The sequence below is a fragment of the Neobacillus sp. Fa239 genome, assembly GCF_055395235.1.
Genome location: NZ_AP041611.1, coordinates 2,435,789 through 2,551,131, shown reverse-complemented (window position 1 = coordinate 2,551,131; position 115,343 = coordinate 2,435,789). Strand labels below are relative to the sequence as shown.

At 36.2% G+C, this 115,343-nt stretch carries 103 protein-coding genes, 9 pseudogenes, 1 riboswitch and 2 other annotated features (2 of these 115 running past the window's edge); of the genes and pseudogenes, 36 read left to right on the top strand and 76 right to left on the bottom strand.

Annotated features, from left to right (window positions below; translation table 11 throughout):
* On the top strand, positions 1-1,665 hold the 3' portion of the coding sequence (locus tag ACZ5XR_RS12270) for a chloride channel protein (RefSeq protein ID WP_464501918.1). 30 nt of this gene lie to the left of the window's left edge; the window shows 1,665 of its 1,695 coding nt (coding positions 31-1,695); its start codon lies off the left edge, out of view; its stop codon occupies positions 1,663-1,665.
* A 547-nt stretch (positions 1,666-2,212) separates the two neighbouring features.
* Here the strand turns inward: ACZ5XR_RS12270 and ACZ5XR_RS12265 are convergent.
* Positions 2,213-3,142 carry an IS110 family transposase gene (locus ACZ5XR_RS12265; protein WP_464501917.1) on the bottom strand — a complete coding sequence of 310 codons (930 nt, stop codon included), beginning with the start codon at positions 3,140-3,142 and terminating at the stop codon, positions 2,213-2,215.
* 313 nt (positions 3,143-3,455) lie between these two features.
* Complete coding sequence (locus tag ACZ5XR_RS12260) at positions 3,456-4,817, bottom strand: IS1182 family transposase (RefSeq protein WP_464501916.1); 1,362 nt, start codon at positions 4,815-4,817, stop codon at positions 3,456-3,458.
* Positions 4,818-5,520: 703 nt separating this feature from the next.
* On the opposite strand from ACZ5XR_RS12260, the gene ACZ5XR_RS12255 reads away from it, so the two are divergent.
* Positions 5,521-5,652, top strand: coding sequence for a hypothetical protein (locus tag ACZ5XR_RS12255; protein ID WP_464501915.1), 132 nt, complete (start codon positions 5,521-5,523; stop codon positions 5,650-5,652).
* Between the two features lie 561 nt (positions 5,653-6,213).
* On the opposite strand, the gene ACZ5XR_RS12250 is transcribed toward ACZ5XR_RS12255, so the two are convergent.
* The 5 genes from ACZ5XR_RS12250 to ACZ5XR_RS12230 all read right to left on the bottom strand — a co-directional run bounded on the left by ACZ5XR_RS12250 (position 6,214) and on the right by ACZ5XR_RS12230 (position 11,317).
* Positions 6,214-6,771, bottom strand: a complete 558-nt coding sequence (locus tag ACZ5XR_RS12250) for a pyridoxamine 5'-phosphate oxidase family protein (RefSeq protein ID WP_464501914.1) — start codon at positions 6,769-6,771, stop codon at positions 6,214-6,216.
* Positions 6,772-6,824: 53 nt separating this feature from the next.
* Positions 6,825-7,040: a binding site (T-box leader), on the bottom strand.
* A 620-nt stretch (positions 7,041-7,660) separates the two neighbouring features.
* The gene (locus tag ACZ5XR_RS12245; protein WP_464501913.1) at positions 7,661-8,761 is read right to left on the bottom strand and encodes a molybdopterin-dependent oxidoreductase; all 1,101 of its coding nucleotides are present in this window, start codon (positions 8,759-8,761) and stop codon (positions 7,661-7,663) included.
* Between the two features lie 361 nt (positions 8,762-9,122).
* Entirely contained in the window at positions 9,123-10,187 is a 1,065-nt protein-coding gene (locus tag ACZ5XR_RS12240; protein WP_464501912.1) for a HAMP domain-containing sensor histidine kinase, read from the bottom strand.
* Positions 10,184-10,897: a response regulator transcription factor gene (locus tag ACZ5XR_RS12235; protein ID WP_464501911.1), complete on the bottom strand. Its 714-nt coding sequence runs from the start codon at positions 10,895-10,897 to the stop codon at positions 10,184-10,186. Before ACZ5XR_RS12235 ends, ACZ5XR_RS12240 begins: the two co-directional genes overlap by 4 nt.
* Before the next feature lie 102 nt (positions 10,898-10,999).
* Positions 11,000-11,317 carry a hypothetical protein gene (locus tag ACZ5XR_RS12230; protein ID WP_464501910.1) on the bottom strand — a complete coding sequence of 106 codons (318 nt, stop codon included), beginning with the start codon at positions 11,315-11,317 and terminating at the stop codon, positions 11,000-11,002.
* 518 nt (positions 11,318-11,835) lie between these two features.
* Here ACZ5XR_RS12230 and ACZ5XR_RS12225 point away from each other — a divergent pair.
* Positions 11,836-12,270 (top strand): VOC family protein, encoded by a 435-nt coding sequence (locus tag ACZ5XR_RS12225; protein ID WP_464501909.1) that lies wholly within the window; start codon positions 11,836-11,838, stop codon positions 12,268-12,270.
* A 498-nt stretch (positions 12,271-12,768) separates the two neighbouring features.
* On the opposite strand, the gene ACZ5XR_RS12220 is transcribed toward ACZ5XR_RS12225, so the two are convergent.
* From ACZ5XR_RS12220 to ACZ5XR_RS12205, 4 genes are all read right to left on the bottom strand, one after another.
* Positions 12,769-14,229 (bottom strand): amino acid permease, encoded by a 1,461-nt coding sequence (locus ACZ5XR_RS12220; protein WP_464501908.1) that lies wholly within the window; start codon positions 14,227-14,229, stop codon positions 12,769-12,771.
* A gap of 571 nt (positions 14,230-14,800) precedes the next feature.
* Entirely contained in the window at positions 14,801-15,313 is a 513-nt protein-coding gene (locus ACZ5XR_RS12215; RefSeq protein WP_464501907.1) for a CBO0543 family protein, read from the bottom strand.
* A 198-nt stretch (positions 15,314-15,511) separates the two neighbouring features.
* On the bottom strand, positions 15,512-15,931 hold the full coding sequence (locus ACZ5XR_RS12210; RefSeq protein ID WP_464502294.1) for a CBO0543 family protein: 420 nt from the start codon (positions 15,929-15,931) through the stop codon (positions 15,512-15,514).
* A 282-nt stretch (positions 15,932-16,213) separates the two neighbouring features.
* Positions 16,214-17,059 carry an AraC family transcriptional regulator gene (locus ACZ5XR_RS12205; protein WP_464501906.1) on the bottom strand — a complete coding sequence of 282 codons (846 nt, stop codon included), beginning with the start codon at positions 17,057-17,059 and terminating at the stop codon, positions 16,214-16,216.
* A gap of 401 nt (positions 17,060-17,460) precedes the next feature.
* Between ACZ5XR_RS12205 and ACZ5XR_RS12200 the strand changes: the two genes are divergently transcribed.
* Both ACZ5XR_RS12200 and ACZ5XR_RS12195 read left to right on the top strand, forming a co-directional pair.
* On the top strand, positions 17,461-17,964 hold the full coding sequence (locus ACZ5XR_RS12200) for an RNA polymerase sigma factor (RefSeq protein WP_464501905.1): 504 nt from the start codon (positions 17,461-17,463) through the stop codon (positions 17,962-17,964).
* On the top strand, positions 17,965-18,777 hold the full coding sequence (locus ACZ5XR_RS12195) for a hypothetical protein (RefSeq protein ID WP_464501904.1): 813 nt from the start codon (positions 17,965-17,967) through the stop codon (positions 18,775-18,777). It abuts the gene before it with no gap.
* A 127-nt stretch (positions 18,778-18,904) separates the two neighbouring features.
* Here the strand turns inward: ACZ5XR_RS12195 and ACZ5XR_RS12190 are convergent, their stop codons facing one another.
* The 6 genes and pseudogenes from ACZ5XR_RS12190 to ACZ5XR_RS12165 all read right to left on the bottom strand — a co-directional run.
* Complete coding sequence (locus tag ACZ5XR_RS12190; RefSeq protein ID WP_464501903.1) at positions 18,905-19,246, bottom strand: VOC family protein; 342 nt, start codon at positions 19,244-19,246, stop codon at positions 18,905-18,907.
* Between the two features lie 237 nt (positions 19,247-19,483).
* Positions 19,484-20,422, bottom strand: coding sequence for an MBL fold metallo-hydrolase (locus tag ACZ5XR_RS12185; protein ID WP_464501902.1), 939 nt, complete (start codon positions 20,420-20,422; stop codon positions 19,484-19,486).
* 128 nt (positions 20,423-20,550) lie between these two features.
* Positions 20,551-20,979: a hypothetical protein gene (locus ACZ5XR_RS12180; RefSeq protein WP_464501901.1), complete on the bottom strand. Its 429-nt coding sequence runs from the start codon at positions 20,977-20,979 to the stop codon at positions 20,551-20,553.
* 153 nt (positions 20,980-21,132) lie between these two features.
* Positions 21,133-21,702: a VanZ family protein gene (locus ACZ5XR_RS12175; RefSeq protein ID WP_464501900.1), complete on the bottom strand. Its 570-nt coding sequence runs from the start codon at positions 21,700-21,702 to the stop codon at positions 21,133-21,135.
* A gap of 270 nt (positions 21,703-21,972) precedes the next feature.
* Positions 21,973-22,785 carry a hypothetical protein gene (locus ACZ5XR_RS12170; protein WP_464501899.1) on the bottom strand — a complete coding sequence of 271 codons (813 nt, stop codon included), beginning with the start codon at positions 22,783-22,785 and terminating at the stop codon, positions 21,973-21,975.
* 145 nt (positions 22,786-22,930) lie between these two features.
* A pseudogene (locus ACZ5XR_RS12165) lies at positions 22,931-23,761 on the bottom strand (IS110 family transposase); the annotation flags it as partial.
* A gap of 386 nt (positions 23,762-24,147) precedes the next feature.
* Here ACZ5XR_RS12165 and ACZ5XR_RS12160 point away from each other — a divergent pair.
* Positions 24,148-24,387, top strand: a complete 240-nt coding sequence (locus ACZ5XR_RS12160; RefSeq protein WP_464501898.1) for a hypothetical protein — start codon at positions 24,148-24,150, stop codon at positions 24,385-24,387.
* On the opposite strand, the gene ACZ5XR_RS12155 is transcribed toward ACZ5XR_RS12160, so the two are convergent.
* Positions 24,358-24,981 (bottom strand): hypothetical protein, encoded by a 624-nt coding sequence (locus ACZ5XR_RS12155; protein WP_464501897.1) that lies wholly within the window; start codon positions 24,979-24,981, stop codon positions 24,358-24,360. The two genes, ACZ5XR_RS12160 and ACZ5XR_RS12155, sit on opposite strands and share 30 nt — an antisense overlap.
* Before the next feature lie 926 nt (positions 24,982-25,907).
* Here ACZ5XR_RS12155 and ACZ5XR_RS12150 point away from each other — a divergent pair.
* Positions 25,908-26,363: a C40 family peptidase gene (locus tag ACZ5XR_RS12150; RefSeq protein ID WP_464501896.1), complete on the top strand. Its 456-nt coding sequence runs from the start codon at positions 25,908-25,910 to the stop codon at positions 26,361-26,363.
* Between the two features lie 62 nt (positions 26,364-26,425).
* Positions 26,426-26,512 (top strand): annotated as a pseudogene (locus ACZ5XR_RS12145) (thiol reductase thioredoxin); the annotation flags it as partial.
* A 436-nt stretch (positions 26,513-26,948) separates the two neighbouring features.
* On the opposite strand, the gene ACZ5XR_RS12140 reads toward ACZ5XR_RS12145, so the two are convergent.
* From ACZ5XR_RS12140 to ACZ5XR_RS12110, 7 genes are all read right to left on the bottom strand, one after another.
* Positions 26,949-27,809 (bottom strand): hypothetical protein, encoded by an 861-nt coding sequence (locus ACZ5XR_RS12140; protein ID WP_464501895.1) that lies wholly within the window; start codon positions 27,807-27,809, stop codon positions 26,949-26,951.
* 189 nt (positions 27,810-27,998) lie between these two features.
* Complete coding sequence (gene ltrA, locus ACZ5XR_RS12135) at positions 27,999-29,432, bottom strand: group II intron reverse transcriptase/maturase (RefSeq protein ID WP_464497272.1); 1,434 nt, start codon at positions 29,430-29,432, stop codon at positions 27,999-28,001.
* 1,051 nt (positions 29,433-30,483) lie between these two features.
* A complete protein-coding gene (locus ACZ5XR_RS12130) occupies positions 30,484-30,693 on the bottom strand; it encodes a hypothetical protein (RefSeq protein ID WP_464501894.1) in 210 nt (69 codons plus the stop codon).
* Positions 30,694-30,720: 27 nt separating this feature from the next.
* Entirely contained in the window at positions 30,721-31,047 is a 327-nt protein-coding gene (locus tag ACZ5XR_RS12125; protein ID WP_464501893.1) for a ferredoxin, read from the bottom strand.
* Positions 31,048-31,127: 80 nt separating this feature from the next.
* Positions 31,128-31,340 (bottom strand): aldo/keto reductase, encoded by a 213-nt coding sequence (locus tag ACZ5XR_RS12120; RefSeq protein ID WP_464502293.1) that lies wholly within the window; start codon positions 31,338-31,340, stop codon positions 31,128-31,130.
* Positions 31,333-31,569 carry an aldo/keto reductase gene (locus ACZ5XR_RS12115; RefSeq protein WP_464501892.1) on the bottom strand — a complete coding sequence of 79 codons (237 nt, stop codon included), beginning with the start codon at positions 31,567-31,569 and terminating at the stop codon, positions 31,333-31,335. The genes ACZ5XR_RS12120 and ACZ5XR_RS12115 overlap by 8 nt, the downstream gene beginning before the upstream one ends.
* Before the next feature lie 165 nt (positions 31,570-31,734).
* Positions 31,735-33,441 carry a 2-isopropylmalate synthase gene (locus ACZ5XR_RS12110; RefSeq protein WP_464501891.1) on the bottom strand — a complete coding sequence of 569 codons (1,707 nt, stop codon included), beginning with the start codon at positions 33,439-33,441 and terminating at the stop codon, positions 31,735-31,737.
* Positions 33,442-33,510: 69 nt separating this feature from the next.
* Positions 33,511-33,754, bottom strand: a binding site (T-box leader).
* Positions 33,755-34,146: 392 nt separating this feature from the next.
* Between ACZ5XR_RS12110 and ACZ5XR_RS12105 the strand changes: the two are divergent.
* A pseudogene (locus ACZ5XR_RS12105) lies at positions 34,147-35,373 on the top strand (IS110 family RNA-guided transposase).
* Here ACZ5XR_RS12105 and ACZ5XR_RS12100 read toward each other — a convergent pair.
* The gene (locus ACZ5XR_RS12100; RefSeq protein WP_464501890.1) at positions 35,374-35,598 is read right to left on the bottom strand and encodes a hypothetical protein; all 225 of its coding nucleotides are present in this window, start codon (positions 35,596-35,598) and stop codon (positions 35,374-35,376) included.
* A 21-nt stretch (positions 35,599-35,619) separates the two neighbouring features.
* Here ACZ5XR_RS12100 and ACZ5XR_RS12095 point away from each other — a divergent pair, with 21 nt between their 5' ends.
* Together ACZ5XR_RS12095 and ACZ5XR_RS12090 are read left to right on the top strand one after the other, a co-directional pair.
* On the top strand, positions 35,620-35,868 hold the full coding sequence (locus ACZ5XR_RS12095; protein ID WP_464502292.1) for an HU family DNA-binding protein: 249 nt from the start codon (positions 35,620-35,622) through the stop codon (positions 35,866-35,868).
* Positions 35,869-36,672: 804 nt separating this feature from the next.
* Positions 36,673-36,984: a hypothetical protein gene (locus ACZ5XR_RS12090; protein ID WP_464501889.1), complete on the top strand. Its 312-nt coding sequence runs from the start codon at positions 36,673-36,675 to the stop codon at positions 36,982-36,984.
* 330 nt (positions 36,985-37,314) lie between these two features.
* Here the strand turns inward: ACZ5XR_RS12090 and ACZ5XR_RS12085 are convergent, their stop codons facing one another.
* Positions 37,315-38,628, bottom strand: a complete 1,314-nt coding sequence (locus ACZ5XR_RS12085; protein ID WP_464501888.1) for a glycosyltransferase family 2 protein — start codon at positions 38,626-38,628, stop codon at positions 37,315-37,317.
* A 208-nt stretch (positions 38,629-38,836) separates the two neighbouring features.
* Positions 38,837-39,706, bottom strand: a complete 870-nt coding sequence (locus ACZ5XR_RS12080) for a metallophosphoesterase (RefSeq protein WP_464501887.1) — start codon at positions 39,704-39,706, stop codon at positions 38,837-38,839.
* A gap of 318 nt (positions 39,707-40,024) precedes the next feature.
* Here ACZ5XR_RS12080 and ACZ5XR_RS12075 point away from each other — a divergent pair.
* Positions 40,025-41,258, top strand: a pseudogene (locus tag ACZ5XR_RS12075) (IS110 family RNA-guided transposase).
* Between the two features lie 245 nt (positions 41,259-41,503).
* Here ACZ5XR_RS12075 and ACZ5XR_RS12070 read toward each other — a convergent pair.
* The gene (locus ACZ5XR_RS12070) at positions 41,504-41,989 is read right to left on the bottom strand and encodes a DUF3291 domain-containing protein (protein ID WP_464501886.1); all 486 of its coding nucleotides are present in this window, start codon (positions 41,987-41,989) and stop codon (positions 41,504-41,506) included.
* Between the two features lie 289 nt (positions 41,990-42,278).
* Here ACZ5XR_RS12070 and ACZ5XR_RS12065 point away from each other — a divergent pair, with 289 nt between their 5' ends.
* On the top strand, positions 42,279-42,674 hold the full coding sequence (locus ACZ5XR_RS12065; protein WP_464501885.1) for a DUF3224 domain-containing protein: 396 nt from the start codon (positions 42,279-42,281) through the stop codon (positions 42,672-42,674).
* 155 nt (positions 42,675-42,829) lie between these two features.
* Here ACZ5XR_RS12065 and ACZ5XR_RS12060 read toward each other — a convergent pair whose 3' ends face one another.
* The 3 genes from ACZ5XR_RS12060 to ACZ5XR_RS12050 form a co-directional block, all read right to left on the bottom strand.
* Positions 42,830-43,852: a DUF3231 family protein gene (locus ACZ5XR_RS12060; protein ID WP_464501884.1), complete on the bottom strand. Its 1,023-nt coding sequence runs from the start codon at positions 43,850-43,852 to the stop codon at positions 42,830-42,832.
* 291 nt (positions 43,853-44,143) lie between these two features.
* Positions 44,144-44,311, bottom strand: a complete 168-nt coding sequence (locus tag ACZ5XR_RS12055; protein WP_464501883.1) for a hypothetical protein — start codon at positions 44,309-44,311, stop codon at positions 44,144-44,146.
* Between the two features lie 114 nt (positions 44,312-44,425).
* Positions 44,426-44,818 carry a VOC family protein gene (locus ACZ5XR_RS12050; protein ID WP_464501882.1) on the bottom strand — a complete coding sequence of 131 codons (393 nt, stop codon included), beginning with the start codon at positions 44,816-44,818 and terminating at the stop codon, positions 44,426-44,428.
* 177 nt (positions 44,819-44,995) lie between these two features.
* Here ACZ5XR_RS12050 and ACZ5XR_RS12045 point away from each other — a divergent pair, with 177 nt between their 5' ends.
* The gene (locus ACZ5XR_RS12045; RefSeq protein ID WP_464501881.1) at positions 44,996-45,835 is read left to right on the top strand and encodes a tyrosine-type recombinase/integrase; all 840 of its coding nucleotides are present in this window, start codon (positions 44,996-44,998) and stop codon (positions 45,833-45,835) included.
* A gap of 98 nt (positions 45,836-45,933) precedes the next feature.
* On the opposite strand, the pseudogene ACZ5XR_RS12040 reads toward ACZ5XR_RS12045, so the two are convergent.
* The 3 genes and pseudogenes from ACZ5XR_RS12040 to ACZ5XR_RS12030 all read right to left on the bottom strand — a co-directional run bounded on the left by ACZ5XR_RS12040 (position 45,934) and on the right by ACZ5XR_RS12030 (position 49,534).
* Positions 45,934-46,314, bottom strand: a pseudogene (locus tag ACZ5XR_RS12040) (DUF4275 family protein).
* Positions 46,315-46,594: 280 nt separating this feature from the next.
* Entirely contained in the window at positions 46,595-47,917 is a 1,323-nt protein-coding gene (gene ltrA / locus ACZ5XR_RS12035; RefSeq protein WP_464501880.1) for a group II intron reverse transcriptase/maturase, read from the bottom strand.
* 1,386 nt (positions 47,918-49,303) lie between these two features.
* Complete coding sequence (locus tag ACZ5XR_RS12030) at positions 49,304-49,534, bottom strand: hypothetical protein (protein ID WP_464501879.1); 231 nt, start codon at positions 49,532-49,534, stop codon at positions 49,304-49,306.
* A gap of 250 nt (positions 49,535-49,784) precedes the next feature.
* Between ACZ5XR_RS12030 and ACZ5XR_RS12025 the strand changes: the two genes are divergently transcribed.
* Both ACZ5XR_RS12025 and ACZ5XR_RS12020 read left to right on the top strand, forming a co-directional pair.
* The gene (locus ACZ5XR_RS12025; RefSeq protein WP_464501878.1) at positions 49,785-49,931 is read left to right on the top strand and encodes a hypothetical protein; all 147 of its coding nucleotides are present in this window, start codon (positions 49,785-49,787) and stop codon (positions 49,929-49,931) included.
* Positions 49,932-50,105: 174 nt separating this feature from the next.
* Positions 50,106-50,947 (top strand): annotated as a pseudogene (locus ACZ5XR_RS12020) (tyrosine-type recombinase/integrase).
* A 93-nt stretch (positions 50,948-51,040) separates the two neighbouring features.
* Here ACZ5XR_RS12020 and ACZ5XR_RS12015 read toward each other — a convergent pair.
* Both ACZ5XR_RS12015 and ACZ5XR_RS12010 read right to left on the bottom strand, forming a co-directional pair.
* A complete protein-coding gene (locus tag ACZ5XR_RS12015) occupies positions 51,041-51,517 on the bottom strand; it encodes a hypothetical protein (RefSeq protein ID WP_464501877.1) in 477 nt (158 codons plus the stop codon).
* A gap of 171 nt (positions 51,518-51,688) precedes the next feature.
* Positions 51,689-52,120, bottom strand: coding sequence for a CBO0543 family protein (locus ACZ5XR_RS12010; RefSeq protein ID WP_464502291.1), 432 nt, complete (start codon positions 52,118-52,120; stop codon positions 51,689-51,691).
* Between the two features lie 351 nt (positions 52,121-52,471).
* Here ACZ5XR_RS12010 and ACZ5XR_RS12005 point away from each other — a divergent pair, with 351 nt between their 5' ends.
* Both ACZ5XR_RS12005 and ACZ5XR_RS12000 read left to right on the top strand, forming a co-directional pair.
* Positions 52,472-52,954, top strand: a complete 483-nt coding sequence (locus ACZ5XR_RS12005) for a CBO0543 family protein (protein ID WP_464501876.1) — start codon at positions 52,472-52,474, stop codon at positions 52,952-52,954.
* A 398-nt stretch (positions 52,955-53,352) separates the two neighbouring features.
* Complete coding sequence (locus ACZ5XR_RS12000) at positions 53,353-54,576, top strand: IS110 family RNA-guided transposase (protein ID WP_464501875.1); 1,224 nt, start codon at positions 53,353-53,355, stop codon at positions 54,574-54,576.
* 238 nt (positions 54,577-54,814) lie between these two features.
* On the opposite strand, the gene ACZ5XR_RS11995 is transcribed toward ACZ5XR_RS12000, so the two are convergent.
* The 3 genes from ACZ5XR_RS11995 to ACZ5XR_RS11985 all read right to left on the bottom strand — a co-directional run bounded on the left by ACZ5XR_RS11995 (position 54,815) and on the right by ACZ5XR_RS11985 (position 57,281).
* Positions 54,815-55,822, bottom strand: coding sequence for a DUF3231 family protein (locus ACZ5XR_RS11995; protein ID WP_464501874.1), 1,008 nt, complete (start codon positions 55,820-55,822; stop codon positions 54,815-54,817).
* A 218-nt stretch (positions 55,823-56,040) separates the two neighbouring features.
* On the bottom strand, positions 56,041-56,283 hold the full coding sequence (locus ACZ5XR_RS11990) for a hypothetical protein (protein ID WP_464501873.1): 243 nt from the start codon (positions 56,281-56,283) through the stop codon (positions 56,041-56,043).
* A gap of 170 nt (positions 56,284-56,453) precedes the next feature.
* On the bottom strand, positions 56,454-57,281 hold the full coding sequence (locus ACZ5XR_RS11985) for a hypothetical protein (RefSeq protein WP_464501872.1): 828 nt from the start codon (positions 57,279-57,281) through the stop codon (positions 56,454-56,456).
* 503 nt (positions 57,282-57,784) lie between these two features.
* On the opposite strand from ACZ5XR_RS11985, the gene ACZ5XR_RS11980 reads away from it, so the two are divergent.
* Positions 57,785-58,345 carry a DUF420 domain-containing protein gene (locus ACZ5XR_RS11980; protein WP_464501871.1) on the top strand — a complete coding sequence of 187 codons (561 nt, stop codon included), beginning with the start codon at positions 57,785-57,787 and terminating at the stop codon, positions 58,343-58,345.
* Between the two features lie 550 nt (positions 58,346-58,895).
* Here the strand turns inward: ACZ5XR_RS11980 and ACZ5XR_RS11975 are convergent.
* The gene (locus ACZ5XR_RS11975) at positions 58,896-59,336 is read right to left on the bottom strand and encodes a MarR family winged helix-turn-helix transcriptional regulator (RefSeq protein WP_464501870.1); all 441 of its coding nucleotides are present in this window, start codon (positions 59,334-59,336) and stop codon (positions 58,896-58,898) included.
* 195 nt (positions 59,337-59,531) lie between these two features.
* Between ACZ5XR_RS11975 and ACZ5XR_RS11970 the strand changes: the two genes are divergently transcribed.
* A complete protein-coding gene (locus ACZ5XR_RS11970; RefSeq protein ID WP_464501869.1) occupies positions 59,532-59,954 on the top strand; it encodes an organic hydroperoxide resistance protein in 423 nt (140 codons plus the stop codon).
* Between the two features lie 375 nt (positions 59,955-60,329).
* On the opposite strand, the gene ltrA (ACZ5XR_RS11965) is transcribed toward ACZ5XR_RS11970, so the two are convergent.
* The 3 genes from ltrA (ACZ5XR_RS11965) to ACZ5XR_RS11955 all read right to left on the bottom strand — a co-directional run bounded on the left by ltrA (ACZ5XR_RS11965) (position 60,330) and on the right by ACZ5XR_RS11955 (position 62,996).
* Complete coding sequence (ltrA, locus tag ACZ5XR_RS11965) at positions 60,330-61,763, bottom strand: group II intron reverse transcriptase/maturase (RefSeq protein WP_464501868.1); 1,434 nt, start codon at positions 61,761-61,763, stop codon at positions 60,330-60,332.
* A gap of 500 nt (positions 61,764-62,263) precedes the next feature.
* Entirely contained in the window at positions 62,264-62,557 is a 294-nt protein-coding gene (locus ACZ5XR_RS11960) for a hypothetical protein (protein WP_464501867.1), read from the bottom strand.
* Positions 62,558-62,585: 28 nt separating this feature from the next.
* Positions 62,586-62,996 (bottom strand): hypothetical protein, encoded by a 411-nt coding sequence (locus ACZ5XR_RS11955; RefSeq protein WP_464501866.1) that lies wholly within the window; start codon positions 62,994-62,996, stop codon positions 62,586-62,588.
* 817 nt (positions 62,997-63,813) lie between these two features.
* Here ACZ5XR_RS11955 and ACZ5XR_RS11950 point away from each other — a divergent pair.
* Positions 63,814-64,092 carry an HU family DNA-binding protein gene (locus tag ACZ5XR_RS11950; protein ID WP_464501865.1) on the top strand — a complete coding sequence of 93 codons (279 nt, stop codon included), beginning with the start codon at positions 63,814-63,816 and terminating at the stop codon, positions 64,090-64,092.
* A gap of 634 nt (positions 64,093-64,726) precedes the next feature.
* Here ACZ5XR_RS11950 and ACZ5XR_RS11945 read toward each other — a convergent pair.
* From ACZ5XR_RS11945 to ACZ5XR_RS11930, 4 genes are all read right to left on the bottom strand, one after another.
* On the bottom strand, positions 64,727-64,876 hold the full coding sequence (locus tag ACZ5XR_RS11945; protein WP_464501864.1) for a hypothetical protein: 150 nt from the start codon (positions 64,874-64,876) through the stop codon (positions 64,727-64,729).
* A 332-nt stretch (positions 64,877-65,208) separates the two neighbouring features.
* Positions 65,209-65,778, bottom strand: a complete 570-nt coding sequence (locus ACZ5XR_RS11940; RefSeq protein WP_464501863.1) for a hypothetical protein — start codon at positions 65,776-65,778, stop codon at positions 65,209-65,211.
* Positions 65,779-66,278: 500 nt separating this feature from the next.
* Positions 66,279-66,560, bottom strand: coding sequence for a hypothetical protein (locus ACZ5XR_RS11935; protein WP_464501862.1), 282 nt, complete (start codon positions 66,558-66,560; stop codon positions 66,279-66,281).
* Positions 66,561-66,575: 15 nt separating this feature from the next.
* Positions 66,576-66,935 carry a TIGR04104 family putative zinc finger protein gene (locus ACZ5XR_RS11930; RefSeq protein WP_464501861.1) on the bottom strand — a complete coding sequence of 120 codons (360 nt, stop codon included), beginning with the start codon at positions 66,933-66,935 and terminating at the stop codon, positions 66,576-66,578.
* Between the two features lie 305 nt (positions 66,936-67,240).
* Here ACZ5XR_RS11930 and ACZ5XR_RS11925 point away from each other — a divergent pair, with 305 nt between their 5' ends.
* Positions 67,241-67,537 (top strand): hypothetical protein, encoded by a 297-nt coding sequence (locus tag ACZ5XR_RS11925; protein ID WP_464501860.1) that lies wholly within the window; start codon positions 67,241-67,243, stop codon positions 67,535-67,537.
* 252 nt (positions 67,538-67,789) lie between these two features.
* On the opposite strand, the pseudogene ACZ5XR_RS11920 reads toward ACZ5XR_RS11925, so the two are convergent.
* From ACZ5XR_RS11920 to ACZ5XR_RS11905, 4 genes and pseudogenes are all read right to left on the bottom strand, one after another.
* Positions 67,790-68,523, bottom strand: a pseudogene (locus ACZ5XR_RS11920) (metallophosphoesterase family protein).
* A gap of 200 nt (positions 68,524-68,723) precedes the next feature.
* On the bottom strand, positions 68,724-69,260 hold the full coding sequence (locus tag ACZ5XR_RS11915; protein WP_464501859.1) for a DinB family protein: 537 nt from the start codon (positions 69,258-69,260) through the stop codon (positions 68,724-68,726).
* Positions 69,261-69,601: 341 nt separating this feature from the next.
* Positions 69,602-70,048, bottom strand: a complete 447-nt coding sequence (locus ACZ5XR_RS11910; protein WP_464501858.1) for a hypothetical protein — start codon at positions 70,046-70,048, stop codon at positions 69,602-69,604.
* Complete coding sequence (locus tag ACZ5XR_RS11905) at positions 70,045-70,341, bottom strand: hypothetical protein (protein ID WP_464501857.1); 297 nt, start codon at positions 70,339-70,341, stop codon at positions 70,045-70,047. Before ACZ5XR_RS11905 ends, ACZ5XR_RS11910 begins: the two co-directional genes overlap by 4 nt.
* Before the next feature lie 257 nt (positions 70,342-70,598).
* Here ACZ5XR_RS11905 and ACZ5XR_RS11900 point away from each other — a divergent pair, with 257 nt between their 5' ends.
* Both ACZ5XR_RS11900 and ACZ5XR_RS11895 read left to right on the top strand, forming a co-directional pair.
* Entirely contained in the window at positions 70,599-71,396 is a 798-nt protein-coding gene (locus tag ACZ5XR_RS11900) for a sensor histidine kinase (RefSeq protein WP_464501856.1), read from the top strand.
* Between the two features lie 2 nt (positions 71,397-71,398).
* Complete coding sequence (locus tag ACZ5XR_RS11895) at positions 71,399-72,061, top strand: response regulator (RefSeq protein ID WP_464501855.1); 663 nt, start codon at positions 71,399-71,401, stop codon at positions 72,059-72,061.
* Positions 72,062-72,295: 234 nt separating this feature from the next.
* On the opposite strand, the gene ACZ5XR_RS11890 is transcribed toward ACZ5XR_RS11895, so the two are convergent.
* Positions 72,296-73,033, bottom strand: a complete 738-nt coding sequence (locus ACZ5XR_RS11890) for a ZIP family metal transporter (protein WP_464501854.1) — start codon at positions 73,031-73,033, stop codon at positions 72,296-72,298.
* A gap of 212 nt (positions 73,034-73,245) precedes the next feature.
* Between ACZ5XR_RS11890 and ACZ5XR_RS11885 the strand changes: the two are divergent.
* A pseudogene (locus tag ACZ5XR_RS11885) lies at positions 73,246-74,085 on the top strand (tyrosine-type recombinase/integrase).
* Positions 74,086-74,670: 585 nt separating this feature from the next.
* Here ACZ5XR_RS11885 and ACZ5XR_RS11880 read toward each other — a convergent pair.
* From ACZ5XR_RS11880 to ACZ5XR_RS11865, 4 genes are all read right to left on the bottom strand, one after another.
* Positions 74,671-75,411 (bottom strand): SDR family NAD(P)-dependent oxidoreductase, encoded by a 741-nt coding sequence (locus ACZ5XR_RS11880; protein ID WP_464501853.1) that lies wholly within the window; start codon positions 75,409-75,411, stop codon positions 74,671-74,673.
* Positions 75,412-75,886: 475 nt separating this feature from the next.
* The gene (locus tag ACZ5XR_RS11875; protein ID WP_464501852.1) at positions 75,887-76,759 is read right to left on the bottom strand and encodes an AraC family transcriptional regulator; all 873 of its coding nucleotides are present in this window, start codon (positions 76,757-76,759) and stop codon (positions 75,887-75,889) included.
* Positions 76,760-77,019: 260 nt separating this feature from the next.
* Entirely contained in the window at positions 77,020-78,348 is a 1,329-nt protein-coding gene (gene ltrA, locus ACZ5XR_RS11870) for a group II intron reverse transcriptase/maturase (protein WP_464501851.1), read from the bottom strand.
* Positions 78,349-79,793: 1,445 nt separating this feature from the next.
* A complete protein-coding gene (locus ACZ5XR_RS11865; protein ID WP_464501850.1) occupies positions 79,794-80,066 on the bottom strand; it encodes a stage V sporulation protein S in 273 nt (90 codons plus the stop codon).
* Between the two features lie 315 nt (positions 80,067-80,381).
* Positions 80,382-80,487: riboswitch (SAM riboswitch) on the top strand.
* Positions 80,488-80,599: 112 nt separating this feature from the next.
* Between ACZ5XR_RS11865 and ACZ5XR_RS11860 the strand changes: the two genes are divergently transcribed.
* Entirely contained in the window at positions 80,600-81,208 is a 609-nt protein-coding gene (locus tag ACZ5XR_RS11860; protein WP_464501849.1) for an ACT domain-containing protein, read from the top strand.
* 188 nt (positions 81,209-81,396) lie between these two features.
* Here the strand turns inward: ACZ5XR_RS11860 and ACZ5XR_RS11855 are convergent, their stop codons facing one another.
* From ACZ5XR_RS11855 to ACZ5XR_RS11840, 4 genes are all read right to left on the bottom strand, one after another.
* Entirely contained in the window at positions 81,397-81,783 is a 387-nt protein-coding gene (locus ACZ5XR_RS11855; RefSeq protein ID WP_464501848.1) for a hypothetical protein, read from the bottom strand.
* Between the two features lie 186 nt (positions 81,784-81,969).
* On the bottom strand, positions 81,970-83,403 hold the full coding sequence (gene ltrA / locus ACZ5XR_RS11850; protein WP_464501847.1) for a group II intron reverse transcriptase/maturase: 1,434 nt from the start codon (positions 83,401-83,403) through the stop codon (positions 81,970-81,972).
* A gap of 719 nt (positions 83,404-84,122) precedes the next feature.
* Entirely contained in the window at positions 84,123-84,551 is a 429-nt protein-coding gene (locus ACZ5XR_RS11845; RefSeq protein WP_464501846.1) for a hypothetical protein, read from the bottom strand.
* A gap of 73 nt (positions 84,552-84,624) precedes the next feature.
* Positions 84,625-85,038 (bottom strand): hypothetical protein, encoded by a 414-nt coding sequence (locus ACZ5XR_RS11840; protein WP_464501845.1) that lies wholly within the window; start codon positions 85,036-85,038, stop codon positions 84,625-84,627.
* Between the two features lie 511 nt (positions 85,039-85,549).
* Here ACZ5XR_RS11840 and ACZ5XR_RS11835 point away from each other — a divergent pair.
* The gene (locus tag ACZ5XR_RS11835) at positions 85,550-87,139 is read left to right on the top strand and encodes an alkaline phosphatase family protein (protein WP_464501794.1); all 1,590 of its coding nucleotides are present in this window, start codon (positions 85,550-85,552) and stop codon (positions 87,137-87,139) included.
* A gap of 1,301 nt (positions 87,140-88,440) precedes the next feature.
* On the opposite strand, the gene ACZ5XR_RS11830 is transcribed toward ACZ5XR_RS11835, so the two are convergent.
* From ACZ5XR_RS11830 to ACZ5XR_RS11800, 7 genes and pseudogenes are all read right to left on the bottom strand, one after another.
* Positions 88,441-88,911, bottom strand: a complete 471-nt coding sequence (locus ACZ5XR_RS11830; protein WP_464501844.1) for a hypothetical protein — start codon at positions 88,909-88,911, stop codon at positions 88,441-88,443.
* A 346-nt stretch (positions 88,912-89,257) separates the two neighbouring features.
* Positions 89,258-90,049 (bottom strand): hypothetical protein, encoded by a 792-nt coding sequence (locus tag ACZ5XR_RS11825; protein ID WP_464501843.1) that lies wholly within the window; start codon positions 90,047-90,049, stop codon positions 89,258-89,260.
* Positions 90,050-90,273: 224 nt separating this feature from the next.
* Positions 90,274-91,215, bottom strand: coding sequence for an MBL fold metallo-hydrolase (locus tag ACZ5XR_RS11820; protein ID WP_464501842.1), 942 nt, complete (start codon positions 91,213-91,215; stop codon positions 90,274-90,276).
* Between the two features lie 207 nt (positions 91,216-91,422).
* Positions 91,423-92,856: a group II intron reverse transcriptase/maturase gene (gene ltrA, locus ACZ5XR_RS11815; protein ID WP_464501841.1), complete on the bottom strand. Its 1,434-nt coding sequence runs from the start codon at positions 92,854-92,856 to the stop codon at positions 91,423-91,425.
* A 736-nt stretch (positions 92,857-93,592) separates the two neighbouring features.
* Positions 93,593-95,026: a group II intron reverse transcriptase/maturase gene (gene ltrA, locus ACZ5XR_RS11810; protein ID WP_464497272.1), complete on the bottom strand. Its 1,434-nt coding sequence runs from the start codon at positions 95,024-95,026 to the stop codon at positions 93,593-93,595.
* A gap of 824 nt (positions 95,027-95,850) precedes the next feature.
* Positions 95,851-96,536 (bottom strand): annotated as a pseudogene (locus ACZ5XR_RS11805) (DUF3231 family protein).
* Positions 96,537-96,552: 16 nt separating this feature from the next.
* Positions 96,553-96,846: a DUF3231 family protein gene (locus tag ACZ5XR_RS11800; RefSeq protein WP_464501840.1), complete on the bottom strand. Its 294-nt coding sequence runs from the start codon at positions 96,844-96,846 to the stop codon at positions 96,553-96,555.
* Between the two features lie 260 nt (positions 96,847-97,106).
* On the opposite strand from ACZ5XR_RS11800, the gene ACZ5XR_RS11795 reads away from it, so the two are divergent.
* Both ACZ5XR_RS11795 and ACZ5XR_RS11790 read left to right on the top strand, forming a co-directional pair.
* Positions 97,107-98,111: a DUF3231 family protein gene (locus ACZ5XR_RS11795; protein WP_464501839.1), complete on the top strand. Its 1,005-nt coding sequence runs from the start codon at positions 97,107-97,109 to the stop codon at positions 98,109-98,111.
* A 479-nt stretch (positions 98,112-98,590) separates the two neighbouring features.
* Positions 98,591-99,610 (top strand): DUF3231 family protein, encoded by a 1,020-nt coding sequence (locus ACZ5XR_RS11790; RefSeq protein WP_464501838.1) that lies wholly within the window; start codon positions 98,591-98,593, stop codon positions 99,608-99,610.
* A 330-nt stretch (positions 99,611-99,940) separates the two neighbouring features.
* Here the strand turns inward: ACZ5XR_RS11790 and ACZ5XR_RS11785 are convergent, their stop codons facing one another.
* Positions 99,941-100,420: a hypothetical protein gene (locus tag ACZ5XR_RS11785; protein ID WP_464501837.1), complete on the bottom strand. Its 480-nt coding sequence runs from the start codon at positions 100,418-100,420 to the stop codon at positions 99,941-99,943.
* A gap of 151 nt (positions 100,421-100,571) precedes the next feature.
* On the opposite strand from ACZ5XR_RS11785, the gene ACZ5XR_RS11780 reads away from it, so the two are divergent.
* The 3 genes from ACZ5XR_RS11780 to ACZ5XR_RS11770 all read left to right on the top strand — a co-directional run bounded on the left by ACZ5XR_RS11780 (position 100,572) and on the right by ACZ5XR_RS11770 (position 103,490).
* Positions 100,572-101,411 (top strand): tyrosine-type recombinase/integrase, encoded by an 840-nt coding sequence (locus ACZ5XR_RS11780; RefSeq protein ID WP_464501836.1) that lies wholly within the window; start codon positions 100,572-100,574, stop codon positions 101,409-101,411.
* A gap of 443 nt (positions 101,412-101,854) precedes the next feature.
* Complete coding sequence (locus tag ACZ5XR_RS11775) at positions 101,855-102,904, top strand: S53 family peptidase (protein WP_464501835.1); 1,050 nt, start codon at positions 101,855-101,857, stop codon at positions 102,902-102,904.
* Between the two features lie 334 nt (positions 102,905-103,238).
* Positions 103,239-103,490 carry a hypothetical protein gene (locus ACZ5XR_RS11770; protein ID WP_464501834.1) on the top strand — a complete coding sequence of 84 codons (252 nt, stop codon included), beginning with the start codon at positions 103,239-103,241 and terminating at the stop codon, positions 103,488-103,490.
* Positions 103,491-103,616: 126 nt separating this feature from the next.
* Here the strand turns inward: ACZ5XR_RS11770 and ACZ5XR_RS11765 are convergent, their stop codons facing one another.
* Together ACZ5XR_RS11765 and ACZ5XR_RS11760 are read right to left on the bottom strand one after the other, a co-directional pair.
* Positions 103,617-103,742, bottom strand: a complete 126-nt coding sequence (locus tag ACZ5XR_RS11765; RefSeq protein ID WP_464501833.1) for a hypothetical protein — start codon at positions 103,740-103,742, stop codon at positions 103,617-103,619.
* A gap of 1,160 nt (positions 103,743-104,902) precedes the next feature.
* The gene (locus ACZ5XR_RS11760; RefSeq protein WP_464501832.1) at positions 104,903-105,391 is read right to left on the bottom strand and encodes a DinB family protein; all 489 of its coding nucleotides are present in this window, start codon (positions 105,389-105,391) and stop codon (positions 104,903-104,905) included.
* Between the two features lie 832 nt (positions 105,392-106,223).
* Between ACZ5XR_RS11760 and ACZ5XR_RS11755 the strand changes: the two genes are divergently transcribed.
* Positions 106,224-107,228, top strand: coding sequence for a DUF3231 family protein (locus ACZ5XR_RS11755; RefSeq protein ID WP_464502290.1), 1,005 nt, complete (start codon positions 106,224-106,226; stop codon positions 107,226-107,228).
* Positions 107,229-107,374: 146 nt separating this feature from the next.
* Here the strand turns inward: ACZ5XR_RS11755 and ACZ5XR_RS11750 are convergent, their stop codons facing one another.
* Together ACZ5XR_RS11750 and ACZ5XR_RS11745 are read right to left on the bottom strand one after the other, a co-directional pair.
* Positions 107,375-107,830 (bottom strand): GNAT family N-acetyltransferase, encoded by a 456-nt coding sequence (locus ACZ5XR_RS11750; protein WP_464498164.1) that lies wholly within the window; start codon positions 107,828-107,830, stop codon positions 107,375-107,377.
* A 124-nt stretch (positions 107,831-107,954) separates the two neighbouring features.
* Positions 107,955-108,950, bottom strand: a complete 996-nt coding sequence (locus tag ACZ5XR_RS11745; RefSeq protein ID WP_464501831.1) for a phosphotransferase enzyme family protein — start codon at positions 108,948-108,950, stop codon at positions 107,955-107,957.
* 343 nt (positions 108,951-109,293) lie between these two features.
* On the opposite strand from ACZ5XR_RS11745, the gene ACZ5XR_RS11740 reads away from it, so the two are divergent.
* Positions 109,294-109,503, top strand: a complete 210-nt coding sequence (locus ACZ5XR_RS11740) for a hypothetical protein (RefSeq protein WP_464501830.1) — start codon at positions 109,294-109,296, stop codon at positions 109,501-109,503.
* Between the two features lie 33 nt (positions 109,504-109,536).
* Entirely contained in the window at positions 109,537-109,740 is a 204-nt protein-coding gene (locus tag ACZ5XR_RS11735) for a DUF1657 domain-containing protein (protein WP_464501829.1), read from the top strand.
* A 507-nt stretch (positions 109,741-110,247) separates the two neighbouring features.
* On the opposite strand, the gene ACZ5XR_RS11730 is transcribed toward ACZ5XR_RS11735, so the two are convergent.
* Positions 110,248-110,760 carry a CBO0543 family protein gene (locus ACZ5XR_RS11730; protein ID WP_464501828.1) on the bottom strand — a complete coding sequence of 171 codons (513 nt, stop codon included), beginning with the start codon at positions 110,758-110,760 and terminating at the stop codon, positions 110,248-110,250.
* 288 nt (positions 110,761-111,048) lie between these two features.
* On the opposite strand from ACZ5XR_RS11730, the gene ACZ5XR_RS11725 reads away from it, so the two are divergent.
* Positions 111,049-112,176: an IS110 family RNA-guided transposase gene (locus tag ACZ5XR_RS11725; RefSeq protein WP_464502289.1), complete on the top strand. Its 1,128-nt coding sequence runs from the start codon at positions 111,049-111,051 to the stop codon at positions 112,174-112,176.
* A 541-nt stretch (positions 112,177-112,717) separates the two neighbouring features.
* On the opposite strand, the gene ltrA (ACZ5XR_RS11720) is transcribed toward ACZ5XR_RS11725, so the two are convergent.
* Together ltrA (ACZ5XR_RS11720) and ACZ5XR_RS11715 are read right to left on the bottom strand one after the other, a co-directional pair.
* Positions 112,718-114,043 (bottom strand): group II intron reverse transcriptase/maturase, encoded by a 1,326-nt coding sequence (gene ltrA, locus ACZ5XR_RS11720; protein WP_464497298.1) that lies wholly within the window; start codon positions 114,041-114,043, stop codon positions 112,718-112,720.
* Positions 114,044-114,817: 774 nt separating this feature from the next.
* Positions 114,818-115,343, bottom strand: partial view of a YhgE/Pip domain-containing protein gene (locus tag ACZ5XR_RS11715; protein WP_464501827.1) — the 3' portion only. It continues 668 nt past the right edge of the window; only the last 526 of its 1,194 coding nucleotides appear in the window; its start codon lies beyond the right edge, outside the window; its stop codon occupies positions 114,818-114,820.

The window sequence follows — 115,343 nt, the reverse complement described above, 5'->3', positions numbered from 1 at the left end:
AACTTTTCCGAGCAAACAACACTGCTTATTTATGCCGCAGTTATTGGGATTGGGGGAGGTTACGGGGCTGTTGGTTTCCGCTTTCTAATCAATGAATTTACTTTTTTATTTTTCCAACATAATCAGACAGAACTTGCTTCTTTTCACGGAATTAGAACGCTATTTGTACCAATTTTCGGTGGATTAATGGTAGGGTTGCTGGTACATTTTTTTGCGAGGGAGGCTAAGGGTCATGGAGTACCAGAAGTAATGTATGCTGTAACTGAAAATAAAGGAGTAATCCGTCCACGAATCGTTGTTTTTAAAGCTCTTGCATCCGCAATTTGTATTGGCTCTGGAGGTTCCGTAGGTAGAGAAGGTCCAATTGTTCAAATTGGAGCTGCTTGGGGCTCAACATTTGGACGGCTCCTACGAATAAGGGATCATTATTTAAAAACTTTGGTCGCATGCGGGGCTGCAGCAGGAATAGCAGCTACATTTAACGCACCTATCGGTGGAGCACTTTTTGCGTTTGAAGTCATATTGGGTAATTTTGCTATCGCTAATGTCAGTGCAATTGTAATCTCATCCGTTCTATCTGCCGCAATTGGACGTATTTATTTTGGAAATATGGCTTCCTTTCCTGTTCCTCATTACCATGTATCAGGTGTTCCCATATTATTTTTATTTGCTATTCTTGGCATTATAGGTGGTTTATATGGAGTTGCCTATAGCAGGGTGCTTCTTTTTTTCGAAAACTTATGGGATAAAATAAAGACCCTACCCGAATGGCTTAAACCAGCAATTGGGGGTGTTTTTATTGGGGCTGTCGGATACTTTTTCCCACAAGTGCTTGGAGTTGGCTATCCTACTGTAGAAAAAGCCTTGTTGGCTCATTTCAATTTGGGGATGCTTCTTATTTTACTGATACTAAAATTATTAATGACATCAATTACCATTGCTTCGGGAGGTTCAGGAGGTGTCTTTGCCCCTGGGTTGTATCAGGGTGCCATGCTTGGTGGTGCTGTTGGGATTGTATTTAAAGTGATATTCCCAAATATTCAAATTAGTGATGGCGTGTTTGCTGCGGTAGGTATGTCTACTGTTTTTGCAGGGTCCGCCCACGCCCCGATTACAGCCATGATTATGTTATTTGAAATGACAGGAAATTATCAGCTTATTTTACCATTAATGCTTGCAACTGTTATTGCAACATCGGTTTCTACGAAAATAAACCGAGAAAGTATTTATACAATGAAATTAGCGAAAAGAGGAATTGATATTATTCGCAAACGTGCATCAGACCGTCTTTCTTCATTTTTGGTAGAAGAAGCCATTCACCCAGAAACACTTTGTCTACGTGATACAATGACTTTGGACGAAGCTTATAAAAATTTTGAAAATAGTGAGGAATGGTTTGCGACCGTTCGTGACATGGAAGGCAATTTATTGGGGAGCATTTCTAGAGCCCAGGTACTGGAGGAACTCCAACACAAACATGGAAGTTATATTTTAACTGGTATTCTCCCAACGAAAATTGGGCATGTATCTTCAAAAGCAACACTTAGTGAAGCAAGTCAAATTATGAATAAATTAGGTCTTAACTATCTATTGGTGGTTGAAGATAATTTTAAACCTATAGGTGTTATTGGAAGTTCCGATATTATTAGATGTTATAAGGAATAGAAATTCCACTAGAAATATTTCGTATGTTTTAAATAGTTTTTATTTATAAACCTATGATACCAATATCATGTATTAATAGTTGTTCCATTTCAGATGTTTCATTTTCGAGACATCTGTTTTTCTTTTTCAACTAAACTCCCTCTATATAGAAAGGAAAATCTCACGATTTCTCTTGTTTTCTCCAAATTTCGTAGTAGTTTGTTTTAAAGTCCAATTGAACATTGGAATTATAGTGTACTAAAGGATAATTTTGGGAACAAAGTGAAAAAAAACTTATAGTTAACCAAACCAACCTTATCCAAAAGTTGGATAACTAGATAAAGTATGGTCGCACGTAGATCTCCACATTTCTCATGGAGGTCAACCCTCCCATTTCTCACAGAGTCTAAGCTCCAAAATTCCTTCATCCAGCCTTTCCATGAGGTGGATGTCAGTCATGCTGCCAGACAGGGTCCTTGCCCGTATTTTAGTTGATTTACTGACTAATCTGTGCTTCAAATGTCTAAAACAATAAAACTACTATTTAATGAATTTCACTAAAAGAAATTTAAGCTGCTATCTGTAATTCCGCCATATGAGGAATGTCCCTTAACATACGTTCTTCACTAAATTCACACTGCTTTTTACCGATGGTAAACAGAATTCGTATAAGCTTGTTACATATTGCAATCAACGATTGCATCTTTTTTAATGGATTATTTGGGCGTTTTGTAAAATACTCATGTAATTCTTTAAAAGCTTTATTTTTAGCGACCAAAGGCATTGCCACCTGCTTTAGCTCCTTTATTTTATTGAGTCCTACTGCACGTTTAACAGCTTTCCGAAGATGTACTAATATTTCTTGTTCCGAAAGATTCACTAACTCATGTGGCAATAAATTTAGTTTTAATAATTGTATCGCCGACTTACCTTCCCAATCTTTAAATACCGTTAGGAATTCTGGAAAGTAGCGGTCTATCCAATTATGGATTTGCCCCTGAACTGCCTGAAGATTAACAGATAAGAGATCACGTATTTTTCGAGCCACTCGAAGTTCTGCATAAACTCCTTGTGGAATATTCGGTTCAGCATATCTCCCGTCTTTGACCAACTGTGCAATAACTCTTGCATCCATTACATCATTTTTAGTTGGAGAATTATCATCCAGCTCTTTACTCTTCTTTACATGCATAGGATTTACGACCACAAACTTAATATGACGATCCTTAAGGAAGTGAGCTAAATTCAGCCAATAATGACCTGTCGGCTCCATTCCTACAATCACTTTTTCCATTTTGTTTTGACCCATTAAAGTTTTAATCCACTCTATGAAACAGTTAAAGTTAGAATTTGTATTTTCAAAGTATAATGGTGCCGAAATTTCTAAACCTCTAAAGTCCTGTGCTCTTGCCACATGCTTGTATTTGGCAATATCAACACCTATAATTAATGTTTGAGAAGTAATTTGAGCAATCTTTTCATTTTGGTTATAATTCATTTAAATAGCCTCCTGGTTGTATTTGTGTCCTTTTTGCCGCCAAGCTTTGGACACTCATATCTTACCAAGGGGCTTTTTTATAATCAAACCTCATATTTCTTCATTACAGGAATGCTGCCATTTAGCTCAATAAAACAAAATATCTGAATTCCCCCCAAGGTAACAAAACATCAATTATGTTACATAAATAAAAGTCACCCTTAAGGGTGACTCCAGATTGTAGACAAAAGGCATCCGAATGTGTCCATTCGGATGCCTTTTTGTTGGACTTTTGCTCGTAAGAGCAAAACTTAGACTTATCTTATTCATATATTTACCCCATTACCGGACTTTTCCATGTCCAGCTGGCCATCTTTTTCAAATTCATGGCAGCAAAAGTAAGCATCGCTTGCATAGACAATTTTTTTAGACCTCTTAAGGTTGTCCATCGCATTCCATGCTTTTCCTTAGCATCCGCAAAGACACGCTCAATCGTTTCTTTACGTCTTGCATATATAGTTTTATTTTCTTCTGTATGACGAAGATGGTCGGCTTCTTCTAAATAGTTTTCCCACACATGTCGTTGAATTAGTTTTTTATGTTCTTTACTCTGTGTACACTGTGATAATAATGGGCAATTTTTACACTCAATGGGGTTAGAGAAGTATTGTCGATAACCTTCCTTTGTCGTTGTTGCATATTTTAATATTTGTCCTTTCGGACAGATATAACAATCATAGTATTCATCATAAACATATTCATGCTTTCTTAAGAAGCCATCCTTCGTACGAGGGCGAGTGTAAGGTAATGCAGGCGTTATATCATTTTCAAATAAGTATTGGGCAATGGCAGGCGTTTTATATCCAGCATCAGCAGCAACAGCCTCAGGTTTCCCGTGTTTTTCAATGACCTTTTCTAGAATTGGTTCAAAAATAACGCTATCGTGTATATTCCCTGGTGTAACAATCGTACCCAGAACAAAACCATTTCGATCAGCAGCTGTATGGAATGAGTAAGCAAACTGTTTAGTACGCTCGTCCTTTACGTAATAACCACTTTCTGGGTCCGTGGTGCTTTCTTTAATTTCTTTCTTTTCTTCCTTTTCAAATTTATCTGGAGGAAATGGCTTTTTCCCGTGATCTTCGCGGTCACTATTAATCTCCTCTTGTAATCGCGCTTCATATGCTTTGGTTTCTTTTCGAACGACTTTCTTCTCAATTTTACGCTTATTTGCACTTGCTTTAACATGTGTGGAATCAATAAAAACGTGATCACTGCTTATTAATTTTTTATCAGAAGCTTCCTTCAAAATACGATAGAAAATCTGCTCAAACAAATCAGTGTTCTTGAAACGTCTTTCGTAATTTTTACCGAAGGTTGAGAAATGTGGTACTTTATCATAAAATCCAAAGCCTAAAAACCAACGATAAGCAATATTTGTGTCGATTTCCTCTATAGTTTTACGCATAGAGCGAATACCGAAGGTATATTGGATAAACGCCATCTTAATCAATACTACAGGGTCAATACTCGGACGACCTCGATCAGATGAATACATATCTTGTACAAGTGAATAGATAAATGAGAAATCTATGGCAGCTTCTATTTTGCGAACCAAATGGTTCGCAGGTACAAGTTGTTCTAAAGCTATCATTTCTATTTGGTCACGATTCATCTGTGTATTTTTTGAAAGCATAGTATCCACCTCATTAAAATCTTCATATATCAATTATACAAAAAAGACTGCCGGCAGACCCGATTTTTCTCGGATTTGTCGACAGTCTGAAGTCACCCTTAAGGGTGACTCCATTATTTACATATGTTTATCTGGTACGAGCACGTAACGGTCTACCTTGCACTATCATGAATAGCTGATTACCTATTTATGATCTTTCGACCATAAATAAACAGTTTACCACTCATAATAATGGTTCGTTCGACCGTACAAAATACCTGTACACCCATATATAACCTCTCGGCTATATAAGAACGTTAACCTCATTGAGTCATATACTCAACTTAGTCTACGGCACTCAGTACGATCTTCGCTCGACCCTATATGATAAATTGGGACCCAATTGTAATAATACCTTCTAGAGGTACGACTACAATAAAACCTTTCTTTACCATATAGAATCTTCCCTCCGACTATACACAAACCATGATTAGATGACCTGTATACAATCTTTGGCCGACCTATATACACCCCAAAAGAGCATATATAAATCTTGGCTCAACCGTTACGTACCCGATACTAATATCATGAGCAAATTCATTTAAATTATGTGCGACTAAAAATTTAACTTTTTTGGTAAAAGATAACCTTTAACCATTGAACATATTATTTTTAGTTCTACACATAAAACTCTTGATTTAAACTTACTAAGGAGTGATCACTCATGTACAATCAACAAGTCATTTCTCAAATCCAAAGCGCCTTACAACAAATGCAAAGCTCAGAACAAAGGCTCAGCGTGAAGCTTCTGCTGTTCAGCAAATTCAACATCTTAGCCTATTATGTACCCAATTAAGCCAAGAAGTTCAACGTGTGTCCCAATTAGGGACTCAACACCAACCTTGGCAACCTCAAGTTGGAGTACAACAACCATTTATACAACCAGTAACTTCTTATTCACCAATGAATCCACAGCATTAATAAAAACGTTTTAGCATATTAAGTTTTCATCATAAAAATCCCGACTTATCTCTTTATTTCATAGATAAGTCCGGATTTGTTTTTAAATGTTTTCTCATAATTTACAAAAAGGTATGTATTTTAGCTAAACAATCGTCCCCAATTTCTTCATGAGCCTGTCCTCTTACTCGGAGATTACGAGCTTGCCAATCTAAACATTTCACTTGGTCGGTTAAAATAACACCTTGAAAAGCCAAGCCCTCAGGGAGCTTGACTTCGTAACCCCATCCTTTTATAGGGGTAGAGTCAGGATAATGCGAATTTACAACTCTAAGGAATTTTTTAACTATAAAAAAAGCCGATTTCCACTTCTAGGAATCGACTTTTTTTAATTTATTTTGTTCACCTAACGCACCTGTTAGCTCAACAAGGACTATTACTATTTAACGTTATTAAGCTAGATAAACTTTTCCCCAATTGGTGTAACTATTCCATCCATACTAATAGAATTTTTCTTTTTACGATATTCTTCTAAGTCTTGTTCGCTTTTATTGGTAGCCCACTGTTGAAGAGTATCTCGTTCTCCATTGTATGAATAAAATGGAACACTAAAACCACATGACGTTTTTACCGTTTCAATCTTTGCATGAATTATTTGACGAGAACCAGGTAGGATATCAAAGTGCTTAGCCATGTCATCCCATTCTGGTGAGTCTGGTAATACTACCTTACCTCTTCCGTATAGACGTAAAATCATCGGGGGACCTTCAAAAGCTAAGAACATAAATGTAATTCTACCGTTATTTAATAAATGGGCACTTGTTTCATTGCCACTACCAGTTAAATCTAAATAAGCGACCTCATTTGCTGAAAATATCCTTAGTACATCATGACCTTTAGGGGAAATATTAACATGTCCGCCTGTTGATAGTGGTGCTGAACCAACGAAAAAAATCCGTTGTTTTCTTATAAATTCTTCATGTTTTGGAAGTATTGATGAATAAACTGTTCCCATAATATACTCCTCCTCGCCTCACCAATTGTTTAAAATAAAAAGCCTACCATCTCATAAGAGACGATAGGCTTTACCTTCGTGGTACCACTCTTGTTGATTTGCTATTACAACAAATCCACTTTATAACTGATTACGGATGTCAACCGTTAAGACTTACATATCAGCCTTACCACTCGTGGGCGAGTTGGGGACCTTATTGACTGTCTTTCACCAGCCGACAGCTCTCTAAACAATAAATATTCCTTAATACTCCCAGTCACTGTGTTTCGAAATTTTGCAATTTTCTTAATTTTATTATGTATTATTAAATTGGTCAACCATATTTTTCTATTTCTTGTTCAACTAAACTGATTGTTACTTAAATATGAAAAAAGACTGTAGCTTCCATCAAAAACATAAGCTCCTTTATTTGAAAAGTACATCATTTATTACACATTATAGGTCAATTATAATTTACATTTTTTGGAATAAATATATTGATTCCAGCGAAGACTTAAGTTAAGGGCAAGGAAACAAGCACCTTTTGAATCGTCCTCTATGCTATTCCTTGCCCAATCCTTTCTATACCTCAGGTATCCTCCTGCCTGAGGACTAATATTTTTTATTATTAAACTAAACTGCTGCCGTTAGTATAAATTCACAAACTCTACTCTTTATTTCAAAGTAAATATCCAATTTTATTGAAATCGTTACTCAACAATCTGACCCTTTACTGAAAAAACCTGTGAAAGGTACTCTTTTCTTTGGAAATATTGTTTGAGTGTTATTTTTGGTAAGTAGTCATAGGGATAGTGGATTTACCTGTATCGAGCTGTTGACTCCAAAGGGAATGACACTCTATATTCTTATCGAGGAGTTTTTGCACTAGAACCCAAAATCCTATACTGAATCAAAACGTTGCCTCAGCCGGATAGCCTCGTTGTTCCCAGTATCCCTGAATACGAGTGGATGCAAATTCAACGCGATTTACCCATTTGATGGATTTGTACCCATACATTCTTGGCACCACTAATCGAAGCGGAAAACCTTGTTCGACTCGAAGTGGCTGTCGGTCCATCTTATAAGCAAGAAGAACATCGGATTCCAAAGCTTCTTTTAAGGACAAGCTTTCTGTATAGACACCGTCGGCAGAATAGAAGGTAATGAATGAAGCCTCTGAAGTTGGTTTTACCAATGAAACAAGCTCGCGGATGTGAATCCCTTCCCATTCCACATCAGCTACCGTCCATCCCGTTACGCATTGGAAATTTTTGATCTGTTTTGTGACAGGCAAAGATGTCAATTGTTCCATGGTAATGGATTTTTTAGTAGTAACTAGACCATCAACCATCAATCGGTACTTATCGAGCAAGACTTTTGGATAGTTGTCCGTTACAGTAAAATATTCTGGAAACTCATGTATACCCGGTTTCGAATCTGTTAATACTTTACCCCGCGTAGTGAAAAGCTTAGAAAACGGAGTTATTGCAATTGCACCAATCACTAATCCTGAAATTCCCCAGCGCAGAAATTGTCGACGTTCTGAATCCATTTTTTTCGTCACGAGTGTTTGGGGATAATGGGTCCCGGTTGCTTTAAAAATACCATGCAAGATAAACCAAACTCCTAATAGATAAGACAAATTCCCATGCCAAGGGAAAGCTGCCTCTCTTATACTTGCGGGAAACCAATCGACCTTCCACAAAGAAAATCCTGTTAAAACAATCGCCATACCAAAAAAGATCGGCATAAACCAATCGACTTTTCGAATACGGTTCACCTTTGGCAACTTCTTCACAATAGGAGAAAATAACGACAGAAAGAACACAATACCAAGGAAAATATGCACATCATAAATGAAGGATAAATACCGTATCAGCCTAACATGGAAAATTGGGATATCAAGAACAAGTCCTGTTAACATGAGAGCCAAAAACGATACAATGGAGTAATTGTGAAGCCATACATAATATTTCGTCCATTTCCCATGAGGAAGCCATTTTTTTTTCATTAGTACCATCCTCTTAAATTTTCTATAAATTTTTCTCTTTGCATGGGATCAACACCAATATATGAAACTATATCATTCATTTTTATAATAAAAATTTATTACTACTGTGTACCTTATAATTTTTTGAAGGGTCTTTAAATGCTGTTTCATTTAGGAAATAAATCAGCACAGGCAGGCAAAATGCCACTCCCATCCAAACATGAATATCTTTTATCCATACTCTGAACGACGGAAATAAAGCACGAAATGAAGTGAAAAATAACATAAAACCCGTTACACTTACACTAGAAATAGCATGGCATTTACATGATACAGTCGAATCAGTCTTTTTCCAAAGTTTAAATTTCTTTGGAAAAAGAGTTTATAATTCATCCTCTTCACCTTCCATGCTTTTAAGTATAGGTATGATGATAGTAAAGGTGCTCCCTTCTCCCACCTCGCTCGAAACGTTTATTGTTCCGTCATGACTTTCTGCTATCGTCTTAGCTATCGCAAGCCCCAGCCCTGCTCCTCCAAACTGAAGGTTTCGTGACTTTTCAACCCGATATGTTCTTTCGAATATATGAGGAAGCTCATTATTAGGGATTCCCTCTCCAAAATCACGAATCGAAATTCCGAGTTTTTCGTCTGGAAGGAGAGTCACTTTTATCCTAATCGTCCCATTTGCTTTAGAAAATCGGATGGCATTATCTAACAGGTTAAATAATAATTTTTGAAAATAAAGCACATCGACATAAATAGCTGGAATTTGGTCAGGCAAGTCAATTTTAACCTCAATATTCTTCTTTTCTAAATGGATTTCTTCGTGCTTTAATACATAAAGTAACAATTCGTCTATATTTGTCTTTTCTTTCTTAAGCTTTATAGCCCCTGAATCTAGCAGGGATAGCTGAAAGAGCTGTTGAATCAGTTGATTCATTCTTTCTGTTTCCAGTGAAATGGTTTTTAGGTAACGTTTAAAGGTTGCATCATCCTCGACCACTCCGTCCTCTATGGCTGATACGAACACCTTTATTGATGCCATGGGCGTTCGCAAATCATGAGAAATATTCGCCACTAATTCTCTTCGCGAGACTTCCGCTTTGTTAATTTGACTAAATGCATGATTCAGCTGAGTGTTCATATCATTAAATTGTTTTGTAAGTTCCTTAATTTCTGTTGGACCTACTTCAGGAAGAAAGCCTTCAAATTTTCTTAAGGCAATTTGTTGCGCTTGTTTCGCAAGAAGTTGAATGGAACTTTCTACCGGCTTTGTTAATAGATAATGGATAATGCTTGAGATAACAGAAGAAAAAATAGTAATCAGTGAAAGCAAAATAATCACTTTAGTAGGTAACACCATATATACATAGCTTAAAAATAAGAATGTAAACATGATAAAAATACTAACACTATTGGCAATTAAGAAGATCCATTTAATCTTCATTGGCTTTCACTTGACACAAATTTATAGCCAATTCCCCAAACAGTTTGAATATATTTTGGCTTAGAAGGATTTTCTTCAATTTTCTCCCGTAATCTTCGTATATGAACGGTAACAGTCGTGGTATCATCATCAAATTCAGTTTGCCAGACCTGATAAAGAAGCTGTGAACGGGAAAAAACCTGTTTCGGATGAGATGTAAGCAAAAAGAGTAAATCAAACTCCTTCATCGTCAGATCAATTAATTTTTCATTTAGAAATACTTCCCGATTTGCTACATTTATTGTGAATGGAGGGGCTTTAATGATTTGAGTTTGGTCAGATTCAGTGACCTTGGATTTTTTTTGATAATCCAATAAACGGCAAATACTATTCACTCTTAAGACTAGTTCTCTTGGATTAAATGGTTTCGTTATATAATCATTAGCCCCAATGGTAAGCCCTATCAGGCGATCATATTCCTCGCCTTTTGCAGTCAAAAAAATAATCGGAATATCATCCGTTTCCCGAATGGTCTCACATACTTTCCATCCATCGATAATAGGCATCATTAAATCTAAAATGATGATGGTAAAATCATTTTCCTGCCAAAGCTTAATTGCTTCATCTCCGTTTGTTCCCGTCAAAACATGATAGCCCTCGCGCTCTAAATAACGTGTACAAACATCCAAAATGGAAGGCTCATCATCAACTAGTAAAATTCTTTTTTCCACACCTATACATCCCTCGAATCATATTTACCCTTAGTTTATCACTTCCAATAAAAAAGAAATAAGCTGCAACTTTACTTTATTTATCATTTTTTATCTCGGGCATTATTTACTTTTATTCATATTGTCTTTATTGCTCATATCATTTTTACCATTCGTATCTTGTTTATTGGTCATTCCATTTTGATTCTTCATATCTTGTTTATTGCTCATTCCATTTTGATCTTTCATATCTTGTTTATTACTCATTCCATTTTGATTTTTCATCTTCTCATCTTTACCCATATTATTTTTGTTTCCATTCATTTCTCCCTGTTTCATACTTGTGGATTTTGAATCATTTAAATTACTATTCCCACATGCCGTTAATGCCAACATACCTACAAATGCCACCATCATAACCCATACTTTAAAACCTTTCATTTTCTTCTCTCCTTTGAAATTTGAATTGATTTAATCATAAAAACCAAAACTTACATTATAAGAACCCAAACCTTACAAAAGTCTTACAATTTAATAAAAAATTTAGAAAGGAATCAAAGCATGACAGTATGTATGAATCTCCCACAATTTATTCACTTAAACAATAAATTGAATTTACCATTGAAAAAATATAAATTGATATAAGGAGATCCTCAATGAAGAAAATTCTATAGTGGTTCTTTCTGTTTTCTTTTTTGTATATCTTGGTCTTTATTTTTTTATCAAAAGGTAGTTACAGCACAAACCCCTTCCATCTCCGGGAACAACACTTAAAAAAGGGTTATTTTAGGGGGAGTGAGATTTAGGTACACTCAGTATAAACATCCCTGAAATGTTGGGCTCCACCTATATTTTTCTCGAATGGCGATCTTATCGAATCGGCAAAATATATTATTGTTACACTCAAGTAACTATGTAAAGAAATAAAAACATAATGTGTATGTTGATTAAAGGAAGGAATGATTAAAGCGGATAAGAAAATAGATCATATAGGTATTGCTGTTCGCAATTTAGATGACAGTATTAATTTTTATATAAATGTGTTAGGTGGTATATTAATTGACTGTTACAAGAGTGATGTCATAGGTGTGGAAAGTGAAGTAGCCATTATCGATATCAATGGAGGCAGGATTGAATTGCTCGCGCCAACAAATAATATTACATCTCCCATTGCACGATTTATACAACAAAAAGGGAAAGGTGTACATCATATTGCGTATCGAGTCGAAAATTTAGATGTGGCTTTAGATGAACTGAAAAAGCAAGATATTCGTATTTTAGAAAATACTTTGAGGATTAATAAACACGGAAGAAGATTAATTTATTTAAATCCGGCTGATACAGAAGGTACCATTATTGAGTATTGTGATTACCCTGGGCAAAATATTCGTTAATTAAAGTCCATACTTACCAAGTGGATATTGAACTGTTAAGATTCCATTTTTAATCCTTTACCAATAACATGGATATGAATTAAAAAATCATTGAACTATAATGCTGCGCTACTTGAAGACAAGAAAAGCATTACCGTTCTTAAAGTAACGCATCTCGTTACTTAAGTGTAATTATTCACAAACTAATTAATAGTTAACCATTCCTAATAATGACTCCTTTTCGTTAAACAAGAAAAACCTTACTTCTATTGAAGTAAAGCTCTTTTACTCTAAATAATATTCATAACGATTAATTAATTGACTTATCAATGTTAAGAAGATGCCCCGTTTTAAAAGGATGTAATTGCGTGTCACCAACACCTGATTTACATAATTAGTTTACTGCATGATTCAATGCAATCATCAGGAAAATGAAAAAGGGCTGTCGAAACAGTCCTTTTGTTGTGAAATAAAGCATTCGTTTAACTGAAAAAGATTATTTATTCTTTGCTAAGTTTTTCAGATTATTTCTTGTTCAATTATACCATGATCGTGAGATTGCTTCCTTAAATCAATTTCCTTTAAAGGAATAATCTTAGTTTTGTATTTAATTTTATATCCCATCCATAATGCTACAAAAATAGGGAATCCAATGTAACTCGATAACAAAGTATCCCATTGTGTGTCACCCCAGTCACACATGATCAAAATAACTAGACAAACAACAAAGGCGAAAATCGAACCGAATGGGAAGAACTTTGAATGATAAGCCAATTCGCTTACATCTCTCCCTTGCGCATTCATCGCTTTTCTGAAACGGTATTGACTGATGGAAATACACAGCCAGTTGATAAATCCTGTTGAACTCGTAACGTACAATAAGTCATTAAATAGTTGGTTTGTGCTCTTAAAGTAAGACATGAATGAAATAACACCGACGATTGTCGTTAAATAGACTGCATTGAGGGGAACCCCATTCTTTGCAACTTTTGCAAAAACCTTAGGCGCCTTTCCTGATTTAGCAAGTGCCCATAACATACGAGATGAAGCATAAATGGATGAGTTCCCTGCTGATAAGACAGCAGTAAGCATAACCGCATTTATAATTGCGGCGGCTGATGCCAAACCGGCTCTTTCGAACAAAATTGTGAACGGGCTATATGCAACATTCCCACCAGCATTTAATAAATGCTTATCAGTGTATGGAACCAACATGCCTATGATAAATATGGCAAAAACATAGAAAAGTAGGATGCGCCAGAAAACACTTTTAATCGCTTTCGGGACATTTTTTTCTGGATCGGCACTCTCTCCGGCAGCAATTCCAACCAATTCTGTTCCTTGAAAAGCAAATCCTACGATTAATAAAGCAAGAAACCAGTCGGATACTTTACCATGAAATGGTGATCCACCAGTATTGAATATAGAGAAACCGGTTGCTTTTCCAGTGAAAACACCATAAATCATTAATACGCCAGTAACAATAAAGACAATAACGGTGATAACCTTGATTCCTGCAAACCAGAATTCAGCCTCGCCATAACCTTTAACACTAATAATATTTAGTAGGAATAATACAAGTAAGAATGATGCACTCCAAATCCATGCGGGAACATGTGGAAACCAATATCCCATATATAGCGCACCGGCAGTTAATTCAGCAGGAATAGTTAATGCCCATGTTAACCAATAATTCCAACCAACAGCATATCCAAAAGCAGGGTCGACAAATCGTGTACCATACGCCTCGAATGAGCCCGCAACAGGCATAAATGTAGCCATTTCCCCTAAACCTGTCATAATGAAGTAAATCATTATTCCAACAATAAGATAACCTAACAGTGCACCACCTGGTCCAATTTTTACGATATTCCCACCACTTGCTAAAAATAAGCCAGTACCAATAGCGCCACCAATGGCTATCATTGACAAGTGACGAGACTGTAATTTCCGCTCTAATTTGTTATTCTCCTGACTCATAAAGCTCACTCCTTCTAAAAGTTAAAAGTCATATATATGATTTCTATAAAAAAGGAAATTGGTTTTTCAAACTTTCTATTCAGGGTGATAACGAGTTTGAGTCACTTCTAGTGAACCTCACATGTAAAAAAAGTATAATATGGTGGACTGCATCCAATTCCCTCATTGTTCCGTAATATCTCCCCGTCCGCGATTACCCTTTCCAGAATTAACTATTGCCCTTCTCGTTTGTATCAGCCCTACCTACGCTAGATACCCTGATAGCCACCTTTGCTATCCGACCCAACTACAATTATAAACAAAAGCGATTACATTTTAATATAATATGAATATTAAAAATTCATGAATGAGTTAGGGGAACAGATGCCAATTAAGAAATATATACGATTTTCCTTCTTGCACTAACCTGCATCGTTACTTCTATAAGAAAAGCTGCCGAAAATGGCAGCCAGATCTTCCGCAAAAGCCCTCCGTTACTTTAAGTAAATCACTTCACAATCTGCACTGACCCTTTACTTGAATAAGAAAATGGCATTAGCCTATTGTTAGAGTTATTGCCACCCGTTCAACATCATTTAAATTCTCTGATTGGAATACCGCAAAATAAAATCAACAATATAACCTCAATAAAGAAAAGAACATAGGCTAAAATTGGTTTTGTATAATGTACAGTCAAAACTGAAAACATTCCAAGATTTAACAACAATGATTTCCATATATTCCAACCATGATAATAGTTGATATTGTCCAAAAAATATTCAACTATCTCAATAAGAGTATATAAAAGTGCCCATAAAATTATATAAAATACTTTTCGAATAACACCTTTATTTATTGGAAATTGCTTAAAATAAATAAGCATTGTTGGTGGAAAAAACAAGATTGCAATCAAAAAGTCATTTAATGAATGTGCTCCTAATTCAGAGGTTAAATCCCATAACGTGTTCTTATAGGTTATAAGACCAACCATAAAATTGCCTGCAATCATGAATAATATTGTGGAGTGGTACTTTCTCCAATTTCTCCAGTCACTTATAAAAAAGGCTATTATCCAAATTAAAGCTATGAATACGAATCGCATCATAAATTTTTCAATCCTAAAGAATAAAATAATATTTATTAGATTTTCCTATTCATCGGTTTTATAGTCCTTATTCACCCATCCTGCTTACGTTAGTTGGATCAACAAAAAAGGGATCTCTTCCGCAACCCCATCCTCAACTCTTGCACCCGATAGTTTAAGTACAATTCTTCACAATCTTATAGCCAAACCCATACGCGCTTATTGAGAAATACACTCGTACTGACTGTAAATCAGCTTTCGAACCAACTTCAAAACAGCCAACAGTATCAGATATATGATTGGATAAGCAATCGCAGAATACCAAAGTTTCCATTGGTGACGATAGAAATATCCTGATAAAACCGCTAACCACTCGTAAACTACGGCGAAAACCGAGCACCCTATGTTGTACCAAAATTTCTGTGCAACATTCTTCATGAACTGATAGTAATTCAGAAAAATAGCGTTCGCAGCAGGATAAATGCCAAATATGACAATCAAAGATCCCCATTGAGCACCTTTCTGGAAGTAGCCATACCAATCGAGTTTTAGGTCCAAGTAGATGTTCACTATCAGCTCAAAAACACATGCAAACATACAGGTTGAGAATATCTCAATTTTAGTCAACTTCTTAGGCATTAACCAGAACACGGCATTAAGTACAATAATGGTTAATATTAAGAACCACACGTCACCTCACGTCCTTCACTATATTTTTCAGCAGAACCGAATAATTCATACGTCATATAGTCGTTATGTAATGCAATTCTTTTGTGCTTATTGAAGTAAACTGCCAATTAGCACACTAAAAAACAGGATCGCCGCAGCCATCCCCATCTTTAGCATAAGCACCCGTTTGTTTAAGTGTATTATTTCACAATCTAACTCTAATAGTTCAATTAATGTAGTTTGAATATATAATTATTTAGAATTGACTGGAACCCAAAGTTCGTGTCTAGGGTTATGTTTTGGTGGGTAATAGCACTCAATACACGGAATATCAGCAAGCTCATACCCAGATGTAGGAAGCCATTCAGAATATAGGCGTTTCCAGGCTTCAACTATATTAGGAATAACAGCCCAAGTGTTGTGATTTATGGTTATACACTCCATATCACTCGGAACATCTCCATCATAACGAACACCCATAAAGTAAGTAAATTCTTCATCAGTAATCGCAGCTTCTTCTCCACAAACACCTAATAGGCTTTCAAGTGTGCACTTTGGATTTTCCCAAGACATATCAATTAATTTTTGGATAAGTCCTTCCTTTCTAGCGGCACTCCGAAGTTTAGGTATGCTTTGAAATGCCTTGCTTGTTTTTACTGGCTTGCCTTTCCCAACAATTCTTAACTCAAAATCAAGAGTCACAATTTTATAGTCCACTTCAGTATCTCCTTTTATAGAAATTTGGAAGGTTATTTTAGGATAAGCTTTAAGTTGTGTCCCATTCTTGCGAGCCTCTGATGGCTTTAATCCGAGTGTCTTTTGAAATGTACGTGAAAATGAATCGGCAGACTCATATCCATACTTGAGAGCTAGGTCAAGAATACGAATGTCACTTTTTTGAAGTTCGAAAGCAGCAAGTGTTAATCTCCTCCGTCTTATATATTCTGAAAGTGAAATTCCTGTTATCGCTGAAAACATCCTCGAAAAGTGGTACTCCGAAAATAGGGCTACTTGTGCTATCTTTTTATAATCTATTTCACCATCGAGGTTTTCTTCAATATAATCCAACGTATTATTCATTCTCTTTAGCCAATCCAAAGTTGTAACTCCTTCCAACATCTAATCTAATAAAAAAGAAAGCATTTTGTCCGACATTGCCTGCACAAAAAAGTCGGATTTTTACTTAACAGTAGCTTTATTCTACTAACTATTTGTAATATCCTTCTTTTATTAACCTGCACTCGTTAGTGGAACAAGAATTGCACTTTTCCTTATAGTTAACATAAATGATTCACCAATCTTGCTAGATAATTGTAACAGTCTTTTAAATTAATAAAATTTAGATTTACTAATTAAGGAAACCGAAAAAGAAAATAACCCGTTTTGGCAGATGGCGTGTCATCTGCCTTTTGTTTGGTTGAATTTTTAAAAAATTTTTTAGGACATAACTGAGTTTCGTACGTCTAATGAAATAAAAGGAAAAGGGGTGATTGAAATACATGAGCGAACAGCGGAGCGTACAGGAAGAAATCAAAGAACTGTATCAATTGTATTCTCAAGATCTTTACCGGTTTGCCAGGATGATGACAGGAAACGATTCGGACGCCTATGATGTGGTCCAAGAGGTATTCATCCGGGTATTTCATGGCTGGTCCCGTTTCAGAAAAGAAGCAAACACAAAAACATGGCTTTTCAGTCTGGCAAGAAACTACCAGTTCGACGTATTCCGAAAAAAACGAACCGAAAGAAAATACCTGGTAAATTATCGTGAGCCGGATCCAACCAACGAATTCGCCTATGCGTCCGAATTCATTGACTTGGAACGAGCCCTGTTAAGGCTTAAAGAAACCGACAGACGAATCATTGTTTTGCGCCATGTCGAACATTTTACGATAAAAGAAACGGCAGAAATAGTGGGATGGACGGAAGAAAAGGTCCGGAAAAGGACCCATCAGGCACTAACCAAATTACGAAAGTTGCTTAATTATGAGGAGGTGGAATAAATGAATGAAAAAGAAATCATTTCGAAGTTATCAGAAACGAATATGAAAATGGAACCGGAAAAACAGAGGGAAATATGGGAAATCATCGAGCGAGAAATAAACCAGACGAAACCACGGTTGAAAAAGAGAGGAAGACTAATCGGTGCCGTCGGAATTGTTGCAGCCGCGCTTGTGATTAGTTTAATGCCGCACGGAACTGAAGAAAAGAACACTGTTTCTCCACCTTCTACTTCCCCGGTCGCGAACGGAATCGCCCATTTTACTCCAGGACTGAACGGAACCATTGATACGATCCAGACAGAAGGAAATCCGTATGTCGTCCTGACAAACGTATCAGAAGCAGGACAGGACAACAAAATCATCCGAAAAAATGAGGAAAAAATACCGCTGCCAAAAGGGAAAATGGTCTCAAAAGACCACTGGGCAAGCGATGACGGAAGTTTGGATCTCTTTATCGGAGAAGGGTTGTTTGTGGAAGCAAAAACAGGTCACATGACGGATTTTGCACCAGCGCCGGGATTTGACGGAATCGTGGAGTCAGCAAACGGGAAGGAAATGGTGATTAAAAAAGTGGTAGTCGATCCGTATAGTACAGAATCACAAGTCATGAAAGCGACTAATGAAACCGTCACTATCCGTTTTGCCGACTATACGAAAGTGTCTCCGAACGGTGGGAGTGCTGAAGTATCCCCTTCCGCTATTCAGCCTGGCAATGCCGTGATCATGTTTTTAATCGGACCGGAGAATGAGTACATTGCGACACAGGTAACCTTTTTCCGGACACCGAGAGAGGCAGGCTGGAACCTCAAATAAATGGATTTAATGTGAATGAATAGGGGGATTTCCAGTATTTGTTATTAAACAAATCGCCTGTTTCTTCAATAAGACACAGCTGCCCAATGGTTTCTGTGTCTCCTTCATTTTTATGATAAATACCTTTCTAATGATAAGGCACTTCGATTGTAAACCCTCCAGGAGCCTCAACATAAAATGTATAACTATGTAACTGTTTCGGAGGCTGTACATCAAATCCATCCTCTTTTAAACGATGATTTATTTTGTCCACTTCTTCTTTACTTTCCTGCGGGAATCCAATGTGAAACGTATTGGGATAATGAACTTCGCTCCCCCTCATTAATGTTAAGACGAAACCATCGTCATCAAACATTAAAGCAAATCCGTTCCCTCGGCTTGCTCCACACGTTAAACCAAAATATTTCTCTAAAAAATTTCGAGCAGCTGAGACATTATTAACAGTTAGATTAAGGTGATTGAGTTTCATTCTTCCACCCCTCCTAAATATGTTTTAAATAATAATAATTTCTATTTTTAAAGTATATTTCTGATAATAATGGATATTCCAGGTACCAACGTTTGGATAACTATCTCTTTCTAAATAACCACTTTAGCGGAACAAGGAAAAGCGACTGCTCGTATTGAACAATCGCTACCCGTCAGTGTAAGTGCACTCCTTCACAATCTTTATATAAAAGGATACTATGCTCGATATATTTATTAATTATTTATGCTCATTATACACAGTTTTTAAATTCCTATTATATCCATCAATCCCTGTCCAATTGGAATATTCTATTGGTGTATCTTCCGATAAAAGTTGTTCCAATGGTTGATCTTTTTCTAAAGCAGACATTACTTTTGCATTAAGGTGATACAAGTAGTTTAACATTACATCTATTTGACCTTTTGTTACGATCTCACCGTGACCTGGAACAATTCTAAGAATGTCCATCTCGGAAACTTTCATTAAGTTATTAATAAATTCTTGAGAATCATAAATGGGAGGATGTAGATTTTCTAATACGATGTCACCCATAAAGGCAATTTTTTCTTCAGGTAAATATAGAAATGCATCACTAGGAGTATGTCCTCCCCCAAAACAATAACACTCGACATTTCGAGTATTACCGTGAATAACAAACTTATTTTCAAAAGTCAAATTAGGAAGTACGATACGAAGTTCAGGAATTGAATCGTAGACCTTTGACATCTCCTTTACTTGATTTTCGATGCTTATTTGTAAAACTGGGTTGCTCTCAATCTCCAGCCTCTCCTCCAACTTTTTTAGATATTGCTTCATTTCTGCCATCTCTTTTTGTGGATCAAGAATAACATTTTTATGTTCGTGCAAATGTCTTGTTTTTAGAGTTGAGATGATAGTTGCGTCTTCGAAAATTTGATTTCCAAAAGTGTGATCTCCGTGATAATGGCTGTTAAAAACAAATTTAATTTCTTTTTGTGTAATGTCTTCTGCTGCTTTTCGTAGTTCTCTAGCGGCATTGGGGGTTGTAAAGGTATCAAAAACTACCACTTCATTTCCAATATCAATAAATCCAGAATTCCCCATTGCACCTTCGCCTTTTCGGGCAATCGCAGCATATACACCTTCGGAAAGTTTTTCCAGCGAGAAATAAGGTGATTGAATTTTACTGTTTTGCATTAACTTATCTCCTCTAAATTTTATTTGTAGAAGATTAAAAGCAATTATAATTTGAATAATTCTTCATTTTTCAGATAATTCCTTCTTTCACTAACCTGCCCTGTTAGCTTAACAAGTCACCTGTGATGTTACCCTTCAATCATTGCTGAATCATCAAACCTTGACGAAACAAATAATATTTTTTGTCCATTAAGAACCACATTGCAAATATGAATAAGATGATTAAATACTTCACTTACGTCCTCTTGCGAGAAATTAATCTCGGATAAATGATGCTTATCCCTATATTCCTGAAATATTCGACTTTTATTTATATTTTCTAATGATTCTAATACCTCAGATGCCATGCTCCGCATTTCTTCAACTTCTTCAGTATAAAGGTATCGCATTTCTTCTGGTTCAAATTGTGTAATTTTATCAAGGCGTATGTTTAATTCAGACTGATATTGAATCAAAAATTTTAAGATAACATCTGGGATTACTACATAGATAAAAGATGTATCTTGATTTGTATTCTTAACTAAACCAAACCGTAATTCAGAACCAAAATGATTCATTTTTCTCCCCCAATTTTAAATTTGTAACTCCATTATAATATAGTCGCTTCTTCCACTAAACTGTCATTTAGCAGAAGAAGGATAATAAAAAAGGACTGCAGAAACAGTCCATTTGATGTGAAAGTAAAGCACTGTTTGTGCAAGGAGATTGTATTAAAAATTTTCATTCGATGTTTCTTTAGATAATGAAATACTTGTCGATTTAGAATTGAGAAGAATCCAAATTATGTACCCTAAAAATGTTCCAATAGTATTTAATATTACATCATTTATATCTGAAGAACGCCCCATAGGAATAGCAAACTGCACCGTTTCAATAAACAAAGAAAATAGAAATCCTGGTAGTATTACAAATAGATTAAGCTTCTTTTGAAAAGAAGCTGTTTTCAAAGTTAGAAAAAATCCAAAAGGCACAAATAGCAAAATATTAAGCCCCAAATTACGAATAGGAACTGTAATATCAACAGAATGAAACAACATATTGTACATGCCAACAAAAGGTACTAGGTTGACAACTCTTGGCATTCTTTGACCAAAAACTTCGGGATATACAGTTACTAATAATATTCCAATTACACTAAAACCAAACAGAAGATTAACAGATACTCTTTTGAAATCTAAGTTTCTCTTTCTGTTAACAACATAAGTAATAATACAAACCCCTAAAACGATGATTAAGAATAGAGGAACCAAATGTCCAAATGCCCGCCATAATTGAACCACGATAAACACCCCAATCTGGAAATAACTGTATAGCTATTTTACCGTGACGATGAAAAAATAGGGAAGTTTTTTTTACTAATCGCTAGATATATACAACCATAATCAAAAAAAGACTGCCGAAAACAGTCCATTTGTTGTGAATACAGATAGGTAAAGGTTGAAGTTATCGCTCCCCTTTCACAATACAAAAAAGCGTTCCTGCTTATTACAGAAACGCAGTTATGTGCTCCGAAAGCATTAGGAATCCGCGTACCATTTTCAACAGGCTTATCACTGCCTTTTTTCCGTTAAACATTCTTCCTCGGGTTTCATTTTTATCAGTTTCCACTTGCCATTTCCTACATTTCGAAATTGAGCAATTTCTACATCAGTTCCATTCGTTAATGTGAAAAAAATCAAGCAATAATCCGCTCCATCATTGCCCCGAAAATATATATTTTTTACAAAACCATTTTTCACTGTCGGGTATCTTTTTTGAATCAACTTGCACCAACTTCCGTATTTCACTTCTACAACATCTTCTCCCCAATGACTCCAACCATGATATGGTGCACACAGGAAGTCCTCGGCATCTTGAGTCAAGTCAGAAATTCGATACCCATCTTTTTCATTAACAAGCTGGATAAATCCGTAATAATACCCAAAATACTCTGCTCTTTTGTCCAAAGACCCTTCAATCGTTTCGATTTCATAAAAAAACCTAATGCCATGTTTTATATCTGGCACTCTACAAAACTTTATCAAACTCGTATGCCCTACACCAGCAAACGAATGAAAATAGTTTTCATAAGTTAGTTTTCTTTGGTACTCTTCGGACAAAAAATTATAAGCAATTGGAAATGGAGTACGTGCCTGACCAACAGTTCCGCAACTTCTCCCACCCAAATTTTCAGCTTCACGTAAGACGCTAAAATAGTTAAGAAGAGTTTCTTCAGGGGTTATAGTCAATTCAGAAGGTAATTTGATTTGATCATGTGGTTTTTCAGAAAAAAGTGAATAGAACTCCGAAGTGTCAAATCTTAAATTTAAAGCTGGCAAGCAAGATGGACGAAAATATTGTTGATGATATGTGGCTTTTTCCATTTGATTCGGTTGAAACACATTCATCACCCCTCATACAGTTTATGGGTGAACGAAGCATATTGACTTCAAATTCAAAAAATAAGATGGAATGAAAGTGAAAAGGAGATACTCCTTAACATTCCATCAAGAGCCATCCTGAGCGTCTATCTATGTTAGACTCCAGTTCTTCGAACTTTTCCTTTATAAGTTCATATTTGTCTATTAACGTGCTTAGCTCTAATTTAGCCATATCCGAACCTTCACGAATGCCAATTGAATCCACTGCCACTTGCTTTAGTTCTTTTATTTTACTGAGTCCCACTGCACGTTTAACAGTTTTTCGAAGGTGTTGAAGTATATCTTGTTCTGAGAGATTCACTAATTCATGTGGCAATAAATTAAGTTTTAATAGTTGAATTGCAGCCTTACCCTCCCAATCTTTAAATACCGTAAGGAATTCTGGAAAGTAGCGGTCTATCCAATTATGGATTTGTCCTTGAACTGCTTGAAGATCAACTGATAAGAGATCACGAATTTTTCGAGCCACTCGAAGTTCTGCATATACTCCTTGTGGAATATTAGGTTCAGCATATCTCCCGTCTTTGACCAATTGTGCAATAACTCTTGCATTCTTAACATCATTTTTAGTTGGAGAGTTATCATCTAACTCCTTGCTTTTCTTTACGTGCATCGGATTTACGACTACAAACTTGATTGTTTGTTCCTTAAGGAAGTGAGCTAAATTAAGCCAATAATGACCTGTCGGCTCCATTCCTACGATCACTTTTTCCATTTTGTTTTGGATCATTAACGTTTTAATCCACTTTAAAAAGTTATTAAAGCTAGATTTTGTATTTTCAAAGTAAAACGGTGCTGAAAATTCTAAACCTCTAAAGTCTTGAGCTCTTGCCACATGCTTGTATTTAGCAATATCGACACCTATAATTAATGTTTGAGAAGTAATTTGAGCAATCTTTTCATTTTGGTTATAATTCATTTAAATAGCCTCCTGGTATTATGTTTGTGTCCTTTTTGCCGCCAAGCTTTGGACACTCATATCTTACCAAGGGGCTTTTTTATATTCAAACCTCATATTTCTTCATTACAGGAATGCTGCCCGTTAGTTTAAGTAGAAACCTTCACAATCTCAATGAAGTAAAGCCTATTGATACATAATCAATCTCCTTTAAATTAGACATTCATAATGTCTCATAAGACTTGTATCAAAATGCTTACCGTTGTAAATCCGCATTTTCCTGATGCTACCCTATAAGGACGAGAATCCTGTTCTACCATGGCAAAAGACTCCCAATAGTTCCGCCATTATTGCCGCAGTTGCCTTTATCTTAGAAACGACAAAACACCCCGACTGGGGTGTTTTTTATGGATGAAGCTAAATCGCCGAGCGAACTCAAAAACAAGGGGCAAAAAAAAGCGTCTCTCATAAATGAAAAAAGCCCTTCTTATTTTCCTAAAAATGGTGTTTTAATTGAATATCGGGAAGGAAGTGGATTATTAGCAACTATTCGGATGACTATGTTAAAAAGACTCCATCTTTACTTAAAATGGAGTCTTTTTGATGTAAATCAGTCATTATTTATTAGCTTTGATTTGCTTTTGTAATTGCTGATTAGCAGTTTGTAATTCTTTATCGATTTTTTGTAAGACAGAATTAATGGTTGTTTTGTCTTTCTTTTGAATGGCAGCTTTTAATTGTTTATAAATTGCCCGTCTTCCTTGCTCTTTTCCTTTGTCACTTTCATGGTCTTTACCTTCTATTTTGCCGAATATTACGTCTAATTTTTGATGTGCTTGTTGTTTTGTTAATTTTCCATCTTTCACCTGTTGTTCGATAGCATCAATTTCTTTTTTATGAGCTTGGTAAGTGGCTTGTCGTTGTGCTTTCTCTTGACCCTCTTTCTTTTGAAAACCAGGTGTTTGTCTTAATTGCTTCATTAAGCTTTCGCGGGTTGAAAGATCTTTTGTTAATTGATTCTTTAATTGAGGTGTCGCGTATTGATTGATAATGTTCGTGAGTTCTTTCTGCTTTTCGCCTTTTCCCCATTCATGGTGTCTTTCTTTTTGATCCTCTTTTCGAACAGATACGGATGTTTTTGTAGACGAATTGGTTGTATGATTGGTCATTGCCGTACCAACAGTTGGTACTAATACAGCTGCTGCTACTATAGGTGCGATTAAACTAGATTTAACTTTCATAAAAGAACCTCCGTAATTAATAAATTAGGTTTCACAAGTTCAATATAGACATGCAATTTGAACAAACTGTGACCGAGATATGAAAATTAATCCAAATTTTTATTAAAAATTTTCGTTCATCCGTCCGTGCTCGCTCATTCAACCTTATAAGCCCAATGACTCTCCCCGGTCGCCAATGGCGCTGCCATTATTGCTGCAATAAGTGTCGCAATCATAAAAAACCACCGTGCTATAGCACGATGTTTCATCCAAACTCCTTGCCAGGCTTGCGTTCACACCCGCTTCAGTCCGAAGCGAACCTGTGCGCTTCGACAGCAGCCTATCTAAGACGAAGCGACGGACCGTTCTTCGATAAAACCCATTCTTGTTTCGCTACAATCGCCTCTAGCCACACAAAAAAACGAGCCCGAGGTGCCTCGAGCCCATCCGTTAGTCTGACTCCAACGATCACGGTGTACCACCGACTGTCGCGCCCTTAAGGGGTATCACTCATTTAAGATTAATCCTTTTCTGATCGTTGCGCCAGCTGATCCTTGATTTTAGTAATGTAGAAAGGGTTTCCGATTCACATTCGTTTATCAACCTTATGATGATTTTTCAAGAGGCTCAGCCTTCTTTTAAAAAAGTGTTTTTCTGGGTCTATTTTTGTATGCATTTTTTCAGTTTTTATTTTCATGGGAGTACAATAAGAAAACGGGACCGCTGCAGCAATCCCATCCTTAACATAAGCCCTAGTTTGTTTAAGTACAGCTTTTCACAAACTGTTTGGATTATTAGGCTTTGTTTATGTAAGAACAATTTACAATTAATATGAATCATAAATTTTTCTAGAATATTATTTGTAACGCAATCGTAATATTCCCTTTAAGTGTCCTTTACATTCTTTTAGTATATTAGACCTATCAAATCACCAGGAGGAAACAATCATGTTGAAGAAATTCATCCTAGTAATTGTCATTCTAGGATATTGTGGCTCTTTGTTTGCCAGCACCGGTGGTAAAGCGGAAGCAGCAACTATTGATTATCACACAAAAGCAATTCAAATAGCAAAAGCTAATATGGGAGTACCTTATCGTTATGGTGGAATAACACCAAGTGGTTTCGATTGTTCAGGTCTTGTTAAATATTCATATGCTGTTGCAGGAAGAACTTTGAATCGCACAGCAGCTCAAATGTTTTATGGAAATGGATACCGAGTATCTTCATTACAACCAGGTGATTTAATGTTCTTTGCTCCAACCAAAGTAAGTGCTCCAACACATGTTGCGATGTATATAGGAAACGGGCAGATGGTTATGGCTTCTTCATCTAAAGGAGTAATGATCACAACCACAAATAATTCATATTGGCATCCTTTATATATTGGAGCAAAACGAGTCTAAAACCGTCGATTTTTGATGGTTTTTATTTTTTTCTTATATTTCATCTGATGAGACGGACCTTAAACGGAGAAAAGCTTGCCCATTTACATAGTGCTAACGAAAAATCTCCAGAGCAAGTAAGAGAGTTTTTGAACGAACAAAATAAATAATTAAGGTATACGACCAGATAATCTTGGTCGTTATTTCATTTTTAAGCACCATAATCTAAAACCGTATTTACTTTGTTGTTCTGACAATTTTTAAACCCACTATTTAAGGTGAAAATGAAAATTATATTGTGTGCCAATAGCTATTGTTTTTCTACTGCCAGTTGAAACCGTTATATAAATACAACTAAACCAATTATAGAAAAAAGCAGATAATCACTAGTCATTAGCACTCATACTTTATTTTAAATACCAAATTATACAACTAAAGCACTAGCGATGAAAAGCAATTAATGGAAACACAAAACAGGGAATGAGATGATCCTCATTCCCTGTTTTATTTATGAAACGGCTAATATTTTTGAAAAATCTTCTTGTAGTAAAGCCCCTGTTTGTTTAAGTGTAATCCTTTACAATCTTACCTCGCTAGTGAAGAAGATTACTTTTCTGGATTTATTTTATGTGTGATTATGGTACCATCTTCATTAACTATTGCTATAAGACCTTCATCACTTTTCACCTCTGAAACTGTCAGATACTCTGACAAATCTGGTGAGCGATAACCTTCCGTACTTGGAATATTCTTTCCTGCAATTAAATCCTCCATAGTAAGGATTCTTTTTTGCTGGTCTTTTCGATCAAAGGCATCTTCACCTAAATGCATCTTAACTTTTTCCTGAATTTCTAATATTTCTGGAGACTTTCTTACAGGTTCGTCTGATGTTAAAAGCATAAAATAATTTTCAGCAAATTCTTCAACTTTACATGGAGCAGTTTCAATAACTTCTCTACCAAACATTGTAACATAGGGTAGACCAAATAATGTCATCCAACCTATATCACCAAGACAGGTTTTATAAGTAAGCCCTGGACCAGGTGCACCACAAAGTTTTGAGATATGACATGCAAATCCAAATACGCTATTTGACCAAAGAAATAACTTTTGTACCAATTCTAAAAATTTTCTTGTTCCGTTTTTTTTGGTTATAAAATCTGTTTTTATCCAAAGTGAAATTGCAGTATCATTTCTTAGCCCCCATTCAATTGAACCTGTATATTTAGGATGATGTAAATCAATATTATAAAATGACATTTCTTCTCTTGATTTTATCCATAATTTTTTTGCATTTTCAACTGAGTAAAGAGTTTTATCCGAACCACAAGTGCTTATTTTTTTAGGCAAATATGATTCATCAGTTTCTTTCAGAATTTGAAAAAATTCTTCTACTACATTGACATGCTTAGGTGTTTGAAATCCATAACACATAAAATGAACTTCATCAGGTTTTTTCTTTACCATACCTCTATCCATCCTTTTTACTTTTTGACTGCCCCATTATCGATTCAACAACAGGATAGTTAATCCTTATTGTACTATCCCCGTTAGCACAACAAGCAATAAAGTAGGGAAACCTTTCTCAAGGCTTCCCCCTTATCAAACCGTACGTGCCCTATTAAGGCATACGGCTTACCAAATGTTACAATTTAATCAAGAGGATGCATTCCAGGCATTTTGCATCTTTTGGACACGGTGAGGTGTGAAATACTCCTCACCTTTTGCTTTTGCTCGTTTGATTCGATTCTGAATGTCTCTTTTAACTTTTCTGGACATATCACTTAGGTATTGTTCCTTTGTGTATCCATATGCTTTATTTAAATAGAGCCAATAAGTTGGAATCAGATTGATGTTAAGAAAGAAGGCATTATTCCAAATACTTTGCATCTTCATCCCTTTTCTTTGGGAAGGATGTCTATGAATAAAAGCTACTCTTAGTCTTTTCCTTATGTATCCATCTAAAGATTTCAGGGTTCTTCGAACCCACCTTGTAATACAGTGGTTTGGAATCCCTCGACTAATATTATCTTTTATAGCATTAACTATAGTTAGGTAATAGTTGACCTTCCCTCTGATAATTGGGTTCACTCGCTCAATCCACTCTTCCTTACTCAGCGTAAGCGTTTTACGGGTCTTGTCCTTTATTTTCGACCGAAAATCTTTGACGGATTCTTCCTTTGGAGTTACATGAAATTCTAGCTTGTTATCTTTCTTACCTTTTCTCCAGTGATGGAACGTGAAACCTAGAAAATCAAAATCATCCTTCTTAAAGTTGACGATTTTAGTCTTTTCTTTAGATATCTCAAGTCCAAGTTCTTTCAACTTATCCCTAGTTATAGAAGCTGCACTCTCGATGCTATCTTTCGATTTTGCAAAGAGGAGAAAATCATCCGCATAGCGGACAAAACGAATGTTGTTCAAGTCCCATTCCCAGTCAAGTTCATTTAAATACACATTTGCTAAAAGTGGTGAAATTACACCACCTTGAGGGGTTCCATAATCCGAGTGGATTAGTTTGCCTTCTTCCATGTGTCCAGCCTTCAGCCATTGTTCAACCAACCCTAGGACCGTACGGTCCGAAACATATTTCTTAAGAACTTCGATTAGTTTCTTATGAGGGATATTGTCAAAGAATCCTTTTATATCACAATCGTAGATATGATTGTAGCCTTGCTCAATATTCCACAGAATTATTTGTAAAGCTCTTTGAACTCCACGATTCGGTCTGTAACCTACTGACCAACTATGAAATAGATTATCTTCAAATTTGGGCTGAAGTACGTTCACTACACTTTGTTGTACAATGCGATCTTCAATTGTTGGTATTCCAAGTGGTCGTTTCTTCCCATTCTTCTTGGGAATGTAAACTCTCCTTACTGGCTGAGCTTGATAGGTCTTTGCCTTTAATCTGTCTAAAAGTGCCATGATGTTTTCATTTAAATTAGCTTCATAACTTTCTATTGTTTCTCCATCGATACCGCCTGCACCCTTATTAGCTTTCACTTGTTCAAAGCATTGGGTTAGTCTTCGGTCGAATAATATTTGTCCATAAACACTGTGTAGCTTAAATTTCCACTCTTGATTCATTGCGTATTCCACGCCTTTCCTTGATGTACATTCAAACGGTTTTACCGCAGTAACATGATTGTTAACATTACATCTTGTTCATGACTTGGAGCCATAGGTCATTCCCCTTCCGTTCACTTGATGTTATGGTCATCAAGTTACTTCCGTACTATGAGAATGTCTGACTACTCCACCCATTCTTCGTCACTTCGGGTTACCCTTATAGACTAGAACCCTGCCTGTTCGGTAGGGTGGAGTTCTCACGGGGTCATCGCATTTCCCTTCTAAGCATACCCTGCACCATCACGCTATAAGTCACATTTCCTCGTTCTGACTTCTAAAGGAAATGCCTTTTTGAGAGGGCTTCCTTACTTTTCGAAAAGTCGCCAACTTATCTCGCCGCCGTGCTTCACACTTATTGCATTAGGGTCTACCTATTCGCTTACGGTTCTCTCGATTTACCGCATCTCCTTCAGACAACACCTCACGGTGTTGCCCTAGATTAAGCTTCCCGAGCTAGGTCAGTCTCCTCGGGTATGGATTTTCACCATCTGGGATTCATTTTCATTATCCTCTCCAAGTCGTTTCACCGAGATGACGTCTCTTTCAGATAATGAAAAGAAGAGTGTTAACTGAGTTAACACTCTATGCGACTGCCCGTCGCACAAAAAGACCGCCGCAGCGATCATTGCCGGAAATCGATCTTTCACTCAAGCCCCCGTTAACTTAAGTGAAATCCTTCGCAATTTACTAATAAGTAACCTATACAATCCTCTTTAACAAAATCCTACAGTTCTACTGCCATTATATGTGGCGCTTTAGGTATTCCATCCTTTAACCAATTAAAAAGGTGTATAGGAGATTTTAAGATTTCATTTGTTCTATCAACTTCACCATGGCGTTTTTCATTTCTAACTGAGAAAGGAATACACGGTTCCCATGCCCAGGGAGTAACCATTCGAACTTTTCCTTAGCTAACCTCTCCATAGATTCGGTTTGTGTTTTCCATGAAAACCGGCAGACATCCCTATGTGAGGATAAACCATTTAGTTCATGATCCCAGGCTAAATGATCACCTGAATGAATCCATACCTTGTATCACATGTTCGGCACCAGGTTGGGACTCTTTTTCTAAGGCGTGAATAAATCGCTCAGCTTGAAATCTTTTAGCGTATTTGTTTGCATCAGCAACATCATCCTGATGAGTCAAGAAGATATATTTAATTCCCCCCATTTCCTCGATCCGTTTAACCAACTGAGGTGACCAGCGTGGAGAAATCAATTAGCCAGTTCCCTTCTGGATGGAGAATCAGATAACTACTCGCCCCCCAAGAGTGTCGAGAAGTAAATCCACAATAAAACATGTTGTCGATAACAGGTAAAGGAAGTCCTGCATAGCTGCGGAGAGCCCGTCCTTTTGTTCACTTCCAATTGCGCCAGTAGGGCAGGAAATAAGAGCATAAAAAGCTTTAATAACTTCACGGTATTCATTCGGTTGATTTGTCACGGCTGATAAATTCGCAACTTCAGAAAAAGTATGAGGTGCAATTTGACGGCATTGATCGCAATTGATGCACGTTGAAGTAACATAAAAGTTTCCTGGTACATTGGTATTCAGTCGTTTCCCTTGATTCATTTTGCACACCTCCGTCTGAAAATAGTTAATTCATTTACCATCGCATTGAAAAGCCCTAATTTAGCATCACATGATAGATCTTACCATAAAGCATGTGGCTGTTTCGTGCTAGGTTTTGGAAAGATTGAGTCTATTTGCTCCAAATCTTGCTGTGTTAATTGAATCTCGGCTGCTTTGACATTATCTATTACATGAGCGGTATTACTAGATTGTGGTATAGCAATTGTTTGACCATTTCGAATACACCATGCTAATAAAATTTGAAAACTATCTGAATGATGTTTTTCAGCAATTTCCTCTAAAAATTTTTTGTTTAGTTAGATTAGTACCAAGGCTAACACCCCTAGCAACTGGGGCATAGGCGATTAACGGCATTTCAAGTTTGTTCATCATAGGTATTAAATCGAATTCAATCCCTCGATCTCCCAAATTATAACGTACTTGATTTGCTTCACATTTTATTCCATCAGGTAATTTCATTACTTTTTCTAAGTCATCAACATCTAAATTAGAACACCCCATGACTTAATTTTTCTCTAACTTTTTACTTTCTCTAGGGCTTCAATAGTCTCTTCAATAGGAATATTCCCTTTCCAATGGAGTAAGTATAAATAATCTGTATTTAATCTTTTTAAGCTATTTTCTAAACTCTTTAGCTTAAAAAGAAAATGACCGCCGTAGCGACGATCATCTTGTGCTCAAGTACCCCGGTCGTTTTAACGTTTCACTATCTTTAACTGATATCATGTTGTTAACTGCACTAAACAGAGCTTTTATTGAGGAGGTCATAATATCAGTGTCAATTCCGCAGCCCCAATAGACAGCACCATTCTTTGCGGTAATTCCAACATAAGAAACAGCTTTAGATCCTGAGCCTATTTCTAACGCATGCTGCTTATAGACCAAATCTGTATAGTCGATACCCAGTTTGGTTTGAAGAGCATTGCTGATAGCATCCAGTCTTCCATTTCCCACACCAGACAATTCATGTTCTTCATTAGTCATCCGGATCGATACAATTGTTTTGTAATGTCCATTTTGAGTGTAGTTGTAACGGATAAATTCAACAGGGCTGTTAATATTCACATATTCGTTGATAAAAATGTCATAGATTTCATTCGGCATAAGTTCCTTTTGCCTTTGATCTGAAACATTTTTTACACTATATCCAAAGCTCTCACGCATTTCGGGAGGTAGATCAATTCCATACTTTTGCTGAAGAATATAACCTATTCCTCCTTTACCGGATTGACTGTTAATTCGGATGATATCTCCTTCGTATTCTCTTCCAATATCCATAGGATCAATTAATAGATAAGGTACAGTCCAATATTGACGTTCTTTTTCCTCGCGCCATATCATCCCTTTGGCAATGGCATCTTGATGGGAACCTGAAAATGCAGTAAAGACCAGTTCACCGCCATATGGATGTCTTTCGTGAACCTTCATTCTTGTTAATTTTTCATATTTGGAAATAATGGTAGGGATATTCTCAAGATTCAAATTTGGATCTACCCCATGTGAAAACATGTTTAATGCAAGCGTTACAATGTCCACGTTCCCTGTTCTTTCTCCATTTCCAAACAATGTTCCTTCGACTCTTTGAGCTCCGGCAAGCATTCCTAGCTCGGCATCTGCTACTCCAGTTCCTCTGTCATTGTGTGGATGAAGTGATAGGATTACATTATCTCGATAGCTTAGATTGTCACTCATATACTCAATTTGACTTGCGTAAACGTGAGGCATGGACATTGATACAGTAGCTGGTAGGTTGATAATTACCTTGTTATCAGCGGTTGGCTGCCAAATATCAAGTACCTTTTTGCAAATTTCAAGCGCAAACTCCACTTCTGTACCTGTGAAGCTTTCAGGAGAATACTGAAATTGAAAATTTCCTTCGGTTTCAGCAGCATATTTCTTAAGCATTTTTGCTCCAGTTACAGCAATATAGATAATTTCTTCCTTAGATTTTTTAAATACTTGCTCACGCTGTGCCAAAGATGTGGAATTGTACAAGTGCACCACAGCTTTATTTGCCCCGTGTAACGCTTGAAATGTTTTTTTGATAATATGTTCTCTTGACTGTGTCAAAACTTGAATGGTCACATCATCCGGAATCAAATTTTCTTCAATTAATTTCCGTAAAAAAGCAAATTCCGTTTCCGAAGCAGCAGGAAAACCTACTTCAATTTCCTTGAAACCAACTTGTAAAAGCAACTGAAAATATTCTAACTTTTCCTCAAGACTCATCGGGACGACCAGAGCCTGGTTTCCATCGCGAAGATCCACACTACACCAGGTAGGAGCTTCTGTAATATACTCCTTCTCTGTCCATTTCAAGCTTTGCACTGGGGGCATAAAGTAACCTCTTGAATATTTATCGATATTTTTCATACTGACTCCTACCTTCTCATATATAATTGTTACTTTGTTTAAAAATAAAAAAAGCCCCGTCTCTTTAAATATAGAGACGAGGCATTGCTCGCGGTACCACTCTAATTAATTAATATTAATAATATTAACTCACTCATTTTCGGTGGCAATCACCACCTATCTTCATAACGGTAGAAAACCGACATCCCCTACTGATTATGTTCAAGGAGTAGCTCTTGGATGAGTTCAAAGGTTACAACTACCGATTCTCACCAGCCATCGGCTCTCTAACAAGTTTATAAATCCTTTTACTATTTCCATTCTTTGCTTATGATATTTAATTAATTACGATGATATATTTATAAACTCAAGTTGTCAATAATAAATTTACTGAAAATAAAGATTACTATGAATTTTTAACCTCCTACGATAAACCCTTATCGTTCTTCCATGGTAGACACTCATGCCGCTTTCGCCGCACCATCAAATGAATGAAAATGTTTTAATACTAGTCTAGTCCCCTCTCCCCTGGTCAATCATGTAAATACGGCTGGCGAAGGAAGGTCGTTCAACTATGGTGCTTTTGAGCCCGCATGGTAGACTGATTCACTACGACCAGGTGCACCACAAATTGTTGCTCTCTAATGAGAAGCACGCAGGATAGATTAATCTTATATGGTTGTTGCACCAGCCTTATTTTACTTCAGCCTAGGAAGGGTTTTTAAAATGGATGTTGTATTTAATCGCTGCTGTGGACTTGATGTTCACAAAAAGAGTATTACCGCTTGCGCGATTACTCCAAAAGGAAAAGAAATCGAAACATTTGATACTATGACAAGTGACCTTTTCCAATTGGTTGATTGGATTAAAAATAAGCGATGTACTCATGTTGCCATGGAAAGTACAGGTGTTTATTGGAAACCAATTTACAATCTACTAGAACTAGAAGAAATACAACCGATGGTTGTAAATGCTGCACACATCAAGGCTGTTCCCGGACGTAAAACAGATGTAAAAGATGCAGAATGGATTGCCAAATTGCTTCGCCACGGTCTTCTTCAACACAGTTATATCCCGAATCGGGAGCAAAGAGAACTGCGTGAGTTAGTTCGATACCGCCTAGTCTCATTGAAGAAAGAGCAAGGGAGATTAGTAGAATCCAAAAGGTGCTCGAGGGTGCTAACATTAAACTTTCTTCAGTTGCGACTGACATTATGGGTGTCTCAGGTCGAGCAATGATTGAAGCGATTATTAATGGTGTAAATGATCCAGTAACATTATCAGGTCTGGCTAAAAGAAGTTTGAAGAAAAAAAAGGATGATTTAGAACGAGCGTTAATAGGATCCGTCGGACCCCATCAAAAGATGATGTTAAAAACTCAACTTTCACACATTGATTTTATGGACCAACAGATTGAAATGTTAAGTGAAGAAGTCCAGCAACGCATGCAGCCTTATGAAGAAGATATTGAATTGCTCGATTCTATCCCTGGAATTGGCAGAAGTCACGCCGAACAACTTTTGGCTGAAATCGGAATTGGCATAGATATTTCAAACCAGTTTCCTTCGGGTCCTCATTTATGTTCATGGGCTGGTATGGTTCCAGGTAACAATGAAAGTGCTGGAAAAATAAGTCCGGAAAAAAACCAGAAAAGGTAATAAAAAACTACGAGCAGCACTTATTGAAGCAGCACATTCGGCAGCCAGAACAAAAAACACATATCTTTCTTCCCAATACCACCGTTTGGCAGCACGAGTTGGTAAAAAACGCGCAGCAGTCACGGTTGGACATACCATATTAACAATTGCATATCACATGTTAAACAGAAGAGTACCCTATATTGAGTTGGGCGCAGATTACTTTGACCGACGAAAGAAAGAAATCGTAATTAAGCAATCTATCAAACGATTAGAGACTCTTGGTTGTAAAGTAACTGTTGAAGCAATAGCGTAATTATGGTCCAAAAAATATAGGTAAAATTCGAGACCCAGATCTTTTAAAAAAAATGGATCTTATAGGGTTTAGTTTCGTATTGCCAAAATGCCCCTTCCCCATTACTTTTTTTTCAGGATAGTTGAACAAGGTTATGTTTATTCTCTTTTGGCTTTTAATAAAATTTTTTTGATGAGTAAGTTCTGAAGTTCGAGCCACTAGATTCACAAGATCTGTTTTATTCATTGATAACACTCCTTAAAATACATTGAACCCTTATGGGGCGTACAGAATGATGCAGCTAAAGCTGTAGACGCGATTTTTAATTCTATTTTAGAAGCATTAAAAAATGGAGATAAAGTTCAATTGATTGGTTTTGGTAACTTTGAGGTTCGTGAGCGTGCTGCTCGTAAGGGACGTAACCCTCAAACTGGAGAAGAAATTGAAATCGAAGCTGGAAAAGTACCTGCATTTAAACCTGGAAAACAATTAAAGGATGCTGTATCAGGTAAATAATTTGCTCTTACTACATATAACAAAAAGTGGTGGTTGTTTAATCATCACTTTTTGTTAACCAATTTTGATATGGAGCAACACCTGAAATAATACAATCATCAATATAATTTGTATTTCAACTAAAGTGGCTTCTCTTCGACCTTATTTTGATTCTAATCGTTATACGGATTATCAAAGGGACTTTCTCAAGTAGATGTTCCTAGGAGGTATGTATTCCGCTCATCCCGGTCCCATAGTGGCTTATCCTGTTTTTTTGCTCACAGAATTAGAATCCCCATGCGTATCCTTGATTTCTTCTTTTCTCTTTTTCTCTTATTCTATCGTTTTACCACTGTCAGTTGGTACTGTCATATAAATATAACCAAACCATATTAGGACTTTTTATAGTAAAATGTAGATATACACTAGTCAGTAGCACTCATACTATTTATTTTAAATACCAAATTAAACCATTATAGTACTAGGAAAGTAAAATCAATTAATGGAAACACAAAACAGTGATGAGGATAATCCTCATTCACTGTTTTATTTTTGAGAGCAGGCTAAGATTTAGCGAAAAACCTTCTTGTAGTAAAGCAACTGTTTGCAGAACAAGGATAAAGTCACCCAGCTCTAAAAATAGAATTAATAATTTGATGTGTGTCCTTTCCAGCACGTTTGCCAAATAAGGAAAAATGAGTGACGCAGTGAATACATAATTAAAAATTAGCACCAAACCAAATTGTAAATATTATGTCATAGTAATCCCGTTGAAGTTAGGTGTTTTATAGTATAAACTTTAATTACTATTTGAGGAGTGATTAAGTGGAAACTGTCTTCGTAAATAAGCTAAAATTCAAGAAAAATTTATCGATGATTGAGCAATATGCGATCAAAGATTTCCTATTTAAATTGGTCGGTCGACCAGAAGAAGGATTGGATGATTATCTTCCACTTGAATACACAGTAGATGTCTTTGCTAAGATGGAAGCAAAACAAGAAACACCTCTCCTAATTAATGGGGTTGAAAATTTCAGATACACTACAATAACAGAAGATAATCAAATTGTAATAGGTCTTTTAGATTCGAATAAAGAGTTAAAGCATAGAATCATTTTTTTAGATGAGGTTTATTAGGTAAGCACTTTATTGTGCTTACCTTTAAATTTTTCCTTCCCTATATTGTACACTCTCCTACATATAACACACTTTTGAACTCAAGCACCCATTAGTTTAAGTATATTTCTTCACAAACTTTCTTTACAGTGAGAAATAAACAATAATCATCCTATAGAGTGAAACTAGTTGGATCTATACCGAATAAGAAAAAGCAATCGCCATAGCTATCCCCTTCTTAAAGTAAGGCAAAAATTTAAATCTCCACTAGTACCAATCAAATATGAACCAATACGACTTGTATGGTAGCCGATAAAACATGTTTGAAACTTCCTGTGGTAATAAATTGACCTATTTCCAAACTCTTTTTAAATGTAGAAATTCCTGAGCATATCCCCAAACCGATATGGGGGACATAAACAATTGATAAGTCAATACGTATGCAAAAAAGCCAAATATATTTTTTCTGATCTTAAGATCTAACCTTTGAAATACTTTTCGCTGAAAATGGTACATTGCATAATTGGTTAATAAAGCTAATGGTAAAACAAAAAGAATCGTCGCCCCAACGATATAATAATAGCCAAAGAAAGCCAGTATCAACCCAGGAATCCAAACAAAGCTGTATACAAAATCTAAGTAAGGAAAAATAAGATTTGTTCCTGTAAGGTACTTTGTGAAAATGGCTGGTTGATTCCAAGGTTTTACTTTTTTCAACGCTTCAATCATTCCTCTTGCCCATCTACTTCTTTGTCTTGCGAAATGGACTAACGTTTCAGGAACATCGGTAAATGCAACTGCAAGAGGCTCGAAATATACTTTACAATTCGTTTGTAACATTTTCCAGGTTAGCACTATATCTTCCCCAATAGCATCATCCCATCCCCCGAGTTCTTCAAGTGCTTCCCTTTTATATAAACTGAATGCTCCTTGAGCAACTAATGTTCCTTGATAAAATCCTTGAAGTCTTTTAATTGAAGCAATACCTAAAAAATAATCCCATTCCTGAATCTTAGTCCAAAAATTTTTGCGACTATTTCTAACAAGTACAGAGCCTGCAACAGCACAAAGATCTTTTGGTGCCGATAATAATCTACACACTAGGAACCGAACTGCTGATTTCGTTAAAAGCGTATCGGCATCAAGAGTAATAATCAAGGGGGTATCAGCCATGGCTAATGCCCGATTAAGAGCAAAATTTTTACCAGGCTTTTCTTCATGAATGACCTTTAAGTCTAAATGATATTCCTGACCTGCTTTCAGTGCCATGCTGCCAGTTTCATCCGTCGATGCATTATCGATTACAATAATGTTCATTTTACCTGTATAATCTTGCTGGGCAATATAACGAATAGTATCGGCAATGCCCTTTTCCTCATTTTTACAGGAAATAAAAATGGAAAGGGGATCTGTTGGATTGTGTACCTTAAATTCTGGTTGCTTATCAAAGAAAAGACTAATCACCATAAATGCGTTTAAATATCCAGGAAAATAGGCAATCGCAGCTATTATTAAAATCGAAGGAACTATTCCAATGATATGTTCTAAATCTTTAATCCAAGGAATAGAAAAATATACAGAAAAAAGGAACCATAAAAATGCGAATGCGTGACAAAACCAGAACTTCCAAATAACTGGAATATAGGATTGCTTTTTAGTTTTCATCTCAATCACCTATTAATAATTTCCCCATTTTTTAATCATTAATAAAATAATTGAATGACTAAAAATAAAAATCATTATCCTGCCCTTATTGAAGTAAACTCACCCGTTAGCACAACAAAAAAATGGATTGCCGCTGCAACTCCTTGTTCAGCAAAAGCACCCGTTAGTTTAAGTATATTTTTTCACAATCTTTTGCTTTGACCTCCTTTTATTTATCCCTATTAGATAGTTTTAAAACAATAATCTCAGGATGATTGAATAGCCTCTGAGGAAATATGCTATTTCCTAGCCCTCTGTTAACAACCATTGTTGAATTTCTTTTTTTGTACTTACCTGAAGAATACTTAGGAAAATATCCTTGATTGGGAGCGATTAAACCTCCAACTAAGGGTAACCTAATTTGACCACCGTGGGCGTGTCCAGAAAAAATTAAATCAAAATTATATTGTGTATATATCGGAAACAGTTCAGGTCGATGAGATAACAGTATCTTAAAGCCTCCTTGATTTTCAATACTATTTAATGCTCCTTTTAATTCAGTTCTAACCAGTTTACTCTCATCACCGTTATTTATAGCTGGGTCATCTATGCCAATTATATAAATATTATCATCACCAATATGAACCTTTTCCCAGCTATTTCGTAACACCTTAACGCCAAGTGTGGTTAAGTTCTTTTCAAGGGAGTTAAATTTTCTTGACCACCACTCGTGATTTCCAGTCACAAAATAAACTGGTGCAATTTTATTTATCTGCTTCATTAACGATATACTTGTTCCTTCGTCATAATTCTTTTGGTCAACTAAATCTCCAGTAAATACGATTAAATCTACTTTTAACAATTCCATTTTTCGGAATATAACCTTTTGATTTTCTCCAAATGCCTTACTATGCAAATCTGACAAATGAAGTATCCTAAATCCATTAAATTTCGATGGTATTTTTTTTGAACTATATTCCATTGTAGTAATGTCAATTGAGTTGTTTTCGTTATACAGATATTTCGATTCTGCCTGTACTTTAACTATTTTCAACGAAAAAAATGAAATAAATATTACTAAAAAACATAACCGTTTCATAATTCACCTCAGAATTATTCTTCCTTTTTGGTTATGCCCTTATTACGCTAACCTGCCCCGTTCGTATTATAAGGTTAGCCAGAATGCTAAATATTTCTGGTTGACCTTTTTTATTTTGGTCTTATTATATCAGTAGCCAGGGTATAACGTAACTGCCCGTGGGGCTTCGACCCCGTCAACTAAACCGTTCGCCCCCTACTTGTAGAAACATGATTGAGGCTGGTTGGGACTTAGATCTCGTAAAACAAGCGAAGCTGTGACACTGCATGGAGGAATTAGGGGTACTGGCAAATTACTAGTTTAGGAGGAGGATTTAGAATGAATCCAGTCGTTGGTCTGGATATTTCAAAAGGGGAAAGTCAAGTTCAAGCGTTTTTAGATAAAGGCAAACCATACCGAAAGAGTTTTAAAGTATCTCATACTGTTGAGGGGCTTAGTTATCTTGTAACGTTCTGGAGGATGTGAAAAATGAGTCTGGTAAGAAACCCTCAGTAATTCTAGAAGCTACAGGGCATTATCAAACTCCTGTTGTTCATTACTTGGAAGAACGAGGATATTTATTGATTATTATCAATCCATTGATTTCATACAAAGCAAGGGGTTCAAGTTTAAGAAAAGTAAAGACAGATGCCATAGATGCCTATCTTCTTTGTGAATTGTTTTATAAAGAAGAGTTAGAGCCTTATAAAAAGCGTGGTGTCCAATTATTAAATCTTCGTAATCTTACTAGACAACATGAAAATATAACAGGTGTGATGATCCAAACAAAGCTACAATTCCAGGCAGTGCTTGAACAAGTGTTTCCTGAATATAAAGGAGTTTTTGGGGATTTATATTCGGTAGTGTCGCTCTTAACACTTTCAGAATTCCCCTCTTCCGAGGACATTATTAAAGCGAGTGAGGGAACAATTAGAGACAAGATATTTGAATTATGTAAAGCCGATCAATTAGGTGGGCAACAGAAAAAGCAATTAAACTGAAAGCTGCGGCAGATCGAAATCCATTTGAAAAGGCAATTTATCAAAGTCATATTTTAAGCCTCGGTATGTACATTAATATGATTCTTCAATACAAAGAGCACCTATCAAAGTTGGAGTCGGAGATAGATGCCCTCGCTAAAGAAATTGAAGAATATAATATTATCAAATCTATCCCTGGTATCGGAGAAAAAATCGCTGCAACGATCATTTCAGAAATTGGGGAGATAGATCGATTTAATGATTATAAAAAGCTTGTAGCATTCGCTGGAGTCGACCCTAGTGTCTTTGAATCTGGTAAGTTTTCCGCCACTAAAAACCGATTCACTAAAAGAGGTTCCAGTCGACTTAGACATGCCTTATACATGGCTGTTCGTTGTGCCATTCGTGATTGTCGTAAAAAGAAAACAACGGATGAAGTTATCCCTCGTAACAAAAGAATGCGAGAGTATTACGACAAGAAACGTGAAGAAGGAAAACCATTTAAAGTAGCTGTAATAGCTTGTGTAAATAAGCTATTACATTGGATATTTGCCCTTTTTAAAAAAAAAACGACTTTCCAAGATATAGCGTAGAACCTAAATTAAACAAAAAAGCACAAAACCTTCCAATAGCGTAATTAACGGAAGGTTATTTGGCATGCACATTTTTAGTATATCATGTGATTTTTAAAATTTTTATTGAAAAATATTGACAAACTATTAGCTGGTTTACTTGAATAAGAAAAAAGCATTACCGTTGTTCCAGTAATGCACCCGAGTTTAAGTGTAATATTTCACAAATCCCCCCAAAATAGCTAAAAACGTCACAAGAAGGTGCATTATTCTTTAATGTCACCATTAGTATTAATCAAGAACGTCTCCCCTTTTTCATCAAATGCATGCTTAAAATCAAATGCAAAAGGAGTCGGACCATGCTTAATATAATGGTTGTATCTCCTGAATGCCTCCCCCCATGAGACATCCCTCACCATTTCTGTCCACCAAACTACATAAGATAGGTGTTTATCTGGATAAGGTTCTATCCATCTGCTTCTATCTCGTAATGCTTGCATATGCTTTCCTGAATAAGTAAAGCGATATAAGGATTGAAGGCTTCTCCATACAGTTAGTGTAAGAATAGGAGAACCCTTTCCTTTTATTGTTTCTTCAGGGAAAGGGACTCCTTCAGGTGAAAAGGTCTCTATAAGTCCTGATTTAGTTGCTTGACGATAAACTTCATTTCCCACTTGAAAAAATTCACGAGAGGCAGGGTGGTCATAGGGGTGGTTTAGCCTACCAACAGTATAGATTGAAACTAATGCCATAAATAGCCCTCCATCTATAGTCTTTTCCTAAGATATATTCAAGTAAAAATGTGGAAATTCCTTCTTCAGCTAACCTGCCCATATAGTTCAATAACGGCAATGAAAAACGACTGCCGAAAACAGCCCATTTGTTATGAAACTATAGCACCTGTTACTTTAAGTGTAGCATTTCACAAAGTTAGTAAAGAAAAATTAATAAAACCAACCCTATTCTATTATTGATAATGGTACTTTTTGGATATTATACTGGAGGTGAATTACTATTTAATAATGTAGGGAGAGATTTACCATGGAGGTAACATTTTCAGTAAGCAAATGGGATGAAAAGCCAGTAGACGACACTAGAAAGGAATTCCCTATTAATATTGCCCATGTAGAATATGATATTAATGGTGAATTAACAGGAAAAGCTTTTGTTGAATATTTATTATTTTATATAGACTCTACTATAGATGATGGTCACTTAGCCACTTCTAAAATTTCCGGATTTCTGCATTTTGAAGGAACTTACAAGGGAAAACATGGAACATTTACCGCTTTAGAGCAAGGGATATTTGATAAAGGAAATCTAGATTCTCCAGCAACAATCATCAAAGCTACCGGTGAATTAGAAAGCTTGATAGGGTCTTATAACTATAAGTTTACAGGTGAAACCAGTAAGATGATTCTAGACTTTAAATTCTAACAAAACAGTAAAAAGGGCATTTCTGTACTACCAGGAATGTCCTTTTGGTCAAAAGATTTTCTTCAACTCCTGCCATTTAGTTGAAGAAGAAAAAAGGATCGCCACAGTATTCCTTCATAAACTCAAGCACCCGTTAGTTGAACAAGATAACTTTTTTATTGAGTATTGTTTAATTTTCTTCTATTAATACTTTGAGGAGGTCGTTCAAACCAACCGTTATTTATCATAATACTCGCACCATCTTCTGCATAGGAGCCGGACTCAGCAAGCATCTTAGCATATTTTAACGGAAGATCGTGTCTTAAAGTCAATGACATAGAACCCCCATAATTAGCAATGCCAATGGCAGATATTGCTCCTACTAAGAACATCATTAATTTTTCGGAGTATGGCGGCGATGTAGATTTTGTTACTTCTGTACCCCAAGCCTTAGGAGCAGGGATACTACTTTCTGTAAGAACATTGTTTAAAATATTAATAAATTTTCTCGCTATTTCCTGTCCCTTAATAAAATAGTTTCTTATTTCAGGTGTATGAGCAACTTGACTGAAACCGATTAAAATAGTCATTCCTAGTTGATTATTATACAAATTTAAATATAAATGAGAAACTTCTTGGGACGTTAATGTTCTTCTTTCCCCAAACCAACCTCTTAAAAAACTCTCTTTTTCAACAAACATTGGTTTTTCATTTTCATAATCTAAATATGGTGGTTTAATATATATACCTTTATTTAGCATTACATTAGTAACTCTTTGTTTCAATTCAACTGATTCATAAATTGCCTTGCTGAAAAAATCTACGGTATCTTTCCGTGTACTTAATTGTAAAGCCATTCCGTAGTTTGCCAAGCCCCCTGCCCCCATATTTAGTAAAAAGTATAGATAAAAAATATCCGAAAAAAGGCGAGGTGTTTTTTTAATTACATCCTGTTCTATACTGAAACCGATTGGGACGAAATAATTCTCTAATGAGAAAATTCCTCTAATTTTATCAATATGTCTTCTTGAAATATTTATTGCAAATTCAATCTCTCCTCTAGCATCGCTATCCTCAATAGTTTCAAGAAAATGTTCGAAAATGCAAACAGCCGCACTATCGCTCATATACGTACTCCAGAGCGATGCGATTTCAGCTGAAGTTAAATTAATTTTAATATCATTTTTTTCTTCTTCCATAGCAAGTCCCCCAAAATATTTTGGTTATATTATCTTCCTAAGCTCCCCAATTTATGAGTGATTTTGAAATTTTTGGAATTTGATGTTTGGATTTATCTTTATTCCACTAACCTGCCCCGTTAGCACAACAAAAAAAGCTGCTGGTAATGACAGCTTTATTGTAGCTATTGCCCCCGAATGTGCTATAGCAATCAGGCGAGATCTACTAAAATTTCTCATAAACTTTAGACGTCCTATTGGGGGCATTCGATGAAGACATCCGACAGGGATGCTCATTCTACCGCGCTTTGCTTACGATTTCTTGAAAGAGATGAAATAGACGATGACAAACACCACGACTATACCGATGTTGACAATTAACCGTGCAGTGAAATGATGTCTTAAGAACAGTACATCGACACTCACGATAACGGCAATCATCACCACGATGAACAGCACACGGAACAGGTTCCCTGTCATTTTACTCCCCCCCACAGATGTATACCGTCGCTCTACCTATCAGGCACATGCTGGATGTGTCGCATAACTGCCCGTTTATTTAAGTGTATTTCTACACAAAGTAAACATTCCATTTTACTTTATTGGCGTAGCAACCATCCAAACATGCCCGAATGGATCTTCAATTTTTCCTACACGGTCTCCATGTGGTAAGTCCTGAATCGTCCTTAAGGCAGTAGAACCTGAACTCACTGCTTTTTCAACAACATCATCTACATTATCAACATATAAATAAATGATTACAGGTGTACCGCCAAGCGATTTTGCCGCTTTGTTGTGTCCAAGAAATTCATCCGCTATCATAATGCGTGCATTTCCAACTTTAATTTCTGAATGCTCAACTTTCCCATCGCTATTGACCATTCTAGTTACTTCCACGGCACGAAAGACATTTTTATAAAACTCTATTGCATTTTTAGCATCATTCACTGCTAACATCGGGATTGCACTAGCAATTTCTCTGCTCATTTATTAACTCCTCCATAAAAATCGTAATTACAAATAACAATTTTTGTATTCTCTAAGCTATGTATATAATCCTTCTTCAACTATTCTGCCACGATAGTTGAATAGAATCTCCCGTTTCAATTTCGAGAATGAAGTCAATAATTCCTGTAAAAAAGAAAATTTAGGGAGAGATGTATTTTGTTATTGTCAAAGGCATGGGAAACATATGAATCGGATAAACAAATTGAAGGATTTTCGCCACAAACATTAAAAGCATATAAACTCCAAGCCACATTACTTATTAGATATTTTAAGGATGTTAAACTTAATACTATAACTACAGCTCAACTTAAAGAATACCTTGCAAAGTCAAGCGAAACCTTAAAACCTTCAAGTGTGGCTCACCGAATACGTTTTATGAAATCATTATTTCGTTGGTCACATGAGGAGGGTCATATTTCAAAAAATCCCGCCGCCAAAATAAAGGAACCTAAAGCAGGGAAACGAATTCCAAAGTTTCTAACAGAATTTGAAATTGAACATTTACGTGAAGCCTGCACCAGCCCATTGGAGAAGGCTTTGTTTGAATTCATGTTTTCCACTGGGTGCCGTATAGGAGAAATTGTTTCCTTAGAGAAGAGTAGAATTAATTGGTCTTACCGTTCTGCTATTGTGAGAAGAAAAGGGGATAAGGAAAGGGAAGTGTATTTTAACATCCGCTGCGAAATTTGGCTTAAACGATACCTTGATCAACGCCAGGATGGCGATGCAGCCATTTTTGTTACAGAACGGTATCCTCATCGAATGAGTATTGCCCAGATGAGATATATCATCAAACGAATTTCGAATCGGGCACGGATCAATAAATCGATTCATCCGCACCAGCTAAGGCACAGTTATGCCACTCATATGCTAAATAATGGTGCACCTCTTGAAGTGATCCAGAGCTTAATAGGTCATGAGAAAAGTGAGACTACAAGGATATATGCACAGTTAAGTGGGAGTTTAAGGCGAGAACTTTATTGCAAGTATTTTTAAATTGAACTCATAAAGGCAATGCATTAAAAAGCATTGCTCTTTCTTTAATTCTCTCACCCGTTACTACATTAAGTGAAATATATTACATAATGTTCTGTCTAGGCTTTCTTTACAAAATATGGTCCAAAATCTGGTTCATGGGTCATAATAAACGTCCATTTATTATTCCAATCCATAATATAAATATCACTATAATCCATGTGATTATCCTGATATGGTAAATCTTAAATTGTAAGGGTTTTAGCATTTTCAACTAAATAAGCTTCATCGGTATATTGATAAAATATAGTACATTTTTTCTTCAATTGATTTTCAAAAGCTTTTATTGCTTTGTCCTTTTCAAGGCATTTTACCTTTTCCCAACTACATAGGTGCCACAGTAACGAGTCCATATAAATCGATTTTTGTTCTTCATTTGAAAGATGACTTGCAAAACATTCACGCCACTGCTGGCGTAAATATTGTCCCCACTTCGGTATTTTAAGTATTTCAATTCTTTATTTCGCATTTTTAGCCTCTTTCCACCATAAATAAGTCAAAATAATAATATTCAACTTTTTATATTAAATTTCCTTCTTAATCTTAATTGGGCTAAACTGCACTCGTTAGTCCAAAAAGAAAAAGAGATTGCCGCAGCAATCTCGATCTTAAACACGTCGAGTAGAAGGGAGCCTTTCTACCTTACGGTAGATTGGATTCCACCCCCCTCACAGAACCGTGCTTGCGCTATTAACGCACACGGCTCCTCCTAGTTATCATTTACAGAATGTAGCTAATCTCTTTTCTTAAATCGTATATATTCACTTTTAATCTTGGTGATGGAAGTGGATATTTATTAAGAAATAGACTGAATTTATCCCATTTAAAGGATTTCCTTTGGCTTCTTCTATTGAGCCATTTAAACTTTTCGATTTTATCTTTGAAGTTGTTAACATTTTGGGTATTATCAGTAATGCAATAATAGTTGTAATAACCTATAAGTGAGCGTTTAAATCTATCCATAATCAAATGAATATCTTTACTTCTATTACTCTTCAGCCATTCTTTCGTCTCTTTTAGTTTAGCTTGTACTTTCTTTCTGCTTGATTTCCGTTTCACACGAAATTTCCCTTGTTTACTTTTCCCACAATAGTGAGTAAACCCAAGAAAATCAAAGGTTGCTGGTTTATTTCTCCCTTGTTGATTTGCATTTTGCTCCGCAAACCGCCCGAAGGGAATAATTTTGGTTTTATCCTCAGCTATTTCTAAATTAAATTTCTTTAATCTCAACTTTAGAGATTGGAAGAATTGCTGGGCTTCACTTTTAGATTGGAAACAACAAACAAAGTCATCTGCATATCGTACTATGTATGCTTGTCCCTTGCACTGTCTCCTGACCCTTTTCTCAAACCACAGGTCGAGAACGTAGTGGAGGTATACATTGGCTAATATCGGAGATATTACTCCACCTTGCGGTGTGCCATTATCTGTTTGATATTTCTTACCTTCCTCCATGTATCCACCTTTAAGAAACCTACCAATTATTCTCAGTAAGGTCGGATCAGTGATTCGCAGTTTTAAGAACTCCATCATCCATATGTGGTCAACGTTATCGAAGAATCCTTTAATATCTACATCTACTACATAATTTACTGACCTCTTTTCAATATAGAAGTTCAGTATTTTCAAAGCATCATGGCAGTTACGATTTGGGCGGAATCCAAAGGAACAGTCTAGAAAGTCATTTTCATAAATTGTATTTAGTATCTTTGTAATGCCTCTTTGAACAATTTTATCTTCATGTTCCGGTATTCCCAATGGTCTTTTCTTGTTTGAATTGAGCTTTGGAATATACATTCTCCTTACTGGAACAGGACGATAGCTTTTGCTTTTAAGCCTACTTACTAAATCCTCTATATTTTCTTCTAAGCTTTCACCGTATTGCTCTTTGGTTGTACCGTTAATACCTGTTGCCTTCTTATTGGGTAGTTCGAGGTGACATTGAACCAATGCTTCCTTATTTAATAGATGTGCAAGAGATGAAAATTTCATTTTAGAATCAGATTTTGCTAATTCTGCTATCCTTAGTAGTTTTGTTTCCATTTATTATACCTACCTCTATGTGTAGTAAATGTGTCCCTAGTAAGGGTGATAACTGGTAGCTAGCCTTTCCTCCATCGGCATTACCCAACTTCATTGGTACTACTCTGCTATCCGACTCCCTACATCGGCATTTGGTTTCCTTGCTTATTATCGCTTGTTGACCATACTCTTCTAAAAAAAAAAAAAAGAAAAGACCGGTAGGGTCTCCCGAGTTGCCGTATCATATCAATGTATAACGTGCCAAGGTCTCTGACTCCAGAGAGGTTTTATCCTTCTCGTCCCTAACGAACGATAAAATGTAGCTTTCTGCTGTGCTTAAGGCATCAGCCCTCTCGATTTACTAACATTATGGAGCTCAATCCCTTCAACCATTTGGCTTTCGGCCCGCTGTCGGGTAGAAAACAAGCGCGCGCAATCAATATTTATAGATTCACGTTTCTTGTAGCCCCCCTACGATCCCGGACGGTCGGATTTCCCGAGTCCGGTTCTGACCTTGGACTGCATCACATACTCGCCTTCCCAAATAACCGCAGGGTTAAATGTTGGTACACATATTCCCCCATCAACTATTGGTTTACTTGTATGCTAGTCTATGAACAAATAATAAAAGCTCAGTGTCTTTGAAGTTCTGACTGCCCAAGTGCCCAGAGGTCCTTCGCTCCAACATAGGTGTTACCTTGATGGAAGTGCAATTTTCTTACACTTAAGAAGGCATTACCCTTCCCTCATCGCTACTACGACCTCATGCGCCAGTCCTAAATCATCCTACCATTTTCTATTAGCCTCTTATATGATAGGTCTTTATTGGTTAGTACCTTCCCAATTTGAAGTAGGACCTTCCCGTCGTTATCTCTGAGAATCTTTCCACAGATGCCAGAACCCATACCCCGGCTGCTCTTACGGTGCATTTGACCGTTTCTTCCCGTAAGACATCGGTCTTCCCCCGTTAGGCAAAGGTCGACGCTATGCAAAACATCCCTCGAACAGTTTCTTAGAGGGGCGTAGATTTCGGGATTGCAGTATTCGTTAAATCCTTCTGGCCTCTGTGTTTGCTCGCCACACAGACTGTTCCGACCTTTTTCTCTCTGTGTAGAATAGGCCGCCGTGACTTTTACTTCCAAGCAGAACGTAGTTCGTTACCTCCCCACGCATTGGATATGCTAGTCATCCGAATCGGTCAATTGATGACAGGAGACTTTCACTCCATAAGATTCTCAGCCTTGACGGCTGCTCCACCTAACTGTCTACGCTTAAAGACTAAAGTTACCTTTAGCCCTCCAAGACTCGCTACGAGCGAATGGCTAGTTCTTACTCGACGGGAATCCCACCCGTTATATGATACGACCTATGCTCGGCCGCACAAGCACCCGTTAGTTGAATAGTGTTCTAATATTTTTTTAAGATTCCATATATAAATCCAATTAAAATAGTAATGGCATAATACAAATACATTTTTTTAGCTTTCAAATAATAATCCGCCTTTAACACTTTATTAACCTTTGACTCTTTAAAAACTTGATTGAAGTGTTTATAAGTTTTTATGCCTTCATAAATAGACAAAGCACCAAAAATAATAAGTAATATTAAACTAACAGATTTCAAAATCATTATCCCCACTTATTATATCCCCCTAAGATACACTGCTTCTTTCATTTAATTTTATAATATTTTCTTACATTAAATAAGGGAAATCTTATACAACTAAACTGCTCTTTACTTGAATAAGGAAAAGGCGATCTTTCTTTATTGACCCCTCCTTATATGCCATTAAGTATAAATAGTCGAATGATATAGGTTCTTTTTTATGAAGAAATTACCTGTTATTGATTTTTGTATTTAATCCATCCTATTTATTGAGGTGAAAATAATGGAAAATAGAAATCCTGTTGAGTATACGGGGAAAGTCTTAGATGAAAGAAATGACCTGACTGGTCCTGACGATGAGGGAAAGAGACCATATCCAGAACGACCAAAACAAGTATCTATACAGCAACCAAATAGTAAAAGTATGTAATATACCGAAGGGGTATTAAGAATACTATAGGTGAAATATAACTTTATTAGGCTGCCAGCGTGGCAGCTTCTTTTTTCACGATACTGCCCCTTTAGCATAATAACAACTGCTGTTTTAATTCCGTCATTCAGATCAACAATTCCTGTAAAAAAGAAATTTACGGGAGAGATGAAATTGTTATTATCTAAAGCATGGGAAAGATATGAAGCTGATAAACGAATTGAAGGATTTTCGCCGCAAACATTAAAAGCCTATCAGAACTACAATCCGCCTTACTTATACGCTTTATTAAAGATGTTCAACTTGATACAATCACTACGGATCAATTAAAAGCATACTTAGCCAAATCAAGTGAAAGCCTTAAACCTGCCAGTTTAGCTCATCGGATTCGTTTTATGAAATCATTGTTTCGATGGTCACATGAAGAAGGACATATTCCCAAAAACCCCGCAGCTAAAATAAAAGAGCCTAAAGCTGGAAAACGAATCCCCAAATTTTTGACCGAAATGGAAATCGAGCATTTACGGGAAGCCTGCAGTAACCCAATTGAAAATGCACTGTTTAAATTTATGTTCTCCACCGGATGCCGATTCGGGGAGATTGTCACCTTAGATAGAAACAGAATTAATTGGTCTAACCGTTCAGTCGTTATAAGAGGTAAAGGTGATAAGGAGCGGGAAGTCTACTTTAATATCCGCTGCGAAATCTGGTTAAAAAGGTACCTGGATAATCGTGTAGACCAGGATCCTGCTATTTTTGTCACGGAACGCGATCCCCATCGAATGAGCATTGCCCAGATGCGGTACATTATTAAGCGGATTTCCAACCGCGCTGGCATTAACAAGGACATTCATCCGCACCAACTTCGTCACAGCTATGCAACTCATCTTTTGAATAATGGAGCACCGCTTGATGTTATTCAAAGCTTATTAGGGCATGAAAAAAGCGAAACGACCCGGATATATGCCCAACTGAGTGGAAGCATCAGGCTTGAATTATATAGGAAGTATTTTTAGCGACAGCGTTGCTTTATTACACTCTTGCACCCGTTAATTGAATAAAGAATACATTTAACAATACTGCTTTGAACAACTAAGTAGAAAAACAATTTACACTGATTTTATCTTATTTTCATTTGTAATTATTTTTTCCACAATGTATTGATAGCCATAGATAAAAATTGATAATAATACACAAATAAAATACCAAATGGTATGATTTATTTTTTTAAATTTAAATATATCAAATTTTTCCCACATAGAACCAAGTATAAAAGCATTAAAAATATTCGCAATGGCATTGGTAACGAGGTATTTTGGGAAATTACCGTAAGCTAGTTTAAAAATCCATAGCGTTGCTACAAAATATGGTCCTAATATGTATGAGAAATCTACATTACCAGGGGAAAGTGGATTTTTATTTATCCACCATCTTCTCTTATTTCCGATGACACTAAAGACACTTAAAAATAAGTTAATAAAACTTGCTACGGGTAAATACCTTACAAGTGATTTTTTATCCATAAACAGAACAGAAAGCCATGGAATGATTATCATAGATAACGAAAATGCTTTCTTTTTATTCATCTCAACCAACTTCCTCCGGAATGTTTTTTTTATCATTCCTCAGGCTTAGCTTTTTTATTATCACTTATTCATCTATCCTGCTTCGTTAGCGGAACAAGAAAAAAGGATCGCCGCAGCGGTCCCATATTTAACTCTTGCACCCGTTACTTTAAGTGAATTAGTTCACAATATTTATTTTTGATTCTTTCTTGAAAGATAATGAACGTATTTATAAAAGCAAATTAAAATTATAAAAAGTACAGGGTAAGCTATAATTGAATGCCAAAATTTCCAACCGCTATAGTAGAAGGTTCCACTCCATCGGAATAGTAATTCGTATATATTAGCAAAGATTGACCAACAAGAAATATAAATAACCTTACTAAACATCTTCTTTTTGAAAGGAAACATATTTAAAAATACTATACTAACGGCTGGATAAATACCAAAGACGAAAATAAAAGTTTTCAACTCAGGACCTTTGTTAAAATACCCATACAAGTCATAATTTAAGCTAAAAAGGATATCTGCTGTCATTTGTAAAACTGTGGAAAACAAGGTGGTGGTTAGAATTTCAATACCAGATAAGAGTTTTGGTATAAATATTGCAATAAGATTAAACACAATAACTGAAATTATGAGAAATGTCACTATAATTTACCCCTAACAACTTTGAATTTCCATTTCTATATTTTATCCCTCATTTTTTGAATGTATTAATGGTTCACTCTTGTCTTGTTCAACTATCCAGAACGTTAGCACAAAAAAAAGGCTGCCGCAGTAACCATCTTCAACATAAGCCCCCGTTACTTAAATAAGCAACAGACTTTTATTGCTTAAAATCATCGTATTGTATTGTGAATATATACACTTTATGTTATTCCTGCATTGGTCGAATGATAATTTTATCCTCAAATTAGAATTGCATTAATCAATTCAAGAAGTAAAAGACTATTTAATAAAGGAGGATAATTAATGAAATACAAAGCAGAGAAAACGATCGAAATTTCATCCTGCATAATTGTGTCATTATTATTAATAAAATTAACACCAAAAAATAAAATTCGTGAATCACTAGTCGTATTTTTATTTAAACAAGCACTAACATGGATTTTTGGATTACTAGTTGTAGAAAAAAACTTAATTTCCTATCCATTTCGCTTCTTTTTCAAAAAAGCAAATAAAGCTTCTTTTTCATTTGAATACTTTATATATCCTGGACTGTGCGCCTTATTTAGTTTGTACTATCCAAAAAATAAATCTAACCTTATAAAAACCCTTCATTACTGTATTAGTACTTCTGTAATAGTCATCTTTGAAATAATTGCAGTGAAATATACAAAATTAATTAAATATAAAAAATGGACTTGGTATTGGAGTTTTATAACAATTTGGATAACTGATTACTTAACACAAGCTTTTCACAACTGGTTTTTTAAAACTAAATTTCATGAATAAAAAGGGGCAGGTAGACTGCCTCTTTTTGCCTTAATTTAAATACACGATAAGAGTCAAAAACGACTTTAGTCTTGTTGAACTAATCTGCACGTTACTTCAATAAGAAAAAGCATTACCTTTTTTTCAGTAATGCCCCCATTAGCCAACCATGCAGCGCAAAAAACGCGCTGCACCACAGCGAATGAAAATGAACTATAACCGTCAATACTGCAACTACGGCTGGGAGAAGAAGGTCGATAAGCTATGGTGCCATTAGAGCCCATCCGTTAGTCTGACTCCAACGACCACGGTGCATCACAGACTGTCGCTCCCTTACGGGAAGCACTTATGGGAGATTAATCCTGTTCTGGTTATTGCACCAGCCTCCATTTATATTTGCCGTAGAAAGGATGTTCTCAATGGAAGTCATCATTGAACGTGCATGCGGTATGGATGTCCATAAAGATAGTATTACTGCATGTATTATCACACCAAAAGGAAAGGAGATTCAAACATTTTCAACCAAAACTGTTTTTCTATTAAAAATGATTGATTGGATTAAAGAACATGGATGTACTCATGTGGCAATGGAAAGCACAGGTGTTTTTTGGAAACCGATTGTTAATATTCTTGAAGCCGAAGACATTGTGTTTTTAGTTGTGAATGCACAACATATGAAGGCAGTTCCAGGACGTAAAACAGATGTAAAAGACGCTGAATGGATTGCCAAGCTTCTTCGTCACGGATTACTTAAAGCTAGCTTCATTCCAGATCGAAATCAGCGAGAGCTACGAGAATTGGTTCGGTATCGTCGGAGTATTATCGAAGAACGTGCTAGACAACATAATAGAATTCAGAAGGTTCTAGAGGGTGCTAATATTAAACTTGCTTCTGTGGTATCTGAAATTATGGGTGTTTCCTCTAAAGATATGCTTCGAGCCATTGGAAATGGTGAAGATGATCCTGTTAAACTAGCTAGTCTTGCTCGACGAACCTTAAAGAAAAAGAAAGACGATCTTGAACTCGCTCTTAAAGGCTATGTCCGTCCTCATCAACGAATGATGATTCGAACGATTCTTACACACATAGATTTTCTAACCGAACAAATTGATTTGCTTGATCAGGAAGTTTCCGAAAGAGTCAAATCATTTCAGGAAGATATTGAACGATTAGATTCAATTCCTGGGATTGCCACTCGTATGGCTGAGCAAATCTTAGCTGAAATTGGACCCGACGTCAAAAATCAGTTTCCAAGCGCAGCTCATTTATGTTCGTGGGCAGGACTAGTACCTGGACATAATGAGAGCGCTGGAAAAAGAAAATCAGCGAAATCCAAAAAAGGAAACAAATATTTAAAATCAGCTTTAACTGAAGCAGCCCAATCCGTCAGAGGATCTAAAAATTATCTTGGTCATATGTATAGACGAACGGCTGCACGAAAGGGAAGCAAAAAAGCAGCCATAGTCGTTGCCCATGCTATGTTAAGAATCTCCTACTATCTTTTAACTCGGAAAGAAATGTATGTTGACTTAGGAGAAGATTATTTTGATAAACAAAAACAGCAATCTATTGTTCGTCACTCCATGCGAAGACTTGAAAGTCTAGGTTATACAGTATCAATAAAAGAACCTGAAGTTTCCTGATCCAATCCAACATATAACCATTACCAAAAATCAGGCGCTCTCCCTTTTTTTAAAAAACGAATGAGCTGCGTCTTCTTTAGTATTGCCATTTTCCTAGAAAGTCAGAATTTATTTTCATGGGAGTTTAAGTGAAATTCTTCACAAAATATCTGGAAGAAAGTTGCTTAAGTCCTAATGTAATAAAATAAGCCCTTCCTGTTTTTATGCAGAAGGACTTGAATATGGATTATAATTGTTTCTATTTTTTTATTAATTCATCCCTATCAGGAGCCATAGGAGGCTGTTCTAGCCATCCATTTTTAATCATTATATTAGCCCCATCATCAGCATACAAAGCTATTTCAGCAGTAAGCCCTATATAATGCAGACCTAAATCCCTTCTAGGACTCACCGCCATACTTGTACCATAAAATCCAATACTTAGGGCAATATGGGATGTAGTATAGTACATCATAAGTTTATCTGAAAAAGTATAAGCTGTAGACTCTGTTACATCTGAATCCCATGACATAGGTACTGGAAGGTAATCCTTTCTCAGTATAGATCCAAAAACATCACAATGCTTTTTTGCAATTTCTACACCTCTAAATAAAAACTTAGCTACCTCTTTTGACTGTGCAACTTGACTAAATCCTATTAAGGTTGCAACTCCAAAAGCATTTCTTTGAAAATTAACATAGAGGTTTGATATTTCTGTTCCTATTAATGGTCTCTTTTCCCCAAAAAAGCCTTTAAGGAAACTTTGTTTTTTAACAAAATCAATATCATCTGGTATAGGTAAATAAGGAGACCTGATATAAAGACCTTTAGATAATAAAAGCTCTTTTACTTCCCTAAGAAAATTTATTAATTGTGAAATACACTCACTAAAATGACTGTAAACATCTGCCCTAACTGATACTGACAGATGGATACTGTATCCTTGCAGAGCAATTTGTGATGCTTGATGGAGGTAATTCAAAAAATATGTGTCTGAATACAAACTAGGAGCATTTACATTTACATCCTCAATAAGTTTAAATCCATAAGGTATTGGGTACTTTTCTTTGTTGAAAATCTCAGTTAGTGTTTTAAGATTTCCTTGAGCAATTTCAAAAGCATGTTTGACTAATGCCTTAATCTCTTCATCCTCAACTATGGTTAAAAAGTATTTAAACTGACAAGCAATGGCAGTATCATTAATATAGGATGTCCAAAGAGCTGTTATCTCTCCTGATGTAAGTTGTACATGATTGCCTTCCTCCATAAATAAACCTCCATCTAACCAAACAATCCTTTTTTGTACAATATTCCCTAACTTTTCTAACAATATGTGATTAAAAAAGCCTTCTGCTTTATACAGTAAGCTAAAACAATTTATAATTACTTCCTATCCATTTCTGCCCAATTAACACAATAAAAATGGGACCGTCGCAGCAACCCCATCTTAAACATAAGCACCCGTTAACTTAAAAAAATTTTGAACTAATCACTGAAATCTTTAAATAGTGTCTCTATTTCTTTAACATCATAAAAGTCGCCATCACTTATGAACTTTTCAATTTCTATTGTACCATCATCCATAAACTCAACTTCCCAACGTTGCCCTGGTACAGTAATTTCAACCATAATGGCTTCATTTCTAACTTTATTTAGTTTATAAAATATATTGCTGTCTTCTAATTTATTAAGGAAATGAATTAACTCCTTAAGCCCCACCAAAACCATCCCCCTTATTAGGTACAATACAGTTTATATTCTAAATCCTTATTGAACTATCCTGCATCTTTAGTTCAATAGCAAAAAGCCACCAATGATATGGCAGCTGGATCTTAAACTATTGCACCCCGTTTGTTTAAGTGTAATCCTTCACAATCTTACCCCGCTAGTGAAGAAGATTACTTTTCTGGATTTATTTTATGTGTGATTATGGTACCATCTTCATTAACTATTGCTATAAGACCTTCATCACTTTTCACCTCTGAAACTGTCAGATGCTCTGACAAATCTGGTGAGCGATAACCTTCCGTACTTGGAACATTCTTTCCTGCAATTAAATCTTCCATAGTAAGGATTCTTTTTTGGGGGTCTTTTCGATCAAAGGCATCTTCACCTAAATGCATCTTAACTTTTTCCTGAATTTCTAATATTTCTGGAGACTTTCTTACATGTTCGTCTGATGTTAAAAGCATAAAATAATTTTCAGCAAATTCTTCAACTTTACACGGAGCAGTTTCAATAACTTCTATACCAAACATTTTAACATAGGGTAGACCAAATAATGTCATCCAACCTATATCACCAAGGCAGGTCTTATAAGTAAGCCCTGGACCAGGTGCACCACAAAGTTTTGAGATATGACAAGCAAATCCAAATACGCTATTTGACCAAAGAAATAACTTTTGTACCAATTCTAAAAATTTTCTTGTTCCGTTTTTTTTGGTTATAAAATCTGTTTTTATCCAAAGTGAAATTGCAGTATCATTTCTTAGCCCCCATTCAATTGAACCAGTATATTTAGGATGATGTAAATCAATATTATAAAATGACATTTCTTCTCTTGATTTTATCCATAATTTTTTTGCATTTTCAACTGAGTATAGAGTTTTATCCGAACCACAAATGCTTATTTTTTTAGGCAAATATGTTTCATCAGTTTCTTTCAGAATTTGAAAAAATTCTTCTACTACATTGACATGCTTAGGTGTTTGAAATCCATAACACATAAAATGAACTTCATCAGGTTTTTTTTACCATACCTCTAACCATCCTTTTTACTTTTTGACTGCTCCATTATCGATTCAACAACAGGATAGTTAATCCTTATTGTACTATCCTGCTCCGTTAGCGGAACAAGAAAAAAGGATCGCCACAGCGGTCCCATATTAAACTCATGCCCCCGTTAGCCATCCATGAAGCACAGCTTCACCACAGAGGATGGAATTTTAACCCGTTCTTCCATGGTAGTTTCCGTCAATCATCCCTTCTTCTTTTTCAACTTAATCATTTTGAACTTTAATTTGTTAATCTATTGCAGTGGCACAGATGTGCATTGGATGGAATGGGGAGAGAATGGTTCAGTAGATTAAAGTTTCTAAAAAAGATTGACAAATTAGTGAATTTTTCCTCGAAGAAATGACAGTGATTTATTAATATACTATAATGCACATATGAATGAAGCAATTCATATAGGTTTTTACATACAAAAAATAATGAGGTATTGATTCCCATGACACAAACGAATAATCAACAGTACATTCAGAAAAGCAATAAAAACTTTGCTGTGCTAATTATTTCCATTTCCATCATTGCCAATATTATAATTCTGGCGCTGTTCTTTACGAACATAGGTTATAAAGGAAAAGTAACCTGGGATGTAAATATTTTACCCCGGCTGAATGCCATCTTTAACAGCTTTACATTCATTTTTTTAGTCGCTGCTTTCATTGCAATAATGAAAAAAAATGTAAATGTGCATAAAGGCTTTATTCTGGCAGCTTTTTCTTCCACTTTTTTATTTTTAATTTCATACTTGACCTTCCATTATATATCTCCTGAAACAGCAAGATATGGGGGGCATGGTGCCATTAGAACGATTTATTTCATCATTCTCATTACACACAGCTTTTTAGCTGCCATCATCGTGCCGATTGCTCTTTTTGCTCTGGTATGGGGATGGACGATGCAAATTACAAAACACAAAAAAATTGTCCGCTGGGCAATGCCAATCTGGCTGTATGTAAGTATAACCGGCGTTATCGTTTACTTAATGATGGCACCTTACTATTAAGAGGAACTTTCTGATATGTTCATGTTTGTCATAAACATAGCTGATATAAGGAGAAATCTCCTCACAAAAAAGCTTGGGAAATTCCCCAAGCTTTTTGCCTTTAATTTTTTACAATAATATATTGAATGCTAACAATTTCATCTAAGAAAATACCTGTACTAAATCTATATTGTCCTTCTTCCACTAAACTGCAACCGTTAACATAACAAGCAAAAAAGACTGCCGCAGCGATCCATCTTGAACTCTTGCGCCCCGTTACTTTAAGTGTAATTCTTCACAATATTGTACGTGGAGAAAACATTTAGGAAAATAAAAAGAAAAATGCGATTTGGTGCAGAGCTCGAGAAGGTGATCGCGAATGGAGACGACATCTGTGAAAAAGTAAAGGAAATTGAAAAAGCCCAACTCGGATGAGTTGGGCAACAAATGCCAATGAACCCATTTAATTTTAGAAAAAAAAGGTTGCAACTGCCTTGCTTTTTAACTCATCCCAGTTAATAGGAAAAGAAAAAAATACCCAATCACGGGGATTTTATTGAACTACTTAGAGTTAATGATTCGTTTGCTGAATTCGATTTAAAAAGACAGATAAAGTTTGTTCTAAATTTTTCAATTGACCCCTATCCATCGACATGGTTTCTAATAACCTTGTGGGAATACATTCTGCTTTGTTTTGCAGTCCCTCACCCTTTTTTGTTAGCGAAATGATGACACTTCTTTCATCCTCTAAAGATCGCCGGCGTTCAATGAGATGATTCCCCTCCATTCGCTTCAGCATTGGAGTCAAGGTTCCTGAATCTAAAAATAATCTTTTACCTAATTCCTTTACCGTAACGGAATTTTTCTCCCATAGTACCAACAATACAAGGTATTGAGGATATGTGACATCTAGCTCTTCCAGTAAATTTCTATATAATTTTGTGATCTCTCGTTCTACAGTGTAAAACTTAAAACAAATTTGGTTCTCGAGCTTTAATTTTTCATTATTCATTTCTATTTCCCTTTCTTTTTGCTTACCTATCATTATAATACACAAATCCGTCTTTTTAAAACACAATTAAATTGTCAACAATTAAATTTTCTACAATTTAATTGTTGACTTCTTTATAGAGTAGAGGTAAGATGAATTTGCGTTATTACATTGTGCACAATTTAATTTTATAAAATATAAAGGGGAGATTTTAAAATGGAAGCAATGTATACAGCAAAAGCTACTGCAGAAGGTGGCAGAATAGGGAAAGTAAAAAGTAGTGATGGTACTCTGGATTTAGCTCTATCAATGCCTAAATCTCTTGGTGGGCAAGAAAAGGAAAATGCAACAAATCCTGAACAATTATTTGCCGCTGGATATGCTGCTTGTTTTGATAGTGCCTTAAATTTAGTAGCGAGACAATCAAGGAAACGTATTATATCTAAAGTTACCGCAGAAGTATCGATTGGAAAAGATCTGGATGGGGGATTTAAGCTAGGGGTAGTGTTAAATGTAGCTATAAACGGCATTTCTTTGGAAGAAGCAAAAGAATTGGTTGAGCAAGCACATAATGTTTGTCCATATTCTAAAGCAACTAAAGGGAATATTGACGTGGAATTAAAAACAAAACTATTTTGATATTTGCAATTTGACAATGGGATAGGCACCTTAGCCTATCCTATATTATATAAAAATGCTTTGTTCAAATCGATTTAAACTTCTTTTTTTGGTTTTCTCCAAAAATCTCTTTAGATTCTCCAATACATATCCACAAGTCTGTGCGCTACCCTGTTTTCTTCTTCGGTTTTAAGATGATCCTAAGCAATGGTAAGATTTGTTGCTACATTTTCTTGACCCTACGCATGATTCTTTGGAGATATTAATTTACGCTTCTGTAACTATCCTGCTCCGTTAGTCGAATAAGAAATAAAGTAGGGAAACCTTTCTCAAGGCTTCCCCCTTATCAAACCGTACGTGCCCTATTAAGGCATACGGCTTACCAAATGTTACAATTTAATCAAGAGGATGCATTCCAGGCATTTTGCATCTTTTGGACACGGTGAGGTGTGAAATATCACCTTTTGCTTTTGCTCGTTTGATTCGATTCTGAATGTCTCTTTTAACTTTTCTGGACATATCACTTAGGTATTGTTCCTTTGTGTATCCATATGCTTTATTTAAATAGAGCCAATAAGTTGGAATCAGATTGATGTTAAGAAAGAAGGCATTATTCCAAATACTTTGCATCTTCATCCCTTTTCTTTGGGAAGGATGTCTATGAATAAAAGCTACTCTTAGTCTTTTCATTATGTATCCATCTAAAGATTTCAGGTTTCTTCGAACCCACCTTGTAATACAGTGGTTTGGAATCCCTCGACTAATATTATCTTTTATAGCATTAACTATAGTTAGGTAATAGTTGACCTTCCCTCTGATAATTGGGTTCACTCGCTCAATCCACTCTTCCTTACTCAGCGTAAGCGTTTTACGGGTCTTGTCCTTTATTTTCGACCGAAAATCTTTGACGGATTCTTCCTTTGGAGTTACATGAAATTCTAGCTTGTTATCTTTCTTACCTTTTCTCCAGTGATGGAACGTGAAACCTAGAAAATCAAAATCATCCTTCTTAAAGTTGACGATTTTAGTCTTTTCTTTAGATATCTCAAGTCCAAGTTCTTTCAACTTATCCCTAGTTATAGAAGCTGCACTCTCGATGCTATCTTTCGATTTTGCAAAGAGGAGAAAATCATCCGCATAGCGGACAAAACGAATGTTGTTCAAGTCCCATTCCCAGTCAAGTTCATTTAAATACACATTTGCTAAAAGTGGTGAAATTACACCACCTTGAGGGGTTCCATAATCCGAGTGGATTAGTTTGCCTTCTTCCATGTGTCCAGCCTTCAGCCATTGTTCAACCAACCCTAGGACCGTACGGTCCGAAACATATTTCTTAAGAACTTCGATTAGTTTCTTATGAGGGATATTGTCAAAGAATCCTTTTATATCACAATCGTAGATATGATTGTAGCCTTGCTCAATATTCCACAGAATTATTTGTAAAGCTCTTTGAACTCCACGATTCGGTCTGTAACCTACTGACCAACTATGAAATAGATTATCTTCAAATTTGGGCTGAAGTACGTTCACTACACTTTGTTGTACAATGCGATCTTCAATTGTTGGTATTCCAAGTGGTCGTTTCTTCCCATTCTTCTTGGGAATGTAAACTCTCCTTACTGGCTGAGCTTGATAGGTCTTTGCCTTTAATCTGTCTAAAAGTGCCATGATGTTTTCATTTAAATTAGCTTCATAACTTTCTATTGTTTCTCCATCGATACCGCCTGCACCCTTATTAGCTTTCACTTGTTCAAAGCATTGGGTTAGTCTTCGGTCGAATAATATTTGTCCATAAACACTGTGTAGCTTAAATTTCCACTCTTGATTCATTGCGTATTCCACGCCTTTCCTTGATGTACATTCAAACGGTTTTACCGCAGTAACATGATTGTTAACATTACATCTTGTTCATGACTTGGAGCCATAGGTCATTCCCCTTCCGTTCACTTGATGTTATGGTCATCAAGTTACTTCCGTACTATGAGAATGTCTGACTACTCCACCCATTCTTCGTCACTTCGGGTTACCCTTATAGACTAGAACCCTGCCTGTTCGGTAGGGTGGAGTTCTCACGGGGTCATCGCATTTCCCTTCTAAGCATACCCTGCACCATCACGCTATAAGTCACATTTCCTCGTTCTGACTTCTAAAGGAAATGCCTTTTTGAGAGGGCTTCCTTACTTTTCGAAAAGTCGCCAACTTATCTCGCCGCCGTGCTTCACACTTATTGCATTAGGGTCTACCTATTCGCTTACGGTTCTCTCGATTTACCGCATCTCCTTCAGACAACACCTCACGGTGTTGCCCTAGATTAAGCTTCCCGAGCTAGGTCAGTCTCCTCGGGTATGGATTTTCACCATCTGGGATTCATTTTCATTATCCTCTCCAAGTCGTTTCACCGAGATGACGTCTCTTTCAGATAATGAAAAGAAAAAAAGATCGCCGCAGCGATCAATCTTGAGCTCAAGCACCCGTTCGTAAAAATGTATTTCAGCAGGTACGTTTGCATTTTTATATATATGAATACAACTGAAGGAGGAAAAAGATGAAAAGCCGTTTTCCACTTTAAAATCAACATGCAAAAAGGGATGTCCCAGAAGGATCTGACCCCTCTCCACACTCAAAGTACACTCCATTAATCTCTTACCTGTTTTACTGGGTAAATCTTACCGTAGCTTCTCTGATACAGCTTCTAGTTTCCAATACTGCTTTACAACGGAACGTTACTCTTACATGTAAATCAAATGTACCAGTTCCAGCTACTTCTACTCGGTCGTTACCAACTTTACGTGAATTTCCTACTATTCTTGGCGGATTTCCCGAAATCGGAGGAATAGGAGTTAATGACCATTCATATATAATATCCGAATCACTACCAGAACACAAAAATCCGCATTCTAAATCAGCATCAGCAAAGTATACACCAGAAATGCTTGTACTTTTAATTCCTGGGGGTCTTAGGCGAGAGCCAGAACAACAACTATTCTCTTCACCTACTTTATTACAGACGCAATTACAATTCCTTTGATCTGCCCAACCAGGGTCTCTTCTACTATCTAACAATTATCCTATCACCTGCCTTTATAGCTTGTACTATCAATATATTCAGGATATACTAGCTTTCTTGGACAAATTTACCCAAACGACATATTTAGTTTCTCTAGACAATCGAAATAAACTGTCTTCAACAAACTACTCGTTATTACAACATGGAAAAAGCGATTCCTCTTTAATTCAAGAATCGCAGTTAGTCGAATCAAATATTACATTATTTATATCACATAAAATAAAATTACCTTTTCCATTATCAATGATTTAAATTTGTCAGTTTCAAATTGTGAATTATTGATTTTTTCCTTTTTTATTTCTAACATATCCAAAATTTCTCCTTCTATCTTTCTTCTAGCTTCCAACACTTTCAGAGTCCCTTCAAACCCTTCGTAACCACACTGTTTTCCTTAACCTTGTTGAGTGTAGTATTCGATAAAAAATGAAGACCATTCTTTTAGGTCTTTCATCGAATACTTTTTTTAAATGAAAACTCGAGGTCATCTTGTTCTATATAAATTAATACTTGATTTAAACTCTCTATTATGTTCGCTAATTTGAGAATATAATTTACAACTTTTTCTTTTTTCTCACCACATCTTACCATTCCCATAGTTAATGGATTTTGAATAAAATAACTTTCAAAAATAAATTAGTTTTAGCAATTTATTTCACTGTATAATATAAAAAAAAGACCGATTCATCAAAATTATCGGTCTTTCAACTCTAAATTAATGTTAGAGGATGGTTTAGAGTTGTGAACATAAGTATGCTATGGTAAAACAGAGATACAGCCCAAGAGGGTGTAAAGTTTTTTTAGGAGTGTTAAAAAATGAATAAATCAGAATTAGTTAACAAGGTAGCTCAATCAGCTGATCTCACACAGAAGGAAGCATCCAAAGCTGTAGATGCAGTTTTTGATACCGTTTTGGAAGCATTAAAAAATGGTGATAAGGTTCAATTGATTGGCTTCGGAAACTTTGAGGTTCGTGAACGTGCTGCTCGTACGGGTCGAAATCCACAAACTGGTGAAGAAATTCAGATAGAAGCCGGAAGAGTTCCTGCTTTTAAGGCTGGTAAAGCTCTTAAAGACGCAGTATCTGGAAAATAATTTTTTAAATAAATGTTAATACATAATGAATGTTAAAAAGTCAGTACCTTATAAGGTATTGACTTTTTTACAAGTCGTAAAACATATTAAAGTGATAAGTCACCTAATATCTTGCCCCCGTTAGCCATTCATACAGCGCAAAATCAGCAAGATTTCCCTCGTTTTCTTATGTCCTCTTTTTCTCTTATTCTCTTTTCTATCGTTTTTACTATGTCAGTTGGTCGGGTAATATAAATATAACTAAACCAATTATAGAAAAAGTAGATATCTACAAGTCATTAGCAATCATACTAATTATTTTAAATACCAAATTATACAATTATAGTACAAGCAATCTAAAAATAATTAATGGAACACAAAACAGGGAATGAGGTGATCCTCATTCCCTGTTTTAATTATGAGCCGGCTAAGATTTTACGAAAATTCTTCTTGTAGTAAAGCACCCCGTTACTTTAATAATCATTAGTTATTTCTTTTTCTTTTAAAAAAAGGATTGGAAACCATACAAAAGAAATGCTTTGTAAAAGAAGAATATGAAAAATTGGGAATAATAAACTCTATCATCAATTGAAAAAAAGAACTTCGAATAAGAAAAACATAGGGAGATTTTAGTCTTCCTATGTTTTCATTCATATTATTTATCTGTTTGTTTTTGCTTCTTTTTCAAATACTCCGAACGTATTTTTTCAAGATGCTGCTTTTTATCAAATTTGGCAGGCGTCTGTTTTTCATGAAACTTTGTCACAGCTACCTGACCTTTGTAATCCAATTGATATTTTCCCACTTTGTTCACCTACTTTTCCTGTCTTTAAAGAGAATCTATTCAACAAATATAATATACCTTATTTTACTGAAGTAAATGCTAATAACCATTACGTTCTCGATGATTTCAAATTTAGGTTCTGAGGGGAAATATTGTTTTTTTTGCAAAGTCTTTTTACTTGTTTAAAAAAATCTACATCCCCAATATTTTTCTCAAAAAATTCCCCTTGTTATTACCTTTTCTACTTATATCTATCTTAATCCAAATATTTCCTTATTCAACTAACCTGCTTCGTTACTGCAATAAGAAAACGTGACCGCCGCAGCAATCCCATCTTCAACTCTTGCACCTAATTAATTGAACAAACACGTTACTTTTTCAACAGTCTTTTTGGAGAAATTATATAAATCCCCATCATCAAATCCTGTTGCAAATACAACTTCTTTAGGTAATCTTGCAGGGTAAGAAAGCAAATAAGTATTCGCAAAAGTGATTGTTGATGAAATCGTTAGAAATAATCCTAAATAAAACTTATCTTCCCAAAAATTATACAAATCATTATATAGGGTTATATTTGGGTATCTACCTTCAGGGAAATAATCATTATTACTTGCCCAATCCTCATCATCAACTTCCCATTCCGATGAACCTGTAATATAAAGTTGAATACCTTCTTCACTTTCAAAAAGACCAAAATTAAAGGCAAGAATATCATCTTGTACTTTCTCTTGTTCAAATAATTCGTTAAGCCAATCCTCAAATTGTTTATAGCTATCAGTTAATTGATTTCTAAAATCACTTAAATCTGCTGTATTATCTATACTTTTGGCATACTTTTCAATTATTTTATACCCATTATTTAAAGTTGGCATTTCTTTAATTAACGATTGTAACAGTTCATCTACTTTTTCAATATCCGACATATCGCACCCACTTGTCCTTATAATGTTTTTAACCATTTTTCTTTGATTCTACAAAATATAACGTTTTTCCTTCTTCAACTAACCTGCCGTTAGCACAAGAAGAAAATTGACCGCCGCAGCGATCCTTGCCGGAAATTGATTTTTCACTCAAGCACCCTTTAGTTTAAGAACAATATTTCACAAACTTCCCTTCACCAGCCCTTTATATTAGCCAAAACACAAGTCCTATTACTGTTAAAGAGAAAAGTAACGGGATTGCACAACCAACTCCTAAACAACTGGAAAGCAAGTTATAAATAAACCAACGAGATTTTTCACCCTTGGTCGGTTTTTCTTCAAACACTTTAGGCGAATATGTCCTATTCTTTTTCATCATTAAAATCATTCCCTATGTATTTATATAAATAATAATTCGTTCGCCGCATCAACCCCGTTAATGAACATAAGCACCCGTTTGTTGAATAACAATGACATTTTTATACTTTGTTTTCCAATCAGCCTTAAGGTCTAAAAAGATTAAATACACCACTATAAAAAATAAAGAAATCAATGCAAAGTATCATAATGCCAGCTAGGAAGAAAAGAATCTTATTATACCAATAAGGCATACTTACACCTAATCGTTCTTCTGACAAATCGAAATCCCTCATCTGTGATTTTCTCAATTTTTCTAAACTTTTTCGACTCTTCTCATGTTCTTCTGCTGTATATCGATACGAGAGATACAAAAAAGATAAACCAAGGATTCCTATTAGAATCGCAAATATAAGATTCCCAATCAAACCCGTTTCCTCCATTTACTGCTTTTGAAATGCTTTATATTTTGCATAGTAAGGAAAAATCAACCCATTAATAAAGATTAATAAAAAAGCCAATCCAAGATACGTTTGACGTAAAGCATAAGGAACATTACTGAGAAATAAGTAAAAGAAAAATAATACTGGAATTATCATACTTGGTAATAACCTTGATTGAAGAGTAATCTGGTGTTCCAAACCACAATTTTTACAAGCTAATTTCTTATTTCCCCATCCAGAAGCATTTTGAATTTCTTTCCATGTAAATTGATTCTTACAATTTTCACATTTTTGTTTTCCCAAAACATTACACCCCTCTATACAGAGAATCTTATCATTAACTGAAAAAGTATTCTTCATGAAAAATTCCCCAAAACTTATTACATAAAAGTGTCCTTTAATTAAATAACTGCAATAAAAAAGGACTGCAGAAACAGTCCGTTTGTTGTGATAGTAAAGCAATCCGTTACTTTAAGTATATTTTTTCACAATCTTACTTTCACATAAAAAAAGAGCTTTCCTAGAAATTCCTCTACCTCTACACAATTACTCGTCTTTTAATACACATTTTATTCGTACTGTTCACCATTAGATTAAGTTTTTTTATTTTTACGTTCTTTATTATCCATTATTCCATACGCATTATTAATGGGGAGTGAAAACTAATGCAAAATGATAAGTTTGATATCGAAATACTTAAATTAATTGAGAATAAGCTTGATTATATTTACTCCATAGCTAAATGTAATTACAATGATAACCCCGAATTAATGGATACTATTGAAAATTTAGCTCAGGTAGCAAAAATGTTTGCACAAATTAGAATTCAAGAAATAAAAGGTCTTGAAAAAACCTCGAGTCCACAAGGATTCATTGTGTCTAAATTAGCTAACTCATATTCGAGAATGCAAAATTATGAGAAGCAAAAAAATGAGATTAACGTTCCTCCTTGGAAGTTATAAAGCTTTTTTTTTGGTTCTCCAAGTACAAAACTTTTATACAACTAGATGGAACCTGTTTAAATCATTTGTTATCTTCATGCCCAGAAAAAACAAAGCATTCACAATTTGAGTATATTGAAATAGAAAAGGAAATGCCACGCAACACCTCCCCTTCTTTCTTATACTCAAGCACCCGTTACTTTAAGTACAACTTTTCACAATCTTCTTTTTGAGCTATCAACAAATTCCTTTCAGAACAAAAAAAGGTCCTTTTTAAGCCATTCCACTAAGTAATGATTTCGCCCAATCTTCGCGTCCATGATTAATTGCATAGTTTGCAGCTTTTTCCCAGTCATAGGTCACATTGATCTGTTTTATTAACCAATTCTTAGCTGTTTTTTGCAATATTGTATATTTTGCATGAGGTGTATAATACTCCATTTTGTGGGGTATAGGTAACTCATCATAATACGCTGGAAGACCAACACTGCCAGGGTTAACAACTATTTTTCCGTTTGGAAGATATACAATTCTGGGCACATGACTGTGACCGCAAAATATTACGTTTTGTGTAACATCTTTAAGAATCATTTCAATTTCTTTTAAACTTTTCAATTCCCACCTTCTTTCGTCATTTCCTCAAGAAGATAAACTTCGTCAGATTTGGGTGTACCATGACAAAAGAATATATCATCAAAAACTACACTAGCTGGGTGTTCCTTTAACCAATTTAAATGATCAATCGATAGGTTATCTTTAACAAAATTAATGGTTGGACTTGGATTATCTGTTGGTTCGAAGAGCATCCTATCGCAGTTTCCCATAATATTATTTATTTTATGTTGCATTAATAATTTAACTGTTCCAGCTGGATCGATTGGTCCGTACAAACTGTCACCCAAATTAAAAATAGTATCAATCCCACGGGAGATAATATCATTTAAAACTGCTTGTAATGCTTCTTTATTTCCATGTACATCTGAAATAATAGCGATTTTTTGCTTCATATTTCCACCTCAGCTAATAATTCAATACCACTCCCAGGTTTCCCTTTTTATTCAACTAAACTTCCTCGTTAGCCAACCATGTAGCAGGCTGCACCACAAAGAATGGAATTTTAAATCGTTCTTCCATGGTAGTTAAAGTAGAAAATTCAAAATATTAGTATTGTAAATTGAAAAAAGTTATATAAAAATTACTATGTCGATCAATGGTACTGGTCAGTTATGTTTTCATCAATATCTATCATTAATTTTGAGAGTAGTACAATTTGCCCTGCGTGATAACCGTAGTGTGCCCCGACCTGAATAAGCAGACGACTTATTACTCTTACATCATAGGTTTCATCTTCCGAGGCGTTAACTCGATGCATCCTATTCCAATCATTAAGATCATATCGTATTATTACTTCCCTTTTTAAATCAGATTCTGACAAATTTGATAATATAAAAGTTGATTCAGCCCGTGTCCTCAAAAGTAGATTTATCAATTCATCTCTGGTCATACCGCCTTCGGTATTAAATTCCCCTTGAGAGCGTCTTCTAATAAACGGTTTATTACCGATTGCACTTGCGAAATTTTGATATTCGTTTCCTGCTAAATGTAAGCAAAGATTCCCGACACTGTTTGTGGATACCTTCATTCTTTTCCAAATCATTTTGTCATCGAGATAATTCAAAATCTTAATGATGCGGTGGAGTTGCTTATCCATATCTTCTAACACATTACTTATTAGTTCCAGCATAACTTTACACCTCTTTTCGCTATATTTATTCTATACTATTGAAAAAAATTCTTCTTAAACTAAACTCCAGTTACTTCAATAAGGAAAAAGCGATCCTTAGTTATTTAAGAATCGCCCCAGTTACTTTAAGTGTAATTTTCCACAATCTTTCTCCCTATTAATAAGGAAAAGACGATGGCCCCCTAAAAGCATCGCCAGCGCCGGTTAATGGCTCCTCCACATGAAGAGAGAAAAAGAGTAGAAATCATAATTAGAATGAACATATATATCTTCAAAACAATCCTTCCTTTCAATGAAAAAATAACCCCTTTCATCAACGAAATGGGGTTATTGGTCTACTATTATTTTAATGAAACACCCAGGATTTTCGCAACCGTATTAAGATTATCGCGGTTCACTTTAATAAGTTCTGCAATTTTTGTTTTATCTTTACTCGTAACCGCATCTTGCAATTCATCGTATTTTCCGTGAATATTTTCGGCATAGGCGGTTCCTTTCATCTGCTTTAGAGGAGGAAGTATGGCGGCATGGAATTCATCATGCAGGCTACCAGCTAATGTAGAAGCTGATTGAAAGTCTCCTTTTTTAACATCGCCTTCAATCGTTATAAATCCATTCAATTCATCCTGAAAAGCTTTTTTCAAAGACGAATCCCCCATTTTCATACCTTTCATTGAATTTTCCTGTTTCGGTTTTGAGGCACTTTTATTTTCAGAGGTTGTTCCACAACCAACCAGACTTGTTGCCAAGAGAGCTCCGAATATAATAGCGATCATTTTTTTCATCATTGTTTCTTTCTCCTTTTTCTACTAAAAATTAAGTTGCCCCACATCCAAATCCCCGTAATGCTTAGAACGATCATACAAATGGCTCCTAAATCAGTAAGCCATATTATCGACGTAGTTCCAACATTTCCGGAGTGGAGAGCAAAAATGAATTCTTGCAAATTCATTGTGCTGTCGGAAGAGTATCCAATCAGCGACCGATGATTGAGTAATAATCCTGTTATCGCCATTAGTAATACCAATAAAGAACCGATTACTCCGGCGGTAAGATGGATCATTCTTAAAATTTTAAACATAGAACAACTCTTTCTCTTAAAGTTTTAAAGAATTATTCCCTTTAGGGAACGTAATAACCTTTACTTTACTGCTATGTTATCTTTTTTTAAATGACTCAGAAGGGCTAGTTTAAAGATAAAAAAGTGACAGATTTATGAAATTTATTATTTGCAATTGCCCGGCTTAAAATAACCCAATCAGGTCTTAGCAGGTAAAAATAATTTATGATACATTAAAGGCAAGATATATGAAATGAGAGAACAAGGAGAAAGCCAAGATGCCTTACCGTTTTTTGAAACTGAGTACGATTTTAATCCCTACTATTTTGATAGGCGGTTTAGAATTTTTGCGTCACAGTAGTTCATTGCTTCAAGAATTTTCAATGGAAGAAGGAAATTATTTCATAACGATTTTAACCTTTTTCGTTTCCTATGTCTTTTCTACCTGGATGTTTCGCACCATTGAAGAAAAAAACAAACGAATTTCATCCGAAAGAGAACTACGTGCTATATATGAGGAACGGGAAAGACTTGCAAAAGAATTGCATGATAACATCGCGCAAACCTTATTCCTGTTAAAAGTTCATCTTAAAAAAGAGAAATTAAATGAGGCACAAGGGCTCGTTAATTCCATTGACTCTAATCTAAGACAAGCTATTTTTAACTTAAGAATAAACCCCTCTGAAAAATCTTCTTTTTCTAAAAGAATTGAAAGCTGGATAGATGATTGGAGTGCAGTTTCAGGAGTCGATGTGAAAACCTCCATCCAATTAACAGAAAGCTATTTCGGTCCTATAGAGGAAGTTCAGCTATTTGGTATTGTCCAGGAAGCTTTTGCTAATATACGAAAACATGCTGATGCAGATAGTGTCTTCTTTCATCTTCATACTATGAAAAACCAATGGGAACTAAAGATTGAAGACAATGGGAAAGGTTTTTCAACAGCTGAAATCCCGATCCACAAGTATGGACTGGCAATGTTAGAAGAAAGAGCCCGAAAAATAAAAGGAGAACTGGAAATTAACTCCGGGATGGAGATTGGCACAGAAATCATCATAAAAGGAAAGAAGGAATAACCTTGTCAAGTTATCGGGTTTTAATTGCAGACGATCATCCCCATGCTCGTCAGGCAATAATGGACATGCTGGTGGATGATCCATACTTTTTGATTGTAGGCAACGCAACTAATGGTGAAGAAGCTATTCAATTGAGCGGGGAATTACTTCCAGATATTTTACTAATCGATATAAATATGCCTCGATTAAATGGATTAGAAGCTACAAAAATCATAAAAGAAAAAAATCCTTTTATAAAAGTCATAATATTAAGTGTCTCGGATAGTGTAGAAGATTTGTTTACAGCCATTCAATATGGGGCACAGGGCTATTTGCTAAAAACGATGGATCCGGATGATTGGCTGAGTTACCTTCACTCCATCGCCGAGGGTTCGAATTCCGCTGTGAAATCTCTTGCAGGAAAGCTCCTTTACCAATTTCGAGAGCGAGACATACAGGATAGTCCTTCTTCATGTTCTATCACTCCCAGAGAAAAAGAAATCCTTGTTTTAGTTTCGAAAGGATTAACAAATAAACAATTGGCGGAACAATTGTTTATTGCCGAAAATACGGTAAAAAATCATATTAAAAATCTTTTACAAAAGCTAAATCTTGAAAATCGGGTCCAACTTGCTTCTTACGCTTTAAAGGAATTCAGCTCCATTACATCACAAAAAAGGAACTGATGAACAGCTCCTTTTAGTCCCTTTAATTATTTTTGTATTCTTTTTTTCGAGTTGGAATTTACAAGTGATACGATAAACAGGATTGCGACCTGAAGGGGCAACCATCCTATAAAGAATAAGCAAATGTCTTTGTGCCAAATTTAAACTTAATAATAAATATTTTTAAACTGATTTTCTTCTATTTTAAATTTCCGTATATAAGAAAAGGGGGCATAGAGACCCCCAAACAAAAACTTATCCTAAAAACTCAGAGATTGTATGAAATACAAAGTAGATGATTACTCCACCGATAAATGAGATGGGAATATTTCTGTTGGAAAGTTTATTTGCAACCGGCAACAACGCTGTTCCACCAAGGTAAATGAATATACCTGCAATCATGGCTATTGGGATGGCAATAAATTTTTCATCGATTTCTGTGAAATAAGATAACGCTATGGATATTCCAACACCCAGCCACATTAATAGACCTTGAAATAATAGGTTCATAACTGTTTTTTTTCGATTTTGAGTCATGGCAAACACCGAGGTAGCGTAGGATATTCCTTCGGGAATTTTATGCAGAATTAGCGCAAAGGAAACCATGATTCCTAAATCCACACTGATAGCATAACTGACGCCAATCGATAAACCCTCAAATAAATTATGAAGGGACATCCCCAAAGAAATGCCTAGCATTGAATTCCCATTTAATTTGCTTTCTACTTCCCCTTTTTTCGATGCCTTTGAGAAGTAGGAGACAAGATACATAAGAATCAGACCCAGCATGATAAAAAGACTGCTATTGTTTAATTCTTCTTGAGTATCGGGAATTAAATCGAGGATAGCGATCGACAACAACAAACCGGCACTCATGGCAGTGATAGCTAGAACACTTGTCTGAGACCATTTCTTTTTAATTAAAACAATCATTCCACCCAAAATATAAGCAACAGACGAAATAAAAACAACGATGAAAAGGACAGTGCTCAAAAATACTCCCCCCCAAATTGGTTTCTCTTGTGCAATGTATGAGGACATTTTTAAGGATATAACAAATTTGTATTAAATCGAGGAAATTGCGATGTTAATGATTAGTGCTTCTTGTTATAAACTGCTTCTTTAGCATAATAACAACTGCTGTTTCAATTTCGTCATTCAGGTCAATAATTCCTGTAAAAAAGAAATTTCTGGGAGAGATGAAATTGTTATTGTCTAAAGCATGGGAAACGTATGAAGCTGATAAACGAATTGAAGGTTTTTCGCCGCAAACATTAAAAGCATACAAACTACAATCCGTTTTACTAATACGTTATTTTAAAGATGTTCAACTCGATATGGTCACGACAGACCAATTAAAAGCTTACTTAGCAAAAGCAAGCGATAGCCTTAAGCCCGCCAGTTTGGCTCATCGAATTCGGTTCATGAAATCACTGTTTCGGTGGTCACATAAAGAAGGACATATCCCTAAAAACCCTGCAGCTAAAATAAAAGAGCCTAAAGCTGGGAAACGAATCCCTAAATTTTTGAACGAAATGGAAATTAAACACCTACGTGAAGCCTGCTGCAGCCCAATGGAAAAGGCTCTCTTTGAATTCATGTTCTCCACCGGATGCCGAATAGGAGAGATTGTCACCTAAGATCAGAACAGAATTAATTGGTCCAACCGTTCCGCGGTTATAAAAGGTAAAGGTGATAAGGAACGGGAGGTCTATTTTAATATCCGTTGCGAAATCTGGTTAAAGCGATACTTGGATAATCGTGTTGACAGGGATCCTGCGATTTTTGTAACGGTACGCGTTCCTCATCGAATGAGCATTGCCCAGATGCGGTACATTATTAAGCAGATTTCTAGCCGTGCCGACATCAACAAGGACATTCATCCGCACCAACTCCGTCACAGCTATGCAACTCACCTTTTGAACAATGGAGCTCCGCTTGATGTTATTCAAAGCTTATTAGGGCATGAAAAAAGCGAAACGACCCGAATATATGCCCAGCTAAGCGGGAGCATCAGGCAGGAATTATATAGGAAGTATTTTTAACAAAAAAATGAGCAACGCAATTTGCGTTGCTTTTTTTTCACTCTTGTACCCGTTAGCATAAGTGTAATTTTTCACAAACCTTATGTTTTTGAATTAGCTAAACTAAATGTCAAACTTATAATCGAAATGCAGTTTTACTTTTCAAAAGTAGTCATTCCCAATGCATCATTATCCCACAGATTTTTTTACTTTATCCATTTGGTAATTGTGGCAATTAACCATCAGGACAATTTCAGACTGTTCACCGCTTTTATCCACATTTCGATTACGTTTTCGCTTTGCAAATGAAAGTTTAATTGCAAGTCCAATAATGATTTGCTGTTTTGTTAATTTCGGTAAAACCTATAAAAATGCCAGTTTCATTCCGACATCAAACCAGCTTTCTCGTGAGCGCCTAACATCTAACCTGTAACACAAGAAACAGCACCTCTCCCACTATACAGGAGTAGATGCTGTACTTAAAAAACCTAATTTACTTATGGTACGGTTCACCATAACGGCTATGAGGCGAAATTTTTAGGGCACCCGAGGAAGGGTACCCTAAGTGAACGGTCAAAGTCGTTCAATGACAGAGCATTGATGTTTCTAGCCTCTCAGCTGAATCTCATAATCTGTAACAATCTTACCATCGTACTGAATAATTTGTCCATTTTGATTCTTATCAGACAGGATAATGTCGGTACTCATCTGCCCAGCGGCTTCGGGAGACTTGACGAATCCGCCGTGCGCACCAGCTTCCATGCCGTTCAAGTCGGTTGCGACAGCGCCAGGCATGATGCCGAAAATCTGGCGATGGCTGCCCATTTTTTCGAACTCGTAAGCATAGGTCAGTGTCATCACATTGAGTGCTGCTTTGCTCGTAATGTAAGCGAGCGGGTGCCAAAAGTCGGTCGGCGAAATCGGGACGGTGATGTTGACGATTTTCGCGTTGTCTGTTAGAGATGACAGCAGATTTTTCATGAGTTCATGGGTGCCGAGAAAATTCGTTTCCATCGTCGTGCGTAGATCCTCAGTTGTATAGTCAATGGTATGCTTTGCAAGGTCGAGCGCCGCGCGCCCAGGCTTGACACTATCAGGAATTCCAGCATTATTGACCAAAATATCGAGCGTGGTAACCATTTTAGCCGCTTCGTGCAAGCTGTCTAAATCATTCAAATTAATCTTGATGAACGTTGCTGATATGTCTTCTGCGGAAAGTTTTTCGACTGCTGCCTGCCCGCGGGCTTCATCACGCGCCCCAACGAGAATGTCATAGCCACGCTTTCCAAGACTTCGAGCGATTTCGAAACCGATTCCTTTATTTGCGCCAGTGACAAGTGCTTTCATAGTTAGTGAGCTCCTTTTCGTTGTTTTATTTGGATACATACACATAATAACTTAACGACAGAATCATCAGCATTCTATATAACCCCTCAAATCCTCTGAAACGATGCGTCAGGTTCATTATAGGACTTAAACCATAGTTGAAGTCAAGCTCCATATTTCGAGTAGGGTATAACAACTTTTCTCTGCTAATCAAAAATACCAAACCGCTCAAAAGACTACCGCTCAGTGACCGTTGCCAAAATTAATACTAAACAAAGAAGCCAACTACAACGTACATCTAAACCATTAAACAGTCATCTTATATTTTCTTTCATTCATAGTATCGTTGTACTGCGCAGCAAAAGACTCAGTTAAAAATGACAGTTCTTGTTGAGCTATAGCCCCTGTTTGTTTAAGTGTAATCCTTCACAATCAACCCTTCTCTTAATAATAAAAAAAGAGCTGTCCAAAACAGCTCAGTGATCTAAATTTAAAATTATTTTTTCAAAACTGGAATCCAAATTTCACTTTTCACAGATGGTGAAGTTAAATCTTTGGTTTTAATCGACAAAATTTCAGGTCCTTCTGTTACCTGATAATTGAAAGATGGAAACCACTCTGAATAAATCCTTCCCCAAGTTTCCTGTAGCGTACTAGGAAAAGTTCCAGTCGATTCAAATATTGCCCATGTTAAGGCAGGAACTTCGAGTTTTGAAAAGTTTTCAGGGCATTCTTGTGTTGTTGCTACTCCTATATACTGATCAAGCTCTCCTTTTTCTTCCATGCGTCCTTCAGAAAAGTTTGTAGATGCTTGAATTATTCCTTTAGGTTCAATATTAGAGAGTTTTTTTAAATGATCTATTTTTCCTATAGTAAAAGATTTCCATATTGCTGTAATTTCCGGATTTTCTCCTTCAAAAATAATTGGAACTCTTTTCATGATACCAACTATGTTAAATGCCTCTTTTTGTTCGATTCGGTAATTCATTTCATATCCTCCTCTAATTGATAATTGAAAGGTCATTTTTGGATAGGCTTTTAATTGCTGTCCATTGTATCTGGCTTCTGATGGTGTTACACCATGTAAATTTTGAAAAGCTCTAGTAAACGAGTCTGGTGAGCTGTATCCATATTTAATCGCAACATCAATTACTTTTATATTACTATTTGTAAGCTCAAACGCTGCCAAGCTAAGTCGTCTACGGCGAGTGTATTCTGATAATGTAATACCTGCAAGAAAAGAAAACATTCTTTTAAAATGATATTCTGAACAATTGGCAATTCTTGCCGCCACTTTGAAGTCTATTTCGTGAGTGAGGTTATCCTCGATATACCTCATTGCATCATTCATACGCTTAAACAAATCCATTATTTGACCTCCTTTCATCAATAGAATAACAGGAGTTGAATGTATCCGTCCGACATTATGTGCACCATTTTGTCGGTTTAATCCTATCTTTCACTAACCTGCCCAGTTAGCTCAACAAGAAAAGCCGCCAAAAATGGCAGCCCCGATCTTTCGTTAGTCGAGTAGAAGGGAGCCTTTCTACCTTACGGTAGATTGGATTCCACCCCCCTCACAGAACCGTGCTTGCGCTATTAACGCACACGGCTCCTCCTAGTTATCATTTACAGAATGTAGCTAATCTCTTTTCTTAAATCGTATATATTCACTTTTAATCTTGGTGATGGAAGTGGATATTTATTAAGAAATAGACTGAATTTATCCCATTTAAAGGATTTCCTTTGGCTTCTTCTATTGAGCCATTTAAACAATAACTTTTCGATTTTATCTTTGAAGTTGTTAACATTTTGGGTATTATCAGTAATGCAATAATAGTTGTAATAACCTATAAGTGAGCGTTTAAATCTATCCATAATCAAATGAATATCTTTACTTCTATTACTCTTCAGCCATTCTTTCGTCTCTTTTAGTTTAGCTTGTACTTTCTTTCTGCTTGATTTCCGTTTCACACGAAATTTCCCTTGTTTACTTTTCCCACAATAGTGAGTAAACCCAAGAAAATCAAAGGTTGCTGGTTTATTTCTCCCTTGTTGATTTGCATTTTGCTCCGCAAACCGCCCGAAGGGAATAATTTTGGTTTTATCCTCAGCTATTTCTAAATTAAATTTCTTTAATCTCAACTTTAGAGATTGGAAGAATTGCTGGGCTTCACTTTTAGATTGGAAACAACAAACAAAGTCATCTGCATATCGTACTATGTATGCTTGTCCCTTGCACTGTTTCCTGACCCTTTTCTCAAACCACAGGTCGAGAACGTAGTGGAGGTATACATTGGCTAATATCGGAGATATTACTCCACCTTGCGGTGTGCCATTATCTGTTTGATATTTCTTACCTTCCTCCATGTATCCACCTTTAAGAAACCTACTAATTATTCTCAGTAAGGTCGGATCAGCGATTCGCAGTTTTAAGAACTCCATCATCCATATGTGGTCAACGTTATCGAAGAATCCTTTAATATCTACATCTACCACATAATTTACTGACCTCTTTTCAATATAGAAGTTCAGTATTTTCAAAGCATCATGGCAGTTACGATTTGGGCGGAATCCAAAGGAACAGTCTAGAAAGTCATTTTCATAAATTGTATTTAGTATCTTTGTAATGCCTCTTTGAACAATTTTATCTTCATGTTCCGGTATTCCCAATGGTCTTTTCTTGTTTGGATTGAGCTTTGGAATATACATTCTCCTTACTGGAACAGGACGATAGCTTTTGCTTTTAAGCCTACTTACTAAATCCTCTATATTTTCTTCTAAACTTTCACCGTATTGCTCTTTGGTTGTACCGTTAATACCTGTTGCCTTCTTATTGGGTAGTTCAAGGTGACATTGAACCAATGCTTCCTTATTTAATAGATGTGCAAGAGATGAAGATTTCATTTTAGAATCAGATTTTGCTAATTCTGCTATCCTTAGGAGTTTTGTTTCCATTTATTATACCTACCTCTGTGTGTAGTAAATGTGTCCCTAGTAAGGGTGATAACTGGTAGCTAGCCTTTCCTCCATCGGCATTACCCAACTTCATTGGTACTACGCTGCTATCCGACTCCCTACATCGGCATTTGGTTTCCTTGCTTATTATCGCTTGTTGACCATACTCTTCTAAAAAAAAAGAAAAGACCGGTAGGGTCTCCCGAGTTGCCGTATCATATCAATGTATAACGTGCCAAGGTCTCTGACTCCAGAGAGGTTTTATCCTTCTCGCCTCTAACGAACGATAAAATGTAGCTTTCTGCTGTGCTTAAGGCATCAGCCCTCTCGATTTACTAACATTATGGAGCTCAATCCCTTCAACCATTTGGCTTTCGGCCCGCTGTCGGGTAGAAAACAAGCGCGCGCAATCAATATTTATAGATTCACGTTTCTTGTAGCCCCCCTACGATCCCGGACGGTCGGATTTCCCGAGTCCGGTTCTGACCTTGGACTGCATCACATACTCGCCTTCCCAAATAACCGCAGGGTTAAATGTTGGTACACATATTCCCCCATCAACTATTGGTTTACTTGTATGCTAGTCTATGAACAAATAATAAAAGCTCAGTGTCTTTGAAGTTCTGACTGCCCAAGTGCCCAGAGGTCCTTCGCTCCAACATAGGTGTTACCTTGATGGAAGTGCAATTTTCTTACACTTAAGAAGGCATTACCCTTCCCTCATCGCTACTACGACCTCATGCGCCAGTCCTAAATCATCCTACCATTTTCTATTAGCCTCTTATATGATAGGTCTTTATTGGTTAGTACCTTCCCAATTTGAAGTAGGACCTTCCCGTCGTTATCTCTGAGAATCTTTCCACAGATGCCAGAACCCATACCCCGGCTGCTCTTACGGTGCATTTGACCGTTTCTTCCCGTAAGACATCGGTCTTCCCCCGTTAGGCAAAGGTCGAGGCTATGCAAAACATCCCTCGAACAGTTTCTTAGAGGGGCGTAGATTTCGGGATTGCAGTATTCGTTAAATCCTTCTGGCCTCTGTGTTTGCTCGCCACACAGACTGTTCCGACCTTTTTCTCTCTGTGTAGAATAGGCCGCCGTGACTTTTACTTCCAAGCAGAACGTAGTTCGTTACCTCCCCACGCATTGGATATGCTAGTCATCCGAATCGGTCAATTGATGACAGGAGACTTTCACTCCATAAGATTCTCAGCCTTGACGGCTGCTCCACCTAACTGTCTACGCTTAAAGACTAAAGTTACCTTTAGCCCTCCAAGACTCGCTACGAGCGAATGGCTAGTTCTTACTCGGCGGGAATCCCACCCGTTATATGATACGACCTATGCTCGGCCGCACAAGCACCCGTTAGAACAACAAGCTAATATATTATTAGGTGAATGTTTTTTTTTTTATTTAATTCTTTTATTGATCTTCTCAACGCAGATCTATCTTTTTTTCCTAGGACCTACAATTAATTTGATTGCTGTTTTATTTTCATTATTGATTAAAACATCTGTAAATGCAGGAACAAAAACCAGATTAACACCGCTAGGAGCTACGAATCCTCTTGCAATCGCAATGGCTTTAATCGCTTGATTTAAAGCACCAGCTCCAATCACTTGAATCTCTGAATTTCCTCTTTCACTTAATACACCTACAATTGCACCTGCAACTAAATTCGGATTTGACTTTGATGATACTTTTAATACATTATCCATATAAATTTTTCCCCCTGTTATATAATCGCTTGATATGATCACTAGAAAGAATGTAATTAACGTATCTTTAATAATATTCAAATTCAAATCAAGCAGAACTATTGAACTGATTCCTTTAATCTTTTTTGTGTTATCCTGCCCCTTTACTCGAATAAAAAATTAAGCATCCCTTGTTAAAGGAATGCCCCCTTTAGTTTAACAAGGGCAATACGCATTTTATCAAATGATTTCTTACCAATGTACTAGTTTTAGGATTGACGAATAATTATCCTTCTGATATATTATTATAAATAATTAAAGTCCGAATATTAAAAACTCTTATCCAGAGTGGCGGAGGGACAGACCCTATGAAGCCCAGCAACCTTCAAGTTTTACTTGAAAAGGTGCCAATTTCTACAGAATTATTTCTGGAAGATAAGGGGAGGAATGCAATAGTTATGACCTCTTCTTATTTATTATAGAAGAGGTTTTTTTGTGTTTGTAATATAAACGAGGAAATAATAAAAAGTTAATGACTATTAGGGGACGATGAGATGAAGGGTGTAAACTTTAGAGAGAGTTCATTAGCATCAAATACGTTAGTAAAAACAAACTTAAAAAATACAACTCAACCTGCAGTCTCAGGTACTAAAATGACTAATACTTATGATAATAAAACTGAACCAGTAGTCGAAATCTCCAGTGAAAATAATTTTTGTAGTATTTATGTCAACAAGTATAGAATGAATAAAGAAGTTGGGTTTGGAAGAAAGCTGCTTCAGATCCTTGAAGATTTTCAACTTTATTATAGGCATATACCGACGGGGGTTGATGCTCTTCATCTTGTTTTACATGAAAATCAATTAGATCAGATAATAGAAAGTGAACTAATACAACGTATTAGTACGGAACTTTCGGCAGATAAAGTGACTATTGAACGTAATCTTGCTTTAATTATGCTTATCGGAGGAAAAAAGCATCATAATGTCGACAGCATTGCCAGAGCAACGAGGGCTCTTGAAAAAAAAAGAATTAATATTGAAATGATACATATGAATCAAGGACCATCTCAGATAAGTTTAGTATTTGGCGTGAAGGCTCATGATGAAAAAAGAGCTGTTGCAGCAATCCATAATGAATTTTTTGCAAGTGTGTCAGTTTGAAATATTAATGATTTCCAACAGGTAATAAAAGGGCATCTAATTATGATTAATAGATGCTCCTTTTCTTTTTGTTTTCATTAACGATATCTTCCTATTAAATTAACCTGCCATTTAGTCCAATAAAAAAGGGATTGCCGCAGCGTTCCCGTTCTTAACCACAAGCACTCGAATAGCTTAATAAGAAGTATCTATATCTTGGTATCAAACAACGAAATTTGTTCTGTTGCAATTTTTACATATGAACCAATAGGATAATTGTTTCCAGTTAATTCGAAAATGACTATGTTACTTCCCATTCTCAGGACTGAAAATCCATCAGATTCAACCGATTCCAATACTCCTGATAAATAAATATGATTATCATCACTTGTTATTTGGCTAATTTCTTCATCAATATCAATAATTTGCTTTCCCCATTCCAGAATTCCTGGAATATCAATCTCTATAAAATATTCGAAATTCAATATTGGTTTAGTTCCAACCCATTTTCCTTCGGCACTGCCATATGGCGAATTAAACTTTACAATATAACCATCTTCTAATTCTTTAATATACTTGACTACTATTATTTTCATTTTTATTCACCTATTACATTGGTCTTTTCTTCTAAAATTCAATATAAATCTTGTTTTTCCTTGTTCAACTATTCTGCTTCGTTAGCTCAACAAGCATAAAGTAGGGAAACCTTTCTCAAGGCTTCCCCCTTATCAAACCGTACGTGCCCTATTAAGGCATACGGCTTACCAAATGTTACAATTTAATCAAGAGGATGCATTCCAGCCATTTTGCATCTTTTGGACACGGTGAGGTGTGAAATACTCCTCACCTTTTGCTTTTGCTCGTTTGATTCGATTCTGAATGTCTCTTTTAACTTTTCTGGACATATCACTTAGGTATTGTTCCTTTGTGTATCCATATGCTTTATTTAAATATAGCCAATAAGTTGGAATCAGATTGATGTTAAGAAAGAAGGCATTATTCCAAATACTTTGCATCTTCATCCCTTTTCTTTGGGAAGGATGTCTATGAATAAAAGCTACTCTTAGTCTTTTCCTTATGTATCCATCTAAAGATTTCAGGGTTCTTCGAACCCACCTTGTAATACAGTGGTTTGGAATCCCTCGACTAATATTATCTTTTATAGCATTAACTATAGTTAGGTAATAGTTGACCTTCCCTCTGATAATTGGGTTCACTCGCTCAATCCACTCTTCCTTACTCAGCGTAAGCGTTTTACGGGTCTTGTCCTTTATTTTCGACCGAAAATCTTTGACGGATTCTTCCTTTGGAGTTACATGAAATTCTAGCTTGTTATCTTTCTTACCTTTTCTCCAGTGATGGAACGTGAAACCTAGAAAATCAAAATCATCCTTCTTAAAGTTGACGATTTTAGTCTTTTCTTTAGATATCTCAAGTCCAAGTTCTTTCAACTTATCCCTAGTTATAGAAGCTGCACTCTCGATGCTATCTTTCGATTTTGCAAAGAGGAGAAAATCATCCGCATAGCGGACAAAACGAATGTTGTTCAAGTCCCATTCCCAGTCAAGTTCATTTAAATACACATTTGCTAAAAGTGGTGAAATTACACCACCTTGAGGGGTTCCATAATCCGAGTGGATTAGTTTGCCTTCTTCCATGTGTCCAGCCTTCAGCCATTGTTCAACCAACCCTAGGACCGTACGGTCCGAAACATATTTCTTAAGAACTTCGATTAGTTTCTTATGAGGGATATTGTCAAAGAATCCTTTTATATCACAATCGTAGATATGATTGTAGTCTTGCTCAATATTCCACAGAATTATTTGTAAAGCTCTTTGAACTCCACGATTCGGTCTGTAACCTACTGACCAACTATGAAATAGATTATCTTCAAATTTGGGCTGAAGTACGTTCACTACACTTTGTTGTACAATGCGATCTTCAATTGTTGGTATTCCAAGTGGTCGTTTCTTCCCATTCTTCTTGGGAATGTAAACTCTCCTTACTGGCTGAGCTTGATAGGTCTTTGCCTTTAATCTGTCTAAAAGTGCCATGATGTTTTCATTTAAATTAGCTTCATAACTTTCTATTGTTTCTCCATCGATACCGCCTGCACCCTTATTAGCTTTCACTTGTTCAAAGCATTGGGTTAGTCTTCGGTCGAATAATATTTGTCCATAAACACTGTGTAGCTTAAATTTCCACTCTTGATTCATTGCGTATTCCACGCCTTTCCTTGATGTACATTCAAACGGTTTTACCGCAGTAACATGATTGTTAACATTACATCTTGTTCATGACTTGGAGCCATAGGTCATTCCCCTTCCGTTCACTTGATGTTATGGTCATCAAGTTACTTCCGTACTATGAGAATGTCTGACTACTCCACCCATTCTTCGTCACTTCGGGTTACCCTTATAGACTAGAACCCTGCCTGTTCGGTAGGGTGGAGTTCTCACGGGGTCATCGCATTTCCCTTCTAAGCATACCCTGCACCATCACGCTATAAGTCACATTTCCTCGTTCTGACTTCTAAAGGAAATGCCTTTTTGAGAGGGCTTCCTTACTTTTCGAAAAGTCGCCAACTTATCTCGCCGCCGTGCTTCACACTTATTGCATTAGGGTCTACCTATTCGCTTACGGTTCTCTCGATTTACCGCATCTCCTTCAGACAACACCTCACGGTGTTGCCCTAGATTAAGCTTCCCGAGCTAGGTCAGTCTCCTCGGGTATGGATTTTCACCATCTGGGATTCATTTTCATTATCCTCTCCAAGTCGTTTCACCGAGATGACGTCTCTTTCAGATAATGAAAAGAAGAGTGTTAACTGAGTTAACACTCTATGCGACTGCCCGTCGCACAAAAAGATCGCCGCAGCGATCTCCATCTTTAACTAATGCACCCGTTAGCTGAATAAGACTGCACACGTTGATGTTCACCCTTCAACCATTGCAGAATCATCATAGCCGGAAGAAACGTATAATATTTTTTGTCCATTAAGAACTACATTGCATAGATAAATAAGATGATTGAACACTTCACTTAAATCCTCTTGAGAGAAATCCGTCTCTGTTAAATGATGTCTTCTGCAATATTCTTGAAAGATTGGACTATCATAATTATTCTCTAATGTTACTAATACTGCATTAGCAAACTCCCGCAATTCTTTTACTTCTTCGTTGTAGAAGTAACGTATTTCTTGCGATTCAAATTGTGTCAGCTTTTCTATATTTATATTTAAATCGGATTGATGTTCATACAAAAATTTCAAGATGATATCTGGTATTCTTAAATTGATAAGAGATAGATCTTGATTTGTATTTTTCAACAGTCCAAATCTTAATTCAAAGCCGAAATAATTCATTTCCTCACCTCTTTTTATAATTCTTCAATCAGCCTTATTTTTTTTTACTCAAGCCCCCGTTAGTTTAAGATGTCTAATTAGATTTGGGTTCTTTTCTCGTATCTTTCAAACTTATAAAAGGGTCATTAATTTCATCTTTAATTTCTGCTATACATTGAACAATTTCTTTTCGTGCGTCAGGAGAAAGGTCTTGATTCAAGGATTCCTTTAAGCCTAAAGGTCCAACAATACACGTAATAAGTTCCACAACGTTAATGTTACTTGTATCCCAAACGCTTAAAGTCCAATTGTCAATTTCCTTTCTAAGTTGTTCTTCTAATTTCTCGTAAGTATGCCATTGTCTTTCTGCTAATTGAAGAAGCCCTTCAAGTGCATCGATAACGTCTAAATTAGGAGATGTATGAACTAAATATAAGAACTGTCTAAACGTACTTTTCAGAGTATTAACGTCCATATAATCTGGCAATGCTTCATAGCTCTCAAACATAATTCATTCTCCTATACATATCAAATTTTGATAATTCCCTTTTTTATAAACCTGACCCTTTATTTCAACTAAATAGGGTATTTTTCCTTCTTCAAGTAACCTGCAACTTTAGCTTAATAACGTTATTGAAAAAGGACTGCCGAAACAGTCAGTTGTTGTTAAAGTAAAGCCCCCGTTTGTTTAAGTGAAAAACTTCACAATTTGTTGAAGTACCGATTATTAACATTTCACTTGTTTACAAAAACCTACACTTTGGAATGCACTACTAATGCCGGATTAACGACTACATTCACAACTATTAAACACGTACCTGAAATATCTGCAAACGTTCTTCAATTTTATTATTACGAACTAAAAACAAGGCTTTGGAGTCTAATTCCTTAAAAAATTGTGGCTGAAACAGAACTGATACTTTCATTTAACTTTTGCTTAACAATATATTAACTCACACTTAACAACCAAATTTTATTCTTTTATAGAACTTATTAAACATTTTGAGGAGTTGAAGAAAATGATGAAAAAATGGAAGAAAATGAAATCGAGGAAAGCCGCACTTGGACTTGCTGCTAGTATCGTTGCATTGAGTAGCCTTTTTGCAACGCCTAGTTTTGCGGCAACACCAAAATCTACCGTTCATAGCACCGTCAAAAGCGCCGGTCACCAGTATAACAAAATAAAACATGTATTATTAATCAGTGTTGACGGCATGCATGCGGCTGACCTTACGAACTACATAAAAAACAATTCGCATTCCTATATGGCTACATTAAGCAATCATGGAATCACGTATTCCAATGCATCGACTTCAAAGCCGTCTGACTCATTCCCAGGGCTACTGTCCATGGTAACCGGCGGTTCACCGAACTCAACCGGCGTATTTTATGACAACAGCTATGACAGAAAACTTTTGCCCCCTAGCGGCTGGAAAATGGGCGACAAGCCGGGAACGAACGTCCTGTATGACGAGACAATCGATAAGGATCTGAACAAAATTGACGGCGGAGGCGGCATCGACCCAACCATGCTCCCACGTGACCCTAAGACAAAAAAACCGGTATATCCGCACAATTACGTAAGGGTAAATACCATTTTTGAAGTGGTCAAGAAGGCTGGAATGCACACTGCGTGGGCGGATAAGCATTTGGCATATGATTTATTGAATGGTCCGTCCGGAAAAGGTGTTGAAGATTTATATACACCTGAAATCGCAGCCAACGGTGATGCAACGAAGAGTATCAAAACAACGGAAGCAAATGATGATTTAAAAGTAAAAGCGATTGAGAATGAAATCGATGGAAAAGATCATAGCGGAACAAAAAAAGCTCCGGTCCCTGCCCTGTTCGGCATGAACTTCCAAGAAGTCAGCGTGGCGCAAAAACTTCCTGGAAATGGTTATAAAGATGGAAAAGGAACATTCAGTGCAGGTCTTGCTGAGGTGATGAAGCATACCGATGAATCGATTGGCAAAATTGTCAATGAGTTGAAGAAAAAGAACCTGTACGATTCAACCATGATCATCCTGACGGCTAAGCACGGACAAGCTCCTATGGATTCAGCTAAATTGAACATAACAGATGAAAAGTTGATCACTGCTGGTGTTCCGTCCAATCTGATTGCGCAAATGACTACTGACGACATTGCAATGATCTGGCTAACTGATCAATCGAAAACGGCTGAAGTAGTAGCTCAGATCAATAAGAATAAGAAACAAGCGAACATTAAGGAAGTCACTTCCTATGTGACAACCCGGTCAAAATGGTTATTTAATAACCCTGCTAAAGATTCCAGAGTACCTGATATTGTGATTCGTCCTAAAGATGGTGTTATCTACACGAAACCAGGCAAGAAGATTGCCGAACACGGTGGTTTCAGCAAAGATGATACGAATGTTGCTTTATTGGTATCAATCCCTGGAATGGAAAAAGGAATGAAAAATACTGATTCGGTCCTAACAACCCAAATCGCTCCGACAATTTTAAAAGAACTTGGATTAAATACTAACGCGCTTCAAGCGGTTCAAAAGGAACATACACAATTATTACCTGGTATTGAAAAAGAGTCATTTGAAAAAAAAGATAGAAACATAAAAAAAGATAGATAGTAAAGAAGAAACGGAACAGTCGAGGACTAGTCCTCGGCTTATTTTCATTTAATTTAATTCAAACAGAATTCGCTTTAGTGAATTCGCTTATAAAACAAACGCCCCGGTACATGAAAAGTGGAGACATTTTTTCAATTGTAGGCAGAACAGGGTTGGCACTAATAAGGGCTGGTCAGGCTGATCAGGCTCACGAAATGTGGAAAAGGGTTAAATCTTCAAGCAGTTATGAGGAAGCTCTGTGCATTATCATTGAATATATAGATTGGAATTGATATCCGGAACCCGCATTTTAAGGAACCTAAAATTCAATCATTGATGCCCTATTCATACGGAGCAACACACACATCGCTGGTTCATACGTGGGGTTTTTATGAATTATATGGAGGAAGCAGGCACTCGTTTTCTCCTTTTCTATTACTCTATCGTTTTTTCACTATCAGTAGAGCGAGTAATATAAATATAACTAAACTAATTATAGATAAAGTAGATATCCACTAGTTATTAGCACTCATACTAATTATTTTAAATACCAAATTATACAATTATATTACAAGCAATGTAAAAGTAATTAATGGAACCACAAAACAAGGAATGAGGTGATCCTCATTCCCTGTTTTATTTATGAGCCGGCTAATGTTTGTGAAAATCCTTCTTGTAGTATAGCTACCCGTTACTTCAATAAGAAAAGCATCGAAAATCGCAGTTAGTAATTCAACTTTTGAACCCGTTATAGACTGATTGTGTTTATTTTGTTAATAGTTAAAAAAAATCATCTCGAATACACAATACTGGAATACCTAATTAATTAGGAATTGGATTTTAATTGTAAATAGATCCATGGTATCGACGATATATTAGAAGCCAACAGCTTTGAACTAACAAGTATATAAGTAATGAATAAGACAGGTTGTATCCTTCCCTGTAATGAAAGACACCAACATAAGTAGCCAACCATTCCATTCCAAGGCTTATTAAAGAACAAATAAGAATGTAAATAGGATTCGATTTAGGTCTAAAGCGGTCATAGAAATAAAAAAACAAGTAACTGAACGGACCATACGAAACGTAAGAGAGGAAATCCATAAATTGATAAGAAGAATTGTCATTTACATCATATAAATTAACAGGTTCCACACTGAGAGAATGGTCAAAGAAGAATCCGCTGTATATGCCACAAGTAAAAAATACAATCGCCGTTTTTCTAGGGAATCTTTTTGGCAAAAGAAACGTTACGCTCGTTCCAATGCACAGTCCAATAATAATAAACCATTCATTTGAGTTGAAATGGTTATCATAAATATTCATATATTCTTCCCTTCTTTTCGACCCTCACGGACTATCACCCATGCCATAAATCTCGAAAAAACAGCATAACTGCTAAACATTAACAAACTATATGCCATATTCATATGAGGAGTCGCGATCATTCCCAACTTCTTTAGCAATAGCTGCAACGGGATAAAACTTAAAATAATGAGGGCGACAATCACCCATTTCAAAAATTTCCAATTATATAAAAGAATATTGGATGTAATCACAAATACAAGCGGAATCATAAATAAACGGCTTATTAAATCAGCTATTCCGTCCTCAAAGGAACGATTCACCACAATCCATTTAAGATTGACATGAAGCACCGTAAATATACTGAGGTCAAAAATGGTGTTAACAAAATAAAGGAATAGCATATCAAGTTCGGATAATTTTTTCGGAATATGTGTAAGTACAATAATCACAAACCATGTAATGAGCACGCAAATCGCTAGTGACAATACCTCAACCTCCTAAAAACCAATCCCCTTTTTAAAAGGTATTTTCCCCCATGGAATAACAAAAAATCACTTTTATATAAATGGTCCTAATTTCATGCACCTTATTTTACGCAATACAAAACACTTTTTTTAACATGATGCTTTATTAAACTAAACTGCCACGTTAGCGGAACAAGAAAGGCGACTGCTCTTAGTGAACAATCGCACCCGTTAGCGTAAGTACAATCCTTCACAATCTTCAATTTGAAAAAGCATTTCCGTTTATTTCAGAAATGCACCTCATTACGCAATTTTTTCTTTTTCTCCATCTTGTCGATTAATTGATTGAATAATTGATTAAAATATTCTACATCACCAGGTAATGAAAATTGTTTGCTAAAGTGGTTCCTTTTTGAATTGATTTAGTCGCCTTATCAAATAAATTTGCTTTAATTTGAGCATCCGCAAGAGTATACCAGTAATACCACGCATCCATTTTTGATATTTTATCTTTGTGGAATTTTTCAATAACTGGGTAATATTTTGAAAATAATTTTTCATCAGGAGTTAAGTTTTGACCATCCCATTTAAGAACATCCACCAAATAGGTTTCTGCAATAAACCATTGCCAAACAGCTATTCCAACGCTTTTATTGTTAAGCAGTTCCATCTTATGATAATGGACATTTGCTATCTTTGCTAAAGAATTATTACCCCATTTAAAAATCTCAAGCTTGTTCCCTGCTGCTGCACCCATTGTTACTCCGAACAGATACTCTTTAGTGCCATCTCCAGTAATATCGGCAAACCCCGAATACTGTAGCCCTACTCCCTGTGTCTTTGTCTCCCAAACTTTTTTCCATACTTCATTTTCTTTTCTTAATACTATTGCTCCGAACTGTGAAGGGGAAGGTTGTTTTTTTGCTCTTACTTTAAAAGTAATAATGATTTCTTTCTGTCCATCTTTGTTAAAGTCATAAAATTGAATAGGCTTAGTTGGCACAGGCTCTTCAGGACTTACCAACAATGAATTTGACGGTACAAATTCTTTGGCAATTTTCATTGGGTCTTTATTTAAATATTTTTCAGCGTGAGTATAAATTGGAGAGAGATTCAAAATTATAAATGCAAGTAAGGTAAATAACATTAATTTTTTCATCAATAATCCCCTTTTTCCAGCAGATGTTAGAGATTATTGTTCCCCGATGTAACCTTGTATATCAGAACCACTGTTCAACTAATCTGCCCAGTTAGTTGAGTAACGGGAATGAAAAAAGACTGCCGAAACAGCCCATTTGTTGTTAAGCTAAAGCCCCCGTTAGTGTAAGTACAACGCTTCACAATCTTTATATAATAGTGTACTATGCTCGATATATTTATTAATTAATTTTTACGCTCATTATACACAGTTTTTAAATTACTATTATATCCATCAATCCCTGTCCAATTGGAATATTCTTTAGGTGTATCTTCGGATAAAAGTTGTTCCAATGGTTGATCTTTTTCTAAAGCAGACATTACTTTTGCATTAAGGTGATACAAGTAGTTTAACATTACATCTATTTGACCTTTTGTTACGATCTCACCGTGACCTGGAACAATTCTAAGAATGTCCAACTCGGAAACTTTCATTAAGTTTTTAATAAATTCTTGAGAATCATAAATGGGAGGATGTAGATTTTCTAATACGATGTCACCCATAAAAGCAATTTTCTCTTCAGGTAAATATAGAAATGCGTCACTAGAAGTATGTCCTCCCCCAAAACAATAAAACTCGACATTTCGAGTATTACCGTGAATAACAAACTTATTTTCAAAAGTCAAATTAGGAAGTACAATACGAAGTTCAGGAATTGACTCGTAGACTTTTAACATTTCCTTTAATTGATTTTCGATGCTTGTTTGCAAAACTGGATTGCTCTCAATCGCTAGTCTCTCCTCCAATTGTTTCAGATACTGCTTCATTTCTTCCATCTCTTTTTGTGGATCAAGAATAACATTTTTATGTTCGTGCAAATGCCTTGTTTTTAGAGTTGAGATGATTGTTACGTCTTCAAAAATTTGATTTCCAAAAGTGTGATCTCCGTGATAATGGCTGTTAAAAACAAATTTAATTTCTTTTTGTGTAATGTCTTCTGCTACTTTTCGTAATTCTCTAGCAGCATTGGGGGTGGTAAAGGTATCAAAAACTACCACTTCATTTCCAATATCAATAAATCCTGAATTCCCCATTGCACCTTCGCCTTTTCGAGCAATCGCAGCATATACACCTTCAGAAAGTTTTTCCAGCGAGAAATAAGGTGATTGAACTTTACTGTTTGGCATTAATTTATCTCCTCTAAATCCTTATTTGTGGAAGAGTAAAAGCAATTGTAATTTGAATAATTCTTCATTTTTTAGATATTTCCTTCTTTCACTAACCTGCTCCGTTAGTTCAACAAATAAAGTAGGGAAACCTTTCTCAAGGCTTCCCCCTTATCAAACCGTACGTGCCCTATTAAGGCATACGGCTTACCAAATGTTACAATTTAATCAAGAGGATGCATTCCAGCCATTTTGCATCTTTTGGACACGGTGAGGTGTGAAATACTCCTCACCTTTTGCTTTTGCTCGTTTGATTCGATTCTGAATGTCTCTTTTAACTTTTCTGGACATATCACTTAGGTATTGTTCCTTTGTGTATCCATATGCTTTATTTAAATAGAGCCAATAAGTTGGAATCAGATTGATGTTAAGAAAGAAGGCATTATTCCAAATACTTTGCATCTTCATCCCTTTTCTTTGGGAAGGATGTCTATGAATAAAAGCTACTCTTAGTCTTTTCCTTATGTATCCATCTAAAGATTTCAGGGTTCTTCGAACCCACCTTGTAATACAGTGGTTTGGAATCCCTCGACTAATATTATCTTTTATAGCATTAACTATAGTTAGGTAATAGTTGACCTTCCCTCTGATAATTGGGTTCACTCGCTCAATCCACTCTTCCTTACTCAGCGTAAGCGTTTTACGGGTCTTGTCCTTTATTTTCGACCGAAAATCTTTGACGGATTCTTCCTTTGGAGTTACATGAAATTCTAGCTTGTTATCTTTCTTACCTTTTCTCCAGTGATGGAACGTGAAACCTAGAAAATCAAAATCATCCTTCTTAAAGTTGACGATTTTAGTCTTTTCTTTAGATATCTCAAGTCCAAGTTCTTTCAACTTATCCCTAGTTATAGAAGCTGCACTCTCGATGCTATCTTTCGATTTTGCAAAGAGGAGAAAATCATCCGCATAGCGGACAAAACGAATGTTGTTCAAGTCCCATTCCCAGTCAAGTTCATTTAAATACACATTTGCTAAAAGTGGTGAAATTACACCACCTTGAGGGGTTCCATAATCCGAGTGGATTAGTTTGCCTTCTTCCATGTGTCCAGCCTTCAGCCATTGTTCAACCAACCCTAGGACCGTACGGTCCGAAACATATTTCTTAAGAACTTCGATTAGTTTCTTATGAGGGATATTGTCAAAGAATCCTTTTATATCACAATCGTAGATATGATTGTAGCCTTGCTCAATATTCCACAGAATTATTTGTAAAGCTCTTTGAACTCCACGATTCGGTCTGTAACCTACTGACCAACTATGAAATAGATTATCTTCAAATTTGGGCTGAAGTACGTTCACTACACTTTGTTGTACAATGCGATCTTCAATTGTTGGTATTCCAAGTGGTCGTTTCTTCCCATTCTTCTTGGGAATGTAAACTCTCCTTACTGGCTGAGCTTGATAGGTCTTTGCCTTTAATCTGTCTAAAAGTGCCATGATGTTTTCATTTAAATTAGCTTCATAACTTTCTATTGTTTCTCCATCGATACCGCCTGCACCCTTATTAGCTTTCACTTGTTCAAAGCATTGGGTTAGTCTTCGGTCGAATAATATTTGTCCATAAACACTGTGTAGCTTAAATTTCCACTCTTGATTCATTGCGTATTCCACGCCTTTCCTTGATGTACATTCAAACGGTTTTACCGCAGTAACATGATTGTTAACATTACATCTTGTTCATGACTTGGAGCCATAGGTCATTCCCCTTCCGTTCACTTGATGTTATGGTCATCAAGTTACTTCCGTACTATGAGAATGTCTGACTACTCCACCCATTCTTCGTCACTTCGGGTTACCCTTATAGACTAGAACCCTGCCTGTTCGGTAGGGTGGAGTTCTCACGGGGTCATCGCATTTCCCTTCTAAGCATACCCTGCACCATCACGCTATAAGTCACATTTCCTCGTTCTGACTTCTAAAGGAAATGCCTTTTTGAGAGGGCTTCCTTACTTTTCGAAAAGTCGCCAACTTATCTCGCCGCCGTGCTTCACACTTATTGCATTAGGGTCTACCTATTCGCTTACGGTTCTCTCGATTTACCGCATCTCCTTCAGACAACACCTCACGGTGTTGCCCTAGATTAAGCTTCCCGAGCTAGGTCAGTCTCCTCGGGTATGGATTTTCACCATCTGGGATTCATTTTCATTATCCTCTCCAAGTCGTTTCACCGAGATGACGTCTCTTTCAGATAATGAAAAGAAGAGTGTTAACTGAGTTAACACTCTATGCGACTGCCCGTCGCACATAAAGTAGGGAAACCTTTCTCAAGGCTTCCCCCTTATCAAACCGTACGTGCCCTATTAAGGCATACGGCTTACCAAATGTTACAATTTAATCAAGAGGATGCATTCCAGGCATTTTGCATCTTTTGGACACGGTGAGGTGTGAAATACTCCTCACCTTTTGCTTTTGCTCGTTTGATTCGATTCTGAATGTCTCTTTTAACTTTTCTGGACATATCACTTAGGTATTGTTCCTTTGTGTATCCATATGCTTTATTTAAATAGAGCCAATAAGTTGGAATCAGATTGATGTTAAGAAAGAAGGCATTATTCCAAATACTTTGCATCTTCATCCCTTTTCTTTGGGAAGGATGTCTATGAATAAAAGCTACTCTTAGTCTTTTCCTTATGTATCCATCTAAAGATTTCAGGGTTCTTCGAACCCACCTTGTAATACAGTGGTTTGGAATCCCTCGACTAATATTATCTTTTATAGCATTAACTATAGTTAGGTAATAGTTGACCTTCCCTCTGATAATTGGGTTCACTCGCTCAATCCACTCTTCCTTACTCAGCGTAAGCGTTTTACGGGTCTTGTCCTTTATTTTCGACCGAAAATCTTTGACGGATTCTTCCTTTGGAGTTACATGAAATTCTAGCTTGTTATCTTTCTTACCTTTTCTCCAGTGATGGAACGTGAAACCTAGAAAATCAAAATCATCCTTCTTAAAGTTGACGATTTTAGTCTTTTCTTTAGATATCTCAAGTCCAAGTTCTTTCAACTTATCCCTAGTTATAGAAGCTGCACTCTCGATGCTATCTTTCGATTTTGCAAAGAGGAGAAAATCATCCGCATAGCGGACAAAACGAATGTTGTTCAAGTCCCATTCCCAGTCAAGTTCATTTAAATACACATTTGCTAAAAGTGGTGAAATTACACCACCTTGAGGGGTTCCATAATCCGAGTGGATTAGTTTGCCTTCTTCCATGTGTCCAGCCTTCAGCCATTGTTCAACCAACCCTAGGACCGTACGGTCCGAAACATATTTCTTAAGAACTTCGATTAGTTTCTTATGAGGGATATTGTCAAAGAATCCTTTTATATCACAATCGTAGATATGATTGTAGCCTTGCTCAATATTCCACAGAATTATTTGTAAAGCTCTTTGAACTCCACGATTCGGTCTGTAACCTACTGACCAACTATGAAATAGATTATCTTCAAATTTGGGCTGAAGTACGTTCACTACACTTTGTTGTACAATGCGATCTTCAATTGTTGGTATTCCAAGTGGTCGTTTCTTCCCATTCTTCTTGGGAATGTAAACTCTCCTTACTGGCTGAGCTTGATAGGTCTTTGCCTTTAATCTGTCTAAAAGTGCCATGATGTTTTCATTTAAATTAGCTTCATAACTTTCTATTGTTTCTCCATCGATACCGCCTGCACCCTTATTAGCTTTCACTTGTTCAAAGCATTGGGTTAGTCTTCGGTCGAATAATATTTGTCCATAAACACTGTGTAGCTTAAATTTCCACTCTTGATTCATTGCGTATTCCACGCCTTTCCTTGATGTACATTCAAACGGTTTTACCGCAGTAACATGATTGTTAACATTACATCTTGTTCATGACTTGGAGCCATAGGTCATTCCCCTTCCGTTCACTTGATGTTATGGTCATCAAGTTACTTCCGTACTATGAGAATGTCTGACTACTCCACCCATTCTTCGTCACTTCGGGTTACCCTTATAGACTAGAACCCTGCCTGTTCGGTAGGGTGGAGTTCTCACGGGGTCATCGCATTTCCCTTCTAAGCATACCCTGCACCATCACGCTATAAGTCACATTTCCTCGTTCTGACTTCTAAAGGAAATGCCTTTTTGAGAGGGCTTCCTTACTTTTCGAAAAGTCGCCAACTTATCTCGCCGCCGTGCTTCACACTTATTGCATTAGGGTCTACCTATTCGCTTACGGTTCTCTCGATTTACCGCATCTCCTTCAGACAACACCTCACGGTGTTGCCCTAGATTAAGCTTCCCGAGCTAGGTCAGTCTCCTCGGGTATGGATTTTCACCATCTGGGATTCATTTTCATTATCCTCTCCAAGTCGTTTCACCGAGATGACGTCTCTTTCAGATAATGAAAAGAAGAGTGTTAACTGAGTTAACACTCTATGCGACTGCCCGTCGCACAAAAAGACCGCCGCAGCGATCATCATCCTTAACAATAGCACCCAATTAGGTTCAGTTCTAAATTTCACAAAGTCTTGTTTTGTGCTCTCCAACTAAATGAAGTAAACGGCAACTAAAAATAAAAACTGTCTGCTATACAGATAGTAACAGTTTAAAGTGATAAGACTGGTAGTTAATCTTTAATATTTGATTTTATCTTGTTGAGGTGGCTGTTCTTTCCATCTATTTTCAATCATTAGAGATTCGGATTTTTTTGCCAATTTTGCTGTATCAACTAACAAATCCAAGTAATGCGTTTTTAAATCATTCCTTTGACTAGTAGCTAATGATGTAGCATAATCAGAAAGTCCAGCAGCCGTTAAAATAGTAATTTGATACATCATCAATTTATCCGAAAACGGAGATTGCGTCGAACTGAAAACTTGTTGTTCTGATGGCATAGGGGCAGGAAGGTCACTGCCTGTAAAAATTGAGTACGTTCATTAATAATTTTTTTAGATAAATCTGCTGCTTTTTGCATGAATTCACGAACTTCTTTAAAATCTGCTGATTGTGCGAAACCTTTGGTTAACGCATTGCCTATTACATTCGCTTCAATATTTCCATATAAATGAGATATTTCAACTGCATTTAAATATCTTTGGTTTCCGAACAAATCTTTCCCATTTAGATAATCTTTATTTTCAATAAAGTCCGTTTTCTTTGGCGGTTCAATGAATGGGGGTCTTGTATATAACCCTTTATCCAATAATACATCACTAACAACATCAAAAACTATGGTTGCTTCTGATAAGTATTTCTTAAAATGTTCTCTAATATCTTTACGAGTAGACAACGTATACATTAAACCATAAGTTACTACCATTATTCTTGATAATTTTTTATGTACTTAAAAAAAAGGAATCTGAAAATAGCCGCGGGGCATTAATATCAACATCCTGACTGCCAAACCCTATTGGAATTGGAATATTTTCTGATTGTAATATCTGCTTAGTATTGTCCTTAAGATTTTCTACAATTTGAAAGGTCTTTTTCAAAACATCTATTACTTCAATATCTTCTGCTTTTGCAACAAAGTATTGCAAAACACAACTATTATGAGTGTGACTGATGTATTCACTCCACAAGGAAGCCATTTCTGACGAAGTAAGTTTAACACTTTCAGGAGAACTCATTTAGAAAATCACTCCATTTTTAAAGATATTTTTATGATTCTCCCTTAAATATGTTTATATTCCTACCGATTCTCTTTATTGTGCTAAACTGCAACCGTTTGTTCAACAAAACAGGATCTCCCGCAGCGATCCCATCTTTCAAATAAGCACCCGTTAGTTCAACAAGAAACTGCTCAACTATTATCAACTAAGAGGTTTAAGTCCAAGGAAACGCATAACTATTTCTGAGTCAGTAAAAAATACGAAAGAGGTGAGAACAAATGGAAAATGATAATTTAAAACTTACGTCGTCCGAAATTGGAACACTATGGGGGGAGTATATAAACGGAACGATGACCGAGATAGTAAATAAATATATGATTTCTATTTTGGAAGACGAAGAGGTGAAAAATGTTTTTGAAATTGCCATTGAGACATGGGAAAAGCAAAAGAAGCAGCTTGTTTCCTTCATTGAGAAAGATGGTTTTCCAGTTCCGAATGGATTTACTGAGTCCGATCTTAATAAGAGTGCAGATAGATTGTTTTCTGACACATTCTGCTTAAATTATTTACATATAATGACGATACATGGTTTGTTGGGTCATACCACTGCTTTAAGTGTTTCTGTCAGAAAGGACCTACGGGAATTTTACAATTCATGTGATAATGATGCAAAAAGGATGTACGATTTAACCATTGAGTTATTGCTTAAAAAAGGAAAATTCCAACGAGATCCCTATTTCTATCCTAAAGAGAACCCTGAATATATTTCCACCAAAGATTTTTCTGATGGATTCTTCGGAAAAGGGAGACTTTTATCTGCTACAGAAATAATCAGTATTTCTCTTAACATTAAAAAAAGCATTATGGCAAAAACTCTTTCAATCGGGTTCAGTCAAGTCGCTGAATCGGAAGAAATAAGAACGTTTTTTGAGGAAATAGGAAAAAAGGCAGATGAAAACATACAAGCCCTTGCAAGTATTTTGCACAAGGATAATTTGCCCGTTCCAATGTCGTGGGAATCAGAGGTTACAACGTCACAGGACTCTCCTTTTTCAGATAAATTAATGTTGTATCATATGGGTTTCTTGGGTCAAACTGCACAAGTATATTACGGTACAGGTCTAGCAGGAGCCATGCGAACAGACCTAGCTGTCGTTTATGAAAAGACAATTCTAAAAACATTAGCATTGACAAAAAATTGGTTCGATATTATGGTGGAAAACAAATGGTTAGAACAGCCACCACTTGCTCCCAATAGAAAAGAACTTGCACAAGATAAATAAGATATACCCCTCATTAGTGAGGGGTATATTTTTAATAAACTTTTTAATTTAAGGGATAATTTCAACATAAAGTAGTTATTTCCTTCTTAAGTTAATCTGCCAGTTAGTTGAGTAACGGGAATGAAAAAAGACTGCCGAAACAGCCTGTTTGTTGTTAAAGTAAAGCCCCCGTTCTTTAAGTGCACTATTTCACAATTTTTTTGTGAGATTAGAAAAAGGCAAACTACATCTTAAAGAATCACACTAGTTAAGCTATAAATGTATCCCGATAATAATCGGAATTACTGAACCACCCGCATCGAACCATGTTAAATTTTATTTGTAAAAAAACTTCAATAAATACTATTTTTATCAAAACTACACCTTGTTTCTCATCAGTAAAATCTTTTGATTTAAGAGATTTCTAATTTTTTACATATTTTCCACCTCTGAGAAAACAATAAAAACAATGTACAAGTTCGTTTATTGGAGGGAAAATCTTGGAGACAAATAACCCGATTCGATTAACTGCTCCAGAAATGGCAAGCCTTTGGACTCAATACATTTTTGATACCATGTCCATTTGTTTTTTTCGTTATGCACTGGAGCATATTGAAGATCACGATGTCAAATCAATCTACCAAACTGCCCTTAGATTATCCCAAAAGCATGTCCAAAAAATTACAGAATTCATGGTAAATGAAAATTATCCTATCCCACATGGGTTTACAGAAAAAGATGACGTAAACATTCAGGCACCTCGTCTTTTTCAAGACCTGTTCTACCTAAATTATATTTATATCATGACTTTGCAAGGTATGACTGGATATTCTTTGTCTGTTGGTACTTCGATTCGTTCTGACTTACGGAAATATTACATAACCTGTATGTCCGAAACGATGGATCTTTTTGAACAATCCATTGATTTAATGCTTTCGAAAGGACTTTTTGTACGACCTCCTGTTATTTCACCACCCGAATCAATCGATTTTGTAAAGCACCAAAGTTTTTTAACGGGATGGTTGGGAGATCGTCGCCCTCTGAATGCTATCGAAATAGGAGATATTACTTTCAACATGCTAAAAATGCATTTACATGCTGCTTTAAAAGTGGGATTCATCCAAGTAGCCCAATCCAAAGAGGTTCGTCAATATTTCATGAGGGGACTTGACATTGCCAATAAACACATAAAAATATTTGAATCGGTATTTAAAGAAGATAAATTAAATTCGCCTGTTTCTTGGCAATCGATGATCACGAGCTCTACTTCTATGACCTTTTCAGATAAATATATGATGTACCAAATTCTATTGTCTACACAATTATCCCTTTCATTTTATGGTTCCGCTTTGAGTGTCAATTCAAGAAGAGATTTAGGTGCTCATTACATACGACTAATTTTAGAACTTTTACAATTTGCAGAAGACGGTGCAAACCTAATGATAAAAAATGGATGGTTAGAGCAACCTCCAACAGCAAGTGACCGTGACTCGCTTGCAAAAGAAAGGAGCAAAAAATAATATTTCAGAAACTGGATGCTAGGAACGATTCCTAGCTTTTTCATTTGCTGCACTTCATAGGGCAAAGAAAAACAAAATTCCATCTCCCTTGTTCCACTAAACTGCATCCTTTAGTTGAAGAAGCGATAAGAACTATCGCCTCTTTTTCTTATTCCATCTGTATAGAAACCGTACAACAAACACTGCCAAGATAATAAGAATAAGGATGTAAATTAATTGGAAAATCATATCTCCGATATTAAAATGAACCATTTTTATTCTCCCTTGACCATCATTCTGGTCTTTTTTGTTTAACTAAAGCTACCCGTTTATTGAATAAGGAAATATCATTTAACTTTCATTTTCCATAAAATTTTCGGCTTCATAACCATCAACTGGATAATCAACAATGGTAACAGAATTATAATAAAATTGAGGAATAGAACATTCGAGGCTAATATAAATTTCTCTCGGATTTACATCTTCATCCTCCCATAATTCGTCATGAAAAATATAACCTATCTTTTTAGTGTTTAAATCGATTACAATAGGGTCTCCATTAAGTCCATAACCAATAATAAACAAACCATTATCAATACAGCGTTTGTGTTCTTCGTATAAATTTTCTTCAGGCATTTCATTTACAATATTAAAATAAACATGCCTAAACTTTATGTTTTCTCTAAAAGAAAACTCTTTTAAAAAAGAAATTATATCTTCGGGAATTTGATAATCCTCAAAAAATTTAATTGTACTTGTACTAAATTCAACCTTCATTAGAGTATGTTTATCAATTTTCTCTAATGCTTTTCTAAATAATCCTATATCCATTTTCAACATCCTTCATATAACATTTTAGCTATATTTTATCATGTTCTTGTTCCACTAACCTGTTTCGATAGTTGAATAGAATCTCCCGTTTCAATTTCGAGAATGAAGTCAATAATTCCTCTAAAAAAGAAAATTTAGGGAGAGATGTATTTTGTTATTGTCAAAGGCATGGGAAACATATGAATCGGATAAACGAATTGAAGGATTTTCGCCACAAACATTAAAAGCATATAAACTCCAAGCCACATTACTTATTAGATATTTTAAGGATGTTAAACTTAATACTATAACTACAGCTCAACTTAAAGAATACCTTGCAAAGTCAAGCGAAACCTTAAAACCTTCAAGTTTGGCTCACCGAATACGTTTTATGAAATCATTATTTCGTTGGTCACATGAGGAGGGTCATATTTCAAAAAATCCCGCCGCCAAAATAAAGGAACCTAAAGCAGGGAAACGAATTCCAAAGTTTCTAACAGAATTTGAAATTGAACATTTACGTGAAGCCTGCACCAGCCCATTGGAGAAGGCTTTGTTTGAATTCATGTTTTCCACTGGGTGCCGTATAGGAGAATTTGTTTCCGTAGAGAAGAGTAGAATTAATTGGTCTAATCGTTCTGCTATTGTGAGAGGAAAAGGGGATAAGGAAAGGGAAGTGTATTTTAACATCCGCTGCGAAATTTGGCTTAAACGATACCTTGATCAACGCCAGGATGGCGATGCAGCCATTTTTGTCACAGAACGGTATCCTCATCGAATGAGTATTGCCCAGATGAGATATATCATCAAACGAATTTCGAATCGGGCACGGATCAATAAATCGATTCATCCGCACCAGCTAAGGCACAGTTATGCCACTCATATGCTGAATAATGGTGCTCCTCTTGAAGTGATCCAGAGCTTATTAGGTCATGAGAAAAGTGAGACTACAAGGATATATGCACAGTTAAGTGGGAGTTTAAGGCGAGAACTTTATTGCAAGTATTTTTAAATTGAACTCATAAAGGCAATGCATTAAAAAGCATTGCTCTTTCTTTAATTCTCGCACCCCGTTACTTTAAGAACAATATTTCACAAACTTCTAACCAAAGGTTATTAAGATAATTCGTTTAAGCACATTTCCAACCATTTCAACTGCGAACTTCACTTTAGAAAAAATTCAACTATTAACTTATTCATATAAACTCTAGCACATTTTGTTCCCTCCTGTGTACAAGCCGTTTCATTCCTATTTTAAGATAGTATTTTATATTAAAAAAATCTATTCTTTTGAAATGAGGAATGTTAAATTTGAATAATTTTGATCCACAGAATATACCGAATCAGTTTCCTGGTGTCGCTAAACCCCCTAACAGGATTAAACCGGGTTCGACATCGTCCAAGCCCGCCGGTTATTCCCCTCAGCAGATTCGTCGTGCTTATGAGATTGAGCCGTTGATTAGGTCAGGAATCACCGGTAAGAACCAGAACATCGCCATTATAGTAGGATTTGGTAGCCCCACGGTCGAAAACGACCTGCAAGTCTTTAGCCAACAGTTTGGCTTGCCCCCGGCAAAACTGAATATCTATTATCCAGATGGACAGCCAAGTCAAGTGGTTCCAGATTGGACACTTGAGACCGCCATTGACACGCAGTGGGTCCACGCACTTGCGCCAGATGCCACCATCCACCTCGTTGTTGCCGTATCTTCGGCTCCTGGAGACCTGTTTAGCGCTGTTAATTTCGCGAACAATAATTTGGACGTCCAAGTAGTCTCGATGAGCTGGGGTCTTCCCGACTCATCGTTCGAGCAAATGTTTGATCACTTTTTTCAAAAATCAGGTACCGTCTATTTAGCCGCATCTGGAGATATCGGAGGTAAGGTTACCTATCCATCAGCTTCCCCGTTTGTCGTATCCGTTGGTGGAACAACTTTATTGCTACGCCAGAATGGGAGCCGAATTGCTGAAACGGGCTGGAATGGCTCAGGGGGTGGTCCAAGTCTCTTCGTACCTAAACCTAACTACCAGATTGGGTTTGTGAGCGGCGGGAAAAGAGGCACTCCTGATGTTTCCTTTGTTGGAGACCTCGCAACAGGTGTATCCGTTTTCAGTAGTACTCCGATACCTGATGGGTCTACCGGATGGGTCGTCGCAGGCGGAACAAGCGTGGGAACTCCTTGCTGGGCAGGCATTATCGCATTAGCCGATCAGATTCGGAATGTGCCCCTGACCGATGGACATCAAGAACTCTACAATCTGGCAAAGAAACCGCAGTATGCCAGAAATTACAACGACATCACCGTTGGCTGCGCCGGTTCTTTTTGTTGTACACCTGGATATGACTTTGTGACAGGACTGGGAACTCCTAGGGCGAATCTGCTTGTAAGGGCATTGGGAAAAGATCCTGGTCCAGATGTTGATGAATCAAGTCCTGATCATGGACATCACCCTCCCCATCCACTTCACCATCATCATGGTCCCGATGAGTTAAGTTCTGATTAGGTTCAGGGTAATATAAAGACTAACTTAAAATACCACAAGCTAGTCTTTTTTTTATTAGAATTGTTAAATGCCTTCTTCAAGTAAACTGCCCCTTTAGCGGAACAAGCAAAAAGGCTGCCGAAGCAGCCAAACATTCTTGAACTAATGCAACCCAATAGAATAAAAAGGTTCTTTTTAATTACTAGTTCCGTTTCCTATGGCAGGACCCAAAAGTGCAATCTATTATGAAACCAAATTTGTACCGACCTTTTTACACAATTAATTGTTCGAATTTTGCCGAAATATGCTATATTTAAGAAAAGGTTTTCATTATAACTTTAAAGGAGAGAAGAGAATGGATTTATATGAAAAACTACCAGTTGAGGTTCTCATTAGTTTTTATAACGAAATTAAGAATAATATTGAAAAAGGAATACTTACCAAAAAAATGTATTATGAATTAGGTTTAATTATTTCAGTTGCTAATCAAAAAGGTCTCATCCTAGAATTTCCTTCTGATTTTAAAGAAGAAGTTAATGAAGAAATTTTAAAAGATTTATCGCAAACACAAAAAGTGAAGACGGGGTATAGATCACATATCGCCTAATCAAACCGACTGAACCATTCACCATTATTCAACTATTCTTTTTCGTTAGTACAATAAGAGAAGAGGATAGCCGAAGCCATCCCCATCTTTAACATAAGTCCCCTTAAGTTGAACAAGAATCTTCAATTATTTATATCCGTTTTTCTTTGTTAATCCCTTTTCGGACTTTTCACTGTAATGAAAAAAGGCATTACATGCAATGAAACCGATAATACCTAAAATGCCACAAATTACTGCAATAACAATAGTCAATAAATTCTCCCCTTTCAAAGATTGCCGCTTAAAAATCTAATCTAAACATTCGGCACATACCCTATTTTTTTCCTTCTTTTATTGAATCTCTTCTTGAAGTAACCTGCTTCATTACTTTAATAAGGATAAAGACCTCCGCAGCGGTCACCAAGTTTTTTCCATTTCGGACCCTCACATTTAACCAAGCCCCTATTCACTAAGGAAGAAATTTAAATGGGAGCTTATTTAAATTCCCTACTTGGCAGTACTCAAAAAGATGCCACCGTTGGAGATGAACACTTAATCGAATAGGTTAGGGAGTTCGATGCCAAAAATTAATAATTTATTAAGTTTACTCTGTTAAAGTACAAGCATGAATTTCTTTTTCATCCCCCCCTTTTAACATATTTTTTGAGCCCTCGATCCTTTCGAGGGCATTTTTTTTTGCATCGACCATCATGAGTAAATACCTCTACTTTTGTAAGTGCTTGCAAATATAATGGAATTAGGTCGGATGACAAAGGTGGTCATCACAGTATGCGGCGTAGGCGGAGCCGGTACTTCAGGAGAGATAAGCTCTATCGTTTTGCTTCACTTCGTGCATCTGGAATAAATCAAGAGAATACAAACCATAATTCGTATAGAGAGCTACCGGGGCTTTCTCCAATAAAAGCAATCTCTACTTTTGCCACCCTTAAAGCCTGCACTGTTTGGTTAGTAGACATGCGTTTTCTCTTTTTCTCTTACTCTATCGTTTTTTCACTATCAGTTGAGCGAGTAATATAAATATAACTAAACCAATTATAGAAAAAGTAGGTATTCAATAGTCATTAGCACTCATACAATTTATTTTAAATACCAAATTATACAATTTTAGTACAAGCAATGTAAAAGCAATTAATTGAAACACAAAACAGGGAATGAGGTGATTCTCATTCCCTGTTTTAATTATGAGCCGACTAAGATTTTGCGAAAATTCTTCTTGTAGTAAAGCACCCGTTAGCATAAGTACAATGTTTCACAAACTTATTTTTGAAAAAGTAATTTTTAAATTTTGGCTTTGTTAAATAGTATTGTTGTTTTTCAGGTATAAAATATGGGAACGTCCGATTTGGACGTTCCAGTTCTTATCCCATTAAAGCCCCCTATAATGGAATAACTGTAAAGCTAATGAAGATTTTTTAAAAGCTGAGTTTCGCTGCCCAAGCTCCTTGCATTTTACTAAGGAATACAATTTGCCCAATATGATAGGCGTCGTGCATTGCTAAACTCTTTAGTTCAATCATTAATGGATTGTCTTCAGGGATTTCTCTATACAAATCTTCTAGTTCTGATGTTGCTAGTATTTTTTCTAGTTCACGATGAACATAAAAGTATTCTTGTTTTGTTTTCTGCCAATTTTGAGACGTCTCAGTTGGTAATCGATATGTAGCGTCATTATTTTCTGCCTGTGGTTCATTTGTTGTTTCACCAAGAAATCGTAACAGAATTCTTTTTTCAAAGAAAAGCAAATGACAAACTAATTCCCAAATGGAATGTGCCCCCTCAACTGGTTTCCAAATTGCCTGTTCAAAAGTGATATCCTCTAGCACTTTTTCAAGTGGTGGAAACCAGTCTTCTTGATCTAAGCAGCTTGCCCATTGCTGTAACAAAAGTGTCCTTACATCCATTTTCTATTCCCTCCAATTTTAATCCCTTTAATAGATAATCATATTAGTCAAGGTTCATTTGAGTTGGATTTTCTATTCAAACTTACCTCCCCTCAACCAATATTTTAAAGTTGAATCCCATCCACTTACACAAATTTTAAGAATTATCAGTCAAATAAGAAATACCATATTTCCCCTTAAAATGCTCGATTTATTTGTCGAAAACCAAAATTTTCATTTAATTTCTTTTTCAACTAACCTGCTACCGTTAGTCCAATAAAAAAAGGGATTGCCGTAGCGATCCCGTTCTTCAACACAAGCCCTCGTTAGCTAAAGAAGATTTAAAGACTTACATAAAGTGAATCAATAAAAAAAATGACCAAAACTATACTCATTATCCAAATTGTACCTTTCCTGATTAAGCTGCTTTCAGGAATTAGTCTATTTAAGAGAAAAAAGAAACCAACTACCCAAAAACCATTTTTAAAAAAACTAGTACAGATATTCATTAATACATTTAGGTGAAAGACCTTATCCATTAAGATTCCTCCCCAGTAAAAATCCCTATAAATATATTCAAACTTTTGTATTCTTAGCATTAATTTCATTTTCAGCCGCTTGTACAATTGACTCTATTTTACTAACGCTACCCATTTGTTTAAGTGTAATTCTTCACAATCTTTAAATTAATTTTAACGTAAAGTAAAATTCTTCTTGGAAAAATCGCAAGTGAAAAATCGGTTAATTATTCCAAATTAAGCTTTATATCTAATCCTAAAACTGGTCATCTTTTTATAAATCAGAAATTCATATCTCTTGGTGAATTGGTAAATAATAACCAAGAGGTGACATGATGGAAAAGGATAAATTAAAACTCACATCTTCCGAAATAGGAACTTTGTGGGGAGAGTATGTAAATGGAACAGCAGTTGATATTGTAAATAGATATATGATTTCTATTATTGAAGACGAGTCAATAAAAGCCATTTTTGAGGATGCTATCAAGACGTTTGAAAAACAAAAGAATCAAATCATAACTTTTATGGAGAATGAGGGATTTCCAGTTCCGATTGGATTTACTGAATCTGATCTTAATAAAGGTACAGAAAGATTGTTCACTGACATCTTTTGCTTAAATTATTTACATATTATGACTTTACACGGTTTGCTAGGACACTCCACTTCATTAGCTGTTTCTGTCAGAGAGGACTTAAGGTTTTTTTACGACTCGTGCGATAACGATGGGAAAAGGATGTATCATCAAACAATTGATTTATTGCTTGAAAAAGGAAGTTTTCAGAGAGACCCTTTATTTTATCCTGCTGAAAACCCTGAATACATTTCTAGCAAAGATTTCGCAGATGGATTTTTCGGAGAGGGTAGAACGTTAACCGGGACAGAAATCATAAGTATTTCTTTGAATCTAAAAAAAAGTATAATGGCAAAAACTCTTGCAATTGCATTCAGTCAAGTCACTCAAACAAAAGAAGTTAGAAAATTTTTAGAGCATGCTGAAAAAATAGCTAATCAACAAATAAAAGATTTTTCAAAAATTATGCAGACGGATAATTTACCAGTTCCTAAGTCGTGGGAAACTGAAGTTACAACTTCAACAGCCTCTCCTTTTTCCGATAAGTTAATGTTGTATCATACCGGTTTCTTATTCCAAGCTGCACAAGCGTATCACGGGACAGGTTTAGCATCTGCAATGCGAACAGACCTAGTATCTACTTACGAAGGCACCATTCTACAAAATCTTATGCTTACTAAAAAGTGGTTTAATCTTATGGTGCAAAATAAATGGTTAGAACAACCTCCACTCGCACCTAATAGAAAAGAAATAGCAAAAGAAAAATAACTAAAAATGCCCTTCCCAATCGGTCGGGCATTTTAATTTTTAAAAAAAGCATTCTTCCACTAAACTGCTCGTTAGCACAATAAGAAAACGGGATCGCCGCACCCATCCCATCTTTAGCATAAGCTACCCGTTTGTTTAATAACACTTTAGGTTTTAAACTCAATAAAATGACTTGAATTTGGATAAAGATTTTTCTTTGAAAATCCAATAGAAGTATAAAATTTATCAGCCTGTTCGGTATCTGTATGAAGCACCAAAATTTTATAATAACTTTTTGCTTCGTCAATTATCTTTTTTACCAAAATGCTTCCTATACCTTTTCTCCTATACTCTTTACTGACATAAACCCTTCTCAGCCTACCAATATATTGGTCATTTGAAAACGGGTCTTTATTTAATCCACCAATAGCAACAAGTACACATTCTTCATTAAACACGCCAAATAAACCTTCTCCAAAATGGTTGAAGGTATTACAGCCATTTTTATAATCATTTACTAATCTTTCTACAAAACGAAAACCCTCTTCTTTGCTTTGCTTTACTAAACTATTCAAATCAAAATCCAACAGATTATTTATATACTTTACCTCATATTTCCTCATATTCTTCTACTCCTATTGCAAAATTCTTGTTAAACTATTCTGCCCCTTTAGTTAAAGAAGAAAAAGGCGATGCCTAAAATGACAGCCTGATCTGTACTCTTGCAAGCCGATAGTTTAATAAGGCTCAAAATGAATAATTTGTCAAAGGTTCATCTGCTTCTATCTCTGCTTTCATTCGTAGCCATCTCAACTTCAGTTCGCCATCTAAAACTTTCCAGTCATGACGTTGGTGAAATACGTTGTAGTAGAGTACTCGTATATACTGTAAAAATTCCGGTATGACTTTTAACCACCAAGGTTCGATGGCATTCATCTCTTGATAACCTTTTAGAAACGAGTCGAGGAACCATGCCAAGTGATTTTCGAGTGTGTGGATCCTTTGGGTTTGTCGGTTGTATCTAACAATCACCGAATAAATGATAATGGCGATGTCGAAAGCAAACCAATGATAACAACTATCATCGAAATCAAATGCCGTAATTTCGCCGTCTTTTGTGACGAACATATTGTGTGCATGAAGGTCACAGTGGACAAGACCATAGTTTTTTACATCTTTTGGAAGAGTCTCTAACCAGTTTAACAACCCATTCGCTTTTTGAAGAACGATAGTTTCTTCAAATGGTAAGTGTTTCATTATATCCATCCACGATTCTTGTTTCCAATCACGACGCTTCACATCGTGCAAAGGGACATAGGACTTGGTAAGTAAGTGCATTTGTCCAACGATGCGTCCCCAATTCACAATCATTTTTTGGTTCCAGTCTTCTTCAGTTGGAATTCGCCCAGGTGCCTCGGAAAACAGTGAGGCGTGATAACCACCTGTTACATTTTCTACCAATTCCCCTGATTTTGATGGAAAGATTTCAGGAACGGAAACGCCGTTATCGAATAGATATTTCATGAAGTGCAGCTCTGCAAATGACTCTTTTTCATTACGCCAATTCTGATGTGTTAAACGTACTATCCGTGAAGGATGCCCATTTTGTGCTGGGTATTGATACACATGATTTACAACACTACTAACATGAGTCAGTAGACTCAAATTAAGTCCATATGCATTTGTTACAGTTTTTAACACACTTTTCTCCAGCACTTTATTCATTTTCGTATTCGTCCCCATTCCATTTATTTATAATAGTACTTAATTACCTCCAAAACTCTTTTTCAAATAACAATTTTGTATGGCACAGCCATAATCCTTCTTCAACTATCCTGCTACCGTTAGTTAAACAAAAAAAGCTACCTCGATGACAGCTCTGTTCTTCAAATCAAGCACCATCCTTTGTATTTTCTATTCACCACCTATTAATTGTGGTTTCTTTTCACATACTTTTAATATTCTTTTGGTGGACAACTTCATTTTAACTATCTGCGTAAATCGTCCTCGGTTGGGCAAAATATTTTCTGGGAATGTGCTGTCAATGAATTAGGGCTTCCCATTACAAAAATAGGGAGTGAGATGGATGACTGACAATAATGAACGCAATCGTGATGATAACAACGCTGGTGAAGCTGTAGGAACTAGTGCCGGTGCTATTGCGGGTGCAGCAGTGGGTTCAGTTGTGGGACCAGTTGGCACAGTTGCTGGTGCCATTGCTGGAGGTGCAGCGGGTAACACGATGAGCGCAGGTGCTAATGTTGCCAACAATAGCGCAACAAACCGAGCTGAGTAGATTTTCAATAATCAAACGAAAGAGGTCTTTAAAATGACAGTAGGAAAACAAGTTCAAACCGCTTTAGCAAGTTTAAAAAGTGCACAGGCAAGCTTTGAAACCTTTGCATTAGCAACTGACAACCAGAATGCAAAACAGCTTTATCAACAAGCCGCACAACAAACAAAATCCGTACTTGAGAGCCTTGAACCTCGTCTTCAAGAAATTCAAGGTGAAGAACCTCAGTACAATCAGTAAAAAATTATAACAGTATTCTTAAATATGATGAACCATCCCAGAAATATTTTATAGCGATCAGAATATGATATTTTATGAAAAAAACTAGTCCATTTTCCAGAACCATCCTTTATAGGGTGGTTTTATATTAATTTAAAAATCCATAAATGGTAGTTCTTATTTCAAATTCCTTTTCATAAATTGGAGAGTACTCCTTTTATCCCGAAAAAGGACTTCGCATGTAACCTTGGTAGGACATTTACATTTCCTTAAAGCGTCATTCAGGCGCTTTTTTTTAGTTCCCGAACACCTTTTTGTAAATTTCCCTCACTAAATTAATTCACTATATTGTTCTAATGCGACATTAATGAATCAAGGTCTTGTTCAACTAATCTGCAAGTTAGCACAACAAGAAAAGGGATCGCCCTAGCAGTCCCCATCTTTAACTCTTGCTATCCGTTAGTAAAATAAATGGTGTTCGCCTCATCAATCCCATCTTGAATTGAAGCCCATCCAAAAAGGCTAGTTTTATTTCATTTTGCTGACAGGGACTTTAAAGAGTAATAATAGTCCTACAATGATCAGTACAGATAGCCCATAGGCTAATAATGGCTTTTTGTAATGGAGCCGTATAAAAGGCAATTGAACAAGATAAAAAATCACAGACCATCCGAAATTCCAACCATTATGATAACTCATTAAACCCATTTTGTAGTTTACTAACTCGACGATTGACAAAAGAGTAACCCAGAAAATGATCCAGGCAACCTGTTTTACCCATCCAGTTGGATACCGACCTAAATATATAAACACTACGGATGGATAAGAGATAAACGATACAAGCAGATTATTCAAAGTATGATTTGGAATAATATTGGTTGGGTCATATACCCACAACGGATAATTATATGTAAGAAAGTTATATAAAAGGTCCAGTAGAATGATAAAAAGAAAGGTGGACTGATAATTCTTCCAGTTCCGCCAATCTCCCCAACACCATGCCGCAAGAATCCATAACAACATGCGTACAATAATGTACATTTAAAACATCCTATTACAATAAATTTTCAGACATTATATTATCGACTAATTTTATTTAAAAAATGCGGTTACTTCCTATTGCTAATTATCCGCCAAAGGCACTTTAACTCTTCAACAAACTGTCCCGACTATAAACAAAAACTAATTACGATTGTTCTACTAAACTGCCCCTTTAGTCATAATGAACGAAACGACTCCCATCGCTTAACGTAGGTTGCACTTGGTCATAATGTTACTACCCAAAAATAAACCAAGTGTAGAGCTACACACGAAAAGGAGCCGTATAATATAAAGGATATACAAAAATTTGTTGGTTTAGACGTATCTAAAGATACAATTGCTGTTGCTATTGCTGATCCTGGGCGTGGTGAACCAAGATTTCATGGAACTATTCAAAATAAACCAGAAGACATTCGCAAACTAATGAAAAAGTTAGGAGACCCTGAAAACCTATTAGTATGTTATGAGGCAGGTTCTAGTGGGTATGGAATTTACCGATTACTTCTTTCAATGGAAATTGATTGTTTGGTTGTGGCACCCTCCCTTATCCCTAAACGATCTGGCGATCGTGTGAAGACAGATAAAAGAGATTCTATTAGATTAGCTCAACTACTACGTGCTGGAGAGCTTACTTCTGTATGGGTTCCAGATGAAGATCATGAAGCATTGAGAGACTTAATTCGTGCTCGACATGATGCTCGTGAAGATTTACAAAGTTCTCGCCAGAGACTAATTCACTTCTTACTTCGCAATGAAATACGACCTCCGCAAGGAGTTCGAAATTGGTCTGTAAAGCATCGTGAATGGTTAAAACGATTAACATTTGATAGAGCTTCACAACGTGTTGTGTTTCAAGAATATCTTCATGCAATTTATGAAGTTGAAGATCGTATGAATCGGATCGAAGCACAAATCCATGAAGAAGCCCTACAAAGTGAACATGCTCCTGTAATTCAAGCACTTCAAACTTTAAGAGGTGTCGCAGAGGTTACTGCCGTTACTTTGGTAGCTGAAATTGGACATTTTTCTCGTTTTTCTAACCCAAGACAATTGATGTCCTATGCTGGACTTGTTCCTAAAGAATACTCTAGTGGATCAAGTCGTTGGCAAGGTTCGATTACTAAAACAGGAAACTCACAAATTCGACGGTCCATAGTAGAAATTTGTTGGTCTTATCGTCATCGACCATCTCTTAAAGGTGAATTGCTAAAACGCCAAGAATGTCAAGACCCAGAGGCAAAACGTATAGCTTGGAAAGCTCAACACCGTCTTCATATGAAATATCATCGTATCTCTGCTAAAGGAAAAGGTGGAAAAGTAGCTGTTGTAGCCGTTGCTAGAGAATTACTTGGCTTTATCTGGGCTATCGCTTGTTGTATTGAAGATAAACAAGAAAGTAAATTGAATGTTGCTTAGGTAGATTGAAAGTTATAAATAAATGGAGTTTTTTTAAGAAGTAATAACTTTTTGGTTGGAAATTGAAGATTTGGCTCGAAGGCAAATCCCCGTGAAGGAGAAAACCCTCATGTTGAATTATGCACTAGGTCTAGAGCTGAACGTGCGCCTTTAGTCCGAGGCAGCTCCGTGACGGATGGAGTGAAATGTGGTACCCAACCCACGCATATCAGTTTGTATACCACCGTCAGCGTTTTTGCCTTCGTGCCAAGTTTTTAAGGTTATCCTGTTCAACTTTCTGCATTGTATCCATTTCGGATTTAGCTTATCAAGGGAAAGTGCGCCCTTGACAAGCTAAATCCGAAAGGATTATTGGTCTATAAGTTGAACAAGGAATAACTCTATTCATACTGAATAAAACACCATTAAAAACATTTGGGTGTGGTGGGTTGACAGTTTCGTTCATATCAGTTCAATAACGACAATAGAGTAGGCGCATGAGAAATTTCATGCGCCTCTCACAGATCCGTACGTGCGGGTCATCGCATACGGCTCCTCCACTTTATCCCCTTTGGGGATGTAGTTCGTTGTATATGTCTAAAAGAAAAACAAGTTTAATTTCCCGAAACCTTTCATTCGGAATCGCAAAATGAACGTGCTCAGTCTTAGAATTCCTCCATCTAGTCATTGAAAGATGCGGAAGTTCACCCTTCCAATTCCTTTTCCGAAGCTCCCTGTGGAGCTTTCTTATTTTTCTCCAGCTTCTTAACTGAATCATTCTTAGCCTTCTTCGAATCCATGTATCCAATTTTTGAAATAGTTTTTTTGAAAAGCCAATTCCAAAGTATCTTCCCCATCCTCTAATAATGGGATTTAATCGATGCTTGACGAATTCTTCCAGGTTAACTGTTAGATTTCTTTTCGTTACATCTTTGATACTTTTCTTAAACTTCTTTACTGCTTTGTCTGATGGAGAATGGAAATATCCTCTTTTGAAAACATACCCTAAGAAGATAAACGGTTCTTCGTAGTTGTCTACAATCTTAGTTTTGTCTGGGTGCACTTTCAATCCTAACTTTTCATCTAAGAGCTTCACTACCGTTCTTAGTACTCTTTCTGCTCCCTTTCGGGATTTGCAACAGATGACGAAGTCATCCGCGTACCTTGTAATACGGTGACCTCTTTCCATCATCATTTCATCGAGCGGATGCAAATAGATGTTCGCTAACAATGGACTGATTACGCCACCCTGAGGACTCCCCTTGTCACTCTCATAGAAAATACCATTTTCAAGGATTCCCGATTTTAAGAACTGCAAAATTAGCGCCAATACTCTATTATCCACAACTTCTTCTTTGATTAATTCGATAAGCTTATCATGAGGAATTGAATCAAAATAAGTCTTTATATCGGCATCAATTACAAAGGTGTACCCATCCATCAAATCCTTTCGGATTTTGTCTATCGCCATATGTGCACTACGGTTCGGACGAAATCCAAAACTACAGTCTAAGAATTTCTGTTCAAAGATTGGTTCAAGTATTCTTTTAGTTGCAGCTTGGAGAACTCGGTCTTCTACTGTTGGAATTCCCAGTGGACGTTTTGTACCATCAGCTTTTGGAATAAAAACTCTTCTAACTGGTTTTGCACGATATGTTTTCAAACGCAAAGATTCTTGGAGCACTCTTAAGTTGTGTTCCAATTCAATTTCATAATCTTTAATCGTTACTTTATCCACTCCGTGTGAACCGCGATTTTTCTTCACGTCATAGAAAGCTTGTTCCAGGTTTTGATAGTTCCATAATTTATCCATTAGGCTGTACCACTTGCGTTTCTTTTTAGAATTCTCCACTACACGTAAGCTTCGTTTTCCTATTGATTCATTCATGCATTCGATTCCTTTCCCAATACAATATCAACTGAATAGGTAAACCAATGGCTGATATTTGATATTAGTACTTCGCCCTAAACAACCTACTTTCTTTCGGTCTCGATTCTTCGGCTTTCTGCCTCATCGACTTCTGTTTAGTACATGACGAGTAAATAAGTTCGTATTGCTTTTCTTCGATGGACAGACGGGCTTCGCATCAGTCCACTGCCTTTTGAGTCAGTGCCCGCCTTATCAACTTTGTGATAAGTCACTTGTCTTTGTGGCGTTTCCAACAAGTTTATTCACTACTATCCCCTGCTCTGACTTCTCACCTTCCATAATCCATTTCTTGTCCTTCGCGGCTTTGAAAAAGAGTTACCACCTACGGTGGAGATGATGAGATCTCCTTGGGTCACGTTCATCGCCTTTCACTCGAATCCAGTCCTCATAACTAATAAGATACAGAGTGGTATTGGACATCCCCATTTTATGCAAGGTTATCCCACCTTACCAGCCAACATGGTTACAGCCACCTGTTCCGAGTTTTGCCTTCAAGTCCTCCGCACGAAATCTCACGATACTCGCACTACCTGTCAGCTATACATTTCCGCCACAACGGCATGTTAGGGACTTTCACCCATTAGAGCGATGCGCTGCCAAGCGCACATAAAAATGGACTGCCGAAACAGCCCATTTGTTGTGAAGCTATAGCTACCCTTTACTTTAAGTGCGTTTGTTCACAAACTTTTTAATAAAATTAGCCGTTTCCCATAGGAAACGACTTACTTATTGTTAACCCTCTAATTTTGTGTTTTGTGTCTTGTTTTTTATTGAATTAAGTTTTAAAGCAGAAGCAAGTATGATTACGAAACTTACTACCCCAATCCATACAAGAGAAGACACAGGAGAACTCCAGGTCAAGCCTTTACCGAAGAAAAGCAACTCACGCAAACCTTGAATCATAAATTTCATTGGTAACCAAGAATAAATCCAATCTCGGTAAAACGGTGACATCATTTCTGGAGCCATTGAAAGCAATGGTGCTCCAAAGAATAACAATAAGGCAAAAAGAGCGATACTTTTGATTCCTAACCACGAAAGTACAGCTGAAATCATTATGAAAAAGCTAAAGGCAGTAATCGAAAGGAATAAAGCTGTGTCTGTAAACTGTGGAATGTGAAGTTCTACCATATCACTTGCAAGCCAAGTTAATCCAAATCCAATAACAAGTGAAACAACTGCACCTATTAAAATTTGTCCTATCTTTGCAAGAAGGTTCTCTTTACGATTTGTAATTGCTAATTTACTAACTGCTATA

Excerpts from the sequence above, each read along its gene's own strand:
- ACZ5XR_RS12085 (WP_464501888.1), bottom strand. The coding sequence starts at position 38,628 with ATGAAAACTAAAAAGCAATCCTATATTCCAGTTATTTGGAAGTTCTGG.
- ACZ5XR_RS11925 (WP_464501860.1), top strand. The coding sequence starts at position 67,241 with ATGCAAAATGATAAGTTTGATATCGAAATACTTAAATTAATTGAGAAT.
- ACZ5XR_RS12195 (WP_464501904.1), top strand. The coding sequence starts at position 17,965 with ATGAATGAAAAAGAAATCATTTCGAAGTTATCAGAAACGAATATGAAA.
- ACZ5XR_RS12170 (WP_464501899.1), bottom strand. The coding sequence starts at position 22,785 with ATGGAAAAAGCCACATATCATCAACAATATTTTCGTCCATCTTGCTTG.
- ACZ5XR_RS12155 (WP_464501897.1), bottom strand. The coding sequence starts at position 24,981 with ATGAAAGTTAAATCTAGTTTAATCGCACCTATAGTAGCAGCAGCTGTA.
- ACZ5XR_RS12125 (WP_464501893.1), bottom strand. The coding sequence starts at position 31,047 with ATGAATCAAGGGAAACGACTGAATACCAATGTACCAGGAAACTTTTAT.
- ACZ5XR_RS12080 (WP_464501887.1), bottom strand. The coding sequence starts at position 39,706 with ATGAAACGGTTATGTTTTTTAGTAATATTTATTTCATTTTTTTCGTTG.
- ACZ5XR_RS11900 (WP_464501856.1), top strand. The coding sequence starts at position 70,599 with ATGCCTTACCGTTTTTTGAAACTGAGTACGATTTTAATCCCTACTATT.
- ACZ5XR_RS11795 (WP_464501839.1), top strand. The coding sequence starts at position 97,107 with ATGGAAAATGATAATTTAAAACTTACGTCGTCCGAAATTGGAACACTA.
- ACZ5XR_RS12260 (WP_464501916.1), bottom strand. The coding sequence starts at position 4,817 with ATGCTTTCAAAAAATACACAGATGAATCGTGACCAAATAGAAATGATA.
- ACZ5XR_RS12025 (WP_464501878.1), top strand. The coding sequence starts at position 49,785 with ATGGAAAATAGAAATCCTGTTGAGTATACGGGGAAAGTCTTAGATGAA.
- ACZ5XR_RS12015 (WP_464501877.1), bottom strand. The coding sequence starts at position 51,517 with ATGAATAAAAAGAAAGCATTTTCGTTATCTATGATAATCATTCCATGG.
- ltrA (WP_464501847.1), bottom strand. The coding sequence starts at position 83,403 with ATGAATCAAGAGTGGAAATTTAAGCTACACAGTGTTTATGGACAAATA.
- ACZ5XR_RS11855 (WP_464501848.1), bottom strand. The coding sequence starts at position 81,783 with ATGAAAATAATAGTAGTCAAGTATATTAAAGAATTAGAAGATGGTTAT.
- ACZ5XR_RS12210 (WP_464502294.1), bottom strand. The coding sequence starts at position 15,931 with ATGCCTAAGAAGTTGACTAAAATTGAGATATTCTCAACCTGTATGTTT.
- ACZ5XR_RS11880 (WP_464501853.1), bottom strand. The coding sequence starts at position 75,411 with ATGAAAGCACTTGTCACTGGCGCAAATAAAGGAATCGGTTTCGAAATC.
- ACZ5XR_RS12220 (WP_464501908.1), bottom strand. The coding sequence starts at position 14,229 with ATGAGTCAGGAGAATAACAAATTAGAGCGGAAATTACAGTCTCGTCAC.
- ACZ5XR_RS12115 (WP_464501892.1), bottom strand. The coding sequence starts at position 31,569 with ATGGGGTGTTCTAATTTAGATGTTGATGACTTAGAAAAAGTAATGAAA.
- ACZ5XR_RS11985 (WP_464501872.1), bottom strand. The coding sequence starts at position 57,281 with ATGTGTTATGGATTTCAAACACCTAAGCATGTCAATGTAGTAGAAGAA.
- ACZ5XR_RS12000 (WP_464501875.1), top strand. The coding sequence starts at position 53,353 with ATGGAAGTCATCATTGAACGTGCATGCGGTATGGATGTCCATAAAGAT.
- ACZ5XR_RS11980 (WP_464501871.1), top strand. The coding sequence starts at position 57,785 with ATGACACAAACGAATAATCAACAGTACATTCAGAAAAGCAATAAAAAC.
- ACZ5XR_RS12150 (WP_464501896.1), top strand. The coding sequence starts at position 25,908 with ATGTTGAAGAAATTCATCCTAGTAATTGTCATTCTAGGATATTGTGGC.
- ACZ5XR_RS12140 (WP_464501895.1), bottom strand. The coding sequence starts at position 27,809 with ATGGTAAAGAAAAAACCTGATGAAGTTCATTTTATGTGTTATGGATTT.
- ltrA (WP_464501880.1), bottom strand. The coding sequence starts at position 47,917 with ATGGAAACAAAACTACTAAGGATAGCAGAATTAGCAAAATCTGATTCT.
- ACZ5XR_RS12160 (WP_464501898.1), top strand. The coding sequence starts at position 24,148 with ATGGATGAAGCTAAATCGCCGAGCGAACTCAAAAACAAGGGGCAAAAA.
- ACZ5XR_RS11755 (WP_464502290.1), top strand. The coding sequence starts at position 106,224 with ATGGAAAAGGATAAATTAAAACTCACATCTTCCGAAATAGGAACTTTG.
- ACZ5XR_RS11800 (WP_464501840.1), bottom strand. The coding sequence starts at position 96,846 with ATGAGTTCTCCTGAAAGTGTTAAACTTACTTCGTCAGAAATGGCTTCC.
- ACZ5XR_RS12230 (WP_464501910.1), bottom strand. The coding sequence starts at position 11,317 with ATGAAAGGTTTTAAAGTATGGGTTATGATGGTGGCATTTGTAGGTATG.
- ltrA (WP_464501868.1), bottom strand. The coding sequence starts at position 61,763 with ATGAATCAAGAGTGGAAATTTAAGCTACACAGTGTTTATGGACAAATA.
- ACZ5XR_RS11770 (WP_464501834.1), top strand. The coding sequence starts at position 103,239 with ATGGATTTATATGAAAAACTACCAGTTGAGGTTCTCATTAGTTTTTAT.
- ACZ5XR_RS11975 (WP_464501870.1), bottom strand. The coding sequence starts at position 59,336 with ATGAATAATGAAAAATTAAAGCTCGAGAACCAAATTTGTTTTAAGTTT.
- ACZ5XR_RS11745 (WP_464501831.1), bottom strand. The coding sequence starts at position 108,950 with ATGGGGACGAATACGAAAATGAATAAAGTGCTGGAGAAAAGTGTGTTA.
- ACZ5XR_RS11845 (WP_464501846.1), bottom strand. The coding sequence starts at position 84,551 with ATGAATTATTTCGGCTTTGAATTAAGATTTGGACTGTTGAAAAATACA.
- ltrA (WP_464501841.1), bottom strand. The coding sequence starts at position 92,856 with ATGAATCAAGAGTGGAAATTTAAGCTACACAGTGTTTATGGACAAATA.
- ACZ5XR_RS11730 (WP_464501828.1), bottom strand. The coding sequence starts at position 110,760 with ATGTACATTATTGTACGCATGTTGTTATGGATTCTTGCGGCATGGTGT.
- ACZ5XR_RS11820 (WP_464501842.1), bottom strand. The coding sequence starts at position 91,215 with ATGCCAAACAGTAAAGTTCAATCACCTTATTTCTCGCTGGAAAAACTT.
- ACZ5XR_RS11970 (WP_464501869.1), top strand. The coding sequence starts at position 59,532 with ATGGAAGCAATGTATACAGCAAAAGCTACTGCAGAAGGTGGCAGAATA.
- ACZ5XR_RS11995 (WP_464501874.1), bottom strand. The coding sequence starts at position 55,822 with ATGGAGGAAGGCAATCATGTACAACTTACATCAGGAGAGATAACAGCT.
- ACZ5XR_RS12070 (WP_464501886.1), bottom strand. The coding sequence starts at position 41,989 with ATGGCATTAGTTTCAATCTATACTGTTGGTAGGCTAAACCACCCCTAT.
- ACZ5XR_RS12255 (WP_464501915.1), top strand. The coding sequence starts at position 5,521 with ATGTACAATCAACAAGTCATTTCTCAAATCCAAAGCGCCTTACAACAA.
- ltrA (WP_464497298.1), bottom strand. The coding sequence starts at position 114,043 with ATGAATGAATCAATAGGAAAACGAAGCTTACGTGTAGTGGAGAATTCT.
- ACZ5XR_RS11865 (WP_464501850.1), bottom strand. The coding sequence starts at position 80,066 with ATGGATAATGTATTAAAAGTATCATCAAAGTCAAATCCGAATTTAGTT.
- ACZ5XR_RS12250 (WP_464501914.1), bottom strand. The coding sequence starts at position 6,771 with ATGGGAACAGTTTATTCATCAATACTTCCAAAACATGAAGAATTTATA.
- ACZ5XR_RS12240 (WP_464501912.1), bottom strand. The coding sequence starts at position 10,187 with ATGAAGATTAAATGGATCTTCTTAATTGCCAATAGTGTTAGTATTTTT.
- ACZ5XR_RS12065 (WP_464501885.1), top strand. The coding sequence starts at position 42,279 with ATGGAGGTAACATTTTCAGTAAGCAAATGGGATGAAAAGCCAGTAGAC.
- ACZ5XR_RS12185 (WP_464501902.1), bottom strand. The coding sequence starts at position 20,422 with ATGCAAAACAGTAAAATTCAATCACCTTATTTCTCGCTGGAAAAACTT.
- ACZ5XR_RS12245 (WP_464501913.1), bottom strand. The coding sequence starts at position 8,761 with ATGAAAAAAAAATGGCTTCCTCATGGGAAATGGACGAAATATTATGTA.
- ACZ5XR_RS11915 (WP_464501859.1), bottom strand. The coding sequence starts at position 69,260 with ATGCTGGAACTAATAAGTAATGTGTTAGAAGATATGGATAAGCAACTC.
- ACZ5XR_RS11910 (WP_464501858.1), bottom strand. The coding sequence starts at position 70,048 with ATGATGAAAAAAATGATCGCTATTATATTCGGAGCTCTCTTGGCAACA.
- ACZ5XR_RS12100 (WP_464501890.1), bottom strand. The coding sequence starts at position 35,598 with ATGAATAAAACAGATCTTGTGAATCTAGTGGCTCGAACTTCAGAACTT.
- ACZ5XR_RS12265 (WP_464501917.1), bottom strand. The coding sequence starts at position 3,142 with ATGAATTATAACCAAAATGAAAAGATTGCTCAAATTACTTCTCAAACA.
- ACZ5XR_RS11785 (WP_464501837.1), bottom strand. The coding sequence starts at position 100,420 with ATGGATATAGGATTATTTAGAAAAGCATTAGAGAAAATTGATAAACAT.
- ACZ5XR_RS12060 (WP_464501884.1), bottom strand. The coding sequence starts at position 43,852 with ATGGAAGAAGAAAAAAATGATATTAAAATTAATTTAACTTCAGCTGAA.
- ACZ5XR_RS12055 (WP_464501883.1), bottom strand. The coding sequence starts at position 44,311 with ATGACAGGGAACCTGTTCCGTGTGCTGTTCATCGTGGTGATGATTGCC.
- ACZ5XR_RS12050 (WP_464501882.1), bottom strand. The coding sequence starts at position 44,818 with ATGAGCAGAGAAATTGCTAGTGCAATCCCGATGTTAGCAGTGAATGAT.
- ACZ5XR_RS11835 (WP_464501794.1), top strand. The coding sequence starts at position 85,550 with ATGATGAAAAAATGGAAGAAAATGAAATCGAGGAAAGCCGCACTTGGA.
- ACZ5XR_RS12200 (WP_464501905.1), top strand. The coding sequence starts at position 17,461 with ATGAGCGAACAGCGGAGCGTACAGGAAGAAATCAAAGAACTGTATCAA.
- ACZ5XR_RS12225 (WP_464501909.1), top strand. The coding sequence starts at position 11,836 with ATGATTAAAGCGGATAAGAAAATAGATCATATAGGTATTGCTGTTCGC.
- ltrA (WP_464501851.1), bottom strand. The coding sequence starts at position 78,348 with ATGGAAACAAAACTCCTAAGGATAGCAGAATTAGCAAAATCTGATTCT.
- ACZ5XR_RS11840 (WP_464501845.1), bottom strand. The coding sequence starts at position 85,038 with ATGTTTGAGAGCTATGAAGCATTGCCAGATTATATGGACGTTAATACT.
- ACZ5XR_RS12215 (WP_464501907.1), bottom strand. The coding sequence starts at position 15,313 with ATGATGCGATTCGTATTCATAGCTTTAATTTGGATAATAGCCTTTTTT.
- ACZ5XR_RS11750 (WP_464498164.1), bottom strand. The coding sequence starts at position 107,830 with ATGAGGAAATATGAGGTAAAGTATATAAATAATCTGTTGGATTTTGAT.
- ACZ5XR_RS12005 (WP_464501876.1), top strand. The coding sequence starts at position 52,472 with ATGAAATACAAAGCAGAGAAAACGATCGAAATTTCATCCTGCATAATT.
- ltrA (WP_464497272.1), bottom strand. The coding sequence starts at position 95,026 with ATGAATCAAGAGTGGAAATTTAAGCTACACAGTGTTTATGGACAAATA.
- ACZ5XR_RS11740 (WP_464501830.1), top strand. The coding sequence starts at position 109,294 with ATGACTGACAATAATGAACGCAATCGTGATGATAACAACGCTGGTGAA.
- ACZ5XR_RS11940 (WP_464501863.1), bottom strand. The coding sequence starts at position 65,778 with ATGTCGGATATTGAAAAAGTAGATGAACTGTTACAATCGTTAATTAAA.
- ACZ5XR_RS11825 (WP_464501843.1), bottom strand. The coding sequence starts at position 90,049 with ATGAAAAAATTAATGTTATTTACCTTACTTGCATTTATAATTTTGAAT.
- ACZ5XR_RS11950 (WP_464501865.1), top strand. The coding sequence starts at position 63,814 with ATGAATAAATCAGAATTAGTTAACAAGGTAGCTCAATCAGCTGATCTC.
- ACZ5XR_RS11930 (WP_464501861.1), bottom strand. The coding sequence starts at position 66,935 with ATGAAGAATACTTTTTCAGTTAATGATAAGATTCTCTGTATAGAGGGG.
- ltrA (WP_464497272.1), bottom strand. The coding sequence starts at position 29,432 with ATGAATCAAGAGTGGAAATTTAAGCTACACAGTGTTTATGGACAAATA.
- ACZ5XR_RS11735 (WP_464501829.1), top strand. The coding sequence starts at position 109,537 with ATGACAGTAGGAAAACAAGTTCAAACCGCTTTAGCAAGTTTAAAAAGT.
- ACZ5XR_RS11760 (WP_464501832.1), bottom strand. The coding sequence starts at position 105,391 with ATGGATGTAAGGACACTTTTGTTACAGCAATGGGCAAGCTGCTTAGAT.
- ACZ5XR_RS11990 (WP_464501873.1), bottom strand. The coding sequence starts at position 56,283 with ATGGTTTTGGTGGGGCTTAAGGAGTTAATTCATTTCCTTAATAAATTA.
- ACZ5XR_RS11875 (WP_464501852.1), bottom strand. The coding sequence starts at position 76,759 with ATGGATTTGTTTAAGCGTATGAATGATGCAATGAGGTATATCGAGGAT.
- ACZ5XR_RS11905 (WP_464501857.1), bottom strand. The coding sequence starts at position 70,341 with ATGTTTAAAATTTTAAGAATGATCCATCTTACCGCCGGAGTAATCGGT.
- ACZ5XR_RS12190 (WP_464501903.1), bottom strand. The coding sequence starts at position 19,246 with ATGAAACTCAATCACCTTAATCTAACTGTTAATAATGTCTCAGCTGCT.
- ACZ5XR_RS12180 (WP_464501901.1), bottom strand. The coding sequence starts at position 20,979 with ATGAATCATTTTGGTTCTGAATTACGGTTTGGTTTAGTTAAGAATACA.
- ACZ5XR_RS12110 (WP_464501891.1), bottom strand. The coding sequence starts at position 33,441 with ATGAAAAATATCGATAAATATTCAAGAGGTTACTTTATGCCCCCAGTG.
- ACZ5XR_RS11860 (WP_464501849.1), top strand. The coding sequence starts at position 80,600 with ATGAAGGGTGTAAACTTTAGAGAGAGTTCATTAGCATCAAATACGTTA.